The sequence below is a fragment of the Pelagibius sp. genome (assembly GCF_965249265.1).
GTDB lineage: Bacteria > Pseudomonadota > Alphaproteobacteria > Kiloniellales > Kiloniellaceae > Pelagibius.
The window spans coordinates 5,256,637-5,369,152 of record NZ_OZ252224.1; the positions used below are offsets into that span (position 1 = coordinate 5,256,637).

At 63.8% G+C, this 112,516-nt stretch carries 100 protein-coding genes and 2 tRNA genes (2 of these 102 running past the window's edge); 50 read left to right on the forward strand and 52 right to left on the reverse strand.

From position 1 onward, the window contains the following. Positions 1 to 4,471: the 3' portion of an NAD-glutamate dehydrogenase gene (locus ACP146_RS24450; RefSeq protein ID WP_422369370.1), read on the forward strand. 395 nt of this gene lie to the left of the window's left edge; 4,471 of the gene's 4,866 nt are visible here — the last part of the coding sequence; its start codon lies off the left edge, out of view; the stop codon is at positions 4,469 to 4,471. Between the two features lie 159 nt (positions 4,472 to 4,630). Here the strand turns inward: ACP146_RS24450 and ACP146_RS24455 are convergent, their stop codons facing one another. Next, complete coding sequence (locus ACP146_RS24455; RefSeq protein ID WP_422369371.1) at positions 4,631 to 4,945, reverse strand: YbjQ family protein; 315 nt, start codon at positions 4,943 to 4,945, stop codon at positions 4,631 to 4,633. A gap of 366 nt (positions 4,946 to 5,311) precedes the next feature. Between ACP146_RS24455 and ACP146_RS24460 the strand changes: the two genes are divergently transcribed. Then, complete coding sequence (locus ACP146_RS24460) at positions 5,312 to 6,637, forward strand: MFS transporter (protein ID WP_422369372.1); 1,326 nt, start codon at positions 5,312 to 5,314, stop codon at positions 6,635 to 6,637. On the opposite strand, the gene ACP146_RS24465 is transcribed toward ACP146_RS24460, so the two are convergent. Beyond that, the gene (locus tag ACP146_RS24465) at positions 6,625 to 6,843 is read right to left on the reverse strand and encodes a hypothetical protein (RefSeq protein WP_422369373.1); all 219 of its coding nucleotides are present in this window, start codon (positions 6,841 to 6,843) and stop codon (positions 6,625 to 6,627) included. The two genes, ACP146_RS24460 and ACP146_RS24465, sit on opposite strands and share 13 nt — an antisense overlap. Positions 6,844 to 6,973: 130 nt before the next feature. Here ACP146_RS24465 and ACP146_RS24470 point away from each other — a divergent pair, with 130 nt between their 5' ends. Further along, on the forward strand, positions 6,974 to 7,861 hold the full coding sequence (locus ACP146_RS24470) for a LysR substrate-binding domain-containing protein (RefSeq protein WP_422369374.1): 888 nt from the start codon (positions 6,974 to 6,976) through the stop codon (positions 7,859 to 7,861). A gap of 102 nt (positions 7,862 to 7,963) precedes the next feature. Here the strand turns inward: ACP146_RS24470 and ACP146_RS24475 are convergent, their stop codons facing one another. The 6 genes from ACP146_RS24475 to rpe form a co-directional block, all read right to left on the reverse strand. Next, positions 7,964 to 9,082, reverse strand: coding sequence for a response regulator (locus ACP146_RS24475; RefSeq protein WP_422369375.1), 1,119 nt, complete (start codon positions 9,080 to 9,082; stop codon positions 7,964 to 7,966). 192 nt (positions 9,083 to 9,274) lie between these two features. Next, positions 9,275 to 10,855, reverse strand: coding sequence for a bifunctional phosphoribosylaminoimidazolecarboxamide formyltransferase/IMP cyclohydrolase (gene purH, locus ACP146_RS24480; protein WP_422369376.1), 1,581 nt, complete (start codon positions 10,853 to 10,855; stop codon positions 9,275 to 9,277). 165 nt (positions 10,856 to 11,020) lie between these two features. Further along, complete coding sequence (locus tag ACP146_RS24485) at positions 11,021 to 12,949, reverse strand: polysaccharide biosynthesis protein (RefSeq protein WP_422369377.1); 1,929 nt, start codon at positions 12,947 to 12,949, stop codon at positions 11,021 to 11,023. 60 nt (positions 12,950 to 13,009) lie between these two features. After that, positions 13,010 to 14,065 (reverse strand): MraY family glycosyltransferase, encoded by a 1,056-nt coding sequence (locus ACP146_RS24490; RefSeq protein WP_422369378.1) that lies wholly within the window; start codon positions 14,063 to 14,065, stop codon positions 13,010 to 13,012. 1 nt (position 14,066) lies between these two features. Next, entirely contained in the window at positions 14,067 to 15,830 is a 1,764-nt protein-coding gene (locus ACP146_RS24495) for a heparinase II/III family protein (RefSeq protein ID WP_422369379.1), read from the reverse strand. Positions 15,831 to 15,871: 41 nt separating this feature from the next. Next, positions 15,872 to 16,537, reverse strand: a complete 666-nt coding sequence (gene rpe, locus ACP146_RS24500; RefSeq protein WP_422369380.1) for a ribulose-phosphate 3-epimerase — start codon at positions 16,535 to 16,537, stop codon at positions 15,872 to 15,874. A gap of 156 nt (positions 16,538 to 16,693) precedes the next feature. On the opposite strand from rpe, the gene ACP146_RS24505 reads away from it, so the two are divergent. Then, positions 16,694 to 17,443, forward strand: a complete 750-nt coding sequence (locus ACP146_RS24505; RefSeq protein ID WP_422369381.1) for a hypothetical protein — start codon at positions 16,694 to 16,696, stop codon at positions 17,441 to 17,443. Here the strand turns inward: ACP146_RS24505 and rsmB are convergent. The 3 genes from rsmB to htpX all read right to left on the reverse strand — a co-directional run bounded on the left by rsmB (position 17,440) and on the right by htpX (position 20,908). After that, positions 17,440 to 18,762: a 16S rRNA (cytosine(967)-C(5))-methyltransferase RsmB gene (gene rsmB / locus ACP146_RS24510; protein WP_422369382.1), complete on the reverse strand. Its 1,323-nt coding sequence runs from the start codon at positions 18,760 to 18,762 to the stop codon at positions 17,440 to 17,442. The two genes, ACP146_RS24505 and rsmB, sit on opposite strands and share 4 nt — an antisense overlap. A gap of 72 nt (positions 18,763 to 18,834) precedes the next feature. Then, entirely contained in the window at positions 18,835 to 19,953 is a 1,119-nt protein-coding gene (locus ACP146_RS24515; protein ID WP_422369383.1) for a mandelate racemase/muconate lactonizing enzyme family protein, read from the reverse strand. 76 nt (positions 19,954 to 20,029) lie between these two features. Beyond that, positions 20,030 to 20,908 (reverse strand): zinc metalloprotease HtpX, encoded by an 879-nt coding sequence (gene htpX, locus ACP146_RS24520; protein WP_422369384.1) that lies wholly within the window; start codon positions 20,906 to 20,908, stop codon positions 20,030 to 20,032. Positions 20,909 to 21,051: 143 nt separating this feature from the next. Here htpX and ACP146_RS24525 point away from each other — a divergent pair, with 143 nt between their 5' ends. Then, positions 21,052 to 21,327 carry a DUF1674 domain-containing protein gene (locus ACP146_RS24525; RefSeq protein WP_422369385.1) on the forward strand — a complete coding sequence of 92 codons (276 nt, stop codon included), beginning with the start codon at positions 21,052 to 21,054 and terminating at the stop codon, positions 21,325 to 21,327. Positions 21,328 to 21,362: 35 nt separating this feature from the next. Here ACP146_RS24525 and ACP146_RS24530 read toward each other — a convergent pair whose 3' ends face one another. Further along, positions 21,363 to 22,319, reverse strand: coding sequence for a DMT family transporter (locus tag ACP146_RS24530; protein WP_422369386.1), 957 nt, complete (start codon positions 22,317 to 22,319; stop codon positions 21,363 to 21,365). 69 nt (positions 22,320 to 22,388) lie between these two features. After that, positions 22,389 to 23,054: a pyridoxamine 5'-phosphate oxidase family protein gene (locus tag ACP146_RS24535; protein ID WP_422369387.1), complete on the reverse strand. Its 666-nt coding sequence runs from the start codon at positions 23,052 to 23,054 to the stop codon at positions 22,389 to 22,391. Positions 23,055 to 23,190: 136 nt separating this feature from the next. Between ACP146_RS24535 and ACP146_RS24540 the strand changes: the two genes are divergently transcribed. Further along, on the forward strand, positions 23,191 to 24,723 hold the full coding sequence (locus tag ACP146_RS24540) for a PLP-dependent aminotransferase family protein (RefSeq protein ID WP_422369388.1): 1,533 nt from the start codon (positions 23,191 to 23,193) through the stop codon (positions 24,721 to 24,723). Positions 24,724 to 24,894: 171 nt separating this feature from the next. Here the strand turns inward: ACP146_RS24540 and ACP146_RS24545 are convergent, their stop codons facing one another. From ACP146_RS24545 to tsaD, 6 genes are all read right to left on the reverse strand, one after another. Then, entirely contained in the window at positions 24,895 to 25,530 is a 636-nt protein-coding gene (locus tag ACP146_RS24545; protein ID WP_422369389.1) for a hypothetical protein, read from the reverse strand. Between the two features lie 341 nt (positions 25,531 to 25,871). Then, on the reverse strand, positions 25,872 to 27,815 hold the full coding sequence (gene acs / locus ACP146_RS24550; protein WP_422369390.1) for an acetate--CoA ligase: 1,944 nt from the start codon (positions 27,813 to 27,815) through the stop codon (positions 25,872 to 25,874). A 273-nt stretch (positions 27,816 to 28,088) separates the two neighbouring features. Continuing rightward, positions 28,089 to 28,505: an EVE domain-containing protein gene (locus ACP146_RS24555; RefSeq protein ID WP_422369391.1), complete on the reverse strand. Its 417-nt coding sequence runs from the start codon at positions 28,503 to 28,505 to the stop codon at positions 28,089 to 28,091. Further along, positions 28,505 to 28,783, reverse strand: coding sequence for a YciI family protein (locus ACP146_RS24560; RefSeq protein WP_422369392.1), 279 nt, complete (start codon positions 28,781 to 28,783; stop codon positions 28,505 to 28,507). Before ACP146_RS24560 ends, ACP146_RS24555 begins: the two co-directional genes overlap by 1 nt. Positions 28,784 to 28,847: 64 nt before the next feature. Beyond that, positions 28,848 to 29,858 carry an NAD(P)H-dependent glycerol-3-phosphate dehydrogenase gene (locus tag ACP146_RS24565; protein ID WP_422369697.1) on the reverse strand — a complete coding sequence of 337 codons (1,011 nt, stop codon included), beginning with the start codon at positions 29,856 to 29,858 and terminating at the stop codon, positions 28,848 to 28,850. Further along, positions 29,855 to 30,973, reverse strand: coding sequence for a tRNA (adenosine(37)-N6)-threonylcarbamoyltransferase complex transferase subunit TsaD (gene tsaD / locus ACP146_RS24570; RefSeq protein ID WP_422369393.1), 1,119 nt, complete (start codon positions 30,971 to 30,973; stop codon positions 29,855 to 29,857). The genes ACP146_RS24565 and tsaD overlap by 4 nt, the downstream gene beginning before the upstream one ends. A gap of 100 nt (positions 30,974 to 31,073) precedes the next feature. On the opposite strand from tsaD, the gene hemC reads away from it, so the two are divergent. From hemC to ACP146_RS24595, 5 genes are all read left to right on the forward strand, one after another. Next, positions 31,074 to 32,021, forward strand: a complete 948-nt coding sequence (hemC, locus tag ACP146_RS24575) for a hydroxymethylbilane synthase (RefSeq protein WP_422369394.1) — start codon at positions 31,074 to 31,076, stop codon at positions 32,019 to 32,021. 24 nt (positions 32,022 to 32,045) lie between these two features. Then, positions 32,046 to 32,774, forward strand: a complete 729-nt coding sequence (locus ACP146_RS24580) for a uroporphyrinogen-III synthase (protein WP_422369395.1) — start codon at positions 32,046 to 32,048, stop codon at positions 32,772 to 32,774. Positions 32,775 to 32,909: 135 nt separating this feature from the next. Then, entirely contained in the window at positions 32,910 to 34,523 is a 1,614-nt protein-coding gene (locus ACP146_RS24585; RefSeq protein ID WP_422369396.1) for a COG4223 family protein, read from the forward strand. A 2-nt stretch (positions 34,524 to 34,525) separates the two neighbouring features. Then, a complete protein-coding gene (locus tag ACP146_RS24590; protein ID WP_422369397.1) occupies positions 34,526 to 36,241 on the forward strand; it encodes a heme biosynthesis protein HemY in 1,716 nt (571 codons plus the stop codon). A 227-nt stretch (positions 36,242 to 36,468) separates the two neighbouring features. Then, a tRNA-Thr gene (locus ACP146_RS24595) sits at positions 36,469 to 36,544 on the forward strand. 39 nt (positions 36,545 to 36,583) lie between these two features. Here the strand turns inward: ACP146_RS24595 and trhA are convergent. After that, positions 36,584 to 37,243, reverse strand: a complete 660-nt coding sequence (gene trhA, locus ACP146_RS24600) for a PAQR family membrane homeostasis protein TrhA (RefSeq protein WP_422369398.1) — start codon at positions 37,241 to 37,243, stop codon at positions 36,584 to 36,586. A 417-nt stretch (positions 37,244 to 37,660) separates the two neighbouring features. Here trhA and ACP146_RS24605 point away from each other — a divergent pair, with 417 nt between their 5' ends. After that, positions 37,661 to 38,335, forward strand: coding sequence for a hypothetical protein (locus tag ACP146_RS24605; protein WP_425032975.1), 675 nt, complete (start codon positions 37,661 to 37,663; stop codon positions 38,333 to 38,335). Between the two features lie 181 nt (positions 38,336 to 38,516). Beyond that, positions 38,517 to 39,647, forward strand: coding sequence for a glycine cleavage T C-terminal barrel domain-containing protein (locus ACP146_RS24610; RefSeq protein WP_422369400.1), 1,131 nt, complete (start codon positions 38,517 to 38,519; stop codon positions 39,645 to 39,647). Positions 39,648 to 39,942: 295 nt separating this feature from the next. Here the strand turns inward: ACP146_RS24610 and ACP146_RS24615 are convergent, their stop codons facing one another. Then, positions 39,943 to 40,236: a DUF1330 domain-containing protein gene (locus ACP146_RS24615; protein WP_422369401.1), complete on the reverse strand. Its 294-nt coding sequence runs from the start codon at positions 40,234 to 40,236 to the stop codon at positions 39,943 to 39,945. 42 nt (positions 40,237 to 40,278) lie between these two features. After that, complete coding sequence (locus ACP146_RS24620; RefSeq protein WP_422369402.1) at positions 40,279 to 41,034, reverse strand: sulfite exporter TauE/SafE family protein; 756 nt, start codon at positions 41,032 to 41,034, stop codon at positions 40,279 to 40,281. 103 nt (positions 41,035 to 41,137) lie between these two features. Between ACP146_RS24620 and ACP146_RS24625 the strand changes: the two genes are divergently transcribed. Continuing rightward, on the forward strand, positions 41,138 to 41,896 hold the full coding sequence (locus ACP146_RS24625) for a glucose 1-dehydrogenase (protein WP_422369403.1): 759 nt from the start codon (positions 41,138 to 41,140) through the stop codon (positions 41,894 to 41,896). A 280-nt stretch (positions 41,897 to 42,176) separates the two neighbouring features. Here the strand turns inward: ACP146_RS24625 and ACP146_RS24630 are convergent, their stop codons facing one another. The 3 genes from ACP146_RS24630 to ACP146_RS24640 form a co-directional block, all read right to left on the reverse strand. After that, positions 42,177 to 42,899, reverse strand: coding sequence for a Bax inhibitor-1/YccA family protein (locus ACP146_RS24630; RefSeq protein ID WP_422369404.1), 723 nt, complete (start codon positions 42,897 to 42,899; stop codon positions 42,177 to 42,179). A gap of 219 nt (positions 42,900 to 43,118) precedes the next feature. Further along, positions 43,119 to 45,704, reverse strand: a complete 2,586-nt coding sequence (locus ACP146_RS24635) for an ABC transporter permease (RefSeq protein WP_422369405.1) — start codon at positions 45,702 to 45,704, stop codon at positions 43,119 to 43,121. Next, on the reverse strand, positions 45,701 to 46,405 hold the full coding sequence (locus ACP146_RS24640; RefSeq protein ID WP_422369698.1) for an ABC transporter ATP-binding protein: 705 nt from the start codon (positions 46,403 to 46,405) through the stop codon (positions 45,701 to 45,703). The genes ACP146_RS24635 and ACP146_RS24640 overlap by 4 nt, the downstream gene beginning before the upstream one ends. A gap of 343 nt (positions 46,406 to 46,748) precedes the next feature. On the opposite strand from ACP146_RS24640, the gene ACP146_RS24645 reads away from it, so the two are divergent. The 5 genes from ACP146_RS24645 to ACP146_RS24665 all read left to right on the forward strand — a co-directional run bounded on the left by ACP146_RS24645 (position 46,749) and on the right by ACP146_RS24665 (position 51,213). Further along, the gene (locus ACP146_RS24645; protein ID WP_422369406.1) at positions 46,749 to 47,435 is read left to right on the forward strand and encodes an arylesterase; all 687 of its coding nucleotides are present in this window, start codon (positions 46,749 to 46,751) and stop codon (positions 47,433 to 47,435) included. Positions 47,436 to 47,448: 13 nt separating this feature from the next. Then, on the forward strand, positions 47,449 to 48,621 hold the full coding sequence (locus tag ACP146_RS24650; RefSeq protein WP_422369407.1) for an FIST signal transduction protein: 1,173 nt from the start codon (positions 47,449 to 47,451) through the stop codon (positions 48,619 to 48,621). Between the two features lie 64 nt (positions 48,622 to 48,685). Then, positions 48,686 to 49,729: an NADP(H)-dependent aldo-keto reductase gene (locus ACP146_RS24655; RefSeq protein WP_422369408.1), complete on the forward strand. Its 1,044-nt coding sequence runs from the start codon at positions 48,686 to 48,688 to the stop codon at positions 49,727 to 49,729. Positions 49,730 to 49,826: 97 nt separating this feature from the next. Next, positions 49,827 to 50,360, forward strand: a complete 534-nt coding sequence (gene thpR / locus ACP146_RS24660; RefSeq protein WP_422369409.1) for an RNA 2',3'-cyclic phosphodiesterase — start codon at positions 49,827 to 49,829, stop codon at positions 50,358 to 50,360. A 10-nt stretch (positions 50,361 to 50,370) separates the two neighbouring features. Continuing rightward, the gene (locus ACP146_RS24665; protein WP_422369410.1) at positions 50,371 to 51,213 is read left to right on the forward strand and encodes a carbon-nitrogen hydrolase family protein; all 843 of its coding nucleotides are present in this window, start codon (positions 50,371 to 50,373) and stop codon (positions 51,211 to 51,213) included. Positions 51,214 to 51,346: 133 nt separating this feature from the next. On the opposite strand, the gene ACP146_RS24670 is transcribed toward ACP146_RS24665, so the two are convergent. Genes ACP146_RS24670 through ACP146_RS24680 form a run of 3 tightly spaced genes read right to left on the reverse strand, consistent with a single transcriptional unit; the run spans position 51,347 to position 53,648 of the window. Continuing rightward, positions 51,347 to 52,276 carry a DMT family transporter gene (locus ACP146_RS24670; RefSeq protein WP_422369411.1) on the reverse strand — a complete coding sequence of 310 codons (930 nt, stop codon included), beginning with the start codon at positions 52,274 to 52,276 and terminating at the stop codon, positions 51,347 to 51,349. 9 nt (positions 52,277 to 52,285) lie between these two features. Then, positions 52,286 to 53,158 carry a fructosamine kinase family protein gene (locus ACP146_RS24675; RefSeq protein ID WP_422369412.1) on the reverse strand — a complete coding sequence of 291 codons (873 nt, stop codon included), beginning with the start codon at positions 53,156 to 53,158 and terminating at the stop codon, positions 52,286 to 52,288. Beyond that, the gene (locus tag ACP146_RS24680) at positions 53,142 to 53,648 is read right to left on the reverse strand and encodes a low molecular weight protein-tyrosine-phosphatase (protein WP_422369413.1); all 507 of its coding nucleotides are present in this window, start codon (positions 53,646 to 53,648) and stop codon (positions 53,142 to 53,144) included. The genes ACP146_RS24675 and ACP146_RS24680 overlap by 17 nt, the downstream gene beginning before the upstream one ends. Before the next feature lie 165 nt (positions 53,649 to 53,813). Between ACP146_RS24680 and cobB the strand changes: the two genes are divergently transcribed. Beyond that, the gene (gene cobB, locus ACP146_RS24685; RefSeq protein WP_422369414.1) at positions 53,814 to 54,530 is read left to right on the forward strand and encodes a Sir2 family NAD+-dependent deacetylase; all 717 of its coding nucleotides are present in this window, start codon (positions 53,814 to 53,816) and stop codon (positions 54,528 to 54,530) included. Between the two features lies 1 nt (position 54,531). Beyond that, positions 54,532 to 55,143 carry a uracil-DNA glycosylase family protein gene (locus ACP146_RS24690; protein WP_422369415.1) on the forward strand — a complete coding sequence of 204 codons (612 nt, stop codon included), beginning with the start codon at positions 54,532 to 54,534 and terminating at the stop codon, positions 55,141 to 55,143. 8 nt (positions 55,144 to 55,151) lie between these two features. On the opposite strand, the gene ACP146_RS24695 is transcribed toward ACP146_RS24690, so the two are convergent. Continuing rightward, positions 55,152 to 55,625, reverse strand: a complete 474-nt coding sequence (locus tag ACP146_RS24695; RefSeq protein WP_422369416.1) for a hypothetical protein — start codon at positions 55,623 to 55,625, stop codon at positions 55,152 to 55,154. 136 nt (positions 55,626 to 55,761) lie between these two features. Further along, on the reverse strand, positions 55,762 to 56,424 hold the full coding sequence (locus ACP146_RS24700; RefSeq protein ID WP_422369417.1) for a helix-turn-helix transcriptional regulator: 663 nt from the start codon (positions 56,422 to 56,424) through the stop codon (positions 55,762 to 55,764). A 96-nt stretch (positions 56,425 to 56,520) separates the two neighbouring features. Here ACP146_RS24700 and ACP146_RS24705 point away from each other — a divergent pair, with 96 nt between their 5' ends. Then, on the forward strand, positions 56,521 to 58,137 hold the full coding sequence (locus tag ACP146_RS24705) for a Rieske (2Fe-2S) protein (protein WP_422369418.1): 1,617 nt from the start codon (positions 56,521 to 56,523) through the stop codon (positions 58,135 to 58,137). Between the two features lie 120 nt (positions 58,138 to 58,257). Next, positions 58,258 to 59,613: an IS4 family transposase gene (locus ACP146_RS24710; RefSeq protein ID WP_422364941.1), complete on the forward strand. Its 1,356-nt coding sequence runs from the start codon at positions 58,258 to 58,260 to the stop codon at positions 59,611 to 59,613. 246 nt (positions 59,614 to 59,859) lie between these two features. On the opposite strand, the gene ACP146_RS24715 is transcribed toward ACP146_RS24710, so the two are convergent. Beyond that, complete coding sequence (locus ACP146_RS24715; protein ID WP_422369419.1) at positions 59,860 to 60,273, reverse strand: metallopeptidase family protein; 414 nt, start codon at positions 60,271 to 60,273, stop codon at positions 59,860 to 59,862. A 113-nt stretch (positions 60,274 to 60,386) separates the two neighbouring features. Here ACP146_RS24715 and ACP146_RS24720 point away from each other — a divergent pair, with 113 nt between their 5' ends. Next, positions 60,387 to 60,677, forward strand: coding sequence for a 4a-hydroxytetrahydrobiopterin dehydratase (locus ACP146_RS24720; RefSeq protein WP_422369420.1), 291 nt, complete (start codon positions 60,387 to 60,389; stop codon positions 60,675 to 60,677). A gap of 155 nt (positions 60,678 to 60,832) precedes the next feature. Here the strand turns inward: ACP146_RS24720 and ACP146_RS24725 are convergent, their stop codons facing one another. Next, positions 60,833 to 61,591: an SDR family NAD(P)-dependent oxidoreductase gene (locus tag ACP146_RS24725; RefSeq protein WP_422369421.1), complete on the reverse strand. Its 759-nt coding sequence runs from the start codon at positions 61,589 to 61,591 to the stop codon at positions 60,833 to 60,835. 238 nt (positions 61,592 to 61,829) lie between these two features. Here ACP146_RS24725 and ACP146_RS24730 point away from each other — a divergent pair, with 238 nt between their 5' ends. Beyond that, the gene (locus tag ACP146_RS24730) at positions 61,830 to 62,627 is read left to right on the forward strand and encodes a glycosyltransferase family 25 protein (RefSeq protein WP_422369422.1); all 798 of its coding nucleotides are present in this window, start codon (positions 61,830 to 61,832) and stop codon (positions 62,625 to 62,627) included. Between the two features lie 150 nt (positions 62,628 to 62,777). Here the strand turns inward: ACP146_RS24730 and ACP146_RS24735 are convergent, their stop codons facing one another. The 3 genes from ACP146_RS24735 to ACP146_RS24745 form a co-directional block, all read right to left on the reverse strand. After that, positions 62,778 to 63,356 carry a histidine phosphatase family protein gene (locus ACP146_RS24735; protein WP_422369423.1) on the reverse strand — a complete coding sequence of 193 codons (579 nt, stop codon included), beginning with the start codon at positions 63,354 to 63,356 and terminating at the stop codon, positions 62,778 to 62,780. Then, positions 63,353 to 63,745, reverse strand: a complete 393-nt coding sequence (locus tag ACP146_RS24740; RefSeq protein WP_422369424.1) for a DUF423 domain-containing protein — start codon at positions 63,743 to 63,745, stop codon at positions 63,353 to 63,355. The genes ACP146_RS24735 and ACP146_RS24740 overlap by 4 nt, the downstream gene beginning before the upstream one ends. 186 nt (positions 63,746 to 63,931) lie before the next feature. Next, positions 63,932 to 65,254: a hypothetical protein gene (locus ACP146_RS24745; protein ID WP_422369425.1), complete on the reverse strand. Its 1,323-nt coding sequence runs from the start codon at positions 65,252 to 65,254 to the stop codon at positions 63,932 to 63,934. A gap of 491 nt (positions 65,255 to 65,745) precedes the next feature. Between ACP146_RS24745 and ACP146_RS24750 the strand changes: the two genes are divergently transcribed. Further along, on the forward strand, positions 65,746 to 66,981 hold the full coding sequence (locus ACP146_RS24750) for a tyrosine-type recombinase/integrase (RefSeq protein ID WP_422369426.1): 1,236 nt from the start codon (positions 65,746 to 65,748) through the stop codon (positions 66,979 to 66,981). Between the two features lie 5 nt (positions 66,982 to 66,986). On the opposite strand, the gene ACP146_RS24755 is transcribed toward ACP146_RS24750, so the two are convergent. From ACP146_RS24755 to ACP146_RS24765, 3 genes are read right to left on the reverse strand one after another with little or no spacing between them, the layout of a single operon-like run. Beyond that, positions 66,987 to 67,790: a TIGR02391 family protein gene (locus tag ACP146_RS24755; RefSeq protein ID WP_422369427.1), complete on the reverse strand. Its 804-nt coding sequence runs from the start codon at positions 67,788 to 67,790 to the stop codon at positions 66,987 to 66,989. Between the two features lie 21 nt (positions 67,791 to 67,811). Next, a complete protein-coding gene (locus ACP146_RS24760) occupies positions 67,812 to 68,726 on the reverse strand; it encodes a nucleotidyl transferase AbiEii/AbiGii toxin family protein (protein WP_422369428.1) in 915 nt (304 codons plus the stop codon). Further along, positions 68,716 to 69,342: a type IV toxin-antitoxin system AbiEi family antitoxin domain-containing protein gene (locus tag ACP146_RS24765; protein WP_422369429.1), complete on the reverse strand. Its 627-nt coding sequence runs from the start codon at positions 69,340 to 69,342 to the stop codon at positions 68,716 to 68,718. The genes ACP146_RS24760 and ACP146_RS24765 overlap by 11 nt, the downstream gene beginning before the upstream one ends. A 266-nt stretch (positions 69,343 to 69,608) precedes the next feature. Between ACP146_RS24765 and ACP146_RS24770 the strand changes: the two genes are divergently transcribed. From ACP146_RS24770 to ACP146_RS24790, 5 genes are all read left to right on the forward strand, one after another. Further along, positions 69,609 to 70,904, forward strand: a complete 1,296-nt coding sequence (locus tag ACP146_RS24770) for a hypothetical protein (protein WP_422369430.1) — start codon at positions 69,609 to 69,611, stop codon at positions 70,902 to 70,904. Beyond that, complete coding sequence (locus ACP146_RS24775; protein WP_422369431.1) at positions 70,901 to 74,476, forward strand: hypothetical protein; 3,576 nt, start codon at positions 70,901 to 70,903, stop codon at positions 74,474 to 74,476. Before ACP146_RS24770 ends, ACP146_RS24775 begins: the two co-directional genes overlap by 4 nt. Further along, a complete protein-coding gene (locus ACP146_RS24780; protein WP_422369432.1) occupies positions 74,466 to 77,111 on the forward strand; it encodes an RNaseH domain-containing protein in 2,646 nt (881 codons plus the stop codon). Before ACP146_RS24775 ends, ACP146_RS24780 begins: the two co-directional genes overlap by 11 nt. A gap of 124 nt (positions 77,112 to 77,235) precedes the next feature. Continuing rightward, positions 77,236 to 78,012, forward strand: a complete 777-nt coding sequence (locus tag ACP146_RS24785; protein ID WP_422369433.1) for a Hachiman antiphage defense system protein HamA — start codon at positions 77,236 to 77,238, stop codon at positions 78,010 to 78,012. Continuing rightward, complete coding sequence (locus ACP146_RS24790) at positions 77,999 to 81,490, forward strand: DEAD/DEAH box helicase (protein WP_422369434.1); 3,492 nt, start codon at positions 77,999 to 78,001, stop codon at positions 81,488 to 81,490. Before ACP146_RS24785 ends, ACP146_RS24790 begins: the two co-directional genes overlap by 14 nt. A 230-nt stretch (positions 81,491 to 81,720) precedes the next feature. On the opposite strand, the gene ACP146_RS24795 is transcribed toward ACP146_RS24790, so the two are convergent. The 3 genes from ACP146_RS24795 to pip form a co-directional block, all read right to left on the reverse strand. Continuing rightward, positions 81,721 to 82,017: a DUF736 domain-containing protein gene (locus ACP146_RS24795; protein WP_422369435.1), complete on the reverse strand. Its 297-nt coding sequence runs from the start codon at positions 82,015 to 82,017 to the stop codon at positions 81,721 to 81,723. 50 nt (positions 82,018 to 82,067) lie between these two features. Further along, positions 82,068 to 82,144: transfer RNA gene (locus ACP146_RS24800), tRNA-Arg, on the reverse strand. Positions 82,145 to 82,494: 350 nt separating this feature from the next. After that, positions 82,495 to 83,445 (reverse strand): prolyl aminopeptidase, encoded by a 951-nt coding sequence (gene pip / locus ACP146_RS24805; protein WP_422369436.1) that lies wholly within the window; start codon positions 83,443 to 83,445, stop codon positions 82,495 to 82,497. Between the two features lie 149 nt (positions 83,446 to 83,594). On the opposite strand from pip, the gene ACP146_RS24810 reads away from it, so the two are divergent. The 3 genes from ACP146_RS24810 to ACP146_RS24820 are packed head-to-tail and all read left to right on the forward strand — an operon-like array spanning position 83,595 to position 87,951. Further along, positions 83,595 to 84,434 carry a thermonuclease family protein gene (locus tag ACP146_RS24810; protein ID WP_422369437.1) on the forward strand — a complete coding sequence of 280 codons (840 nt, stop codon included), beginning with the start codon at positions 83,595 to 83,597 and terminating at the stop codon, positions 84,432 to 84,434. A 30-nt stretch (positions 84,435 to 84,464) separates the two neighbouring features. Continuing rightward, on the forward strand, positions 84,465 to 85,934 hold the full coding sequence (locus ACP146_RS24815) for a M48 family metalloprotease (protein WP_422369438.1): 1,470 nt from the start codon (positions 84,465 to 84,467) through the stop codon (positions 85,932 to 85,934). A gap of 34 nt (positions 85,935 to 85,968) precedes the next feature. Then, a complete protein-coding gene (locus ACP146_RS24820) occupies positions 85,969 to 87,951 on the forward strand; it encodes an adenylate/guanylate cyclase domain-containing protein (RefSeq protein WP_422369439.1) in 1,983 nt (660 codons plus the stop codon). 27 nt (positions 87,952 to 87,978) lie between these two features. Here ACP146_RS24820 and ACP146_RS24825 read toward each other — a convergent pair whose 3' ends face one another. The 5 genes from ACP146_RS24825 to ACP146_RS24845 all read right to left on the reverse strand — a co-directional run bounded on the left by ACP146_RS24825 (position 87,979) and on the right by ACP146_RS24845 (position 91,789). Continuing rightward, the gene (locus ACP146_RS24825; RefSeq protein ID WP_422369440.1) at positions 87,979 to 88,863 is read right to left on the reverse strand and encodes an RNA polymerase factor sigma-32; all 885 of its coding nucleotides are present in this window, start codon (positions 88,861 to 88,863) and stop codon (positions 87,979 to 87,981) included. Between the two features lie 161 nt (positions 88,864 to 89,024). Then, positions 89,025 to 89,837 carry a hypothetical protein gene (locus ACP146_RS24830; protein ID WP_422369441.1) on the reverse strand — a complete coding sequence of 271 codons (813 nt, stop codon included), beginning with the start codon at positions 89,835 to 89,837 and terminating at the stop codon, positions 89,025 to 89,027. 75 nt (positions 89,838 to 89,912) lie between these two features. Beyond that, complete coding sequence (locus ACP146_RS24835; protein ID WP_422369442.1) at positions 89,913 to 90,404, reverse strand: CarD family transcriptional regulator; 492 nt, start codon at positions 90,402 to 90,404, stop codon at positions 89,913 to 89,915. Between the two features lie 417 nt (positions 90,405 to 90,821). Further along, positions 90,822 to 91,166 carry a ferredoxin FdxA gene (gene fdxA, locus ACP146_RS24840; RefSeq protein WP_422369443.1) on the reverse strand — a complete coding sequence of 115 codons (345 nt, stop codon included), beginning with the start codon at positions 91,164 to 91,166 and terminating at the stop codon, positions 90,822 to 90,824. 137 nt (positions 91,167 to 91,303) lie between these two features. After that, complete coding sequence (locus ACP146_RS24845) at positions 91,304 to 91,789, reverse strand: TerB family tellurite resistance protein (RefSeq protein ID WP_422369444.1); 486 nt, start codon at positions 91,787 to 91,789, stop codon at positions 91,304 to 91,306. 112 nt (positions 91,790 to 91,901) lie between these two features. Between ACP146_RS24845 and ACP146_RS24850 the strand changes: the two genes are divergently transcribed. The 4 genes from ACP146_RS24850 (at position 91,902) to ACP146_RS24865 (ending at position 94,994) form a co-directional block, all read left to right on the forward strand. Next, positions 91,902 to 92,597, forward strand: coding sequence for a DUF938 domain-containing protein (locus ACP146_RS24850; protein WP_422369445.1), 696 nt, complete (start codon positions 91,902 to 91,904; stop codon positions 92,595 to 92,597). Further along, on the forward strand, positions 92,594 to 93,919 hold the full coding sequence (locus ACP146_RS24855) for an NAD(P)/FAD-dependent oxidoreductase (RefSeq protein WP_422369446.1): 1,326 nt from the start codon (positions 92,594 to 92,596) through the stop codon (positions 93,917 to 93,919). Before ACP146_RS24850 ends, ACP146_RS24855 begins: the two co-directional genes overlap by 4 nt. A 161-nt stretch (positions 93,920 to 94,080) precedes the next feature. Continuing rightward, entirely contained in the window at positions 94,081 to 94,326 is a 246-nt protein-coding gene (locus ACP146_RS24860; RefSeq protein WP_422369447.1) for a hypothetical protein, read from the forward strand. Positions 94,327 to 94,412: 86 nt separating this feature from the next. Further along, positions 94,413 to 94,994, forward strand: coding sequence for a nucleotidyltransferase family protein (locus ACP146_RS24865; protein ID WP_422369448.1), 582 nt, complete (start codon positions 94,413 to 94,415; stop codon positions 94,992 to 94,994). 20 nt (positions 94,995 to 95,014) lie between these two features. Here ACP146_RS24865 and ACP146_RS24870 read toward each other — a convergent pair whose 3' ends face one another. Then, a complete protein-coding gene (locus ACP146_RS24870) occupies positions 95,015 to 96,445 on the reverse strand; it encodes a PLP-dependent aminotransferase family protein (protein ID WP_422369449.1) in 1,431 nt (476 codons plus the stop codon). Positions 96,446 to 96,593: 148 nt separating this feature from the next. On the opposite strand from ACP146_RS24870, the gene ACP146_RS24875 reads away from it, so the two are divergent. The 4 genes from ACP146_RS24875 (at position 96,594) to ACP146_RS24890 (ending at position 99,499) form a co-directional block, all read left to right on the forward strand. Continuing rightward, positions 96,594 to 97,742 carry a pyridoxal phosphate-dependent aminotransferase gene (locus ACP146_RS24875; RefSeq protein WP_422369450.1) on the forward strand — a complete coding sequence of 383 codons (1,149 nt, stop codon included), beginning with the start codon at positions 96,594 to 96,596 and terminating at the stop codon, positions 97,740 to 97,742. Between the two features lie 127 nt (positions 97,743 to 97,869). After that, positions 97,870 to 98,277 carry a cupin domain-containing protein gene (locus ACP146_RS24880; protein WP_422369451.1) on the forward strand — a complete coding sequence of 136 codons (408 nt, stop codon included), beginning with the start codon at positions 97,870 to 97,872 and terminating at the stop codon, positions 98,275 to 98,277. A gap of 40 nt (positions 98,278 to 98,317) precedes the next feature. Further along, positions 98,318 to 98,800: a nucleotidyltransferase domain-containing protein gene (locus tag ACP146_RS24885; protein WP_422369452.1), complete on the forward strand. Its 483-nt coding sequence runs from the start codon at positions 98,318 to 98,320 to the stop codon at positions 98,798 to 98,800. A 72-nt stretch (positions 98,801 to 98,872) separates the two neighbouring features. After that, positions 98,873 to 99,499 carry a LysE family translocator gene (locus ACP146_RS24890; RefSeq protein ID WP_422369453.1) on the forward strand — a complete coding sequence of 209 codons (627 nt, stop codon included), beginning with the start codon at positions 98,873 to 98,875 and terminating at the stop codon, positions 99,497 to 99,499. 7 nt (positions 99,500 to 99,506) lie between these two features. Here ACP146_RS24890 and ACP146_RS24895 read toward each other — a convergent pair whose 3' ends face one another. From ACP146_RS24895 to ACP146_RS24905, 3 genes are all read right to left on the reverse strand, one after another. After that, entirely contained in the window at positions 99,507 to 99,908 is a 402-nt protein-coding gene (locus ACP146_RS24895; RefSeq protein ID WP_422369454.1) for an RNA-binding S4 domain-containing protein, read from the reverse strand. Between the two features lie 30 nt (positions 99,909 to 99,938). Then, positions 99,939 to 102,557 carry a helicase-related protein gene (locus ACP146_RS24900; protein ID WP_422369455.1) on the reverse strand — a complete coding sequence of 873 codons (2,619 nt, stop codon included), beginning with the start codon at positions 102,555 to 102,557 and terminating at the stop codon, positions 99,939 to 99,941. A 72-nt stretch (positions 102,558 to 102,629) separates the two neighbouring features. Further along, complete coding sequence (locus ACP146_RS24905; RefSeq protein ID WP_422369456.1) at positions 102,630 to 103,403, reverse strand: protein-L-isoaspartate(D-aspartate) O-methyltransferase; 774 nt, start codon at positions 103,401 to 103,403, stop codon at positions 102,630 to 102,632. Between the two features lie 97 nt (positions 103,404 to 103,500). Here ACP146_RS24905 and htpG point away from each other — a divergent pair, with 97 nt between their 5' ends. Continuing rightward, positions 103,501 to 105,390, forward strand: coding sequence for a molecular chaperone HtpG (gene htpG, locus ACP146_RS24910; RefSeq protein ID WP_422369457.1), 1,890 nt, complete (start codon positions 103,501 to 103,503; stop codon positions 105,388 to 105,390). 65 nt (positions 105,391 to 105,455) lie between these two features. After that, positions 105,456 to 106,004: a GrpB family protein gene (locus ACP146_RS24915; protein ID WP_422369458.1), complete on the forward strand. Its 549-nt coding sequence runs from the start codon at positions 105,456 to 105,458 to the stop codon at positions 106,002 to 106,004. A 37-nt stretch (positions 106,005 to 106,041) separates the two neighbouring features. Here the strand turns inward: ACP146_RS24915 and ACP146_RS24920 are convergent, their stop codons facing one another. Together ACP146_RS24920 and ACP146_RS24925 are read right to left on the reverse strand one after the other, a co-directional pair. Beyond that, entirely contained in the window at positions 106,042 to 106,887 is an 846-nt protein-coding gene (locus ACP146_RS24920) for a DUF1223 domain-containing protein (RefSeq protein ID WP_422369459.1), read from the reverse strand. Positions 106,888 to 106,949: 62 nt separating this feature from the next. Continuing rightward, entirely contained in the window at positions 106,950 to 107,858 is a 909-nt protein-coding gene (locus ACP146_RS24925) for a transglutaminase family protein (RefSeq protein WP_422369460.1), read from the reverse strand. Positions 107,859 to 108,277: 419 nt separating this feature from the next. Here ACP146_RS24925 and ACP146_RS24930 point away from each other — a divergent pair, with 419 nt between their 5' ends. The 6 genes in view from ACP146_RS24930 to ACP146_RS24955 are tightly spaced (at most 4 nt apart) and all read left to right on the forward strand, a layout consistent with a single transcriptional unit that may run on beyond the window. Beyond that, on the forward strand, positions 108,278 to 109,372 hold the full coding sequence (locus tag ACP146_RS24930) for a PP2C family protein-serine/threonine phosphatase (RefSeq protein ID WP_422369461.1): 1,095 nt from the start codon (positions 108,278 to 108,280) through the stop codon (positions 109,370 to 109,372). Then, positions 109,369 to 109,821, forward strand: a complete 453-nt coding sequence (locus ACP146_RS24935) for an ATP-binding protein (RefSeq protein ID WP_422369462.1) — start codon at positions 109,369 to 109,371, stop codon at positions 109,819 to 109,821. The genes ACP146_RS24930 and ACP146_RS24935 overlap by 4 nt, the downstream gene beginning before the upstream one ends. Further along, positions 109,818 to 110,150, forward strand: coding sequence for an STAS domain-containing protein (locus tag ACP146_RS24940; protein ID WP_422369463.1), 333 nt, complete (start codon positions 109,818 to 109,820; stop codon positions 110,148 to 110,150). Before ACP146_RS24935 ends, ACP146_RS24940 begins: the two co-directional genes overlap by 4 nt. Before the next feature lies 1 nt (position 110,151). Next, positions 110,152 to 110,952 (forward strand): MlaE family ABC transporter permease, encoded by an 801-nt coding sequence (locus ACP146_RS24945; protein WP_422369464.1) that lies wholly within the window; start codon positions 110,152 to 110,154, stop codon positions 110,950 to 110,952. A gap of 4 nt (positions 110,953 to 110,956) precedes the next feature. Continuing rightward, positions 110,957 to 111,844 carry an ABC transporter ATP-binding protein gene (locus ACP146_RS24950; RefSeq protein WP_422369465.1) on the forward strand — a complete coding sequence of 296 codons (888 nt, stop codon included), beginning with the start codon at positions 110,957 to 110,959 and terminating at the stop codon, positions 111,842 to 111,844. A 4-nt stretch (positions 111,845 to 111,848) separates the two neighbouring features. Beyond that, positions 111,849 to 112,516: the 5' portion of an MlaD family protein gene (locus ACP146_RS24955; RefSeq protein ID WP_422369466.1), read on the forward strand. The gene runs 352 nt beyond the window's last position; the window shows 668 of its 1,020 coding nt (coding positions 1–668); the start codon lies at positions 111,849 to 111,851; its stop codon lies beyond the right edge, outside the window.

Below are 112,516 nucleotides of genomic sequence, written 5' to 3' on the forward strand. Positions count from 1 at the left end.
TGATCAGGGCAAGCTCATGCGGCTCGCCGAAGCCAAGGCGACCACGTCCCCAGGGGCGGTCGCGCCGGCCCGCGAATCGGTGATGCAGATCCAGATCAGCGAACAGACCGACGCCCAGCTCGCCAAGATCGCCGCCGGTATCAAGTCCGTGCTCTGCGATGTCCGGGCCTCGGTCGAAGACTGGCCTTTGATGCGCGCGCGCTGCACCGAGGTGATTGCGGAGCTGGAAACCTCCCCGCCGATGCTGCCGGTGGGCGAAATTTCCGAGGGCCTTGAGTTCCTGAAGTGGATGAACGACGACCACTTCACTTTCCTGGGCTATCGCGAGTTCAGTTTTCACGGGCGCGGCGGCAACGCGGTGACCGAAATCGGCAAGAACAGCGGCCTGGGTGTACTGCGCAGCACGGACGTGCGGGTCTTCGACGGCCTGCGCAATCTCGGCAAGCTGCCGCCGGAGGTCCGTGACTTCGTGCGCAAGCAGCAACTGTTGCGCATCACCAAGGGCAACCGGCGCAGCACCGTGCACCGTTCGGTCCACCTCGATACCGTGGCGGTGAAAAAGTTCGACAAGAAGGGAGAGGTCATCGGCGAGCGTCTCTTCGTCGGTCTCTTCACCTCGATCGCCTACTCGCGCTCGCCTTCCGTCATTCCGCTGCTGCGCCAGAAGATCGCCGCGGCGATGAAGATGTCCGGCTTCGAGCCGCGCAGCCACGACGGCAAGGCGCTGGAGCACATTCTGGAAACCTATCCGCGCGATGAACTGTTCCAGATTCCTGTCGAGGAGCTGAGCGATATCGCCACCGGCGTGCTGCATCTGCAGGAACGACAGCGCACCGCCCTTTTCGTGCGCCGCGATCCTTTCGAGCGTTTCGTTTCCTGCATGGTCTACGTGCCCCGCGACCGTTACGACACCGGTCTGCGCCGCAAGCTGCAGGATATCCTGGCAAAGGCCTACGACGGCCACTGTGCGGCCTTCTCGACCCAGATGAGCGACGAGGTGCTGGCCCGTTTGCACCTCATCATCAAGACCAAGCCCGGCAAGATTCCGCCGGTCAAGCTGGACAAGCTCGAACAGGATCTGGTGCAGGCCTCGCGCTCCTGGAGCGATCTTCTGGAAGAAGCCCTGGTGGCCGAGCACGGCGAGCAAAAGGGTATTCGCCGCCGCATGCGCTACGAGCGTTCCTTTCCGCCGAGCTATCAACGCCACTTCGATTCCGCCACCGCGGTCTTCGACATCGAAAGGATCGAAGAGGCGATCAGCCGCCGCGACCTGGCGATGAACCTCTACCGGCCCGAAGACGGCGACCCGGAACTGCTGCATTTCAAGATCTACATTCTCGACCGGCCGGTACCCTTGTCCGACATCCTGCCGATGCTGGAAAACATGGGGCTGAGGGTGATCGGCGAGGTGCCCTTCGATATCGAGATTCCCGACCGCGACAAGCCGGTCTGGATGCACGACTTCGACATGCTTGCCGAGGGCGCGGCGGCCATCGATCTGGATGCGGTGCGCGATGCCTTCCACGATGCCTTTGCCCGGGTCTGGCACGGCGAAATGGAGAACGACGGTTTCAACAAGCTGGTTCTCCATGCCGGGCTGACGGCGCGCGAAGTGATCATCCTGCGCGCCTACTGCAAGTACCTGCGCCAGGCGCGCATCCCCTTCAGTCAGGCCTATATGGAAGCCACCCTGGCGCGCAATCCGAAACTCACCCGCCTGCTGGTCGACCTGTTTCTGGCGCGCTTCGATCCGGCCAAGGCGAAAACCTCGGCGCGGCAGAGCAAGAAGATCGTCACGGCGATCAACGGCCTGCTCGATCAGGTGTCGAACCTGGATGAAGACCGCATCATCCGGCGCTACCTGAACCTGATCCTCTCCACCCTCAGGACCAACTTCTTCCAGCCCGCCGAGAACGGCGGGGAGAAGGTCTATTGCTCGTTCAAGTTCGATTCCCGCGCGATCGAAGAACTGCCGCAGCCCCAGCCGCTGCGGGAGATCTTCGTTTACAGTCCGGACATCGAAGGCGTGCATCTGCGCTTCGGCATGGTCGCCCGCGGCGGGCTGCGCTGGTCCGACCGGCAGGAGGATTTCCGCACCGAGGTGCTGGGCCTGGTCAAGGCGCAGCAGGTGAAGAACACGGTCATCGTGCCCGTCGGCTCCAAGGGCGGTTTCGTTATGAAGAAGCCGCCGCCGCCCGAGGCCGGCCGCGACGCCTTCCTGGCCGCCGGCATCGAATGCTACAAGACCTTCATCCGCGGCCTGCTGGACATCACCGACAACCTGAAACGCAATCGCCTGATGCCGCCCAAGCAGGTGACGCGCTATGACGGCGACGATCCCTATCTGGTGGTGGCCGCGGACAAGGGCACGGCGACCTTCTCCGACATCGCCAACGGGGTTTCGGCTGACTACGGTTTCTGGCTCGACGACGCCTTCGCCTCCGGCGGCTCGGCCGGTTACGATCACAAGAAGATGGGTATTACCGCGCGCGGCGGCTGGGAGTCGGTGAAGCGCCACTTCCGTGAACTGGGCAAGGACATCCAGAATGAAGACTTCACCTGCATCGGCTGCGGCGATATGTCCGGCGACGTCTTCGGCAACGGTATGCTGCTGTCCAAGCACATCAAGCTGGTCGGCGCCTTCAATCACATGCACATCTTCGTCGACCCCGATCCCGACCCGGCGCGGACCTGGCAGGAGCGCAAGCGGCTCTTCGATCTGCCGCGCTCCGGCTGGAACGACTACAATCAGGAACTGATCTCCAAGGGCGGCGGCATCTTCGACCGCTCGGCCAAGTCGGTGGCCGTCTCGGCGCCGATGAAAAAACTCTTCGCCATCACCAAGGACAGCGTCACCCCCAACGAGCTGATCCAGGCCATGCTTCTGGCCGATATTGAGCTGCTCTGGTTCGGTGGCATCGGGACCTATGTGAAAGCGGACAATGAAAGCCATCTCGATGTCGGCGACCGCGCCAACGATGTGATCCGCATCAACGGCAGCCAGGTCGGCGCCAAGGTGATCGGCGAGGGCGCCAACCTGGGTGTGACCCAGCTCGGCCGCATCGAGTACGGCCAGGCCGGCGGGCGCAGCAACACAGACTTCATCGACAACTCCGCCGGCGTCGACTGTTCCGACCACGAGGTCAACATCAAGATCCTTTTGGGCGCGGTCGAGTCTTCGGGCCAGATGACCCGCAAGCAGCGCAACCGTTTGCTGGAGAAGATGACCGAAGAGGTCGGCGAGCAGTGCCTGCGGGACAACTACCTGCAGAGCCAGGCGATCACGGTGACCCACGAACTGGGCGCCCACCTGCTCGACCGCTTCGCCCGTTTCATGCGGGCGCTGGAAAAAGACGGCCTCCTGGACCGCGACATCGAATTCCTGCCGGACGACGAAGTCATCCTGGAGCGCATGAAGCGCGGCGAAGGCCTCACCCGGCCGGAGGTCGCGGTGCTGCTGTCCTATTCAAAGCTGGTGCTCTACGACGAACTGCTGGAATCGGAACTGCCCGACGATCCTTACTTCGCAGACGATCTGGTGACCTACTTCCCGAAACCCCTGCGTGCGACCTATGCCGATGAGATCGGGCGTCACCGTCTGAAGCGCGAGATCGTGGTGACCGTCGTCAGCAATGACCTGGTCAACCGGGTTGGTATCAACTTCATCCACGAGGTCCGCGAGAAGACCGGCATGGCCTCCCAGGACATCGCCCGGGCCTATATCGTCACGCGCGAGATTTTCGGTATGCGCAAACTCTGGGAGCAGATCGAAGCCCTGGACAACAAGGTGCCGGCGCTGCTGCAGGCGCGCATGCTGGTCGACACCGGCCGTCTGATCGAGCGGGAGACGGTCTGGTTCCTGCGCGAGGTCGGCGCCTCCCTGGACATCGCCACGGAGATCGAAAACTACGGCGAGGGCGTCGCGACGCTGGTGGACCGCATCGAAAGTCTGCTGTCCCCCAGCGACCGGGGGTTCCTGGTCGAGCGCAGCCGCCAGCTCGTCGAACAGGGGGCGCCCAAGGCCCTGGCCCAGCGGATCGCAAGCCTGTCTTTCCTGGCGCCGGTCTGCGACATCGTGCGGATTGCGGGAACCCTGAAGCTGCCGGTGGAGAAGGTGGCCGAGGCCTACTTCAAGATCGGCGACCGTTTCGGCTTCGACTGGCTGCGCCGTTCCGCCGGCCGCCTGCCGACCGATACCGCCTGGGACAAACTGGCGGTCACCGCGATCATCGACGACTTCTACGGCCACCAGAGCGAGCTGACCACCCGCGTCCTGAACGGCGGCGGCGGCAAGGGCGGCAAGGCGGCGCGGGCCGCGACCGACAAGGTGATCGACAACTGGTCGGTCCAGCGGGCGCCGCTGGTTAATCGTACCGAGCAGTTGCTGGAGGAACTGAAGACATCGGCGGCGCCGGACTTCGCCATGCTGGCGGTGGCCAACCGTCAACTGAAGTCCATGGTCTCCGGCTGAGGCGTCTCTGTAGCTCCGGCCATCCTTCGAGACAGCCCCTATTCGGGGCTTCCTCAGGATGAGGGCGTCATATCCGGTTCCAAGCTGTCAGCCTCATGCTGAGGAGACCGCGCAGCGGTCGTCTCGAAGCATCCCGGCGCCGAGGCTTTGTCGGACCTGCTACTTCAGCTTCACGGCGGTGCCGTTGGCGGAAACCATGAGCATCGAATCGCCGACCACTTCGTAGTCGAGGTCGACGGCGAGCACCGCATCGGCGCCGCGCGCCTGGGCCTCGTTCACCATGTCCTCCAGGGCGTGCTCCTTGGCGCCCCGCAAAGCCTTTTCGTAGCCGCCGGCGCGCCCGCCGACGACATCGCGCACCCGGGCAAAAACATCGCGGAAGATATTCGCGCCGACGATGGCGTCGCCGGAAACGATTCCGAGGTAGTCGGCGACTTCTCTGCCTTCGATGGTGTCGGTGGTGACGATCAGCATTGCCCTATTCACTCCCTGGCGACTCTTCGATGCGTCAGCCTACACAGCTTGAGCGGGCGTCGGAAAGCTGCTAGAGCGCTTTCCGATCTTATATGGCCATTTGATGGCGCTTTGACGTCTCTGGAGCAGGCGCGGCCCGCGGCGCGATGCAGCGCATCGGGCAAGGGTCGCAACGCACGCCCAGGGGCGTCAAAGCGTCACTTGCAGAGCCGGGCATCCTTGCCCGCCGGTGGCGTTGAGCGCCGCTTGTGATGCACCAGCATCACCGCGCGACGCTCGCCTGGCCGGCGAACAAGCCTGCTCCGGTCAAATGATCGTGTAAGATCGGAAAGCGCTCTAGTTCGGAACGCGGCTGGGAGGCGAGCGATGGCCAGTGATTCAGAAGAACCCGGCGTCGCCACGGCCTCGCCCTGGCGCGGCCGCCGGGCGGCAGCAGCGGCATGGTGTCTTTTCGACTGGGCCAACTCCTCCTACCCCACTGTCATTGTCACCTTTGTCTTTGCCGCCTATTTCACCCGCGGCGTCGCCGAGTCGCCGGAATTGGGCACCGGCCAATGGGGTGCGGCGCTGTCGATTTCCGGCCTGGTGCTGGCGGTTCTGGCCCCGGTGCTGGGGGCTATTGCCGACCAGGGCGGCGGGCGCAAGCCCTGGATCGGCACTTTCACCCTGATCGCCGTCGCGGCCGCCATCGGGCTTTGGTGGATCGAGCCGGACCCGCGGTTCATCCTGCCCGCCCTGCTGCTGGTCGCCATCGGCAATGCGGCCTTTGAATTCGGCCATGTCTTCTACAACGCCATGCTGGCGGATATCGCGCCGCCCAGCCATCTCGGCCGGCTGTCGGGCTGGGCGGGTGCGCTGGGCTATCTCGGCGGCCTGCTCTGCCTCGGTCTCTGCCTGGTGCTTTTCGTGATGCCCGAGGTGCCGCTCTTCGGCTTGGATAAATCGCTTGCCGAGGAGGTGCGGATCACCGGGCCTTTTGTCGGCCTGTGGTTTCTGGTCTTTGCCGTACCGCTGTTTGTTTTCACCCGCGAGCAAAGCCGGCCCTTCAAACCGGCGGGCGCGGTGCGGGCCGGACTGGCGAGCCTTTGGGAGACTCTGCGCGCCCTGCCGCGGCACGGCCAGACCGGGCGGTTCCTGATCGCCCGCATGCTCTACACCGATGGCCTGAACACGCTCTTCGCCTTCGGCGGTATCTATGCCGCCGGCACCTTCGGCATGAGCTTCCAGGAGATTCTGATCTTCGGCATCCTGCTGAACGTGACCGCCGGGATCGGCGCCTTCGGCTTTGCCTGGCTCGACGACCTGGTCGGCGCCAAGACGACGATCCTTGTGTCGGTGGCGGCGCTGACGCTGCTCGGCGCCGCCATCCTGGTGATCGAAAGCCGGCTCTGGTTCTACCTGCTGGGCTGCGCCATCGGCATTTTCATCGGCCCGGCGCAGACGGCCAGCCGTTCCTTCATGGCGCGGATTGCGCCGCCGGATCTGCGCGCCGAGTTCTTCGGCCTCTATGCGCTTTCCGGCAAGGCGACCGCCTTTCTGGGCCCGGCCCTGGTCGGCTGGGTGACGGTTATGGCCGACAGCCAGCGCGCCGGCATGGCGACGATCCTGATCTTCTTTGTTGCCGGCCTCGCTCTACTGTGGGGGATCCGCGATCCCCAGGCCGACGGAACGCCCTTCGCTCAGCAGGCTTGAGTCTTCCGGCCGAGTGTCCGGTCGCGCGGCGAGGCCGCAGGGAAGAGGTGACTGAACAGCCGCGAAAAGGCGCTGCGCACCGCCATCCCCTGAAGATGCCGGCCCCGGGCAAGCGCACGCTCCAACTGGGCGGGGGTCAAGGCGCCGGGCCGTTGCAGATCGATTGCTGTGGATATCGGCGGCTGAGGTATCGAAGCTTGGGTCATGATCGCTTCTCCTGACGGTTGGCGAGGCCAAGCGGCCCCGATCTGCTGTAAAGCTACGTTAATTCCTCTTGTTTGATAATCTGGCTCATTGGCATATTATTTATGCCTGAACGGCATAAATGAGGGTGTAATGGACGGCTTGGAAGGACTCCCGGTCTTCGTAAGAACGGTGCGCGAAGGCAGTTTCTCGGCGGCGGCGCGGGCCCTGGATCTGACCCCCTCGGCGGTCAGCAAGCAGATCGGGCGGCTTGAGGACCGTCTGGCGGTGCGCCTGTTCAACCGCACCACCCGGCGTCTCAGCCTGACCGAGGAGGGAGCGGCTTTCTACGAGCGGGCGAGCCGCGCCCTGGCCGACCTGGAAGACGCGGCGGCGGCGGTCTCCAGCCTGCGCGCGACGCCTCGCGGCCGGCTGCGGGTCAGCCTGCCGACCGGTTTCGGGATTCTCCATATGATGCCGGTTTTGCCGGAGTTTCTCGCCCGCTATCCCGAGCTGGCGGTCGATGTCGACGTGAACGACCGCTTCGTGAACCTGGTCGAGGAAGGCTTCGATGTCGGTCTGCGGATCGGCGACTTGGAGGACTCCAGCCTGATCGGCCGCCGTCTCGCGACCAACCGCCGGGTCATCGCCGCGGCGCCGCATTATCTCCACGCCAAGGGGGCGCCCGGGCGGATCGGTGAACTCACCGATCACAACTGCCTTGTCTACACCTATCGGGCGCAGCGCCACGACTGGCATGTCGTTGACGACTCCGGGCATGAAACCATGGTCACGGTCAGCGGCAACCTGGAGACCAACAACCCCATGATCCTGAGGGAGTCGGCGCTGGCCGGTATCGGCCTTGTGCTCCTGCCGCTCTGGCTGATCGGGCCGGACCTGAAGGCGGGGCGGCTGGTCCAGGTGCTGCCGCAGTACCACGGACCCGACAGCGCCATCCGCGTGGTCTATCCGCCCGGCCGTCATCTCTCCGCCAGGGTGCGGTGCTTCGTCGATTTCCTGGTGGAACGCTTTGCGGAGTAAGCCGATCCAAGGCGCCCCGGCCTTGCCCTAGCCATTTGATGTCGATCGGATTCACATGTTTTGGCGCAACCACGAAGTGGTTTCGTCAGAACATGATCCGATCTATGACGCGGCCTTGACCTTGCGCGGCTCGCTGTATTTCTTCACCGCCCGTTCGATGTCCTTCAACAGGGCTTTGCCGACATCGCCCCCCTTGCCCCTGATCTTATTGGTGAAGACCAATCGGATGGCATCGATATGCGCTTCGATCAGCTTCAGGCGGTTCTCGGTGACCTTGGCATCGGTGTCGATGGTCGCCTCGTAGAGCGTTTTGCCGAAAGCGGTGATCAGCGGGTAGTCGAAGATGCCGCCCTGGCCGCGCAGCTCGTGGGCGATGGCGTTGATATTGAGCACGTGGTGCTTCTTGTCCTCGTCGCCCTTGCAGAGGGCGTTGTAGGAGTTTGTCACGGAGACCAGATAGTTGCGCACCCAGGTCGAGTAGTCGCCGACCAGTTCCTGAATGCGTTCCTCTGCCGCCTGGATCACCAGCGGATCAAAGTCGATCTGACCGCGCATGGCATTGGGGCCGAGCTTGTCACGCAGCTTGTTGGCCGGCCGGAAATAGACCGCCCGCACGTCGTCGCGCAGGTTGCGGATGTTGGAGCGGGCGTGGATGACCTGGATTTCAGCGGCCTTGGTGACCCGCCGGTCCGCCTGCAGCGGCGTGTCGTCGTCATAGAGCGTGCGCCAGTCCACCAGGCGGTCCTGACGCCGGCGATCCGGTCCGAAATACCCGGGCGCCAAAACGAACTGCCGCGGATTCTTGATGACCTCGAGCACCCGGTCGGCGATGGATTTGGCGGAAAACGGCTTGGCGACGAAGTCGGTCACCCCGGCATCCCGCGCCTGCTCGACAACGTCCTGGTCGGCGGCGCCCGAGACCATCAGAAAGGGCACGAAGCGATCCGGGGCCTGCTTGCCGGTGCGGATCCAGCGCAGGAACAGAGAGCCGTCGACTTCGCTCATGACAAAATCGGAAAGAATGATGTCGATGGTGCCGATGCCCGCCTTTACCGGGTTCTTACGGCTTTCGCGCAAGGCCTCGATGGCCCCTTTCGCACTCGATTGGGTCACAATGTCGCTGATGCCGAGCGCGCGCAGGGTGGTGACGATCAAATTCCGCATAAAGGAATTGTCGTCGACCACCATGATGGTGATGTTGTCCCAATTCAGTTTCTGCATTGCTACCCGGCTTCGCAGTCAGTACGCACCAAGGCTTGCCGCCCAATTTTATCCGGATTGAATCGGATGATTTGATTGCATGCTATAATCTCAATCAAAAGAAAACCTAAACGCAATTTATGAAAAATTACCTACAATCCAAGGCTGCTACCGCGCCGGGAAACCGCTGACGATTCCTGTCTATTTGCGGTATCAATGGCGGAAGTGCCGCATGCCCGTAAAAACCATGGCCAGTCTGGCATCATCGGCGGCCTTGATCACCTCATCGTCGCGCATCGATCCCCCCGGCTGTATGACGGCGGTGGCGCCGGCCTCCACCGCGGCGAGCAGCCCGTCGGCAAAGGGGAAGAAAGCATCGGAAGCCACAACAGATCCTTCGGTCTTCGGTGTTTTGCCCTCGCCAGCCGCTTCCCTGGCTTTCCAGGCCGCGATCCGTGAAGAATCCACCCGGCTCATCTGGCCGGCCCCGATACCGACGGTCGCGCCATCGCGGACGTATACGATTGCATTCGATTTTACATGCTTGGCAACACGGAAGGCAAAGATCATGTCGGCCAGTTCGCGCGCGCTCGGCGAGCGCTTCGTGACCACCTTCAATGCGTCAGCGGCGACCCTTCCGTTATCGCGGCTCTGGGCCAGAAACCCGCCGGCGAGGGGCGTCATGACGAGGCCCGGCGCGGCGGGATCGGCCATGGCGCCGGTGACCAGGACGCGCAGGTTCTTTTTCGCCGCCAGCACCGCGCGGGCGCTGTCATCGACCGCCGGGGCGATGACCACCTCGGCAAAAAGCTTCGCAACTTCTTCTGCCGTCTTCGCATCGAGGGGGCGGTTTACCGCAATGATGCCGCCAAAAGCGGACACCGGGTCGCAGGCCAGCGCCTCGGCATAGGCCGCGGCCAGGCTGTCGCGGCTGCCAACGCCGCAGGGGTTGGCATGCTTGATGATCGCCACCGCCGGCGCCTCGAACTCACTGACCAGTTCGAAGGCGGCGTTGGTGTCGTTCAGGTTGTTGTAGCTCAGCTCCTTGCCCTGCAGTTGCTCCGCGGTGGCAACGCCGGGCCGTGCCGGACCCTGCAGATAAACCGCCGCCTCCTGATGCGGGTTCTCGCCGTAGCGCAGGGTCTGCTTCAACCGGCCGGCGGCGCTGAGGCGCTTGGGGAAGGTCTCGCCGACTTCACCGGCCAGCCAGCCAGCGATCATGGCGTCATAGGCGGCGGTATGGGCAAAGGCCACCATGGCCAGGCGGCGGCGCAGGGCCGCGCCGACAGCGCCCTTGTTGGCGGTCATCTCGGTTTCCACGGCGCCGTAGTCCGCCGGGTCGGTGATGATGGTGACGAAGTCGTGGTTCTTGGCCGAGGCGCGCACCATGGCCGGGCCGCCGATGTCGATGTTCTCGACGCAGGTGTCGAAGTCGGCGCCGGAGGCGAGCGTCGCCTCGAAGGGATAGAGGTTGGAGACCACCATATCGATGCCGGCGATGGCGTGTTCTTCCATGGCCGCGACATGGGCCGGCAGGTCGCGGCGCGCCAGAATGCCGCCGTGGATCTTCGGATGCAGGGTCTTCACCCGGCCGCCCATGATTTCCGGGAAGCCGGTATGGCTGGCGACCTCGACAACCGGAATGCCGGCCTCCGCGAGGGTCTGTGCGGAACCGCCGGTCGAGAGAATCTCCACCCCCTGTGAAGAGAGGAAGCGTCCGAAGTCTGCCAGCCCGGTCTTGTCTGAGACCGAAATGAGGGCGCGTTTCACAGGCATCGGCGTGTCGAGGGGCATCGGCGGGAAGCTCCGTTTGGCGGTTTCTAACGAGGTTCTGACATGACGGCGGTCGTGGTGTCGGTTTCAGGCGGGCATCGCGATGAGCCGGTTAGTAGGCACCGCCGGGCCCCCAGTCAAGATGTCGGGGCGTCAACATGCGCGGGCCTTAAGACGTAAGGGGCGTCAAGATGCGGCGGCGGCCTTTCGCGCGCTGGTCAGGTCACCGCGAAATTCCGGCACCAGCCGCTGCAGGGTCTGCAGAATCTCGTTCCGGTCGCCCTTGGCCAAGAGGCGGGCGAGGTCATCCAGGTTGCGGGCCAGCAGTTCGGCGTCGGCGGTGCGCGGCGCGGCCTGGCGCAGGCCCGGATGACTGGTCGGGATCAGCGCTTCGCTGTCGTGGAACAGCTCTTCGTGCAGCTTCTCGCCGGGCCTGAGGCCGGTGAAGGTGATCTCGACATCCTTGTCCGGGCTGAGGCCGGAGAGGCGGATCATCTGGCGCGCCAGATCCACGATCTTCACCGGTTCGCCCATGTCCAGCACATAGATCCGGCCGGCTTCTTCCGCCGGGCTGCTGGCGCCCAGGGCCGAGGCCTGCAGCACCAGTTCCACCGCTTCGCGGATGGTCATGAAATAGCGGGTCATCTCCGGGTCGGTGACCGTAAGCGGGCCGCCCGCGGCCAGTTGGCGCTGGAACAGCGGCACCACCGACCCGGTCGAGCCGAGAACGTTGCCGAAGCGCACCGTGATAAAGCGGGTGCCGCTGCCGCTGGACTGGCGCAGCAGATCGAGGGCCTGGCAGTAACTCTCCGCCAGGCGTTTCGTCGCGCCCATGACGTTCGGCGGATTGACCGCCTTGTCGGTGGAAACCAGCACCATGGCCGCAACGCCCCGGCGGCGGCAGGCCTCGGCCATGTTGCGGGTGCCGAGGACGTTGGTGTGGATGCCTTCCAGGGGATTGTGCTCGACCAGCGGCACATGCTTCAGCGCCGCGGCGTGGAACACCAGATCGGGGGCGGCCTCCTCGAGCAGCCGGTCGACCCTTTCGGCATCGCGTACGTCGCCGATCAGCGCCTGACGCGGCAGCGCTTCATAGCGTTCCGCCAGTTCCATATCGATGTTGTAGAGATTGAACTCGGAGTTGTCGAAGAGGGTGAGCTTTGCCGGACCGAAGGCCGCGATCTGCCGCACCAACTCGGCGCCGATCGATCCGCCGGCGCCGGTCACCAGAACCCGCCGGCCGCGGACCAGGGCCTCCATGGCCGGGCGGTCGAGCTTGGTCTGGGTGCGGCCCAGCAGGTCCTCGATGGCGATGGGGCGGATGTGCAGGCGGTCTTCGACGCCGCCGCTGAAGTCGGTCAGCCGCGGCAGGCGCGCGACGGTCGATCCCTGTTCGTCGGCGAGGCGGAGCACCGCCTCGACCTCTTCGCGGGTCAGGGGCTTGGTCAGGATCAGGCGCTGGGGTTTTCGCTCCCGCTTGGCCAGACGCTGCAGCACCTCCGGCAGATCGCTCAACTCGCCGTACACCCGCACGCCATGAATGTAGCGGCCGATGCGGGTGCCTTTTTCGTCGATCACGCCGAGGACCTCGAAGGGCCCATCGCGGTCGCGCGCCATTTCGCGGATGAAGGTCTCCGCCGCATCACCGGCGCCGATCAGCAGAACCGGCACGCGGCGATGGCGGTCGTTCTCCAGCAGGTGGCGAAAACCCTGGTCCCTGAACACGCGATAGGCCATGCGCGGCGCGCCGAGCAGAAAGATCAGGACGAACCAGGAAATAAACAGCCAGGACCGCGGCAGCGCATCCAGGCGCGTAATCATAAAGGTAACCGGCAGGAAAATCGCCAGCGCCAGTGACACCGCCCTGATGATCGCTATCAGGTCGTTCATCGAGGCATAGCGCCAGACGCCGCGGTAGAGCCCGGTGGTCAGAAAGACCAGGCCGCAGACAGAGGTGAACAACAGCATCGGCTGCCAGAGGCTGTCGAGGAAGGACGTCCAGGCCGCCTCGCCCATACGCAGGAACAGCGCGATCAGAAAGGCCGCACCGGCCATGAAAAGATCATGGAAGAAGGCGACAATCTGTTTTGGGAACTTGGCTGAACCCAGTTTCATCGATGGTTCCTGTTTCCCCTTGCCGCTGCGGCCCGGGCGGTTTCCGCGCCGCAACGCCTGTCAGGTCGCTCCGTTTTCGCCCCGATTACGGCCGGTCACGGCCGGCGGCCTCTGCTTTGTCAGCATAAACAGAAGAACGGCAACCGCAAGACAGGCAAGCCCCAGGGCCGCCGGCGCCGGCAATCCGGCCACGGAGGCCAGGGCCAGGGCCACCAGAACCATGTTGCAGGCGAGAATACGCAAGGTCACCGCGGCGTGGCTGAAGCCGCGCTGCACGGCCTGCTGATAGAAGTGCTCGCGGTGGGCCCGCCAGACCGCTTCGCCGCGCAGGGCCCGGCGGCAGAGCGTCCAGGTTGCATCGGCCAGATAGTAGAGCGGCAGGATCAGGGCCGCGGCCCAGTACCCGAGCCCGGCCAGCAAAATCAGCAGCCAGCCCAAGAGGTAGCCCAAGGAAACGGAGCCCACATCGCCCAGGAAGATCCGCGCCGGCGCCCAGTTCCACCACAGGAAGCCCAAGGCCGCCGCTGCCAGGCTGGCCGGCCAAAAGATGGCGTTGAACGAGGGGCTGAAGAGGGCGAAGCAGAGCGCCAGTCCACCGGCGACGGTGATGGTCTCCACGGCGGTAATGCCATCGATCCCGTCCATGAAGTTGAACAGGTTGATGAACCAAAGCCACAAAAGGGCGGCGATCAGGTGATCGACGAGCGGCGGCAGCAGTCCCTGGAAAACCAGGGCGCTGCCTCCCATGCCCCAGAGCCCGAGAGCCACCGCGGCGGCTTGGACGGCAAGGCGCAGGCTGGCGGGCAGAGAGCGCAAATCGTCAAACCAGGAAACCCCGGCGAGCACCGCCAGTCCGCCGATAACCGGCCAGAACCAAGGGACGAAGGCCTCGCCGAAAAGGGCGGCGGCGATCCAGGCGAGCGCGATTACCGATACAACCGCCAAACCGCCGCCGCGCGGCGTCGCCACCTTGTGACTGCTGCGGTGGTTGGGCTGGTCGAGGACCTGCCAGCGTTTGAGCAGGCGCAGAACGATGCCCGTGGCGGCCCAAGAGGCCAGGGCGACGGCGACGAGCGCGACGGCAAAAACCGACCCACCAGTAAGCCCAGCCGGCACGTCAGTTTCCACTGCCGAGGCGCTGCAGCGCCCATTTGACCGTGTAACTCTTGTCGTTGCCGCCGCCGGTGGTACCGGACAGCACGATCTGCTGGCTGCGCCGGACCTGTCCGGGTGCGCCCAGGTAGACGCTCGGCTCCAGCCCGACGGTGGCTCCGCCGGCCCGCAGCCGCCAGCCGCCGCCCTTGGCCAGACGCAACACCACCGAACGGCCGTCCTGCGCCGCCATGGCCTGAACCAGGGGATGCAGGTGGAAGCGAATGGCGAAGGGCAGGTCGGGCAGCGCCTGCTCCGCCGCGGTCAGGCAGTCCTCGCCGCGCAGATCCTCGCCGGAAGCGGCGAGATAAAGCCGCCGCCGGTGGAGCAGGCCGAAGGGTGCGCGGTAGCCGTCGTGTCCGGCCTCCAGCCAGATCGCGCCTTCGTCCTCGTCACGTCGGCAGGTGATGTTGGTCGGCCGCCGGGAAAAGCCGCCGCTGGCAAAAAGCGCCGCCGAGTTCGTCTCGTCCACCACCAGGGTCGAATGCGCCGCGGTGGTGCGTTGCGCCACCTGCCAGGTGTTGCTGCCGGTCTGGGCGCCGCAGTTGACGATCATGCGTTCGCGGCCGACCGACATCTCGAAACTCAGGGTACCGGCATGGGCGGCGTGATCGTAGCCCGGTGCCGGCGGCTGGCCGCTGTCGACCAGGACCAGGCTGCGGCCCGCCTGAAGACGCTGAAAGCCGGTGTTCGGCGCCGACTGCAACTGAACCTTTTTGCCGCCGCAGCGCTGCAGGACCATGTCGATCTGCAGGTCTTCGCCCTCGTTGCTGCCGTTGAACAAGGCGAGCCCGCCGTCGCCGTGCTGCATCAGGCGCAGCAGCGACACCATGCCCTCGATGCGCAGGGAAAGATCGTCCGGCACCTCGCGGCCCGCCGCCAGCAGCGCCGCGCGCAGGTCGATGCAGTCGCGCAGCACCGAAAGCAGCAGGGTGGGAGAGCGTTCCCGCTGCCCGCCGTCCGGCAGCAACTGACGGTCCAGCGCCTGCAGCAGAATCTCCAGACCGCGGTCGAGCCAGGGCGCGGCATCCTGCAGGCAGAGCCCGGCATAGCAGAGGCCCTTGGCGGCGGTGATCAGCTTGGCGCCGCTCAGTCCGGCCGGCAGGGTGGCGGCCAGATAGCGGGCCTGCTGGCGGCTGCTCGACAGCATGGTCTGGCGGAACGTGACCTCGGCGCTGGCGGCGAAGAACTCGTACTGGCTGAACCAATGGGCCAGCCGTTCGGCGGTCACCACCGGGTCCCAGGCGACCGCCGACCATCGGCGGTTCTGCGCGATCCAGTCGGCGACCAGGGCGCGGGCCTTGCGCCGCGGCGCATCGCCCCCGGCGGCGCGCAGGTCGCGCAGCCAGCCGAAGCCGTGCAGGCGTTTCAGCCAAGCCTCCTCCATGCCCAGGGGCTGCCAGAGCGGCGCCGGTTTGTGCAGGCTGCGGCCGAGAAAATGAAAGCTGTCATCGACGATCGCCGTGCCTCTTTCGGCCTTGCCCGGCCAGGGGTCGGGCGGCACCAGGGCGACGCTTGCCGCCGGTGTGCCGCCGTCACGCCAAGGTGCCTCGGGCAGGGAAAAAAGCGGGCGGCGCAAGCGGTAGGCAAGGCGGTTCCAGGCGAGATCCCTCGGCAGCAGGCGCCAGCGCCGGTAGCTTTCAAGCCAAAGCCCGGCAGCGCCGGGGCTGGAGACGGCGGCTTTTGAGGCGCCATTTTTTTTGGAAGCGCGGTCGGGGGCGGCGGTCATGCCAGCCTTCGCGTTGCTATCCGCGGGGCTGCCCAAGGCCATCAGCGCTCGCCGCGCAGGCTTCGGATGTTCGGCGCGTAGGCCTGCGGGCCGCCCTTGAAGACCGCGGTGCCGGCGACCAGCAGGTCGGCGCCGGCGCCGGCGGCTTCCGGTGCCGTCTGCGGGTTGATGCCGCCGTCCACTTCCAGGTCGATCTGACGCCCGCTGGCGTCGATCATGCGGCGCAGTTCCTTCAGCTTGTCCAGGGTGCCGGGAATGAAGCTCTGGCCGCCGAAGCCGGGGTTCACGCTCATGCAGAGGATCAGGTCGACATCCCCGATCACCAGGTCGACGACATCCAGCGGCGTTGCCGGGTTCAAGGCGATGCCGGCTTTTTTGCCGAGGCCCTTGATCATCTGCAGGCTGCGGTGCAGATGCGGTCCGGCTTCCGGATGCACGGTGATGATGTCGGCGCCGGCCTTGGCAAAAGGCTCGATGAAGAGATCCGCCGGCGCGATCATCAAATGGACGTCGAAGACCAGATCGGACTGCGGGCGGATTGCCGCCACCATGTCGGGGCCCAGGGTGATGTTGGGCACGAAGTGGCCGTCCATCACGTCGATGTGGATGTAGTCGGCACCGGCCTCGGTGACGGCGCGCACCTCCTCGCCCATGCGGGCGAAGTCAGCGGCCAGAATGGAGGGGGCGATGCGAACGTTCTGCTGCATGAAAGCGCGGGTCCCGCTGGTTTGGCGTAACGCCCTCTAGGTATCAGCCGGGCCCCGCGCCCGCAAGCCGCCCCATAAGGGGTAGCGTCCCCCGGCGGGTTGTTCGTTCTGCTATCATCAGAAACCGTTAATATCCTAAGGGGGAGGGATAGGGCCATGATTCAACGAGCGGTTATTGCCGCCACCTTGGCGATGCTGATGCTGGCGGCGCTGCCGACCGGTGCCTCGGCCACTCTGGAAAACAAGAATGAAAATCGGTCTGAGGATCGCGACGGTCAGTCGCGCCATGAGAACGGCCGCTTGGGTTATCTGCCGGTCACCCTGGGTGATGACGGGACCCTGCGCATCAAAACGGTGATCCTGGTTCAGACCCGCTTCATCCACATTGTCCGCACATCCTTCGGGGTGGATTTCAAGAACCTGGACAAGGTCGACGTCGGCGATGTGCCACTGCTCGGCAGCCTCTTCGGTGACCGGCTCGATGCGTCGGACTTCAATGCGGAGAACGAGGTCGGGGCGGCCTATCTCGCCGGGGCAGACAGCCTGTTCGCCGTGATCGATGACAGCATTGATGTCAGCGATGCCGAACTTGCCGTCGTCAACGGCCCGGGCGTCTACCAGCTTGTGATGGAACCCAAGATCATCGACGTCGTGTCAGACGATCTCGGGGAGCTTGGCACGCTGCCCTCGGTGGAAAGCCTGCTGGCAGGCACCGCCGGTCCCGAGACCGCCGTTGTCCTGGGCGGCCTGAACCGGGTCGACGAGACGGAGCGGGACAAGCTGCCTTTCCTTGGCGACATTCCGGTCCTGGGCCGGCTGTTCAAAGGCACGGTGCATGAAGGCGACAAAAGACAGCTCCGCATCTTCATCACACCCTCGATCATCGAGGACGATGGCCAGTCCTAAGCCAATCTGAGCCGGCAGGCATAGAAGCCGTCGAGGCCGCCGCTTTCGGCCAGATGGCAGGGCAGGCTGCGGAAGTCGCCGTCTGTCGTGATGGCTTCTTCCATGCCCGGTAATTCTGCCGCTGTAACGGGCACCCGCTCAAGATCCGGGTTCCGTTCCAGCAGGGCGGCGATGCGCTGCGGCCCTTCCTCGGGCTGCAGGGAGCAGACGGCATAGACCAGCAGACCGCCCGGCTTCAGCATCGTCACCGCCGCATCCAGCAGCTTGTCCTGGGTTTTCACCAGGGTCGTGATGTGCGCCGGGCCCTTCAGCAGGGCAATGTCGGGATGGCGGCGCAGGGTACCGGTGGCCGAACAGGGGGCATCCAGCAGAATGGCATCGGCCGGGGCCGGCGGTTGCCAGCGGGTGGCGTCGGCGCAGACGGTGGCGGCGCCCAGGCCCAGGCGTTTCAGGTTCTCGTCCAGCCTCGGCATGCGGTGCTTGGCCCGCTCCACCGCGATCACCTCGGCGCCCAGGGCGGCGAGTTGCGCGGTCTTACCGCCCGGCGCGGCGCAGAGATCGAAAACCGATTTCCCGGCGATGTCGCCCAGCAGGCGGGCGGGCACGGCGGCGGCGGCGTCCTGCACCCACCAGGCTCCTTCGGCGTAGCCGGCCAGACGGGCGATGTCGCCCTGGCTGCCGGTGAGGCGCAGGCTGCCGCCGGGCAGGATTTCCGCGCCCAGGGTGATGGCCCAGGTGCGAAGGTCTTCTTTGCAGCTCAGGTCCAGGGGCGGTTCGGCGAGCTGAGCCAGGGCGATGGCGCGGGTGGTTTCCTCGCCGTAAGCGTCGCACCAGCTCTGCCATAGCCAGTCCGGCGTGTTGAGGCGCGCGGCATCCTGGTCCGCGACCAGGGCCTCGCCTTCGCGCGACAGGCGGCGGAGCACCGCATTCAACAGGCCGCGCTGTCCGGCCAGGCGCGGCCCCCGGGCCAGTTCCAGGGCGGTGTTCACCGCGGCATGGGGCGGGGTGCCGAGGAACAGCAACTGCACCGCGCCGAGGCGCAGGATCTGGCGCAGCACTTCGTCCTTGGCCTTGATGGGCCGGTCGAGGCAGTGGTCGATGACGATATCGATCTGTCCCAGGCGGCGCAGGGTCGTTGCCACCAGCAGGCGGGCGAAACCGCGGTCGCGCGGCGCCAGCTTGGCCAGATGGCTGTTCTGAGCCAGCACCTCGTCCAGCGGCCGCTCTTCTTCCAGCACAGAACGCAGGATCGCGAGGGCCGTTCGGCGTGCGTCGCCGCCTTTGGTTTCCGGGCCGTTTGATTTTCGGTTGTCGGTCATCGGGCTAGGCTGTAAGGCCCCGGCTCCTCTCCTGCAAGCCCCTCCTGCAAACCCCGGGGTCGCTTGAAAGCCTCAGCCGGTCGCCGCGCGGTGCGGCTTCAGCCTGTCCCAGTCGAAGGCGACACCGGTTCCCGGCCTGTCGGGGGCCAGCGCCAGATGGTTCTCCATCACCAGGGGCCGGGTGGTGTAGGCGTCGATGGGAAAGCTGTGTACTTCCAGCCAGCCGGCCTTGGGGTCGTCGGGTTGGGCGAGCCCGGCCAGCAGACTGACGTGCAGTTCCTGCATGCCGTGGGAGCAGACCGGGATGCCGTGTTTCCGCGCCAACTCGGCCACCCGAAGAAAGGCGGTGATGCCGCCGCAGTTACCGGCATCGGGCTGGATGAAGGAAAGACCGGCCTGTGAAAAGGCGAGGCGGAATTCGTGCAGGCTGCGCTGGTTCTCGCCCATGGCGAGGGGCAGGCCGGTGGCCGCGGCGATGCGGGCGTAGCCTTGATAGTCTTCCGGGTCGGTCGGCTCCTCGAACCACAGAGGGTCGAAAGCCTTGAAGGCCTCGGCGGCGGCGATCGCCTGTTCGACGGTGAGGGCATAGTTGGCATCGACCATGAAGGCGCGCCCGGGGCCGATGAGGTCGCGCACCGCCGCCGCCCGGGCGATGTCCTCCGCCAGCTCGGGGCGGCCGACCTTGATCTTCACGCCGTTGAATCCCTCGTCGAGATAGCCCTGCACGCTGGCGAGCAGTTTTTCCTGGGAATAGCCGAGATCGATTCCGCCGCGATAGGCCTTGGCGGCGCTGCCGGCGCCGCCGGCCATCTGCCGCAGGGATTGGTTGGTTGCCTTGCCGCGCAGATCCCAGAGCGCGATGTCGACGGCGGAGATCGCCATGGCGGCGATGCCGCCGCGCCCGACATAGTGCAGGTAGCTGTTCATGACGTCGAAGAGTGCTTCGACATCCTGGGCATCGCGTCCCTTCAGCAGCGGTGCCAGGTCGTGCTGCACCACGGCGTGGACCGCATGGCCGCCGCGCCCGCCGGTGTAGCTGTAGCCGATGCCCTCAAGCCCGTTCGCCAAAGCGATGCGTGCGGTGATCACCTCGAAGTGGCTGTGATCGCCGTGCATGGCGTCGCTCAGCACCTCGGCAAGCGGCACCGCAAAGAGGTCCGCTTCCATACTGCGGATCTTGAATTCATCCATAGTGATTCCCGCTGCCCGATTGATTGCGGGCAGCAGACTAACCGACGGCCGGCGGTTTCGCCTAACCCCCCCCGACCTAACCCCAGGGGCGCGGCTTGGGGCGGTGCACGGACTGGCCCATCTCCTGCGCCATCTGCTGCAGCCGCTGAATGCGGTTTGCGGTGCGCGGGTGGGTGGTGAAGAGCCCGTCCATCTGGTTGGCGTGAAGCGGATTGATGATGAACATATGGGCTGTTGCGGGATTGCTCTCGGCGACCTCGTTGTCGATACCGCGCGCCGCCCGGTCGATCTTCTGCAGGGCCGAGGCGAGCCACAGCGGCTGGCCGCAGATCTCCGCGCCCATGCGGTCGGCGGCGTATTCCCGGGTCCGCGAGATCGCCATCTGCACCAGGGCGGCGGCCATCGGCGCCAGGATCATGATCAGGATCACGCCGACGAAGCCCAGGGGGTTGTTGCGGCTGTTGCCGAAGAAGAGGCCGAAGTTGGCCAGCATGGAAATCGCGCCCGCGATGGTCGCGGTGATGGTCATGGTCAGGGTGTCGCGGTTCTTCACATGGGCCAGCTCGTGGGCCATGACCCCGGCCAGTTCTTCGGAGGTCAGGCGCCGCATCAGACCGGTGGTGGCGGCCACGGCGGCATTTTCCGGATTGCGCCCGGTGGCGAAGGCATTGGGCTGGTCGTCGTCGATCACATAGACCTTGGGCATCGGCAGTTCGGCGTTGTCGGCGAGCTGCTCCACCAGGCCGTAGAGCTGCGGCGCGCCGGCCCGGTCGACTTGGCGCGCCTTATACATGCGCAGCACCATCTTGTCGGAATTCCAGTAGGCAAAGGCGTTCATGCCCAGGGCCACGACAAAGGCGATGATCATGCCGCCGGTGCCGCCCAGCAGAAAGCCGACAGCCAGGAACAGGCCGGTCATGGCGGCCATCAGGATACCGGTACGCAGGCTGTTCATCATGTTTTCGACCGTGGCGGCGGCGAAGGCCGCAGACTCCTGTTTTTGCAGTGTTTCAGGGGATTTTCCCCAACCTCAGGTGGGGGTCCCGACGGGAGGCTTCAAGACTTGGCGCGGGGCCTCCGCGATGCCATATAAAGGGCATGGTTCTGAAGTTCACAGCCCGTCAGCCGAAGCCCCGCAAAGCAGCCGTCGATCCCCTGACGACCCTGCCGGAAGCCAAGGAATCTGCCGATCCCACGGCGCTCCCAGCCCGAGCCGCCGTCAAAGACGCGGCCCTGGAAGAGCCTGCCGGGAAAAAGTCCGCCCTTGAAAAGCCTGTTGGGGAAAAAACGCCCAAGGAACTGGGCGGCCCCAGCGGCCCCGAACCGACCCGCTACGGGGACTGGGAACGCAAAGGCATCTGCGTGGATTTCTAGGGTTCCGGCGTGAGCCGAAGTCGACGCGAATTCTTCTAGCTTTTCTCCAGATTCACCAGAGCGACGCCGACCACGGTCAGCAGCATGCCGGCCAGGGCGGTGGGGCCGAGAGTCTCGCCGAACAGCGGCCAGGCGATCAGCGCTGTCACCGGCGGCGCCAGGAAGAACAGGCTGGAGACCCGCGAGGCCGCGCCGCGTTTAATCAGCCAGTAAAGCAGGCTGACCGCGCCGAGGGAGAGCACCAGCACCAGCCAGGTCATGGCGATGATAAAGTCGGGGTGCCAGACGATGACCTGGTCTTCCAGGGCCAGCGAGAAGACGCCGCAGCCGAGGCCGGCGGCACAGTATTGGATGACCGAGCCGCTGCGCAGATCCATGTCGGCGCAAAAGCGTTTCTGATAGAGCGTCGCCGCGGTGATGCCGAGCAGGGCGAGAAGGCAGAGCCCGACCCCCTCTACCGTGCCGAGACCGGCGTCCAGCTTGCGCCAGACCACCAGGGTCACACCGCCCACCGCCAGGAAGAGGCCGAGCCACTGCCGCCGCGTCACGCGCTCGCCTAGCAGCACTCCGGCCAGGGCCGCCACCAGCACCGGTTGGATGCCGACGATGAGCGCCGAAACGCCCGCTTCCACGCCCTGGTCGATCCCGGCGAAAACGCCGCCGAGATAGAGACCGTGCAGCAGCAGTCCGGCGACGGCGAGATGGGCGACACTGCGCCAGTCCTTTGGCCAGGGCGCGCCAGTGACGAGCGCCAGCAACCCCAGCAGCACCGCGGCGATGGCAAAACGCAGGGCCAGAAAGGTCATGGGCTCGGCGTGCGGCAACCCCAGCTTGGCGCCGATGAAGCCGGTGCTCCAGAGCACAACGAACAGGCCGGCGGCCGAAAGGCCCGCCAGACTCCAGGGATTGCCCGATAGGTTGCTGCCCGCTACTGGATTGCCCGCTACTGAGGCGCCGGACATCGGGGCGGCGGGCTTGGACCGCTTTGACATGGTTTGCTGATATACCGCGCAAGGCGGGCCCGCAAACGCGGTTACGGCATAGGTGCTATTTCCGCCTGCCTATCCGATACGGATCTTGGCAAGGTTCGCGGGCTGCGCCACGCCGGCTTTCAGGGCGGGGTCGTCCAGGGCTGCGCCGATGGTGGTGGGGGTCGGCACCACGCCGGCCCAGACGTCCAGGTCCATGTCTTCGTCATCGTCGATGGGGCCGCCGCTGCGCACCTTGGCGACCACTTCCTCCAGCTTCAGCGAGACGACGGTGGTGGCCTTCACCTCCTGTGCCGTCGGTGCCCGCAGTTCGGGCCAGCGGCCGGGCACGATGCGCTCCAGCATCGCTTCCAGCTTGGCCAGCTTGTCGGCCGGGTCTTCGATCACCTCGGCCTGGCCCATGGCCATGACGCTGCGGTAGTTGACCGAGGTATGAAAGCCGGAGCGGGCGAGGACGAGGCCGTCCATCAGCGCCACGGTGAAGCAGACCGGCGGCCCCTGTTTCACATGGCGCAGCATCTTGCTGGCGGAGGAGCCGTGCCAGTAGACCCTGTCGCCCTCCCGCCAATAGGCTGTCGGGGTGACATAGGGCTGCCCGTCGATCACGTAGCCGACGTGGCACATCAGCCCGGCATCGAGGATGGCGTAGACCGTCTCCCGATCATAATGGCCACGCTCGTGGGCGCGCTTCACCTTGGTGCGCGCGGTGGGAACGAAGGGCTCCGTTGTGCCGCTCATGGCAGACTTCCTTTGAAATGCGGTAATGCGGTTCTGGCTGGCGCGCAAGCTAGAGCCAATGTGGTTTTCCAAAAAGAGCCGCTTTCTGATATTCTTACGGACCACTTTCTGCTAAGCGCCGTTTTCTGGATGGAGCATGGGGAACAGCTCGCCGCGCGGCAGCCGCCGCACACCGCTTTTGGCCCTGGCGCTGGACCGCAGCGCGCCGGCGCCTCTGCAACAGCAGCTCTGCGCGCAACTGCGCGACGTCATCCTGGCCGGCCGCCTGGCGCCGGGCGCGCGCCTGTCGTCGAGCCGCGTTTTGGCCAAGGAACTCGGCTGTTCGCGCAACACCGTGGTCACCGCCTTCGACCAGTTGCTCAGCGAGGGCTATCTCGAAGGGCATGCCGGCTCCGGCACCTTCGTCTGCCGTGTCCTGCCCGAGGACCTGCTGGGCGTAAACAGGGCCGCAAAGGCAAAGACCCAGCCGATTGCCGATGCCGGCCGCGCACCCCGTCTCGCCGCTCATGGCCGCGCCATCGTCGGTCTGCGCGACCGTGACTATCGCCACCGCCGCGCCTTTACGCCGGGCGTGCCCGACACCGAGGACTTTCCCTTCGATCTCTGGGCGCGGCTGCACACCCGGACCTGGCGCCGCCCCGATCCGGCGCTGCTGCAGCTCGGCAACCCCGCCGGGTTCCAGCCGCTGCGCGAAGCCATCGCCGCCTACCTCAACAGCTATCGCGGCCTCGTCTGCGACTGGCGTCAGATCATCGTCACCGCGGGGGCGCAGGCGGCCATCGGCCTGGTCGTGCAGATGCTGCTGGAGCCGGGCGAGGCGGTCTGGATCGAGGAGCCGGGCTACGTCGGTCTGCGCGGGCCGCTGATCGCCGCGGGGGTCGAGGTGGCGCCGGTGCCGCTGGACAGCGAAGGCATCTCGGTCGCCGCCGGGCGCAGCCTGGCGCCCAAGGCGCGGGCCGCCATCGTCACGCCCTCTCACCATTACCCGCTGGGCACGACCCTCTCCCTGGCCCGCCGTCTGGAACTGCTGGAATGGGCGCGCGGGGCCGATGCCTGGATTTTGGAGGACGACTACGACAGCGAGTATCGCTACGCCGGGCGGCCGTTGGCTTCCCTTCAGGGCCTGGCTGCCGGGCGCGGCGAGGCCGGGCGGGTGATCTATGTCGGCACTTTCTCCAAGGTGCTGTTTCCGGCGATCCGCCTCGGTTACCTGGTGGTGCCCGAAGCCTTGATCGAACCGTTCACCGCCGGTCATGCGGCCTTCGGCGCCTTGCCCTCGGCCCTCGTGCAGCCGGTGCTCGCGGCCTTCATCGACGAGGGCCATTTCGCCACCCACTTCCGCCGCATGCGCCGCCTTTACGCGGCCCGGCAGGCGGCGCTGGTGGCGGCGGCGAAAACCCATCTGGCCGACCTGCTCACCGTCGCCCCCGACGATGCCGGCCTCCACCTGATGGCCTGGCTGAAGCCCGATGTGGCCGATAAGCTGGGCGACAAGCGGGCGGCGCAGATCGCCGCCGAGGCCGGCATCGCCGTTGCCCCGCTTGCCGATTACTTCTGCGGCGCGCCGACGCGCCAGGGCCTGCTGCTCGGCTACGCCGCCGTGCCGGAAGACGAGATCGTGCGGCAGGCGGAACGGTTGGGCGAGGCTCTGCGCCGACGCTTGGGTTGATCGCCCACGGCGCGCGGCGACACATCATCCGTCATACTCGGTGCTTCGAGACGCGGCTTCGCCGCTCCTCAGCATGAGGTCTGCCATCTACCTCACCCTGAGGAAGCCCGAAGGGCTGTCTCGAAGGGTGGTCCCTCGGATCAAGTCCGAGGGTAACGGTTGGTGTATGTGCTAGATCGTGCCGATCTTGCGGCGGGAGAGAGCTTCGCGGAATTGGTTGCGGTCTTTGACGACCTTTACGCGGGCGAGCAGGTCGAGCACCGCCGCCTCGTCGAGGTCGTCGCCGCAGAGCTGGCCGACGACGATGGTATCCATGCTGTCACCCTCGGGGGCATGGTAGCCGACCAGCAGATAGCCGATGCGAAAGATGAAACAGTCTTCATGCCGCTGCTCCGAGATCGCCTTGGTGTAGAAGCCTTCGCTGCGCAGGTTGGGCAGCTTGAAAGACTTGGCCGAGCCCACCCTGAGCCCGCGGCCTTCGACGACCGGCAGGCCCCTGGCGAAACGCAGAAAGTCTTCGGCGTCGCGCACCTCCTCCGTCGGGTTCTTTGCGAAGTGACCCAGGAAGACGCGCGAGGTGACGAGGAAACCGTTCACGCCGTGAAAGCTGTAGTAGTTCTCGAACAGTTGGTAGGCGCCGACCCGCTCCCGCAGTTCGCTGATTTCGAAGGGGGATGTCAGGGGAAGGTCGAGGTCGGCTTCGCCGATATCGATCTGGTCCCAGGTCTGCGGCAACGCGACAATGCGTCCGTTGGGATCTTCGGATTCCGTCGCGGCACAGCCTGCCAGCAGCAACCCTGCGGCCAAGGCCAGACCGGCTCTCCAAGACCTTTTCGTTCGTGTTTCAACCATCTTCGCCCACCCCGCCCATCGGGAGTCAGACGCTAGCAAAGATGATGCGCCGCCGCCAAAAAGAAACGTTTGGCATCCAGCAGACTGCTGACATGGTGGAGAATTCGGCGCAGACATGCTTCGAGACGGCGCCCCTCTTTAAACACCAAGGGCGCCTCCTCAGCATGAGGTTAAGCCGGACCTCATCCTCAGGAAGCCCCGCAAGGGACTGTCTCGACGGATGGCCAAGGACTCTGTCGTCCGATCTCAGCCACCTGCTGAGAGTGCCCGCCTCGCAAACGAGAGCTTGATGGGCGTTACCCTCGGTTCTGGCGGTTTTCGATCAGTTCGTCGACCACGCCGGGGTCGGCCAGGGTGGAGGTGTCGCCCAGGCTGCCGTACTCGTTCTCGGCGATCTTGCGCAGGATGCGGCGCATGATCTTGCCGGAGCGGGTCTTGGGCAGGCCGGGGGCCCACTGGATCAGGTCCGGCGAGGCGATGGGGCCGATTTCCTTGCGCACCCACTGCACCAGTTCCTTGCGCAGGTCGTCGGTGGGCTCCTCGCCGACGTTCAGGGTGACATAGGCGTAGATGCCCTGGCCCTTGATGTCGTGGGGATAGCCGACCACGGCGGACTCCGCGACCTTGTCGTGGGCGACCAGGGCGGACTCCACTTCGGCCGTCCCCATGCGGTGGCCGGAGACGTTGATGACGTCGTCGACCCGCCCGGTAATCCAGTAGTAGCCCTCGGCATCGCGGCGGCAGCCGTCGCCGGTGAAGTACTTGCCGGGATAGGTCGAGAAGTAGGTCTGGATGAAGCGCTCGTGATCGCCGTAGACCGTGCGCATCTGGCCGGGCCAGGAATCGGCGATGCAGAGGTTGCCCTCGGTGGCGCCTTCCAGGTGCTTGCCTTCGCCGTCGACGATCACCGGACGCACCCCGAAGAAGGGCCGGGTCGCAGAGCCGGGCTTCAGCGGTGTGGCGCCGGGCAGTGGCGTGATCAGGATGCCGCCGGTCTCGGTCTGCCACCAGGTATCGACGATGGGACAGCGTCCGTCGCCCACCACCTCGTGGTACCACATCCAGGCTTCGGGATTGATCGGCTCGCCGACCGAACCGAGCAGGCGCAGGGAGCTGCGATCGGTCGACTTCACCAGCGCCTCGCCCTCGCGCATCAGGGCGCGGATCGCCGTCGGCGCGGTATAGAAGATCGCCACCTTGTGCTTATCGCAGACCTGCCAGAAGCGCGAGGCGTCGGGATAGTTGGGCACGCCTTCGAACATCAGGGTAGTGGCGCCGTTGGCCAGCGGCCCGTAGACGATGTAGCTGTGGCCGGTGACCCAGCCGACGTCGGCGGTGCACCAGTAGATCTCGCCGTCGTGATAGTCGAAGACGTACTTGTGGGTCATGGAGGCATAGACCATGTAGCCGCCGGTGGTGTGCAGCACGCCTTTCGGCTTACCGGTCGAGCCCGAGGTGTAGAGGATGAACAGCGGCGCCTCGGCCTCCATTTCTTCTGCCGGGCAGTCGATGTCGGCGGCCTGGCAGACGTCCTCGTGCCAGACGTCGCGGCCCTCGGTCCAATCGACATGCCCGCCGGTCCGTTGCACGACGATCACCGTCTCGACACCGGGGCAGCTTTCCAGCGCCTTGTCGGTATTGGCTTTCAGGGGCACCTTGCGGCCGCCGCGCAGGCCCTCGTCGGCGGTGATGACGCAGTTGGACTCGCAATCCTGAATACGCCCGGCCAGGGCGTCCGGCGAGAAGCCGCCGAAGACCACGGAATGGATGGCGCCGATGCGCGCGCAGGCCAGCATGGCGTAGGCGGCCTCGGGGATCATCGGCATGTAGAGCGTGACCCGGTCGCCCTTTTTCACGCCGCGCGCCTTCAGCGCGTTGGCCAGCCGGCAGACGTTCTCGTGCAGTTCGCCGTAGCTGATGTGCTTTGACTCAGAGGGATCGTCGCCCTCCCAGATGATGGCGATGTCGTCCTTCTTGGCCGGCAGGTGGCGGTCGATACAGCTGTAGCTGGCGTTGGTGGTGCCGTCGGCGAACCACTTGATGCTGACGTCGCCGGGCCCGAAGTTGACGTCCTTGACCTGGGTGAAGGGCTTGAACCAGTGGATCCGCTTGCCGTGCTCGGCCCAAAAGGCCTCCGGGTCGGCGATCGACTGCTCATAGAGCTTGAAATAGCCGGCCTCGTCGCACCAGGCGCTCTCGGCCGTTTCGGCGGGCACGGGAAATACATGGGGTTCGTACATGGCTCTGGCGGCCTCCCTGCTAGGATCGGAACATCCGGACGGCCTTGTTAGCCCTGCTGCCGTCTTCTTTAATTTCCCCGATTATTTCTGGAAAACCGGCAGGAAACAAGGCCGGCGGCCCTGTCGCGGCAGAGCTGCCTAGAGCGGATCATGTTTAGACGGAAACACTTTCGTGTTTGCGTCCAAACATCTGAATCCGCTCTACGTCAAATAGTTAGAGCAGATCCGGGTTTGATGGATCGCTCATGCGATTCCATCAAACCCGGATCTGCTCTATGCGACCTTGGTCTTACCCATCTTGCAGATCAGCGCCCATTCCGCCTTTTTCACCGGCAGCACCGAAAGCCGCGACTGGCGCACCAGCGCCAGATCCTCCAGGCGCGGTTCGGCCTTGATCTGGGCCAGGGTCACCGGCTCGGTGAAAGGCTTTATCGCCTTCACGTCGACCATGCCGAAGCGCCCGCTCTTGTCCGTGGGGTCGGGGTAATAGAGCTTCGCCACCTCGCAGATGCCGACGATCTGCTTTTCGTTCACCGAGTGGTAGAAGAAAACCAGGTCGCCCAGTTCCATGGCCTTCATGTTGTTGGACGCCTGATAGTTGCGCACCCCGTCCCACTCGGCGGTGCCCGCCTTCACCTGATCGTCCCAGGACCAGGTCCCCGGCTCCGACTTCATCAGCCAATACGCCATCAGGGCAGCACCTTCTTGTATGCAGTGATGGTCACGCTGTCGAAGAGCCCGGCTTTCGCATAGGGGTCGCCGGCGGCGAAGGCTTCGGCCTCGGCGCGGGCCGTATCGTTGACGACGATGACGCTGCCTTTGACCGTCTCGCCGTCGTCGCTGGTCATCGGCCCGGCGATGACGATGCGATCGATGTTTTCCTTCAGATAGTCGATGTGGGCCGGGCGGTTTTCGGCGCGGACATGACCGTGGTCCGGCTTATCGACGCAATAGAGAACGAAGGTCATACGGCTGCTCCCTGGAATTGACGGTATCTTCTTTTTGACGGCGTGTTCTTAAAGGCGGGCCGCACTATGCCGAAAAGCCTTCGGCCTTGAAAGGCCGTGCCAGCAAACCCTCGATGGTCTCGGCCAGATCGGCGCCCCGGTTCACAACCTGGTCGACCGCGCCGCAGATCGGCATCTCGATGCCCAGGCGCTCGGCCATGGACAGCACCGCGGCGGCGGAGAAGCGGCCCTCGACGACGCCGCGGCTGGCTGCCTGGGCGGCGTCCGGCGTCTGTCCTTCACCGAGCGCGAGGCCGAAGGTGAAGTTGCGCGACTGCCGGGCTGTGCAGGTGAGGGTCAGGTCGCCGAGCCCGGCGAGGCCCATCATGGTTTCAGCCTTGCCGCCGCGCGCCAGGCAGAGGCGTGTCATCTCCGCCAGTCCGCGGGTGATCAGGGCGGCGCCGGCGTTGTCGCCCAGCCTGCGCCCGGCGACGATGCCGCAGGCGATGGCCAGCACGTTCTTCACCGCGCCGCCGATCTCCGCCCCCAGGGGATCGTCGGAGACATAGGGGCGGAAGCTGCGTCCGCCGATGGCCCCGGCCAGAACGTCGGCCAGCGCGCGATCTGCGCTGGCCAGGGTGACGGCGGTCGGCAGGCCACGGGCGACCTCCGCCGCAAAGGTCGGGCCGGAGAGCACGGCGAGGGGATGGCCGGGCAGCGCCTCGGCGGCGACCTCGGTCATCAGCAGGCCGCTGTGTTGTTCGATCCCCTTGGCGCAGAGCACCACGGGAAGGCGCTGCGGCAAAACCGGCGCAAGCTTGGCGGCCGTGGCGCGCAGCGCCTGGGCGGGAACCACCAGCAGGCAGGCCTCGGCAGCGGCCAGGTCGCCGGGTTCGGCGGTAACCTGGATCTCGGGGTCGAGAGTGATATCCGGCAGGTAGCGGCGGTTCTCCCGCTGCTCGGCCATAGCCGCCATCGCCTCTGCGTCGCGGCCCCAGAGCGTCACCCGGCGTCCGGCGCGGCGGCAGGCCACGGCGAGGGCCGTGCCCCAGGAACCCGCGCCGATAATGCCGAGATGCTGCATAGCGCCGGTCAGCCCGCTTCTGCCGATCTTGGGGCTGTTGCCGCCGCGCCCTGGAGCTCTTCCAGCGGCCAGCGCGGGCGGGCCGCCGTATCCAGCGGGTCGGTGAGGCCGAGGCGCAGGCGCTCGACCCCGGCCCAGGCGATCATCGCGGCGTTGTCCGTACAGAGGGCCGGCGGCGGGGCCAGCAGTTCGCTGCGCGCAGCCCGGGCCACGCCGCTCAGACGGTCGCGCAGATGACTGTTGGCGGCGACCCCGCCGGCCACCACCAGCGGTCCGGGCTTGCCGTAACGCTCCCGGAACAGATCCAGCGCCTTGCCGCAGCGCTCCGCCAGGATGTCGCCGACGGCCTGTTGAAAGGCGGCGGCGAGGTCGGCTTTCTTGGCCGGGTCACCCGATGGGTTCCCGGACGCGTTGTCGAGCAGCCCGGCCGCCTCCGCAGCATGACGCACTGCGGTCTTGAGGCCGGAGAAGGAGAAGTCGAGGCCGGGCCGCCCCAGCATCGGCCGCGGCAGGTCGAAGGCGGCGGCATCGCCTTTGGCCGCCGCAGCCTCCACCGCCGGGCCGCCGGGGTAGCCGAGGCCGAGCAGCTTGGCGGTCTTGTCGAAGGCTTCGCCTACGGCATCGTCGATGGTGCCGCCGAGGCGCCGGTAGCGGCCGACGCCCTGCACCGCCAGCAACTGGCAGTGTCCGCCGGAAACCAGCAGCAGCAGGTAGGGAAAGGTCAGATCGCTTCCCAGCCGTGCGGTCAGGGCATGGCCCTCCAGATGGTTCACCGCGATGAAGGGACGATCCCAGGCCAGGGCGATGGCCTTGGCGGTCATCACGCCGACGAAGACGCCGCCGATCAGGCCCGGCCCTGCGGTCACCGCGATACCATCCAGGTCCGCAAACGCCAGCCCCGCTTCGGCCATGGCCTGTTCCACCAGCCGGTCGATGTGATCGAGGTGGCTGCGCGCCGCAATCTCCGGCACCACGCCGCCGTAGGGGCGGTGCTCGTCGAGCTGCGAGAGCACAAGGTTGGCGAGGATTTCGCCGTCGCCGGTCACCACCGCAGCGGCGGTTTCGTCGCAGGAGGTTTCGATTCCCAAAACGGTCGGGTTTTGCGCTGTCGTGGCAGGTTCGATCATGAGCCGGACCATAGTGCCTCGCCCCCTATGACGCCAGGGGTGACGCCAGCACGGCGCTGCCGCTTGCGTGCGTCCGCCAAAGCCCCTAAAGCTTGCCGCCATGACCAGCAAAGCGAAGTTCCGCCTGGGTACCCGCGGCAGTCCCCTGGCCCTGACCCAGGCCCGTGAGGTCCGCCGCCGCCTCGGCGAGGCCCATGGCGCATTGGCCGAGGAAGACGCCGTGGAAATCGTGGTCATCAAGACCACCGGCGACAGGGTACAGGACCGCGCGCTGGCGGAGATCGGCGGCAAGGGTCTTTTCACCAAGGAGATCGAGGAGGCGCTGATCGCCGGTGAGATCGACGCCGCCGTTCATTCCATGAAGGACGTGCCGACCTGGCTGCCCGACGGCCTGGTGGTCGATCACGTGCTGCCGCGCGAAGACCCGCGCGATGCCTTTTTCTCACCCCACGGCGACAGTCTGGCGGCCTTGCCGGCGGATGCCCTTGTGGGTACGTCGTCGCTGCGCCGTCAGGCCCAGGTCTTGATCGCCCGTCCCGACCTGCGGGTGGAGCCGATCCGCGGCAACGTCGACACCCGTCTGCGCAAGCTGGCGGAGGGCCGTTTCGACGCGACGCTGCTGGCGGTTGCCGGGCTGAAACGCCTTGGCCTGGCCGACAAGATCACCGCCGCCCTGTCGACGGAAGAAATGCTGCCCGCCGTGGCGCAGGGCGCGATCGGCCTGGAGATGCGTGCGGATGACGACCGGACCCGCGGCCTGCTGGATGCCATCAGCTGTATCGACAGCGGCCGCAGGGTGGTGGCGGAACGGGCTTTCCTGACGATCATGGAGGGCTCCTGCCGCACCCCCATCGCCGGCCTGGCCGAACTCGGCGACAACGATTCCCTGCGTCTGCGCGGCCTCGTTGCCCTGCCCGACGGCTCGGCGGTCTACAAGGCCGACATCATGGGCTCGGCAAAGGACGCCGCCGGCCTCGGTGAGGCCTTGGGCCAGGAACTGCGCAAGGCCGCCGGGCCGGACTTTCATGACGCCGTCACCGGCCACTGAGTTTTGCAGGCAGGGAGGGGGCGGATGCTGATCGCCGTCACCCGTCCGCAGGACGATGCGGCGGAGCTCGTGACGGCCCTGGAGGCGCGGGGCCATGAGGTCTGTCTGGAGCCGCTTCTGACCATCGTGCCGCGCCGTCCCGTTGTCTGGCCCGAGGGACACGAGAAGGCCCAGGCCCTGTTGATCACCTCCGCCAACGGCCTGCGCGCTTTCGCCGCGCTCGATCCGCGCCGCGATCTGCCGGTCTATGCGGTGGGCGATGCCTCTGCAGCAGCGGCCCGTGCTGCCGGGTTTCCCCAGGTCCGTTCCGCTGCCGGTACGGTCGAGGATCTGGCCCGCATGGCCGGCGCAGAACTCTCACCGGCGGCCGGGCCGCTGCTGCAGCCGGCGGCGAGCAAGCTGGCCGGCGATCTGAAAGGCGGGCTGGAGGCCGCCGGCTTCGAGGTGCTGCGCGCGGTGATCTACGATGCCGAGGCGGCAGCGCGGTTTTCGGCGGATTTCTGTGCGCGGCTCAATTCAGAATTGATCGACGCGGTGACACTTTTCTCACCCCGCACCGCAGCCACCTTTGTTAGCCTGATCGGGGCTGCAGGGCTGGCCCGGGCCTGCAACAGCATGACGGCGCTTTGTCTCAGCGAGGCGGTGGCGGAGCGGATTTCAGTCCTGCCCTGGCAGGCGGTTCTGACCGCCGGGCGGCCGGATCAGGAATCCCTGCTGGCGCGGCTTGACGCTTGGGCTGAGAGCGGCGCGTAATGGGGGCTGTTGCATTGCAGCGAAGCGACGGCAGAACCGGTACCGTGTTTATTTTGCGGGAATTGAATATTTAGGCCAGCCAAACTTATACAGGCGGGCCAAACTTACATGGGCGGGAAGGTACCTGCGGGGATTATGGCAGAGTCCGAAGGGCAGAGCGGCAAGTCAGCCGCTGAAGAGGAAAGCAAGGCAGGGGCGGACAAGGTCGCACCGGCGATTGCGGTGATCGAACGCTTCGGCGGCATCCGGCCGATGGCGAAGGACCTGGGGGTGGCCGTCTCCACGGTTCAGGGCTGGAAGGAGCGCGCGTCGATCCCCGCCAACCGGCATGATCAGATCCGCGCCGCCGCCGCGAAGAAGGACCTGGCCCTGGATCCCGACCTGTTGCGCGCCTCGGCGCAGCCGGACGCCGCAGTGACGCCGCCGCCGGTGATCGAAGCCGCAGCCGAAGCGACCTCTTCGGAAAAGAAACCAGCGGCGGATCAGGGGCAGGCCCGTCCGGCGGCGGGTGGCTCCATGGCTTCGCGCGCCAGTGCGGCTTCCGCCCGCCCGGGATCGTCTCAGTCGGGACCGTCTCAGTCGGGACCGTCTGGGTCGGCATCATCTCAATCGGGGCCGGCCGGTTCCTCCCCGGCTGATGCAGGGAAAACCGCTTCCAAGACATCCACAGCGGCGGATGGTGGCGGGCGGCGGTCTTCCGGCTCGCTGCTGGGCGGTTTGGTTCTCGGCGTCGTCCTGGCCCTGGTGGTGGGGGGCGCGGCGGTCTACAGCCGGGACTTCTGGCTGCCGCTGGTCGACCCGCAAAGCGGCCGGCAGGACCCGGCGATAACCGAGGCGCTGGCCGGGCTGGACGCCCGTTTGGCGGAGGTGCAGGCCGGCTTGCCGCCCGACAGCTCCGGTGCGGTCCGGGAACTCGGCGATCGCCTGACGACGCTGGAATCGGCGGTTTCCCAAGGCGCCGGACAGGATCCGGAAACCCGCGCCGCGCTTGAATCCCTGAGCGCCAGTCTGGCCCGTATGACCGACCGTCTGCAGGCGCTTGAGGAAGGGCAGGCGGCGGCCGGGGCGCCGACCGAGGCCCTGACCATGCGGCTCAGCGGCGAAGCGGCCCGGCTCGACGAGATGCTCACGACCCAAACCGAACTGGCGGCGCGTCTGGAGGCGGCGGAGGGTGCGCTGGCCGGGGTGGCCGCGGGGCAGGCGGCGGCGCCGGGCAGCGAGGAAACCCTGATGCTGCTGGCCATGCTGCAGCTGCGCGACGCGATCCGCGGCTCGGGGCCTTACGAAGAACCTCTGCGCATGCTGCAGAACCTGACCGGTGAGGATGCGGAACTGGCGGCGGTCATCGCGCCGCTGGAGCGCCGTGCCCCGGCCGGGCTGCCCAGCATCGCCGATCTGCAGGCCGCCTTTCCCGATGTGGCGCGGCGGATCGCGGCGATCGAGTTGGGTGAGGAGGGCGAAGGCTGGTCCGCCGGCGTACTGCGGCGCCTGTCGGAGGCGGTGAACCTGCGCCCCGTTGGGCTGGTGGAGGGCGGTCAGCCTACAGCCGTGGCGGCGCGGGCGGAGGTAAAGCTGAACGACGGCGACCTCGCCGGCGCGCTCGAAGAATTGAATGCTCTCAGCGGGGCGGCGGCGGAGGCCGCGGCGGCCTGGCGCAGCGACGCCGAAGCGCGGATCGCCGCCAACCAGGCGGTCAGCCGCCTCGGCGCCCTGGTGTCGGAACGGTTCCGCACGACGGCGGACGGCTGACCATGCGCCGCGTCATTGTCTTTGTGGTCCTGGCCGCGCTGGCGGCGCTGGCCGCTTTCTGGCTGGCGGAAAATCCCGGGCGAATTTCCATCGAGTGGCTCGGCTACCGCATGGAGCCGCCGGTCGGCATTCTGGTGCTGGCCGGGGTGCTGCTCTCCATTGCCGTGATCCTGATCTACCGGGTCATCACCCTCATCCTCGGCACGCCGGGCAGCATCGGGCGGGCCTTTGCCGCGGGCCGGCGCAAACGCGGTTTCCGCGCCCTCAGCCAGGGCATGGTGGCGGTTGCCGCCGGCGACGCGCAGGAGGCGGCGCGCTGGGCGCGCAAGGCCGATTCCCTGCTGGAGGACCCACCCCTGACGCTGCTGCTCTCGGCCCAGGCGGCCCAGCTCGGCGGCGATGAGAAGGCGGCAGAGAAGTACTTCGAAGCCATGCTGGAGAAGCCGGAAACCCGCTTCCTCGGCCTGCGCGGTCTCGTCATGCAGGCGCTGAAGGCCGGCGACGACCGGCGCGCCCTGGGCTATGTCCGCGAAGCCCATGCCCTGCGTCCCAAGACCCCCTGGGTGGTGACCAACCTCTTCGAGCTGAGCGAGCGGACAGGCGACTACGACGCGGCCGCTTCGGCATTGAAACAGGCGGCGAAGATCAAGGCCCTGCCCAAGCCGGAGGCGGAGCACAACGGCGCCGTCATCACCCTCGCCAAGGCGGAAATGGCCCTGGCCGAGGGGCGCCGGGACGAGGCCCTGTCGCTGGCCCGGGCCGCTGACAAGGCCGATCCCGATTTCCTGGCCGCCGCCGTGCTGCATGCCCGCCTCGCGGTGGAGAGCGAGCGCTATCGCGAAGCCGCCAAGGTGGTGGAGCGCTCCTGGCCGCGCACCCCCTCGGCGGAACTGGCGGCGCTTTACCGCAAGGCCGTGCCGGCCGCCAAGCCCCTGGAGCAGGTGAAGCGCTTCACCAAACTGGCCGGCCTGAATCCGAACCACCGCGACAGCCATCTGGTCCTGGCCGAGGCCAACCTGGAGGCGGCGCTCTGGGGCGAGGCGCGGCGGCATCTGGGGATTCTGGTCACCCTCGACGGCGAAGACCCGGCCCGCGCCCAGGTCTGCCGCCTCATGGCGAAGCTGGAGGAGGCCGAGCGCGGCGACAGCGAGGCCGCGCGGGTCTGGCTCGAACAGGCCGCCCACGCACCCGGCGACCCCGCCTGGGTCTGCAACACCTGCGGCGCGGTGGCCAATGACTGGAGCGTCGACTGCGGGGCCTGCGGCGCTTTCGACAGCCTTGCCTGGCGCGCGCCGCGGCGGGTCGGCATGGCCGCGCTGACCGGGGACGGTTCCGCCGTCGCCCGCATTACGGCCAAGCCGGCTCACAAGCCGGCGGCCAAAGCGGCAGAGGGGCCGGGGAAGATCACCCTGGCGCCGCTGCCGGATCAGCCGCCGCTTCCGGACTGTGCCCCGGCCGAGCCGTCCAAACCGGCGGCGGAGGAAAAGGCGCCTGCGCTGCCGGCGGCGAAACCGGCCCCGAAACCGGCCCCGAAACCTGCGCCGACTTCTGCGCCCCCTGTGGCGGCCAAGAGCCCTGCTCCGCCGGTCCCTGTTCCCTCGGCCCCTGTTCCGCCGGCAGGCCCCAACGGCCCGCAACCGTCGGACGTCAGGATCGAAGAAGACGACGATCCCGACGAGGCCTCCGCCGTCGAAGGCTACGTCCCGCCCCGGCCTTAGATGTTTTTTCGATGTTCGTTGAAGCGGGCTGGCATCGAAGCGGGCTGGCGCCGACCATCCAAAGCGGTCAGCGACGGCTGACCATTAACCCTGGGTTAAGGCGGAAGGCCTAAGGATTGCGGGCTTTCGGGCTGTCGGAACGATCCCTTTGCGGGTCTTGCCTTGATCGCGGCTTCGCCGTAATCTCCGCCCGATTCAGGTCGCCGGGGTTTCGCTCCGGCCATTGGGCCGCCTTAGCTCAGCTGGTAGAGCATCGCATTCGTAATGCGGGGGTCGGGTGTTCAAGTCACCCAGGCGGCACCATTCTCCCCTCGACCGTTTCCCTATCGAACAGTCTCGACATTACGCCAGCCGCAGCGCCACGGCCTCCAGGATGGCGGCGTAGTGGCAGGCGGCGGCGGCCAGCACCATCAGATGCCAGATGGCGTTGTGATAGGGCAACTGCCGCCAGAGGTGAAAGACCACCCCGAGGGTGTAGAGCAGGCCGCCGGTCACCAGCAGCACCAGGGCCGCTGTCGAAAGAGCGGCGACCAGCGGCTCCACCACCACCAGGATGGCCCAGCCCTGGGCCAGGTAGAGCGCGATGGCGGCGCGCTCGAAACGCCGCGGCAGAAACAGCTTCAGCGTCACCCCGAGCGCCGCCACGGCCCAGACCGCCGCCAGCAGCGCCAGGCCCCAGGGACCGCCGATGACCACCAGCGAAAAGGGCGTGTAGGTGCCGGCGATCATCACGAAGATCGACGCGTGATCCAGGCGGCGGAGGATTTCCTTCCAGTCCGGCCGCTGCACCAGGTTATAGGCGGCGGAGAAGCCGAAGACCGCGATCAGGCCGATGCCGTAGACCGCCAGGCTGAGGATCGAAAGCGCCGAGCCCTGCGGCAGGGCCAGCAGGGCCAGAACCGGGAAGGCCGCCAGGCTGGCGCTCACCCCCAGCAGGTGGACGAGGGCGTCGGCCCGCCGCTCGGCGGCGGCATACTGCGGAAAGGTGAAGGGTTCGCGCATCGGCGCTCATTCTGGGGCCTCCGCGTCTCACTTCAATGGTTTTCCGGCTGGCGGCGGCGAGATATGGCGGGCGTTGCGACGTGGGGCTCACCCCCCTCCCGGCCTCCCCCCATCAAGGGGGGAGGGGTTCTCTTATGCTGTCCCGTCCCATTCTTCTATGGGGAGGGGTTCCTTAATCTGCCCCAAATCATCTCCCTCCCCCTTTCGATGGGGGAGGGTCGGGGTGGGGGTGACATCTTCGCAGCGCCAAGCTGCTTGCCGTTGAAAGCAGGAATCCTGCAACGGATCTCCGTGATATGGACGAGATGTCAGGGCCCGTAACACCTCTGTGACTTTGCGGGGGGCTTGCCGGGATGATTAAATGCGGGCATTCACAGTCGTCAGCGCGCCGGGCCGCGATGAAGTCGGGGGAGTTCAATGATGTCAGCAAAGATGACGAAAATGATGGGCGACAAGGTTGCCCGGGGCAAACTTGCCCTGGCGGCGGGCTTGCTTCTGGGACTTGCGGCCTGCGGCACGCCGGGCGGCGACTACGACGCCCTGATGGCGCAGCGCAACTTCACCGATGCCAAGCCGGACGGTTTCGAGATCTGCCACGGCCATGGCTGCCGACTGACCTCCGAGGTCTCTCTGACCGCGGTGGAGTGGGACCGGGTGGCGGACATCTTCGCCGAACCGGCGGCCTCCGCCGACATCGAGCGCGCGCGGATCGCCATGGCGACCGCGATTCTGGAAGAGACGGTGGGCCGCAAGACCGGCACCCATAAGGACCTGGGCGGCACCTTCACGGCCTTCAGCGGCAACCACCAGTTCGACTGTGTCGACGAGACAAGCAACACCTCGGTCTATCTCACCCTGATGGCCAAGGCCGGCTATCTGCGCTGGCACAAGCTGGAAGGCTGGGCCGGCCGCGGCCTGCTTCTGGACGGCGACTGGCCGCACCAGACCGCCGTGGTGACGGAGATCAAGACCGGCAAGGCCTATGCCGTGGACACCTGGTTCGAGGACAACGGCCGCCCGGCCCATGTGGTGTCGCTGGAGGAATGGCGCGCCGGGTGGATTCCGCCGGGCTTCGTCGACTCCATGCTCTGAGCGAGCCGTCTCCCACCGGGTAAGGACGTCGCCCAGAGACGGATCGCATGTCGCCCAGAGAGGCGACAGCGGCCAGGCGATGTAGCAATCCTTCGCAGCAACGAGGCTGGTGGAAGGACGCTTCCCGTTCGAGGGAGTGCACCTGAACACCGGCCCCTTTGCCGTTAGAGGGAGGTGGCCCGTGTCCGTGCTTTCCAACATCGTGATTTCGGCGCGGGTGCGCCGCTCGCCCTACTTCGCCGCGACCCAGCGTTACGGCTGCAAGGCCTATTCGGTCTACAATCACATGTACATGCCGCTCTATTACCAGAGCCCGGAAGCTGACTACTGGAACCTGGTGAACGGTGTCACGCTCTGGGACGTGGCGGTGGAGCGCCAGGTGGAGATTGTCGGTCCGGACGCCGCGCGCTTCGTACAGCTGCTTTCGCCGCGCGATCTTTCGAGCTGTGCGGTCGGCCAGTGCAAGTACCTGATGATGACCGACGAGAAGGGCGGCATCCTCAACGACCCCCTGCTGCTGAAGCTGGCGGAGGACCGCTACTGGCTGTCGCTGGCCGACAGCGACGTGCTGTTCTGGGCCAAGGGCGTCGCCTATTTCGGCAACTACGATGTCGAGGTCTTCGAGCCCGACGTCTCCCCGCTGCAGCTTCAGGGGCCGCTGGCGGCGATGGTGGGCGAGGCGCTGTTCGGATCGGCCCTGAACGACCTGAAGTATTTCCGGTTCGGCGAATTCGAGCTGGCCGGCATGCCCTTGATCGTCTCGCGCACCGGCTGGAGCGGCGAGCGCGGCTATGAGATCTATCTGCAGAACAGCGACGACGGCGACCGGCTCTGGGAGACGATCATGGAGGCCGGCAGCCCCCACGGCATTGCCCCGGCCACGCCCTCGGCGATCCGCCGCATCGAAGGTGGGCTGCTGTCTTACGGCGCCGACATGAACCTGGACAACAATCCCTATGAGATGAATCTGGGCCGTCTCGTCGACCTGGAACAGGAAGCCGACTTCATCGGCAAGGCGGCGTTGAAACGGATCAAGGAAGAGGGCATCCGCCAGCGCCTCGTCGGCCTGACGGTGGAAGGCGGCCCCGCCGTGGTGCCGAGCCTTGAGCGCGCCGCGATCACCCTTGACGATAGGCCCGCGGGACGAATCACCAGCGCCGTCTATTCCCCCAGCCTGGAGCAGACCATCGCCCTTGCCCTGGTGCCGGTCGAACATGTCACCGAGGGATCGGTCCTCACCGTGCAGACCGACGCCGTGCCCTTGGAGGCGACGGTTTCGCCACTGCCCTTCATCAGCAAGAAGACGGTTTAAGGCGGCGGCGGTTTTCTGTCGTCACGGATCAGGTTTCCCGTTGTTCGGCTGCGTGTTACGCGGACTTTGCGAGACAGTCTTCGTGCATGGGGCTCACCCCCCTCCCGACCTCCCCCCATCAAGGGGGGAGGGGATTCTCACAAAACCTGGCCAAAGACTTCCCCCTCCCTCTTTTGATGGGGGAGGGCCGGGGTGGGGGTGACAGTCTTTCCGGTTAAGGCCCTTGCCCAAGAAATGCGACTCTGTTGTCATGGTCACAAGAAGGAGCGCCGGGCGTTTTGTGCAGGCAACCCCACTACTCCTCGATGCCTTCGACGATCACCACGGCGCCATCGGCGTTCTCCAGACGCAGCGGCAGGATCTCCTGATACTCCTCGGAGTGGTAGAAGCCCTCGGCGGCCGCCTTGTCGGGAAACTCCAGGATGATCAGCCGCGGGATTTCCCAGTCGCCTTCCAGCACGTCGACCTCCGCGCCGCGCACCAGGTAACGGCCGCCGTGATCGGCGACGACGGCGGGGACCGCCTCACGGTAGGCTTCGAAGGCTTCTGGGTTGGTCACGTCCAGATGCGCAATGATGTAGGCGGCCATGGGTATCGTCTCCACAGATAGGGTGTTTGAATTGCGGGTCGTTTATAGCTGCGGCGTCACAAAGGCGGCGGCGGCAAGATACGCGCCGAGGGCGGCGAGGGCGAGAAAGAAGAGCTTGCGGAAGCGCGCTTCCGGCAGGCGTTTGCGGATAAGCTGGCCCAGGGCCATGCCGGCGAGCGCCGGAACCAGCGCGACGGCGGAGAGCAGGCCGGCTTCGGCGGGCAGCAGGGCGTGGCCGCTGAGGGCCACGGCCATGGCCGTGGTCGAAACCAGGAAGGTGATGCCCATGGCCTGCACCAGGTGATCGCGCGCCAGGCCGAGCGCTTGCAGGTAGAGCACCGAGGGAAAGATGAAGGACCCGGTGAGCCCGGTGACGGTGCCGTTCACCAGCCCGATCAGGGGTGAAAGCCAGGCCTCCTTCCTGCCCGGCGCGGGAACCTGCAGGCCGGTGATGCTGACCGTGGCATAGAGGCAGACCAGCAACCCGAAGAGACCGGAGAGCAGCAGCGCGTCGAGAGACGCCAGCAGGCCGGCGCCGAACCAGATGGCGGCGCAGGCCGGAACCAGCAGCGGCCAGAGCCGTTTGACCAAAGCCTTCAGGGCGCCGCCGCTCATCGCCTGCCAGATGTTGGTGGCGATCGAGGGGACAAGGACCAGCGGGATGGCTTCTTTCAGGTCGAGTTGAGTGGCGAGCAGGGCCAGCGCGACGGTCGGCAGGCCAAGGCCGACCAGCCCCTTCACCAGCCCGGCCAGCAGAAAGCTCGCCGCGACGACAACGATAAGATCGATCTCCCACATGGTCCGATCATAGGCGGTCTGCGGCAGCGGGTCTTGGGTGTTAGTGCGTTCATGCTCTAAGCTTCCGATCACTCAACGAACAACAAGCAAGCGGGAGGAAGTGATGCGGCTTCAAGGAAAGGTCGCCATTGTCACCGGCGGCGGGTCGGGTTTCGGCGAAGGCATTGCCAAACTTTTCGCCGCCGAAGGCGGACGCGTGGTGGTGGCCGACATCAACGGCGAGGCGGCGGAACGGGTGGCCCATGAAATCGACGGTGCCGGCGGCGCCGCGGTCGGCCTGCGCGCCGACGTCACCGACAAGCGCGATGTCGACACCATGATGCGCGCGGCGCTTGACAGCTACGGGCGGCTCGACGTCCTGGTGAACAACGCCGGCGTGTCCCACCGCAACAAGCCGATGACCGAGGTCACGGAAGAAGAGTTCGACCTCATCTACAACGTCAATGTGAAGGCGATCTACCTGGCGGCGGTGGCGGCGATCCCGCTGATGAAGGCCGAAGGCGGCGGCTGCATCATCAACACCTCTTCCACCGCGGCGCTGCGGCCGCGCCCCGGCCTGACGGTCTACAACTCCTCCAAGGGCGCGGTGAACGTGATGACCAAGTCGATGGCGGTGGAATTGGCGCCGGACAAGATCCGCGTGAACGCGATCTGCCCGGTGATCGGCGAGACGGCGCTGATGGAGACCTTCATGGGGGTGCCGGACACGCCGGAGAACCGCAAGAAGTTCGAGGCCACCATTCCCCTCGGACGCTTCTCGACCCCGCACGACATTGCCGAGGCGACGCTGTTCCTGGCTTCCGACGCGGCGGAATTCCTCACCGGCGTCACCATGGAGGTCGACGGCGGGCGCTGTATCTGAGGCTGATGAGCAAGCCACCCGACTGACAGCACGCGGGGGCAGGCCCTGCCTTGCCGATGTGTTTGGTTTTGGCGCTCTCCCCTTGTCACCCTCGGACTTGATCCGAGGGTCCATAGACCCGCCCGCTGGAACCTTCGGCGGGTGAAAACGGTTTTGCCTCTGCGATGGATCCTCGGGTCAGGCCCGAGTATGACGGGTGGAGCATTAAGGTAGTACCCCAAAGCAAAAGGCCCGGGACAATGTCCCGGGCCTTCGCGTTCGATCACGATTTTCAGCGGGCCTATTCGCGGGCGACGCCGAAGATCGAGAGCAGCCAGATGAACATGGTCACGAAGCTGCCGTAGAGCATGAAGGCGCCGAAGATCGACTTGCGCGTGGTCACTTCGCCGCTGTCGCTCTGCTCGTACATGTTCTTGATCATCTGCGTCTCGTAAGCCGTCAGGCCGGCGAAGACCAGCACGACGACGATGGAGAGGCCGAGGTGGAACAGCTCGGACTGCAGCAGGAAGATGTTCACCAGCAGCGCCACCAGGATGCCGATGGTCGCCATCATGAAGAAAGCGCCCAGCGGGGCCAGGTTCCGCTTGGTGGTGTAGCCGTAGAGGCTCGTGCCCGCGAAGGCCGCGGCGGTGATAAAGAACACCCGCACCATGCTGTCGCCCGTATAGAGCAGGAACATGGGGGACATCAGCGCGCCCCAGAGGGCGGCGTAGAGCCAGAACGAGCCATGGGCCATCGCCATGGAGCCGGTCGTGATGATGCGCGGGGCAACGAAACCCATCAGCAGAATGCCGCCGAAGAGAACCCAGCGGAACGGGCTGAGGGCGATTGCCTGCAGCAGCGCCGGCTGCGTGGCGACGAAGAGGGCGACAACACCGGTAAAGGCGACGCCCAGCGACATATAGTTGTAGACGCCAAGCATGTACTTGCGCAGACCCTCATCGATCTGCGCAGCATCCGCCTGCGTCTGCGTCATGTATTTGCGGTCGGGACCGAGAGCCATCAGGACACCTTTCGTTTACCCAAGCATCAGTGCTTAGACACACAACCGGGGCGACAAAGCCAAGGTCGCGGTCTTGCCCATAGAATTCATAAGTAATATTGGCGGAAGGCGGGCCTGAATCAACCTATTTCCGCATAGCTTATGCGTGAATTTTAGTTCATATTTCGGGCCGGAAAGTACAGTTTTCTGCTGTTGTAAGCGGCCTTTTCCGGCTGTTTTTCACTCGTTCCGCAGCAGCGGTGCCGCCTTCTGGCCCAGGGCCCGCCAAGTGCCGGCAAACCCGAATGCGATGGTAATCGCCGTGGCCAGCAGGGCGGTGGTCAGCACCGCCTCGGGCAGGAAGATGAAGGGCGTGCCCATGATCTCGGTCAGCACCAGATAGGCAGCCAGGCTGCCGATCACCGCGGCGATGGCCGCGGTCACCAGGCCGAGTAGCCCGTATTCCAGCAGAAAGGCCTGGGCAATCACCCGGCGGGTGGCTCCCAGCACCTTCAGCACCACGGCATCGTAGACCCGGCGGTGGTGCCCGGCGGCGACGGCGCCGGCCAGCACCAGGACCCCGGCGGCCAGGGCGACGGCGGCGATGGCGCGCACCGCCGTGGCGATGTGGTTCATCAACTGTCCGACCTGCTCCAGCGCTTCTTTCACGCGGATCGAGGAGACGTTGATGAAGCGGTCGGTAACGGCGATCTCCAGGCCGTCCTCGGCTTCGGGTTCGGCCTTCACGGTGGCGATGTGGCTCTGCGGCGCGCGCTCCAGAACGCCGGGGGAGAACACCATGACGAAGTTGATGGTCAGGTTGCTCCAGTCAATCGCGCGCAGATTGGCGATGGTCACCTCGACGTCGCGGCCCAGGATGTTGACCCCCAGGGTGTCGCCCGGCCCGATCCCCAGGGCTTCGCCCACATCGTCGTCGAGGGAAACCAGGGGCGGGCCGTCGTAATCGGCGGGCCACCATTCGCCGACGGTCAGTTCGTCGCCGGCCCGCTGTTCGCGCATCCAGGTCAGGCCGCGGTCGCCGCGGAAGATCCACTGGATGTCCGGCGGGATTTCCATGTCCCGCGGCGAGACGCCGTTCACCGCCGAGATGCGTCCGCGCAGCATGGGCACGCGCTGCACATCGGTGATGCCCGGCAGGCCGGCGACAAGGCTGTCGAACTCGGCGACCTGATCGGGCTGGATGTCGATGAAGTAAAAGCCCGGCGCTTCCTCCGGCAGGCTCTGTTCGACCTGGCGCGAGAGGTTGCCTTCGATCAGGGCGATGGCCACCAGCACCGTCAGGCCGAGGCCGAGCGACATGACGACCGAGCCCGTCGGCGCGCCGGGCCGGTAGAGATTGGTGACCGCCAGCCGCAGGCCGGGATGGCGCGGGCGCGGCAGGCGGCGGGCGGCGGCGATGATCGCCTGGGCGGCGAGACGGAACAGCAGCAGCGCGGCGATGGCGCCGATGACGAAGAAAAACGCCAGCATGCGGTCGGTGGCGGTCAGCACCGCGAGGCCGGCCAGGAGACCGCCGAAGAAAACCAGGGCCGGCAGGGTCTTGCGGTCCGGCAGGGCCTGGGCCGGGGCGACGAGGTCGCGAAACAGGCTGGCCGCGGCGACGGAGCGGGCCCGCGCCAGGGGCCAGAGTGAGAAGGTGACGGCCGTGAGCACGCCGAAGGCCGCGGCGGTGATCAGCGGCACCGGGAAGACCGCCAGTTCGGCCCGCCAGCCCAAAGCGTCGCCGATGACCGCCTGGGCGGCCACCGGGGCCAGCGCGCCGATCAGCAGGCCAATGACGATACCGATCAGCGCCAGGAACAGGATCTGCGCCATGTAGACCTGGAAGATCAGGCGCCCGGGGGCGCCCAGGCACTTCAGGGTGGCGATGGTCCCGGTTTTGCCGTCGAGGTAGCTGCGCACGGCATTGCCGACGCCGACACCGCCGACCAGCAGCGCGGTCAGGCCGACGAGGGTCAGGAACAGGGTCAGCCGGTCGATGAAGCGGCCGATGCCCGGCGCGGCCTGGGTGGTGTCGCGGATGCGCCAGCCCGCCTCGGGGAAGGCGTTCCCCAGGTCGGCGCGCAGAGAGACCGTGTCGATACCGTCGTTGAGGCGCAGGCGGTAGTGATTGCGGATCAGGCTGCCGGGCTGCACCAGGCCGGTGGCTTCCAGGCTGTCCTGGGCGACCATGAAGGTGGGGCCCAGGGTGAAGGCGCGGGAGGTGCGGTCCGGCTCGCGCTCCAGCACCGCCGAGACGCGGTACTGGGTATCGCCGATCTGCACCAGCTCGCCCAGTTCGACCTCCAGGCGGCGCAGCAGGTTGCCGTCGACCACCGCGCCCCAGACGCCGTCCTGTCGGGCAAGGGCACCGCCAAGATCGCGGGCCGGCGCCAGCTCGACGGCGCCGTAGAGCGGATAGAGATCGTCGACGGCCTTCAGTTCGACCAGCACCCGGCGCGAGTCCGCGTCGAGACCGCGGGCCATGGCGCGCATTTCCGAGGTGACGGAGACATCGGCGCGCTCGCCGAGCCAGGCCTGCTGTTCCGCGCTGGCCGCCACATGGGTGAGGCGCAGGTCCATGTCGCCGCCCAGCAGGATGCGCCCGTCGCGTTGCAGGCCCTGCAGCATCGCTTCCGAAACCGAGCCGACGCCGGCAATGGCGGCGACGCCGAGGGTGAGGCAGGCGAGGAAGATGCGGAATCCCTTGAGGCCGCCGCGCAGCTCCCGCCGCGCCAGCCGCAGGGCCAGCGGCAGGCCGCCGCCGAAGCCGGGCTTTGCATCGCTCTGCGGCTGCGCCGGCGCCGTCTGGTCCAGCGTCGTCACGAGCCGGCCATTTGGGCGGTTTCTTGACCGTCGTCGATGATCAGGCCGTCCAGCAGTTTCACGGTGCGCGCGCAGCGCGCCGCCAGTTGGGGATCATGGGTGATCAGCACCAGGGTGGTGCCGTGTTCGGCCTGCAGCCCGAACAGCAGGTCGATGATCTGCTGGCCAGTCTCGCCGTCCAGATTGCCGGTCGGCTCGTCGGCCAGCATCAGGTCGGGACCGGCGGCAAAGGCGCGGGCCAGGGCGGTGCGCTGCTGCTCGCCGCCGGAAAGCTGGCCGGGGTAATGGGTCAGGCGATGGCCCAGGCCGACCGACCCCAGACAGGCGGCGGCGCGGTCGAAAGCGTCGTCGCGGCCCGCGAACTCCAGCGGAATGGCGACGTTTTCCAGGGCGGTCATGGTGGGCACCAAATGAAAGTCCTGGAACACGATGCCGACGGAATCGCGCCGGAACCTGGCCAGGGAGTCCTCGTCCAGCCCGTTGAACACGGTCCCGCCGATGCTCACCCGGCCTTCGCTGGCGCGTTCCAGGCCGGCCATGATCATCATCATGGAGGACTTGCCCGAGCCCGAGGGGCCGACCACGCTGACCGTCTCACCGCGGCTGATAACAAGGTCGAGGCCGCGCAGGATATGGACCGGGCCGGCTGCGGAGGGCAGGGTCAGTTCCACCGCCTCCAGGGCGATCATGGGGGCGGTCATGGAATCCGGCGAGGATTTCGGGGAGAATCCGGCGGCCTTCGCGGCCGATGCCGCTTCCGCGGCTTGGGGGCTGAGATCTGTCATGGTCCCTCTATTATACGGCCTGCCTGCCATATGGATCGTCCTGAGCGCATGTCAACGCGCGGCAGTGCCGCCGTTCCAACCGCGAGGACCGCTCCGCGGCTTTCCAAAAGCGCGGAATTCCGCCCCGATGGCGAGGCCGCTTGATAGGACGGCCCAGGACAACTACTTCTTTGGGATGGCTAAAAAAGCCGACAAAACCTAAGGAAGACCTTCCGGCAACGGGTTTCTCCCCCTTGGCTTCCTTCATGACAGGTGGGCAATGACAGTTCCTTTCCTTCAAGGCCGCCTCGGGCGGGCCCTCCGGCTCACGGCCCTGTTGGCTGCGATTCTCCTGGTTTTGTCTCCCGGCAGCCCGCGTGCGGAAAGCTTCCGGCTGATGGCCTTCGGCGACAGCCTCGTCCACGGCTATGGTCTGGAGGCGGGGGACACCTTCCCGGAACAGCTCGAAGCGGCGCTGCGTGCCGAGGGTCTGGACGTCACCGTGATCAATGCCGGCAACTCGGGCGATACGACGGCCGCCGGTCTGGCGCGCCTGGACTGGGCCCTGGCCGACGATCCGCAGGCGGTCATTCTGGAACTGGGGGCCAACGACGGGCTGCGCGGCCTCGATCCCAGCGCCACCTACGACAATCTCGACGCCATTATGGCCCGGCTGACGGCTGCCGGGCTGCCGGTGCTGCTCGCCGGCATGTTCGCGCCGCCGAATCTTGGCCGCGAATACGGCGATATCTTCAACAGCGTCTTTCCCCGCCTCGCCGAGAAGTACGAAGCGCCGCTCTATCCGTTTTTCCTCGAGGGGGTGGCCCTGGAGCCGGCGTTGAACCAGGCCGACGGCATCCATCCCAATGCTGCCGGGGTGGCCGAGATCGTAAAGCGTATCACGCCGCAGGTCGTTGAACTGGTGAAGGCGGCTGCTGCGGCGCAGGTGCCGCCGCAAACCAACTGAAGCAGGTTTTGCGATGACCGCCAGTTCCATTGAAAGCGGCGCCCAGCGCGCCGGGCGTTACGCCTCGGCCTTTGCCGTCGGCGAGACCGCGGCACCGGGGGCCTGGGGGTCGATTGCGGCGGCCTGTCTCGACGCCCTCGACAGCCTGCCGGAGCGTGCCAACCTCGGCTTTATCTATGTCACGGCGGCGCTGGCCGATGATCTCGGCAGTATCGTCACCTTCCTGCGGGAGCGCAGCGGCGTCGCCGACTGGACCGGCACCGTCGGCCTCGGCGTTATGGCCTCAGGCGCGGAATTCTATGACCGTCCGGCGCTTTCCATCCTCGTTGCCGCGCTGCCGGAGGGCAGCTATCGGCCGTTTCGCCCGGTGGTCAGCGACATGGCGGACTTCGACCGGCATCACGGTGCCTGGGTCGGCGAGCACAAGCCGATCCTGGGGGTGGTGCACGGCGATCCGCGCAACCCGGCCATCGTCGACATTGTCGAAGCGGTATCCGGTAAGACCTCGGCCTTTCTGGTCGGCGGGCTGACAGCCTCGGAAAGCCCCGAGTTTCCGCAGGTTTGCGGCACCCTGGCGGAGGGCGGTCTGTCGGGGGTGCTGTTCTCTTCCGAGCAGTTGGCCGTGACCGGCCTGTCCCAGGGCTGCACGCCGATCGGGGAGAGTCACGAGGTGACCGGCGCCGCCGGGCAGGGCATCGTGACCAGTCTGGACGACCGCCCGGCGCTGGCGGTGCTGCGCGAGGATGTCGGCGAACTCCTGGCCCGCGACCTGAGCCGCATCGGCGGCTACATCTTTGCCGCCCTGCCGATTCCGGGCAGTGATACCGGCGATTATCTGGTCCGCAATCTGGTCGGCCTGGATATGGAACGCGAGTGTCTGCAGATCGGCGACGAGGTCGCTGGCGGCGACCGCCTCGGCTTCTGCCGCCGCGATCATGCCTCGGCGCGCAGCGATCTGAAACGTATGTTGGAGGATCTGCGCGAACGCGCCGGCGGGGCGCCGCGCGCGGCGCTCTACTTTTCCTGCGTCGCCCGGGGCCGGCATCTTTTTGGAACGAATTCCGAGGAGTTGCAGTTGATACGGGAGACGTTTGGCGATATTCCGCTGAGCGGCTTCTTTGCCAACGGCGAAATCTCGAACAACAGGCTCTACGGCTATACCGGCGTTCTGACGCTTCTGCTCTGAAGCCTCGCCGCTCTCGCGCTCCGCGCAGTCTTTACTCTTTTTCTGGCACTCTGGGGGACCTCTCATGGAACATCGCAAACTCGGGCGCAGCGACATCTCGGTCAGCGCCGTCTGCCTGGGCACCATGACCTGGGGAATCCAGAACACCGAGGCCGAGGGCTTCGAGCAGATGGACTATGCCCTGGATCAGGGGGTGAACTTCTTCGATACCGCGGAGATGTATCCCATCGCCCCGAAGGCGGAGACCTACGGGCGCACTGAAGAGATCATCGGCAACTGGTTCGCCGCCCGCGGCAAGCGCGACAAGGTGGTGCTGGCGACCAAGATCGTCGGGCCGAACAAGAACCGCTTTCCCTATATCCGCGGCGGCGAGACCCGCTTCAACAAGGAACACATCACCGCGGCTGTCGACACCAGCCTGAAGCGTCTGAAGACCGACTACATCGATCTCTATCAACTGCACTGGCCGGACCGGGCGACCAACGATTTCCGCGGCCTCGCCTACGAACACGATGCCGAGGCCGATGAGACCTCCGTCGATGAAACCCTGGAGGCGCTGGATGCGGTGGTGCAGGCCGGCAAGGTGCGCCAGGTCGGTCTCTCCAACGAAAATCCCTGGGGCGCCATGCGCTTCATCACCGGTTCGGAAGCAGGCAGGGGGCCGCGCATGGCGTCGGTCCAGAATCCCTACAGCCTGCTGAACCGCAGTTTCGAAACCCGCATGGCCGAGGTCGCCCTACGCGAGGATTGCGGCCTGCTGGCCTATGCGCCGCTCGCCGCCGGTGCCCTCAGCGGCAAGTACCTGAACGACCAGTGGCCCGAGGGTGCAAGGCGCACGCTGTGGCCGGACAACACCCGCTATCAGGGCAAGCAGGCCGAGGCGGCGACGGCTGCCTATGTGAAGTTGGCCCGGGATCATGGCCTCGACCCCGCGCATCTGGCCCATGCCTTCGTGCTCAGCCGCCCCTTCGTGACCGCTTCGATCATCGGTGCCACGAAAATGGAACAGCTGAAGCTGGACCTCCAGGCCAAGGATATGGTGCTCAGTGAAGAGGTGCTTGCGGGGATCGAAACGATCCACAAGGACTACACCTATCCCTGTCCTTAAACGCCCTTGGCCCTGACCGCCCCTGCCCCTGAACACTTGAACGCAGCAGCCAAGGCTGCCGTTGTCGCCTTTTTTTCGTCAGTTTGCGTTATCGATCATGCGTCTCTTCGTTGCCCTCGCCCTTCCCGCCGATCTGCGCAGCCGGCTCTGCGCTCTTTCCGCCGGCCTGCCCGGTGCGCGCTGGGTCGATCCGTCGAACCTGCACCTGACCCTGCGGTTCATCGGCGAGGTCGGGCGCCACGAGGCGGAGGACATCGATGCCGCGCTTTCCGGCCTCAAGGGGAAGCGCTTTTCCCTGACCCTTGCCGGCCTCGGCGAATTCGGCGACGACCGCCGTCCGCGCCAGCTCTGGGTGGGGGTAGAGCCGAACGAGGCGCTGGAGCGGCTGCAGGCCAAGATCGAAAATGCCCTGCAGCGCGCCGGGCTGGCGCCGGAAAAGCGCAAGTTCAAACCCCATGTCACCCTGGCGCGCTTCAAGACCAATCCGGGCGAACGTCTGCACGACTATATCGTCGAGCGGTCGCTGTTCCGCGCCGCGCCCTTCGAGGTGACCGAGTTCACGCTCTTTTCCAGCTACCTCGCCCGCGAAGGCGCGATCTATGCGCCGGAAGCAGCCTATCCGCTGCTATAGTTCCAAGGCCATGAGCCAACCCCGCCTTAGCGTCGCGACGGTGCAGTTTGCCGTCACCGCCGATCCCGTGGCCAACGTTCGTCGGATGATCGCCTTGATGCGCCGGGCGGCTGCGGATGCGGCGGTGGTGCATTTCCCGGAATGTGCCCTGTCGGGGTATCTGGACAAAAAGGTGGAGCGATGGGCGGGCTACGATTGGGCGGCCTTGGCAGCAGCCCACGACCAGCTTGCCGAGACTTGCCGCGATCTGGGGGTCTGGGTTGTCTACGGGGCGGCGCACCGCTTCGACGAAGCCTGGCTTCCCCACAATTCTGTTTTTGTCGTCGGGCCGGATGGTGATCCGGCCATCCGCTATGACAAGCGTTGCTGTTCGCTGAGCGAGCTGGACCATTTTACCCCCGGCAGCGCTCTGGCGGTGATCGATATCGCCGGCCGGCGCTGCGGTATTTTGATCTGTCTGGAATGGTCTTTCCCGGGGCTTTGGCAAGCCTACGCCGAGGCGGGCGTCGACCTGGTTTTTCTTTCGGCCTTCGCTGCAGGATTGGACGGACGTCACCTGCACAGTGATGTCGTTCCGCCGACCCTGCAGGGCCATGCCTTCACCAACAGCCTCTTTATCTCCGTCGCCAATGCCAGCAACCCGGCGCAGGCCTTTGCCAGTCACTGGGTGAAACGTTCCGGCCGGCGCGGTTCCGCCTGCCGTCTTCACCGCCAAGGTTTTACGGTGAACGCCATCGCTGACGATCCTGAGAAGGATGCACTCTACGCCCGGATCCGCGCGTTCCGTTCTGAAGCGTCAAGCGGCCGGCTCTACGAAAACCTGCGTGTTACTACGCCGGCCGGCAAGCACTAGATCGGATCATGTTTTGACGGAACCACTTCGTGGTTGCGCCAAAACATGTGAATCCGATCGGCATCAACTGTTTAGAGCAGATTCACCGGGTTGGATGGATCGCAAAGGCGATTCCATAAAACCCGGATCTGCTCTAGGACGTCGGGCCCATCGGTCCTGCCGGCGGTGCGGTTTCCTTCGGCTTGCGCGTTTCGCGGTGGAGGATATAGAGGCCGCTGGCGATCAGCATGGCCGAGCCGATCCAGACTTCGGCGCCCGGCACGTCCTGCCAGATGACCCAGCCGAAGATGACGCCCCAGAGCAGCACCGAGTAGTCGAAGGGCGCGATCACCGCTGCCGGGGCGAAGCGGTAGCCCTGGGTGATCAGCATCATGCCCGCCGTGCCGATGACCCCCATGAAGATGAACAGCCCGAGGTCGGGCAGGGTCGGGGTCTGCCACTGGGCCGGCATCATCGCCAGCGTTACGGTGACGGCAATGAGGCTGGGCCAGAACAGGATCGCCGAGGTGGAGAGAAAGCGGGTCTGCTTGCGCCCGATCAGCATGGCGATGGCGTAGCAGAACGCCGCCCCCAGCGGCAGCAGCGCCTCGATTCGAAAAGCCGAGGTGCCGGGCTGCACGACGACGAGCACGCCCAGGAAGCCGAAGATCACCGCTGCCCAGCGCCGGATGCCGACATGCTCGCCCAGCACCGGCACCGAAAGCGCGGTGATGAACAGGGGGGCGGCGAAGGCGATGGCGAAGGCATCGGCCAGGGGCATGTAGCGCAGGCCGGTGAAAAACAGAAAGGCGGCGCCCAGGTTGGCGCAGGCGCGGGCCAGCAGCAGAACGGGGCGGCGCGGGCGCAGGTTGGCAAGACCGCCGCTGCTGAAGACTACGAAGGCAAGAATGGTCATCAGGCCGAAGAAATTGCGGGCCAGGATGATCTGGCTCACGGCATAGCCTTCGCCCAGGAACTTGGCGCAGGCATCCATGACCGCCATGCCGAAGAGCCCGACCAGCGCACAGGCGATGCCGAAACCGATCCGCTCACCGGCTGCGGGTTTTGCAACCTCGTCGCTCATGCTTCATCTCTACGCGTAGCGGGTCAGGATGTCCCGCACCATTTGCGCATAGGGGGGTCCACAGATCTGCGTGTGCACCAATAAAGGAAACAGGTTGTAGATGTCGCGGCGGGCTTCGCGGTAACCGGGCCGCGGCGGCCGCAGTGCCTGATAGTGGCGGTGGAACGCGGGCCCGAAGGTCGAGAGCAACTCGATGTAGGCGATTTCCACCTCCGGATCGGCGAAGTAGAGCGCCGGGTCGATGAAGGCGGCGACGCTGCTGCGGCGCAGCAGAACATTGCCGGACCAGACATCGCCGTGCACCAGCCCGGGCTGCGGCGGCTGTTCGATGAAGCGCTCCAGCCTGGTGCAGAAGGCTTCCAGCTCGCGGTGGATTTCCACCGGCAGGCGGCCGGACTCCCGGGCGATCCGGCCCATCACCAGCAGGCGCTGCTCGCGGTAGAAGTCGCACCAGTTCTCGGTCCAGGGATTGGGTTGCGGCAGGGCGCCGATCACCGTATCGCGCTCAAAGCCGTAGGCCGGGGCCGTGATGGCGTGCAGCGCCGCCAGCCGTTCGGCGGCGTCTTCCTGCGCCGCCGTGTCGCCGGCGCCCGCTTCATGATCCATGTAGTCCATGAGCAGCAACTGGTCGGCGACGTGGCGTGTCGGCGGCACCGGCAGGCTGGTCCTGGCGGCGAGGAAGTCGAGCATGAAGCCTTCGATCGCGAGGCCGCCTTCCGGGGCAACCTTGGCCACCAGAGGTTCGGCCCCAGCCAGATCCACCCGGAAGACCTCGGCCACACAGCCGCCGAGCAGAGGGGTGACGGCCTCGGGCCTTTGGCCGAGGGTGTCGGCGAGAAGCTGCTGCAGCGGCAGTCGGCCGCCGCTAGTGATCGGGTCCATGACCAGCCAGGTAGTCCTGCTTGAAAGCCTTAATCCAGGCGGGGATGGCCGCTTCGATGAGGTCCAGCATGGACTCGTAGTCCGCCAGGGTGCCGTAATAGGGGTCGGCGACCTCTTCGCCTGCCTCCGGCAGAACCTCCAGGAAGAGCGCGAGGCGGCAGGCCGACTGCCGGGGGCACAGTGCCTTCAGTTCCTGCATGTGCCCTCTGTCCATCGCCAGGATCAGGTCGAAGTCGGCGAAGTCACCTTGGGTCAGTTTGCGGGCCCGTAGACCCGTAAGGTCGTAACCGCGCGCGGCGGCGCAGTGCACCGCTTCGGGCGAAGGGGCATCCCCGACGTGGTATCCCGTCAGGCCGGCGGAATCGAGAATGATGCGGTCCGCCAGTCCGGAAGATTCGAGATGATGGCGCAGCAAGGCTTCGGCTGTCGGCGAACGGCAAATGTTCCCGGTGCAGACGACAAGGACCTTGAGTGTATTAAGTCTATTCACAAAAGAATGAGTGGAACACAGGCGCTGGTTTTGATCTATCATTGCCTTAGCGCGTGAGCAAGCTTGCGCGAGAATTCAGAGAAGCGCCAGTGGTAGAACCGAGATGCTTGGCGGCGCCTGGACGCTTCGAACTGGGGATCAGGAAGCGAAAGCAGTTATTTTGAGATGAAAGACCGCCGTATCGTCATTCTGACCGGGGCGGGCATATCCAAGGAATCAGGCCTCGATACTTTCCGCGATCCGGACGGAATCTGGGCGCGGGTGCGCATCGAAGACGTTGCGACGCCGGAGGCCTTTGCCCGCAATCCCGATCATGTCCATGCTTTTTACAATCATCGCCGCAAGGGTCTGTTGGACCAGGCGGTGGCGCCCAACGCCGCGCATCTGGCGATCGCCAGACTGCAGCGGGAATGGCCGGGCGAGGTGCTGCTGGTCACCCAGAACATCGACGACCTGCATGAGCGGGCGGGCTCGCCGGCGCTGATCCATATGCATGGTGAGTTGCTGAAGGCACGCTGTCTCGCCTGCGGTGCCATCAGCCCCTGGCGCGAGGCCATGACCATCGACAGTCTCTGCCCGTCCTGCGGCGTCGAGGGCACGCTACGGGTCAATGTCGTCTGGTTCGGTGAAATGCCGCTGGAGATGGAGCGCATCTACGATGCCCTGGCGGCCTGCGATCTCTTCGTCTCCATCGGCACTTCGGGCAATGTCTATCCCGCCGCCGGTTTCGTCACCCAGGCCCGCAGCAACGGCCGGGCGCACACCCTGGAGCTGAACCTTGAGCCCTCGGAAGGGCAGACCTTTTTTGCCGAGCGCCGCTACGGCCCGGCGACGCAGGAGGTGCCGGCCTTCGTCGAACAGGTTCTGAAAGATGGCTGGTAAGATGCCGCCCCAAAGACAGGGATCGGGACCTGGCCTGGAGGAAATCCTTGCCGCCGCCCGGGCCTGCCGGGTCTGCGCCGAGTATCTGCCCCTGGGGCCGCGCCCGGTACTGCGGGCCGAACCCGGGGCCGGCCTGATGATCATCGGCCAGGCGCCGGGCACCCGGGTCCACGAAAGCGGCACGCCCTGGGACGACCGTTCCGGCGACCGTCTGCGCGACTGGCTGGCGATCCCCAAGGAAAGATTTTACGACGCGGGCCGGATCGCCATCGTGCCCATGGGCTTCTGTTATCCCGGCGTCGATGCCAAGGGCGGTGACAAACCGCCGCGCCCGGAATGCGCGCCGCTCTGGCACCCGCCGCTGCTGGCGGCCCTGCCCAAGGTGAAGCTGACACTGCTGGTCGGGCTCTATGCCCAGGGCCATTACCTCGGCAAGCGGCGGCAGAAGAATCTCACCGAAACGGTGCGGGCCTGGCGCGACTATTTGCCGGACTACCTGCCGCTGCCGCATCCGTCGTGGCGCAACACCGCCTGGCTGAAGAAGAACCCCTGGTTCGAGACAGACCTGCTGCCCGAACTGCGCAAGCGGGTGAAGCGGCTGACGCGGCCGTGAGACAGATGCTACGCAAATCGCCGTTCAAGATAGCGCGCAAGTCTCTGTTCCGGGGTTCCAACTTCCGTTAGCAGCGTCGTTTTCCACGCCTCGACCTCAAAGCAAACAACCTCCATTTCCCAGACGCAGCCCACGACCTCCTTCACACCGTTCCCAAACGCTGTTGGCGTTTCCCACGGCGCCCGCATCTGCTCGATGCTTGCGAGAACACTGCCCCACTGCCAGTAGAATACCGGGGATACGACGGCGACCTCTGCAAAGTGGACGATCTGAAAGCCGACACCGTGGTTTCCAGCGCCGTCAATTAGACTGCCAGCGGTGGGCAGTCTTTTGAGTGCTTCAGTTGCTGCTGCGGCTGCGATGCGGTCGTCGAAATCCCTTCCGTCGGCGAGGATGGCATACTGCTTCAACTGCCATCCGATGCCTTCCACGACGGGCAACGACAAAGCGCGGCGGGGGTGAAATTCCTGGAGATGATCCACGAAGATGTCCTTGTTGGCCGAAGCGCAGGTTATCGAAAAACCAAGCGGGCGCCACGCCCTGTTTGCCCTCATGCTGAGGAAGCCGCGTAGCGGCTGTCTCAAAGCATGAAGCCAGGAGTGCTGATGATCTAACGGGTCAGTCTTTCGGCGTGACCAGATAGGCACAGCGCCGGGCGCCGGCGAGGATGTGGTCGATGCGTTTCACCTCGACCGTGCCGCCCAGGGATTGCTGAAAGACTTCCAGTTCGCTGCTGCAGAGGCTGGTGCAGGCGGCGGCCGCCGAGCAGACCGGGCAGTGATTCTCAATCAGCAGGTAACCGCCGGCGGCCTTTTCCACCTCGGCCATATAGCCTTCCTCGCTGCGGATCGCCGCCAGGGCGCGCAGCTTCGCCGGCAGGCTGCGGCGCTTGCCGATGCGGGCCTTGTAGGCCTCGACCTGCTCGCGGGCGCGCACCGCCAGCAGCTTCTCCAGCCCCTTGGCGCCGAAGGCCTGCTTCATGGAGTCGATGAGACCGACGGTGAGATCGGCATGGCCGTCGGGAAAGAAACGGTCGGCGGCCTTGGTCAGGGCCCAGAGCTTGGCCGGACGGCCTCTTGCCGACCCGGGCGGCCGTGCCTCGGCCTCATGAGTCACAAGGCCCTCGGCCTCCAGGTCGTAGAGATGCTGGCGCACCGCCATGGCGGAAATGCCCAGGCGCTCGGCCAATTGGGTGGCGTCCTGGGGACCGTCCTGTTTCAGATGATCGATGAGGGCGCGGCGGCTGCGCTTCTCGCCCGGTTTCGCGGCTCTCTTCAGCATTCTTATTACCTAAAGTTTTTTCTTGAGAAAAGCAAGCGGCGGCTCTATCGTATTTCTCAAGAAAAAACTTTCGAATATTGGATGAGGAGAACAGCCATGACCGCCTTGGCAGCCGAACCTCGGGCCGGTGACAAGTTGCTTGTCGGTTCCCTCGAAGCCTTACGCGAAAAGGGCCGTCAGGTCGTCAAGAGCGGCGGCAAGCAGATCGTCGTCTTCGCAAGTGAGGATGCTGTCTACGCCTGCAACAACCGTTGCCCCCATGAAGGTTTTCCGTTGGTGGAGGGCAAGCTGACCCAGGGGGCGGACGGCGGGGGCTGCATCCTGACCTGCAACTGGCACAACTGGAAATTCGATCTCGAAGGCGGCGAGACCCTGGTCGGCGGCGACAAACTGCGCCGCTATCCCGTGGAGATTATCAACGGTGAAGTCTGGCTCGACATCACCGACCCGCCGGCTGAAGAACGCCGGGCGGCGGCGCTGGAAAACCTGCATCAGTCCTTCCGCCGTCACGAGTACGACCGCATGGCGCGGGAGATTGCGCGCCTGGAGCTGGCCGGCGGCGACCCGCTGGATGCCCTGCGCGGGGCGGTCGGCTGGACCGCGGCCCACTTCGAGTTCGGCACCACCCATGCCCATGCGGCGGCGCCCGACTGGTTGGCCCTGCGGGAGGAAAAGGCGGCTGACGAAGGCGAGCGCCTGGTGCCGTTGCTGGAGATCGTCGGCCACCTGGCCTGGGATTCTCTGCGGGAGCCGGCCTATCCCTTCCCGGCGGAAAGCCGTCCCTACGACGCAGCCGCCCTCGTCGCCGCCATCGAGGCGGAAGACGAGACCGCCGCCATGGCCCTGCTGCGCGGCGCCCTGGCTGCCGGATTGGGCTATCCTGATCTGGAGGAACCTCTGGCCGAAGCGGCGCTGGCCCACTATCAGGACTTCGGCCATGCGGCGATCTATGTCTACAAGACCGGCCAGTTGATCGAACGCCTCGGCCCCGACAGTGCCGAACCGCTGCTGCTCACCCTCGTGCGCTCTCTCGTCTATGCGACCCGGGAGGACCTGATCCCGGAATTCCGTAGCTACGGCGCGGCCCTGGCGCGTTGGGACGGCGCGGGCGGGGAGCCGATTGCCGCAGAGGACCTGCGCCGCCTCTCGCTGCCCAAGGTGATGGACCGCGCCCTGCGCTCCAGCGGCGACATCAAGGCGCTCTACGATGCGCTGCTGGGGGCGGCGGTGGCGGACTTCCTGCAGTTCGACCTCGCGATCCAGGACGCCACCGACAAATCGGTTTCCCACAACGTCGGCTGGCTCGACTTCACCCATGCCGTGACCTTCAGCAATGCGGTGCGGGTGCTTTGCAGCCGCCATCCGCGGCTTTGGCCTCAGGGCTTGCTGCAGATCGCCTGTTTCATCGGCCGCAATGCCGCCTACGTCGATCGCGACTATGACGCCAGCGCCTGGCGGGTCGACGACAGTGGCACCTTTTTCGATGAGAACATGCGCGGGCTCTTTGACCACGCCCAGACCGAGTACATCGTCTCGGTGCACCTTGTGAAACTGCTGTCGGCGGCGCGGGAGGAGATCGCGGCGGACCCGGAAGCGCCCTGGGTATCCGATCTGCTGGCCGCTGTGAACCGCTTCCTCCACGAGCCCCTGAAGCGCAAGCACAGCAAACGCACGGCCCGCCAGGCCATCAGCTTCGTCGCTGGCGAGGGGTGATACCAAACAAAAGCCCCCTCACCCCGGCCCTCTTCCACAAGGGGCTACGGCATTCACGGAATTGCTTCTCTTTGAGGCGATGATGTGATTCAAGCAATCCAGGTTTTTTGGGGGATCTGGATGGCTGGGTTTGGAGACGTGCGTGTTGCGGGTCGGTCGGAATGGATGATGGACCAGTTGGTGTCGAGCGGCAGTTGCGTATTGCGCAAGGTTGGTGGTGACCGGGCTGGTGAGATGGCGTGCCACCGGTTTTTGTCTTCGCCGCATTCCAGCGTTGCGGCGATCCTGTCCGGCCTTGCGGCCCGGACGGCGGCGGTGTGCGCGGGTCGGCATGTGATCTGCATCCAGGATACGAGCGAGATCAACTTCAAGAACCGCGCGGCCAACCGCCGGGGTTTTGGATGCGGGGCGGATGGCACGAGCCCGGCCTTTTTCCTGCACCCGCTGCTTGCGGTGGACGCCGAGGACGAGGCGGTGCTTGGCCTTGTGGGGGCCGAGATCTGGACCCGGCCGCCGGTCAAGGCGGGCGATCGTCGGCGGCGTGCGCCTTCGGACAAGGAGAGCGGTCGCTGGCTGTCCGGGGCGCGCTGCGCCGGCGAGGGTTTGGCCGGCGCCGCCAGCGTAACCGTGGTGGCCGACCGGGAAAGCGACGTCTACACGCTGTTTGCCGGCAAGCCCGAGGGCGTGGAGCTTGTGGTGCGGGCGCGCCACGACCGTGGCTTGGCGGACGGGGAGAACGAAGCAGACGGGGCGGATGGCCGCCGCCTGTTCGAGGCACTGGCGGCGGAACCTGCGCAAGGCCGGTCTGTCGTGAAGGTCGGCCCGCGTGGGCCGGGCGACAAGGGCCGCGAGGCCACGGTGGAACTGCGGGCACGCCGTGTGCGGATCGTCCGCCCCTCGAGGCTGAAGAAGGCGCATGCCGCAGAGATGGTCGAGATGACCGTCGTCGAAGCGCGCGAGCCCGATCCGCCGGCGGGCAAGGCGGCGCTGCACTGGCGTCTGCTGTCGTCGGCGGACATCGCGCCGCAGCGTGCGGTTCAGCTCTACCGCCTGCGCTGGCGCATCGAGCAGCTGTTCCGAACCTGCAAGAGCGACGGCCTGCGCTTCGACGAAACCCAGATGCACGATGCCGGGCGGCTGATGAAGTTCGCCGCCATGGCGCTCGGCGCGGCGGCCCGCATCATGCAACTGGTCGATGCCCGCGACGGCTCGCGCCGACCGGCGACGGACGCCCTCGACGCCGGCTTTCTGCCCGCATTCCAGGCGATCTCCAAGACGCTCGAAGGCAACACCGAGCGCCAGAAAAATCCGCATCCAGCCGACAGCCTCGCGTTCCTCGCCTGGGTCTGCGCCCGCCTCGGCGGATGGAACTGCTACTACAAACCGCCCGGACCAAAGACCATGAAAACCGGTTGGCAAACCCTCGCAGCACAACTCACCGGATTCGCACTCGCAACAAACATCGAAAATGTGTGAATCCCATAGCCCACGAAGGGGAGAGGGGGAACCAAAAAGAGGGTCGCAGTATTTCCCTCTCCCCTTGTGGGAGAGGGAGGGGCCCGCGTAGCGGGAGGGTGAGGGGTGTTCAGCGTCCCGCGTAGCGGGAGGGTGAGGGGTGTTCAGCGTCCCGCATAGCTAGAGGGCGGGGCCTTTTTTGGTACCAACGAAAAACGGCCCGTCTTGCGGCGGGCCGTTGTCGTTTTCCCTGTTCCCGATTGGCGATCAGGGATAGCGTTCGATCTGTTCCATGTCGTCGTCGGAGAAGCCGAAGTGATGGCCGATCTCATGGATCAGCACATGCTTCACGACGTCGGCCAGATCGTCACCGCTGTCGCACCAGTAGTCGAGGATCGGACGGCGATAGAGGAAGATCATGTCCATGTCTTCCGGGGTGTCCATGGTCGACTTGGCCAGCAGGCTGGTGCCGCGATAGAGCCCCAGCAGATCGAAGGGCGACTCGCAGTCCATCTCCTCCATGGTGTCGTCGTCGGGGAAATCCAATACATGGATGACCACGTTGCCCAGGGCATCGCGCAGGTCCGCGGGGATGGTGGCATAAGCCTCCCGCGCCAGCGCTTCCAGATGCTTGGTCTCGGGCGGTGTCGTGTAGCGCCCGACGTCGTGCATGCGTGCCATAACCGTTCCTATCGCCTTTTCTTGACCCCAACTTAGCCTGCCTTGACCGGGAGTCCAAGCACAGTCACTTTCGGTTAACCTTAACCCGGACGATTATTTTTCGGAGGAACGCCATGGTGGAGAAGCTAAGTACCGAGGAACGCAAAACTCTGCCTGAGACCCTGCCCGGCTGGGGCCCGGTGGAGGGCCGCGATGCCCTGAAAAAGACATTCCAGTTCAAGAGCTTTAACCAAGCCTGGGGCTTCATGAACCGGGTCGCCCTGGCGGCGGAAAAGCTCAACCACCATCCCGAGTGGTTCAATGTATACAATCGTGTGGAAATCACCCTGACGACCCACGACTGCGACGGCCTCTCCGAGCTCGATGTGAAGCTCGCCAAACGCATCGAGAGCTACGCGGGTTAGAGTCGTCCGGGCACAAACAAAGCCCCCCTCACCCTCCCGCTCCGCGGGCCCCTCCCTCTCCCACGGAGGGGAGAGGGATTTGATAGCATCCCTCTTTAATCCCCCTCTCCCCTTGTGGGAGAGGGTCGGGGTGAGGGGGCTTTGTTGGTTCCGCCCTACTGCATCCGCATGGCGCCGTCGAGGCGGATGGTGTCGGCGTTCAGCATGGTGTTCTCGCAGATGTGCATGACCAGCTTGCCGAACTCGGCGGGGTGGCCGAAGCGGTGCGGGAAAGGCACCTGTCCGGCCAGGTTGTCCTGCACTTCCTGAGGCATGTTCAACAGCAGCGGGGTGCCGATCAGGCCCGGTGCGATGGTCAGCACGCGCACGCCCATCTTGGCGAACTCGCGGGCCGCCGGCAGCATCATGCCGTTGATTCCGGCCTTGGAGGCGGCATAGGCGACCTGGCCGAGCTGGCCTTCGACGGCGGCGATGGAGGCGGTGGAGATCACCACCCCGCGCTCGTTGTCGCTGTTCAGCGGCTCGGCCCCCAGCATGTCGGCGGCGGCCAGGCGCAGCAGATTGAAGCTGCCGATCAGGTTCACCTTGATGACGTTCTCGAAGAAGTCGAGGGGCATCGGCCCGTCACGCCCGACGATGCGCTTGGCCGGGGCGATGCCGGCGCAGTTCACCAGCACCCGGCAGGGGCCGTGGGCTTCCCGCGCCTGGGCCACCGCGGCCTCGCCGGCCTCGGCGCTGGAAACGTCGCAGGCCAGCCCCAGGCCGCCGATTTCCTTGGCCACGGCCTCGGCGGCTTCGCCGTTCAGATCCAGTACCGTCACCTTGGCCCCGGCAGCGGCCAGATGCCGCGCCGTCTCGGCGCCCAGGCCGGATCCTCCGCCGGTGACGATTGCTGCAAGCTCCTTAACGTCCATCTCCTGATCCCCTCTCACTGCCAAAGGCCGCGCTGCGCGGCACGATCTCGAAAAAAAGCGCGGGCTCTATAGCAGAGCGGTCCCCGAATGACGAGCCCCGGGAATGACGAACCCCGGGGAAACACCAGGGCCCCCTTCTTGCCCTCTTTCTTGTACGGGGCCGCCGATTGTGTGATGAAGCCGGGGCCGGGCCTGAACCCAGACCGGGACTGAACCCAGGGAAGCAAGCAAAGCCGTCATGCAGGGGCTGAAGGTCTTCGTCATCAATCTGGCCCGCGCCGAGGCGCGGCGCGAAGCCATGCGCCAACGCCTCGATGCCCTCGGCCTGGACTACGTCTTCATCGCGGCGGTGGACGGCCGCGCGATCGACGTGGCCGCCCACCCGGCTTACGACCGCAAGCGGCGGCGCTACGCCTACGGCCGTGATCTGACGGCCTCCGAACTGGGCTGCGCCCTTTCCCACCGCGCGGCCTGCGAACGCCTGCTGGCGGAGGGGCTGGACCAGGCCCTGGTGCTGGAGGACGACGTGGTCTTCCATGCCGACTTTCCGGCGGTGATGGCGGCGATCCTGGCCAGCGAACAGCCTTTCGACATGGTGCGCTTCGTCGACGACAAAAAGATGCGCCGCCGCCGCCGCCGCCGCGTCGCCCATCTGACCGGCGATTATTGGATGGTGCGGCTGGAGACCACCCTGGGCGGCGCCCATGCCTATCTGCTGCGCCGCAGCGGCGCGGAAAAGCTGCTGCCCGCCATGCAGCGCAACTGGCTGGCGGTCGATACCCTGATGGGCCGCAGCTGGGAACACGGGCTGGTCTGGTTAACCGTGGAGCCGGCCCCGGTGGCGCCGGATGCGGCCCTGGAATCGACCATCGGCGCCCAGCGCCACGACAAGGTCATGGAAACCGGGCTGGCCCACCGTCTGGCCTTCCCGCTGATCCGCGCCCTGCGCAAGGTCTCGGAGACCCTCGGCAAGCGCCGGGTCTACTGGTCCACCTGGGCCGCCGACCGCCGCAGCCTGAAACGCTCCGGCCGCTAGAGTTTTTCATGTTTAGACGGCGCCGGCCCGCTCCCCCTCCCGGCCACCCAATGCGATTATCCTAGTGGGTGGCCGGGAGGGGGAGCGGGCTGGAACCGCTTCGACGTAAGTCGAAAACGATCCAGCTTTCAACGGTCTTTGCCGGGCCCGTCAGCCGTCGATGTTTTGCCAGCCTTGGAGCAGGGCCTTGTCTTGGCGGGCGAAGACGAAGTAGTTGCCGCCGCCCTCGCCGGGCTGGTCGTAATTCCGGCTGATCGCCGCCCCGCTGAGCGCGGCGAGGGCGAGGGCGCCGACCCCGCCATGGGCCACCAGGGCGATGTCGCCGGCGGTCTTTTCGGCTTGGCAGATGCGTGCGATGGCGCCCAGCACCCGGGCCTGGGCATCGGCCGCCCGCTCCCAGCCCTCGACGCTGACCTCCGGCGTGGCGAAGAAGCGTTCCACGAGGGGCCAGAATTCCGCTGGCGGCAGGAAGCCGGTGGCCGAGCGGTCGTTCTCGTGCAGCGCCGGCTCCACCTGCGGCGTCAGCCCCAGCGCCCGGCCCAGGATCGCCGCGCCGTCGCGCGCCTTTTGCTCGGCGCTGGACCAGACCGCGGTGATCCCGGCCACCGCCGGCCCGGCGGCAAAGGCCGTCATGCGTGCCTTGCCCCTTTCCGACAAGGGCCAGTCCGGCACCGGCACTGCTGGGTCGATGGCCACCTCCGGATGGGTAATGAAGAAGACACGGCTCATGGATTTCCTTTGCCGTTGTGGCGGAGACCCAGTCCCGCCCAGGCCAGCGCCAGCCAGCCGGCCATCAGCGTGAAACCGCCTGATGGCGCCAGGGGGTTGGTGATCTCGGCGAGGCCCAGGGCCTTCAGGTAGAGCGACCCGCAGAACAGCGCCATACCGGCCAGCAAAAGAATGGCGGCGAGACCCGCTCGCCATGCCGCGGCGGGCGCCAGACTGCCGATCAGCGCCGCCAGACCGAGCGGCGCGAGATGGGCGAAGTGATAGCGCAGCGCGGTGTCAAAGACGTCTTGCGCCCGGGCATCGGCAAAGGCCGCCCCATGGCTGCCGTAAGCGCCCAGCGCCACCGCGCCAAGGCCCAGAAGGCCAAGAACTATCCAAAGAATCCGCATAGCCGCGGAGCATAGGCGAGGCCATGGGCGCTGTGCCAGCCTTCAACTATGACTGCCGCACGAAAACCGCCGACTGTATTGTGACTCGCAAGCTATGAATTTCGCATGGCTTCTCAGGAAGCATAGCGATCTGGAAGTCTGCTTTCGGGCAGCCCTCTTAGTTTTGACTGACCCGCGCGCTGGATTTCATAGCACTCGGTATCTTTGAATAATTGTGAACAAATAAATTTGAGCGCGGAGGATAGAGTACAAAATAAATAGCATCAATATTAGTAATAATGTTGCAAAATAACCTTGAAATTCGCCGCTCTTGTGTAAATTAATAAATGATTCAGAGTAGAATTCGAATCTCACATCAATATATCCACCAAAAACTCTTAATACAGCACCATTTATGTCAGCAAACGACCAGTATATGTATAAAATAAAAGCAGCTGGTGAAACCATCCATATAAGTGATAATGCATAGTCAAAAAAATTGTCTATCTTCAGAAAGAGCCATGGTTCCTCAATGTCGACATATGGTATTTTTGCTATCTCTCTAAGTCTTCTATAAAAAACATAGAATAGAATACTGGCAATTATGGGTGATATTTGAATGAAAAGTAGGTGCGTTGTTTTTATTCCAAAAATGTTTGCTTCTACGGATTTTTGCTGAAAAAGATCACTCGCCGCATCCGATATTTGTTTTCTCGAGTAAATATTACCTGTTATAGATATTGCTGATGAAAATATAGATCTATTAAATTCACGAATAGTGAAGTATGTATAAATATTTGCTACATGAAAATCGTTCACTATTTTTTCATCGTAATTTCCCAACCATTCTTCTTTATTAAATTCTATTGATTTTATTATATGAGGGTTGGCCAGTTTATCGAGAAAACTCTGATTTTTACCAGTAAATATGTAGTCATAATGGGTTGGTTCTAATGCAATCACCCAGTCCCCAATTTCTTCTCGTGTGTCCACGAGAAGTGCATACCAAAAACCTCCAGCGGCTAATGCACAGTTGTGAGAGGGAACCACCAAGTAAATTCGTGATAAAGGAATTTGCTTAAGATGCTGTACTATAGTTCCTCTTTGTATTGTAAACGACTGAGGGTCAGCGAAAGATAATTCTGCTCCGCTTAATCTGAAGAAAGCATGCGAGCAGGATTTACCTGGATCAAGCCTTAACTCACTGTCTTCAATGAAAAAAGCGCCGTCAATTGGCGTGTCATCGTCGTAGTAGACTACTGCATTCGAATCTTCTTCCTGCGCTGAGGATCCTGTTGGTTTAGTTTCGCCCATGGCTCTTCTGAGCATTCTGTGAGAATTCTCGATACGCACAGTGGTAGAAAAAGCTTGGACGTCTTTTCTCGTCAATTGCTTCGCGGATGAATCAAATGATTGAATAGTATCCCGCACGCTCAAGACAGAATCGACTATAGACAGAAATCTTCCAAAGTCTTTTTTTTGATATTCAATCCACGAGAAGTACCCGACGGAAAGCGCAAGCAGTGCCAATGCGATGTGAATTTTTTTGCTGACGATATGTAGCTATTGGGTTTCAAATCACTTTCCCAAGATTTCACTTTTCTCCTATAGATTGATGTTTGTTTCTGAGTAGTTCAAAACTTTTTTGCCGAAGATGTTTGCCGTTCTGATTTCAAAACAGCGACACCTACGAAAGATCGGAACTACGGAGACAAAGTTGGGCTGGTGACCCCGGCAGGATTCGAACCTGCGACCTACAGATTAGGAAACGCCAATATAGGTCTACCTGCTAATTCATTTGACGTCACATCTCTTCTAAAATACCTTATATTTCAATGAGTTAAAAATCACAAGAGTTCACAGTTCGTCACAGATGTACACGCGAATTCTCGCTTAACACGGTTTGCAGACGGTTCGCAAAATTGAATCTACACGGTTCGCAAATGGGATGTCGACAGAACACTCAAGGCGACGAATGAGACCTGGCGGGATGAATTAAATCGCAAATTGGAGTGAGATAGATGCCCGCGCAGGAAGCCCTGAAACCGACTAAACTCACAGAAGCGCTGGTGCGCTCTCTAGAACCCACCGACAAACCATACACCGTTCGCGATACGGCTGTGAAAGGCTTGATGCTGGCTGTCAACAAACGCAGCAAATCGTACAAGGTGCAGCGCGACCTATGGGTTGGTGATCATGGACGCCGCCGGCTTGTCAAGACCGTCCGCCGGACTTTGGGGACGGCCGACCGATTGACCGTCAAGGATGCCCGGCGGGAGGCGATGAAGGTGATCGCTGCTATTCAAGATGGCGTTGACCCCAACGATTCTGGCAACAAACCACGCGCGGAATCATGGACGCTCCAGCATATGTATGAGGAGTATGCGGCGGACATGCGGGCACGCGATTGCTCCGAAGAGAACATCCAAAATGTGCTCGCAAGAAAGGAGCGGCACCTGAAGGACTGGAGTTCCTATCTGATCGCGGACATTAAGCGGAGCATGTGCCGAGAACGTCACAAGAAAATCACCACTCAGAACGGCAAAGTCAGCGCAAACCAAACTTTTCGCGAGTTTCGTGCGGCCTACAACATCGCCCTGCGCGTCGCCGACGATCCGGATTCTTTGCCCGACAATCCGGTCAAAGCGGTCACCTTCAACAAGGAACGCGGCTCCGAACGGGTGATCATGCCGGACGACCTTCCCCACTGGTGGGAGCGTGTGACCGCGTTGCGCAACCCGCTCCGGAGCACCATGCATGAGTTGGGAATCTTCTCTGGTCTGCGGCCGCGCTATCTAGTTTCGATTGAGCGCGAATGGGTCCACCTGGAAGAACGCGCGATTCTAATCCCTAAGATGAAAGCCGGCCGGTCTTTCGCTCTACCACTCTCTACGCACATGGTCAGCATCGCGAAACGGGCTCTTGAACTCTCCGATATGATGTATCCACGCGCGAAATGGCTATACCCCTCGCGTAGCAGCAAGACTGGCGCGTTGATCGCTACTCAAGTTTGGAAGGAGCGGTCGTTGCCGAGCGAAACCGGCCATATTCTTCGGCACACGCACCGAACGGTGGCCCAGAGAATAAAGGTAGATCCGATTAATCGACGGCTGCTTCTCGACCAGACGGTGCAAGGCATCGACGGCGTGTACGTGCATGAGAAAGCGTTGTTCGACAAACTGCTCAGCGATCAGGAATTGATCAGCGCAGAGCTATTGCGTTTGATGGGACGTACTAACCGTCGGACAGGCGATTAAAGCGGTTAAGCTCGCGGCGGCATTTGAGCGGTGTCGAGCCGCCGATGCACGAGCGAGATCATCGATAAGAGGTCTTCAGCATCTTCGCGGTCCATTTGCCAAGTGATGCGCGGCGCGTGGTCCGTTGGATTCCGAAACATGCCGAAAATACCTTTGACTAGGTTGGCGAAACCCTTTTGCTCCGATTGTTCGTTCTTTGACTTCAATGAATTTATGGCAAGCATGGGCGGACTACCCGTCAAAGCTCTATCGACCAATTCAGCTCCGTCGTCGGAGAGACCAGTCTTCATTGTGATTTTTTCGGCGACGCTTTTTGTCGCCTCCAGAACGGCGTGGAAATAGTTGTCGGCGACGAGTTCCGCTCTACAGAAGATGAGCACGTCTGGATGAACACCGCGAGATTGAAGGGATGATCTTAGCTCGTTCGCCCTTCGATCCGCTTCCGGAAGAGTTGAAACTGCCTCCGAAGAAACCAAGGCCCCTGTATCTTCCACAGCAAGGCCTGAAAAGGCCAACGCTCTATTAAGATGTGTGCGAAGCACCTCGAAGCGCTCCGGAGATTTGATGTGACGTGCTGGCTGCATCGCTTGGCGAATGAATTCGAGAATGGCGCGGCGATTCTGGCTGGTATTCTGTCTAGTGACGAAAGCGTCGTTTAAGCGAATCCACTTCGTGGCCGCAGGCTCAACATCTTGAATTCGACATTGTGCGAGAAGATGCCCGATTTCCGAGCCCGTTAGTCCATCTTCCGTATGCCCCAGTGCTCGGGCGATGGCTTCGATTTCCCCGGCGTTAAATGTCTTTTCCATTAGGTTTCAACGATCCGTTTCTTACCTCCACGGCCCACCGGCCGGCCAATGACGATCGAACCGCTGACCTTGAATAGCAGCAGTTGCCGGTGGGAGGACGAAGGCCGCGATTTCATCAAGGATTGGGCCGAAGTTCGTATCCTTCACCAGCATTGCGTCATCTTCGATGAATTGGCGCCAAAGACGAATGCTCTCTGGCTTGTCAGCAAATTCGCTTGTCAATGGCGGTGGTTTATCTGCGGGAATATCGGTACCTCGCTGAGTGAAGGTGTTTCGAATAGCTTCGGCCAGGATGGCCCCATCAAATTCGAATAGGCGTGAAATCGCCGTCAGGTCATAGAAGTCTTTGATGCGCGTCGAGCCGAGACCGAGCTGCACCATGGCTTCGAATTTTTCGGCGACTACGGTGGCGTGGGGATAGGCACGCAAACGTGGGGCCGGAAACTCAAGGATCGTTGGATAATCGAGCTCATCCGGCTCTGGAGTAATCTTATCTCCGAAGCCGATGTCGACTTGAACCGGATAACGTGCAGTGCCAAGCCGCACAACGGATTTGATCCGTACGCCGCTGTAAACCTTTTCCTCGCGAATGACCCGCGCAGTCACCGCTTCTGCATCAAACACCAACCCATCCTCTTCGACGTCTTGGCGGAAAATCTCCCTAAACGTCTCTGCAAGCGCTTCCGGCGTATTGTCACCATGCCCGAGTAAATCGAGATCACGGGTCGGCCTGAAGACATCGTCGGTCCAAGCGGGAAAGAGCATGGCGCCTTTCAACACAAAACGGTCCTTATGGGCCGATACGCTCAGCCGATAGAGCAGCCGCTCCAGGGCATATCGGATTGTCAGCAGTTGGACATCCGTGCCGGACGTGCGTGCTTGGTTGAGAAGCCGGGCCCTAACGGACGCGGCGACGTTGGTGATGTCACGCTTCATCCGCAAGCACCGTTTCAAGATAGGGCCGGAGTACGGACCAGATGCGTGTTTCCTTAGCAAAGCGCACAATGTCGTCGGGTTTGGTCTTGCGCATATTGATCGCGTTCTGGAGACCTTCGATGGCGACGTTCAGGCCGATGCGTCCACGTAGACGAAAACAATCGGCGACGGTTTTTGCAGGACTGAAGATTTTGACGTCAACGCCGTCGATCTTGTGTGTTTCGACGCCGAGCTCAAGGGCTTTGGCGCTGAAGCGCACGATGCGGACAGGCGGATAGTCGATCTTCGGTTCCCGGTCCTTATAGCCGATCGTCAGCCAAATGCGTCTCGGCGTCTGGACTGTGAGTTCGTGATACTGGAGCGCGGATGTGAGGCAGACTACGCCTTTCGGAACCCGCTTCGCGACTTCCGCCAGACTATGGGCCGCATCGACGTCTGCGCCGGCGAGTTGGTAGAGTCCACGGGACACTCGCAGCAGCACACCACCTTCGGTGAGGCGCGCCAGGGTTTCATGATGAACCCCGCGGGCCGTGAGATCGGATTGCCGCATCACGCCATGGCGCGTGAGGAGTTCGACTGCTCTTTCCCGTTGCGATTTGAATGCTTGTTGTTCCATGTGCTAAATCGTCGGAGTTTACGCTCAAACTCCGACTTTTTAGCACGCAGAGTCCAAATGGACCATGACTTTCAGAACGGCACGTTGCTTCTCTCATACTGTCTTGGCTTTTGCAGCAAACTTGGATGCGGATCCGTCCAATAAGTCCAGTTCAAGGCAATTGCTTTATTCCAAAGATCCCAAACAGAAAAAGCTTCAGGTAAAGACCTTGACATTTGAGACAAATAACCTGATTATTGTCTCAAATGTCTCATACGGGCGGTCGAGTGCCTCAGAAATCAAAATTCTACGCGCAATGCGAGCAGCTTTTTCAGGCAGACCTCGGCTATGGTCGACGCTGGAAATCATCGGCGGCGCGGGCGTTGGGGATCGGCAGGGCGACGCTTTATCGGTACTTTGAAAATGACAGCGCCGTACCCACTGATGTACATGCCCGCCTCCGCGCACTATCGCAGCGGCCGCCGCCAAGCCATGACGACCACCAAATGGTTAGCTTGTTTGCGCGCGGTTTGGCAGATCTCCAAGACGAAATTGATGCAAACGGATGGATCAAGAGCGGATACCCATCGACGCTCCAGCGCGTTTTCGACATTGCCGGCGCGCGAAGAGCGACGAACAGCGACAATCGTTGGCCGACTGATCTAGCGACGCTCGCGGCACTCGCGCAATTGCCGCTCTACAAATGGAAGATCGATCTGTCTTGGGATCCGGATGGAGACTTCACAGCTGCCGCCCTCATTCTAAATGGCGAAACAACCCAAGAGTGCGCCGATCTGGCAGCGCCGGGACGCGATCCGGAAGCGGAGTTGATGGAGAATGCTGGCTATCAACTTCTAATGAATATCTGCCGCAATCGCGAGGACGGGCAAGAAGTCTACGCCGATTTCCGAAAATTCATTATCACTCATCCAGTTATCGACAACGCCATTTCAGCACTCGCCACGGCACCGATCTTAACGTCTGTAGAGGGAATCAACGAGATTCTCTATGCCTTCTATCAACGAGTCCCTGAGGCGTTGTGCGTCGGCTCATCTCTTCCCGTTTGTAAGGTTAGTGGAACGATACTGCGTCGTGGACGTGTGGGCTTCCACACTGAGTATCGCGATCCGACGGCAATCGACCTTGCGAAACTAGGCAAGTATGACGCGCATCCATGGCGTGCTACGACGATGCAATTGCGTCGTCCGTTCCGCAGATATTGGTGTCTGCCTGGCCTTACAGAGACAGCCCTTGCCGAAACGCTTAGCGACGCCAATTGGGCATGCGATCTCTGGCCGGATTTCGACACGGTTGACCTCACCGCGACATCCCCGAACAGCACGCAGCAGGTCGCGATCGACGTAAAAGACTATCTTTCGCCCAACGTATTAGCGGCGCGATTTGGCGGTTTCAAACAGTACATCACGAACTACGAGTGTTATCTCGTTGTCCCCGACTATTTGCCCAATGCCGTTTCAGATTACGAGCGCCGTTTTCGTGCCGCGCGTGCGGCCCTTGGAAACGCCCAAGTCGCCCTTCGAACCTTGTCAGGCCTGCTCTCTGATTTGGAGGTGAGGCTATGAGGTCTAGCGACTCTTTCCTAGAGGACTATCGCGATGCGCTTGCGGCCGTCGATCCGTCATCTCTCGATTTTGATAGAGAAAGACGCAGGACTCTTGCGCAGACAGAGCTTTGCCTAGCCTTTTTGTGGCGGCACTTGCCAAGCGAAAGTGTTCGATCCGTTCCCGCCCTAATGATGGGATATCCAAAACTCATTGGTGACGACCCTGACGCCTCAGCGATTACAGCGTTGACGAATATCCGCCACCTCTGTTCTCGATTTGGGTCCATGTCGGCGTGGATTGACGCGTTGGTGCAATACTCGCACACGTCTGAAGCACTGCGATGTTTTGACGTCAAGAACGACTCTCTTGAACAGCGCGCATCCGCCGCGCAGACGCTTTTGTCCGTTATTAAAAGCTGGCTTGAGGAGCGTGTGCCTTGGACGGAGCGCCGTCATCAGATTGCCAAGCCCGGCGAAGCAACAGTCTTTCTCAATCGCCAGCAAGCGAAGGTCGGTTACACGATCCCAGCCGTACCCGCAGATCAACAATCAGTTAGAGGTTACGATCTCAAACCGCGATCAACCAACCCGCCGATCAAAGTCACGCTCACGGAACTAAAGCGCGTCGCCGACGAGGTGGACGAGCGAGAAGCGCAAGCGGATTGGCCGTCTGACAGCCTGCCGCCGCTGCAACTGTGCAAACGTCTCAGCAAGATACAGGCGCAAGACATTGGAGGATTCTTTGACGGCGAGGCGTTCACCTTCGATGGTGCAACGCATCTTGTGGGCATGTTGTCGTCGGGTAAATCAACACTTGTGACGGCGCTTCTCCTTACACTGACTCGGGGCACGGCGCGAAAGAGAATAGCTGTCCTTGTATCCGACACCATGTACGGCGCGGCCCTCGCCGCTCGGCTGCAGCGTCATGGGATCGGTGCCACCGTTTTGTCCAGCCTAAGAAATCGTGAAGGACATCTTCAGTCCATTCACTGGCAACGCAGCCTGCATGAGACAGGGTGGAATCTCTCCTCCCTTGGCGATCTTGCTGAAGGTTTTAGCACCGCCTGTCCGTTAGACGGGACGCAAACTGACCCTGACTTAATTGACGGCGAGATCGATGACGACTGGCGCTATCCGAGATTCCCGGAAAAACAATGCCATCGCATTTATCAAGATCCGCCAAGAGACGATAATGATAAAAGTGCAAGCCCGGACGATGTAGGCGATCGAGCGAATGCAAGTTCGTGTCCGCTTTGGGCTATCTGTCCGGCGCAAAGCCAACAGCGTGATGCCGTCGACGCATCAGTGTTGATCATGACCCCTGCGGCTTTTGTGCATATGACGCCAGACATATGGACAACGAAGTACCGGCTGAGTCTGCCCGAGCTTCTGCAATACGAATATGATCTCGTCATCATTGATGAAGTGGATGGCGTTCAAAAGTCCTTCGATGACAGCTTCGCACCTCGAGCGCCCATCATGGGCGATGAGCAAAACACTTACGCGCCCAGCATTGGTCTTAGATCTTCAGAAGCATTGCGGCTAAGAAGCGGCAGCCAGTTTCGAAAGCCGGTGAATGCGAAATGGCAATCGAACTTTTTCACCTTCTTCGGCCTGATTGGTACGATCTATGCGATGCTTCAGAATGAACGCGAGGCATTGCAGCCCTTCTACCGAGACACGCCATTTACGGCTGGCAGCATCCTTTATGACCTTTGGCGCCGACGCGTCACAGCGAACACTGACCAGACCAGTGCAATATCGCTTGATGATCCGGTTTTCGCACAGGAGTTTCTTGATGTCATTAAGGTGGCTGGATCAATTAACCAGTACACCCAGGGCGCATCGGTATCTGAAGACGGTCGGGAGTCACAAGAGAGACCGAAATTCAACGACACACGGTTCGGTGATGCCGCAGAGGCGCTTCAGGAGATCGCTCGCCAACTTCTGATGACGGATTTTTACGAAGGCATTATTGCTGACGTCGAAGCTGAACTTGAAGGGCGGTTAGGCGTATTCAATGCTGCCACATTGCCTGAGCAAACCGGCGATCTTAGGCCTCGTCATGTCGCATTAGCGCTCGTTCTAGCAACGGTCACCGACCTTGCTCTGTCCCATTATAACTGGCTCGTCAAAACTCAAGCCGCTGTCGCCAGGGATTTTCAAATTGAGGACGGATATTTGCTGGGGCAAGCAAGCGGCCTCATCAGGAACTACCGCACGCTTCTGCCGGCGAATCCGGCTGGTGCCGCATTCGGACTTTTCTATGACGAGCCGCATACGGAGCAAGCAAGTGCGATGGGCGGTAAACTCACCTTGATCAGCCATCTAGGGGTGGGACGTCACCTACTGACCCATCTTCACGATCTTCTTCAAAGTGAAGGCCAAGCCGGACCTCACACGCTTCTCTTGTCTGGAACAAGTTGGGCTGGTGGATCAGTCACGACCACCGACCCGAGGACCGGCAAGCCGATGGAATGCTCATCGCCGTCATTCGATGTTCAAACCCCCGTTAAAGGTGTTCTGCTGCAGCCCAAAGCGGAACTTGAAGCGATTGGACATTCAAGCTTCGCGCTTGTGTCGGTCCGAGATCCGGACGGCCACCAGTATCGAGTTTCAGGCGCTCCGCAGCAGCGCCGCACGGAAAACCTCGCCGCAATAGCAGAGCGACTCGCCTCTCCAAGCGACGGCCGTAACCAGTTCGAGCGCGACTGGCAACGGATGGAAGTGCGCTGGGCGGGCTGGCGAGAGGATGCGCTTGACGACCGTCGCCGAGCGTTGCTGGTGACAAATAGCTATGCAGATGCCGCAATCACTGCTGATGCGTTGGCAAACGCACTTCGGAAAAACGGATATCCGGACTGGTCAGTACACTGCCTTGTGCGGGATCGCGATGATACAGCGACGATTGAAGTTGGGTCAGGCCCGAAGGTTGCTCGCCCGCTGCCCCGATCACTTGTTGAGCGCTTCGGCGAACAAGATGAATGCGCGGTGCTTGTTGCGCCAATACAGGTCATTGCGCGGGGGCACAATATTCTCAATCGCCATCATGTTGCCGCGATATCTTCGATCTATTTCCTACATCGCGTTCATCCCCGGCCCGATGACTTGGGCCCGACGATTGGCCGATTAAATCGGTTTGCCCAGGCGCGCTTTGATCATGGTGTCAAGACTTTGGACGATCAGGAGACTGTCGCGCACCGCGCACAGCGAATACGCCATGCGGCTAACCACATTGTTCGGTACGGTCTCGAAGCGGGGCGCGGCGGCTATATGACGTTACCGGCGGAGTACAAGGCACAGTTCGCGTGGGACATGCTGACGCCTCTCTGGCAAACGATCGGACGCGGTATTCGCGGTGGGCGGCCAGTTTTTGCTGGCTTTATAGACTACGCGTTCGCGCCGCTATCGTTCGGGAACGCCGGTCGTTTGGATACGCCTAATTCCAGCGCACTCGTTCAGTGTCTTGTGCAGTTACGGCTCGCTGTAAGCGAAAGAAGCAATCCGAGTGAGTTTGAGGTCGCACGCCTACTTTATCAACCTTTCTACGACGCATTGCAGAATACGGAGGGCCTACGATATGGCGAGTAAACCAGACAGTCTGACCGTAGGTGCCTGGGTCGCGAAAGACATTCCGCATAAAGTCAGTCTTGTGCGATTCATGCTACCGGAGGATCACTATCAAACTCTGTTGAGTTGGGCACCTCAATCGAAGAAACCGGGTATGCCTCAATACAGCAACGTAGTGCTTGCGGGGTTGTCGGAGATACTGGCCTTTTTTGTGCCCGAGGTGTCCTTCATGGACAGCCAAGCCAAGAATAGCGCTGGACAACCTCGACTAGCAATTTACCTGCTGGAGGCACCATCAGACCTCCAAGATATCCGCCTAAGGGCTGTCAGCGCACTCAATTTTTGGCTCGCTAATCTCTACCCTGACAAGCCTGCTGAGATGCGAACCGCCGTCGCAAACAGCGCCAACGACGACGCGCAGTGGCAGAGCCTTAGTGTCTCAACATTGATGAAGACGGGCGACGGCGTGTGTGCAGTGCCCGAAGACCCGCTCGTTTTCAGCGCGCTGGCAGCGCTGGCAGCGCAGAAACTCTCAGGCACAGAAGTTAGATTCACGTCGGGCGAAACAAAGACCTGGATCGCACAGACGCCTCAATCAGGCACATACGAAGGCATCGAATTGGTGGCTTTTCCACCTAAGTTTGAGCCGAATGCTAATGCTTTGTTTTCGGAAGTCGTCACGCTCAAGACAGCGACTTTTCCCGAAAGAGTTGAGCAAGGCATTCACATTTTGGCGCACGCCTCGATCCGGAACTGGGGTCCCATTCGTGGTTATGACGTATCGTCAAGCCCATCGCGCTCATTGGATTTGTTTATGCCGCAGAGTGGTGCGCAACCCTCCGACTACAAGCGCTATGGCCATTCACGGATCAGGTACAAAGCGCTCGTTGAGAACTGGGATGGGGTTCGTTACCGCGGCGAAGAAAAAGACATTCAGGCCAAGTGGGGTTCAAAACGCGACCGCAGCGTTTTTGAAATTGTCCGCCAACTGACCGGAACAGCCCCTCTGTCGAATGCCGACTTTATGGCGCCAGTTCAAGATTATGACGGAGCCTGGGTCTTGCCGAGATTGGCGCCAGGCAGCGGCGATCGATATTTGGCGGGCGGTAGCGGGGTCGGCTGGTCCGATCGTAGCGATATCTCAGGATCGCTAGACACGCCCCTGGCCGAGATCGGATTTGTTCGAGCGGGCGACATGCGCCGCATTATTGGTCAACTGCCGATTAAGACCGATTTCGCAAGCGGCGGAGAGGCCGCAGGCCGCCGTCGTCAGCTCCTGCATGCGATGAGCGGACTTGGGATCAGTTCGGCACTAACCTTCCTTGTATTGAGTACCCGCGACAGAACGCCAACTTTGATTGAGGAAGAACTCGTCAAACTACTTGGCGTGCCTGATCGAAAGAAAGGCGATCAGCTCATGTGGGCTGATGGTCTTGTGATTTCGTTGATCGCGACACCAGGTGGGCTCTTTTCCCAATCACTTCCCGAGGCAGACATTCCGCGCGAAGATCTTGAGGGCATGACAGACGCCCAGGCGACGAAAATCAGGGCAAGACAACAAGACGACAGAAACGAAGCCACGGAAGCTGATATGGCGTCGTATCTGAGAGCGCGGCTCGGTGAGATTGAGGGGGTCGGCTGCGCCATAATCGAAATGCCCGCGAGCCTGCGAGGCGAAAATCTCGATCCCTATCAATTGGGTCGGCGCGTTTTGGCTCAGCACAAATTGCTTCCGAAGGTTGTTCTATCAGAGGATGACGGCACTAACGACAAATACCGCGCCTCCGTTGCTGATTGTCTCAGGATGCTCGGTGTTGTCCCATTCGGAGCTGACGCAGTGCCGTATGTGCCTGCCGCGATCGGTGTGATTCAGCGAAATCAGACAAGGGACGGAAGCTCCAGGATTACCGCCCAATCCGTACCTGTGGCGGTCCGAATTCGGGAAGGCCAGCTGGAAGGCGCACTCCCCAACTCAAGCCAATCGCCTGAATGGAAACCCTACGCGTATTTGGTTCTCGACATATTGATGGGCGCCTATGAGCGCTACACGCGACGATCAAATGCGGAAAACAGGATGCTGTTTGCAAACTACATCAATGATGCGCTCGATCATCTCAACCGCACCGATATAGCGGTGGAGGTATTCCTCGATGGCGCCACGCTGCGAAGTCTTGTACCTGCACTCCAAAACGGCCAGTTGAGATTTGATACTCTGACGGTTGGTAGCAGAACATATACGCCATCGGATTTACCGAGTTTGCGACTGATTCGAGTCAACGCAAATGCTGATGAACTCCCTTCTTATTCACACGATAACAACAGTCAGTGGACGGGCGGGCTCTTCAACTGGGACGGCGCCACTCGTACTGTCTACGGTGCTAAGAAGAAGCCTATGACTCTCAAAAACGATGGAAAGCAGTTACTTCAGTCAAGGCATGATCCAGATACGGTTAATCCCCGTTCCGACCGTAAACACCGAAAGGCGTCTGCCCTCGACGAGTTATCCGCCATCTTCGTCCAACCAAATGACGACGTATCTCAGCTGCAATTATTGGCTCACCGATTACGTTCTCAACATACACACTACAAAGACGACACGCGGCTGCCGTTCCCGCTGCATGAGCTGCACGCGCTAAGTAAATCAATCAATTTTTAGCGCGCCCAACTAAACCAGTATGTATGAAGAATATAAAGAACATAGGCCATCTCGAATCATGACAATCTATATTATTAGGATAGACGAAAGGCAGTTCGAGAGACGAAGCATGTGAGGGCAAGGGATGACACGGTACAGTGAATGGTGCGAGGAGGAGGAGAAAGAAGTCAACGGCCATAATTTAACGTTGCTCACGGCCGACGATAAGGGCGTATCGGAAGGCGTTGAAGTCCTGCGCGATGCACTCCCTGAACACTATGCGGCTATGCCACGTCTATCACGAATGTTCGCACGGTTGGGCAAGACAAAAACGGCAGCCTATGTCGAAGACAAACTGCCAACAAAGCAGAAGGGGCGCTCGGGCGATCTTTGTGAAGTATTAGCTGTCGCCTTTATTGAAGAAGAGACGATTTTTAGTGAGACGCTCCGAAAGCTGCGCTGGAGCGATCATCGCGAACAAGCGATGCGTGGCGACGACATGATCGCGGTAACGGCCGACCCAGACAATCCTGACCGACTATTGTTCCTCAAAGGTGAAGCCAAAAGTCGGGCCAACTTGACAAAAACGCCCGTGCAGGATGCGCGGAAGGCACTCAAAGCTACAAACGGACGACCAAGTCCCCATGCTCTCGCTTTCTTCGCCGATCGTCTAGCGGAGGAAGGCAGGATCGAGATCAGCGACCGGATCGATGATGCCCAACGTGAAACTGGTATCGCGGTCGACCAGCTTACCCATATGATTTTCGCTTTCTCTGGAAACGATCCGGCTAAGCACCTCGAAAACGATCTAAATGCCTACAAGGGGAAGATCGAACAATGGTCTGTGGGCCTGCGCGTGGCATCCCATCAGGATTTCATTAGGGCGGTCTATCAGGAAGTGAGCCTCAATGGCGTCGGTTGAGGCAGTTGAAGCACGGGTGCGTGAAGCTGCAACACCGGGCTTTCGTGGACGGCTCATCGCCCGCGGCGAAGCGCGCAGCAAAATTTGGCGTAGCGGTCGTTTACCAGCAGACGCGCCAGATTTCTCGATTCTCCTAAGCCATGACCTTCTCTCCTATGGATACACGCTCCTAAGTGATGGGCTGGATCTTCTTGAGCGCAGTGGTGCAATTGACGCGGCGCAGACGGCCTTTGAAGTTGCGGCACAGGCAATCGAATCCGCCATTCACAACGGACCGGATCGATCAGAAACGGATTTCCATCGTTTCGTCGCGGCATCGGCCTATCATCTAGCGCGTTATTCGGCTCGCGCCTTCTCACTGCTTAATGGAAGACTACAAAGCGCTAACCTCTCGATCATTGAAGAGGCACTCTGTCTTCTGATGGTCCGGGATTTGGATCGCCTCGATAATCTCGTCCGCGCCTACAAAAGATCAGCCAATGGTCAAGACGACGTAATCGCCGAGAGGCTAGCTGCGGCGCTCAATGCAACGGACGAAAACGGTGCTCATGCTGGGCCAGAGACCGAGAACCCGTTTATAGAAGCCTTGATGACAGCGCTAGAAGACGAGTTTATCTCTGCCGTGGCGGAAGCTATGCTCGGCTTTGAACATGGGGAAGCGCCGCTGGTAGAGGCCGCTCAAAACCGGTTTGATATCGGGGCGGATATTGCCGGCGAGTCCGGCATGGTAGCAAGTTGGTGGGCACATCGCTTGGCGCGTTTTCTCGTCGGCGATCTGTGGGCGGCGTCATTTCATGAACGGCTGCCCCCTGGCGAGCCGGATACGGAACATCTCGATCGGTGGCGGGAACTACGCGACCTCTTTATCGCGTCGCTCTACAAGCGTAGCCGCGCGGAAATCGACCTGTGGCCGTCGCAGATTGATGCAGCCGCCCGCTCCCTCGATTTGACTGACAATATGGTCATATCTCTGCCAACTAGCGCAGGTAAAACGAGAATCGCTGAGTTGGCCATTCTTGCGTGTCTCGCAGCCGGCAAGCGAGTGATGTTCGTGACGCCCCTAAGGGCGTTGTCGGCACAAAGTGAGGTAGGACTGCAGCGTACCTTCGCACCGCTTGGCATGTCGGTTTCAAGTCTCTACGGCGCGATCGGGTCAAGTCGTAGCGATGAAGATTTGCTTCGTACGCGAGACATAATTGTCGCAACACCGGAAAAACTTGATTTTGCACTTCGCAATGATCCGGGTCTACTTGATGATATTGGCCTTATCGTCCTCGACGAAGGTCATATGATCGGCCTTGGCGAGCGCGAAGTGCGTTATGAGGTGCAGATCCAGCGCCTCTTGCGACGCGAAGACGCGGGCCAACGCCGCATCGTATGTCTGTCGGCCATCCTGCCAGACGACGACCGGTTGGAAGACTTCGTCGGGTGGCTGACCGACGACGGCAAAACGGGGCTCATCGAAAAACCTTGGCGACCAACGCGCCTACGCTATGGCGAAGTGGCGTGGCGCAGAGGCAAAGGCCGCCTTGAAATCTATGTGGGTGAAGACTCACCCTGGGTCGCAAACTTCATTGAGGCGCGACAAGCCCCAAGCAAAAGACGAAAGAAGCCGTTTCCCAATGATCAACGCGAGCTTTGTCTTGCCACTGCTTGGCGTCTTATCGAAGACGGTCAAACAGTCCTGGTCTATTGTCCGATGAAACGATCAGTAGAGCCTTATGCGCGCGAAATTGTTAAGTTGCACAAACAGGGCTTGCTCAATTCACTTATCACCGAAGACGAAGTCGATCTCACTGTCGCCCTATCCGTAGGGGAGGAGTGGTTCGCCAAGGACCATCCTCTGCTGGAATGTCTAAAACTTGGTGTAGCCGTCCATCATGGCTCTCTGCCGACGCCTTATCGCAGAGAGATCGAGCGGCTCTTACGAGCCGGTAAGCTGAAAGTGACAGTATCTTCGCCGACTCTGGCGCAGGGACTTAACCTGACGGCTACAGCGCTTGTTTTTCACGGACTCAAAAGAGGGCGTGATGTCATTGAGGTCTCTCAATTTCGCAATGTCGTCGGTCGTGCTGGACGCGCCTTTATCGATGTCGAGGGTACCGTTCTGCTACCTATGTTCAAGGACCACACCAAAAACCGAAAGACTTGGAAAGAACTAATAGACGATTCCGGCGGCAAGGAGATGGAAAGCGGTCTGTTCATGCTTGTGAGATATCTCATGGCACGGATGATCGACAAGAACGGGATCACAACCCAGGAGCAGCTTACCGAATATGTTGCAAACCAATCTGCCTGGGACTTTCAGGTCACAGATGGACAGGATGCTGAAAGAGCACAAAGCGAGCACCAACAATGGGAGGACTATCTAGCTCTTCTCGACACTGCAATCCTCAGTTTGATGGGAGAAGCGGAGTTTGACGAAGAAAACATCGAAGCAGCACTCGATACGCTTTTGCACTCATCACTTTGGAAACGGCGAATGTCCCGCCAGACCGAGACAGTTCAAACGGTTCTCGATATAGGCCTCAAGGCCAGGACGAGTTATCTGTGGCAGAAGACAAGTGCAAAGCAGCGCCGCGCCTATTTTCTCGCTGGAATTGGCTTACGCACAGGTGCGACACTTGATACTCAAGCAAAGGAACTTACCGAACTTCTCATCGCCGCAAATGGCGCAATTCTGACAGATGACCAAGATAGTGCGGTCGCTGCAATTATTAGTTTTGCCGAACTGGTCTTCAACATAGATCCGTTCAAACCAAAGGATGTACCTGCAAACTGGCGCCAACTAACCGACTACTGGCTGCGCGGATCACTGCTTGTGGGTGTCGGCCAAGAAGTTGATCGAGCTGCGCTGGATTTTATCGAGGAAGCGCTGATCTACAGACTGCCTTGGGCAATGGAAGCAGTCCGAGTTCAGGCTAGCGCTCTTCAAACAATGATCGCAGACGGGACGACTGTGGACGACTATGAAACGAGCCTTGCCGTTACGGCGCTAGAGACGGGTGCGCTCGCCGTTCCAGTCGCCTTGCTAATCAAGTCTGGTTTCGCCTCGCGAACTGGTGCTTTTGCCGCAGTGGATGAAACAAACGCAACATTCAGTGACATGGCTGGGCTCAGGAATTGGCTCAGATCAGATGACATCGCCAATCGCGAACAAAGTGACAAATGGCCAACGCCTGCGTCACGCCCTGCCTGGCTTGATTTCCGCGCTGGTAGTACCGCCGATGCGAGCCGTGTCTGGCGCAAAACAGAAACTACAGTCAATTGCACGTGGCAGACCCCTGAAGAAGTCACTCCCGGAGCACCGGTCAGAGTCGCCAAAGAAAACGAAAGTTGGATTGTCGCTACACCGGACTTTAAGCACATCGGTACAGCTAACGACCACACGGCGCTCTCGCCAAATAGCCTCCTTCGCGCAACGATCACCGATGACAAAAGTGGGATCAACCTTACCGCCTTTGGACCAGTTACATGACACGGCTATGGATTAGCGGTTGTCAAAAAACCACCGTGGGCGATAGCCACCTATAACGCTGTCGCTTAATTGTCAGCTTCACGGTTTGCGGCAACACACGACGTCTGTCGCCCAGAAGTTCGACAAGCCGTTAGCGCTGCTATGAAGCGGCGAATGCAGAATGTTACTTTTCCTCAGACAATTGATGATTTTGTCCGAGGTTTTGTAATACTCTATTCCTTGCTCGGCGCCTAAGCAGTACTGTTTTTCTTCCGGTTCCAGACCAGATCGGCGGACCGATCTTTCTCGAATAGCGCCGCGTAGACGGCTTCAACAAAGCTTGGATCGTCCAGCATGACGCGCTGATAGTCGATTGCGTCATCACCGTTCAACCGCGCTTTCCAGGCCGCACCCAGTTCGGTATCGCCGCCGAAGACTCGAAAGTCCGGCGTCCTGTTGTTCGATTTGTCATCACCCGTGACGATGTGTGCTTTCGTATTCGCCGTCAGAATGCAGATGGTTAGTTTGTAACCGGCTCTCCAACCCATTCGTCCCGGGGAAACTACAAACCATGTCTCCGGTATGGACAGAAAAGGAATGGCGACCCCGGGAGGATTCGAACCTCCGACCTACCGCTTAGGAGGCGGTCGCTCTATCCGGCTGAGCTACGGGGCCAAGTTTTGTGCATTGCCAATCTTATATGTCCGTATGTCGTGAACTTCACGCATCTTCTCGTAACTTCACTGCGCATACGGTTCGCAAAATATGTGGGCACTGTAGCGCTTTGGTTTTTATGAGAAATTTTCGACTTCACCTCTAGATTAGGAATCTGTCGCTCTATCCGGCTGAGCTACGGGGCCTCCGCTGCGGCGTAAGCCGCCTTTAGATAGGCCAATGCGCCGGATTAGGCAATGCGGGCGGCCATGTTTCGAGACGGGCCTGCGGCCCTCCTCAGCATGAGGGCTTAGTACGGCCTCACCCTGAGGAGGCGCGAAAGCGCCGTCTCGAAGGGTGCCTCTGTCACGCTACTCCACCCCTTTGAACCGCTCCGTCGCCGCGACCAGGGCGCGGCGGATGCCGGGTTCCATGGCGGAGTGGCCGGCGTCGGGGACGACCAGGTAGTCGGCCTCCGGCCAGGCGCGGTGCAGGGCGTCGGCGGTGGCGATGGGGCAGACCATGTCATAGCGGCCCTGGATGATGACGGCGGGAATGTTGCGGATCCGGTCGAGGCCCTTCATCAGGGCGTCCTCCTCCAGGAAGACATGGTTTTCGAAGTAGTGCGCCTCGATGCGCGAGAGGCCGAGGGCGTGGCGCTCCTCGCCGAAGGCGGCGACGGTCTGCGGGCTGGGCAGCAGGGTGGAACAGCTCCCCTCATAGACGCTCCAGGCCCGGGCGGCGGGCAGATGCACCTTGGGGTCGGGGTCGAAGAGGCGCTTGCGGTAGGCGGCCATGAGGTCGCCGCGCTCGTCTTCCGGCACGGCGGCGGCGAAGTTGCGCCAGTTTTCCGGGAACACCCTGGCCATGCCGAAGAGGAACCAGTCGATCTCCGCCCGGCTGCCGAGGAAGATGCCGCGCACCACCAGGGCGGAAACCCGCTCCGGGTGGGCCTGGGCGTAGGCCAGCGCCAGGGTCGAGCCCCAGGAGCCGCCGAAGACATGCCAGCGCATGATGCCCAGGTGATCGCGCAGCCGCTCCATATCGGCGATGAGGTGCTGGGTGGAGTTGTTCTCGACGGCGCCCAGGGGTGTGGATCGGCCGGCGCCGCGCTGGTCGAAGACCACGATGCGGTAGTGGCGCGGATCGAAGAAGCGGCGGTGATCCGGCCCCGCCCCGGCGCCGGGCCCGCCATGCAGAAAGACCACAGGCCGGCCCGTCGGGTTGCCCGAGACCTCCCAATACATGCTGTGGGTGTCGTCGAGTTCCAGCCGCCCGCTGTCGTAGGGCTCGATCGGTGAAAACAGGTCCTGCGCGAGCATCCGGCCAGCCTCTTCCTCTTTGTGTCCCCAAAGCCCGGCTTCCTGCATATCCCAGGCGGCCGCGTCGTGCCAACTTTCTTAGGGCTTAGGCGGCCTTGCTTGTCTTGCACCTCTCGCCCGGGCGGGGGCGGCCCTGTAGACTGGTTGCCATGTCGCGATCTGTTTTGCGCCTTTTGCTGGCCGTTTTGCTGCTGCCCGTCGCCTGGCCGGCCCTGGCGGCGGCGCCCGCTGACTTTGAGGAAGCACTCAGTCCCGGCGAGGCGGGCCGGGTGGCCGAGGTGGTCGACGGCGACACCCTGGTGCTGGCGGACGGGCGGGAGATCCGCCTGGTCGGCATCCAGGCGCCGAAACTGCCGCTCGGCCGGGCCGGCTTCGAGCCCTGGCCGCTCTCCGGCGAGGCCAAGGCGCTGCTGGAAGACCTCACCCTGGGCAAGACCGTCGATCTGGGTTTCGGCGGCCGCCGCGGCGACCGTCATGGCCGCGTCCTCGCCCATCTTTTTGTCCGCGAAGCAGGGCCCGAAGAAGGGCGCGAAGCAGGGGGAGGGCCCCGCTGGGTGCAGGGGGCGATCCTGGCGGCCGGCCTCGCCCGGGTCTACAGCTTCGACGACAACCGCAGCCTGATCGCCGAGATGCTGGCCCTGGAGGGCGAAGCCCGGGCCGCCCGGCGCGGCATCTGGGCCGATCCCTTCTATGCTCTGCGCATGGCGGAGGAGGCCGGGCGCTGGCTCGGCGGTTTCGAGCTGGTGGAGGGGCGCGTGGTCGCGGTGGGCCGGGCCGGGCGCAACACCTATCTGAACTTTGCCGAGGACTGGCGCAGCGACTTCACCATCGTGATCGGCAAGCGCGCCGCCGGGCTGTTCGCGGAAGAAGGCATTGACCTGACGGCCTACCAGGGCAAACGTCTGCGCGTGCGCGGCTGGCTGAAGTCGCGCAACGGCCCGATGATTGAGGCGAGCCACCCCGAGCAGATCGAACTGTTGCCCGATTGAATGGTTGCCGATTGAATTGTTGGAGGAATGATGTCCGCGCTCTTCGATTCCCTCAAACGCCCCCTCGGCGTCCTTGCGGTTTTCGCGGTGCTGCTGCCGCTGCTCGGGGCCTGCGCCACAGCGCCGGGGACCGGGCGCACCATCTTCACCGGCGGCCTCAGCGAAGAGGGCGAGGCCGAACTGGGGCGCAAGGAACACCCCAAGGTGATGGCGCAGTACGGCGGCTCCTACACCGACCCGGAACTGAACGCCTATGTGACCTCGGTCGGCAACTTTCTGGCCCAGACCTCGGAGCTGCCGGATCTGAAGTTCACCTTCACCATCCTCGATTCCCCAGTGGTCAACGCCTTCGCCCTGCCCGGCGGCTACGTCTACATCACCCGCGGTCTGCTGGCCCTGGCCGGAAACGAGGCCGAGATGGCCGGTGTGCTGGCGCATGAGATCGGCCACGTGACCGCCCGCCACACGGCGGAGCGCTACGGCCAGTCCATGGCCGCCAACATCGCGGGGGCCGGGCTCGGCGTGCTGCTGGGCGGCCCGGCGGCCCAGGCCGGCGGCACCCTGGGGGCGCTGCTGGTCCGCAGCTATTCGCGCGAGCAGGAATTCGAGGCCGACATGCTGGGCGGCCGCTATCTCGGCCGGGCGCGCTACGACACCCGGGCCATGGCCGGTTTCCTCACCCAGCTTCAGGGGCACAGCCGGCTCGAGGCGGCGCTGGCCGGGCAGCCGGAAAAGGCCGATGCCTTCAACATCATGCAGACCCACCCGCGCACCGCCGACCGTATCGAGCGCGCCCTGCAGCAGGCCGGCGTCAATCCGGTTGCCGACCCGATCCGGGCGCGGGAGATCTACTTCCAGAAGATCGACGGCATGCTTTACGGCGACAAGCCCGAGGAAGGCTACATCCGTGGCCGCAGCTTCGCGCATCCGAAACTGAAGTTCGCCTTCGAGGTACCGGAGGGATTCCGTCTCTACAATCAGTCGAGGCAGGTTCTGGCGCGCAACAGCGACGGCTCGGCGGCAATCGTCTTCGACCGCGCGCCCAAGGCCTACGACGGATCGATGACGGACTACCTTGCCAACGTCTGGGGCCAGAAGCTGCGCCTCTCCGGGCTCGAGGCGATCGAGGTGAACGGTCTGAAGGCCGCCACCGCCGGCGCCAGCAACGGCCGGCAGGACCTGCGCCTGCTGACTCTGCGCTACGATGCCAAGACGATTTATCGCTTTCTCTTCATCACCAAGCCGGACCAGACCGCCGGCTTCAACCGTGGCTTCCGGGAGACCACCTACAGCTTCCGCAGGCTGAGCGATGCCGAAGCGGCGAAGCTGAAGCCGCGGCGGGTCAGGATTTATGAGGTCAAGGCGGGCGACAACCCCGGAAAGATTGCTGCCCGCATGCCTTTTGCCGAGGAAAATCTGAAGCGTTTCCTGGTGTTGAACGGCTTCGACGAAAATGTCGTGCTGCAACGCGGCCAATCGGTGAAAATCATCGCCGAATAGGCAAGAACCTTGAAGCGTTGAAGAAAGTCTCGATGTGAGCAGTGACGCGCGGCGCTTCGATGCGCCGTCAGACGAGCCGCCGCCAGACGAACCGCTGGGAGTCCGTGATGACGCTGCCCGTGACGGTGCTGCGGGCGATGCGGCTGCGGGCGATGTGGCTGTGGGTGATCACGGGCGCCAATCCCATGAGAACGCAACCCTGGCCGTCTTCCGCGTCCGGCGCTGGCGTCCGACCATCGCCGCGATCCTGGTTCTCGGCATCGCCGGCCTGGTGCTGGTGGCGGTTTCGGCCGTGCTGTGGATCTCACTGGGGGCGGCCCAGAAGAACACGGCCAGCCTGATCACCCAAACCGCCGAGTTCACCGTCGACAGCCTGATCGAAACCTTCGACCAGCATCTGGGGGTGGTCGAGCAGCGGATGGTGTTTCTGGCCGAGATCGCTGGGCAGGGCGAGGTGTCGCCCGAGGACCGCGAAGGGCTTACGGAGGTGCTGCTGGGGACCCTAGCCGGAGCGCCGCAGATGACCGGCGTCGCTTTCTTTTCGGCCGAGGGCTGGTCGCAGCGGGTCGGCCGCGGGCCGGAGGGTATCATTCGGCTGTTCGATCCGGTGGAGCCGAATGCGGACACTATCGAGCTGCTTGATGAGATGCGGGGCCGCCGTGAGCCTTCCTGGGGCGGGGTTATCTGGGTCGAGTCCCTCGATCAGGCCCAGGTCGGGGTCACGGCACCGGCTTATCATCAGGGTGAATACATCGGTGCTTTCGCGGCGGTCGTCTCGATCCAGGTGCTCTCGAACTATGTGGCGGAGTTCCAGCAGACTTTCGGCCTGCGCGCTTTCGTTCTCTATGGGCGCGATCATGTGCTGGCCCACCCGCTGCTGCTGTCGGGCGAGCGGCGCGTCAGCGCCGAGAAACCGACCTTGTCCCTGGCGGAGATCGGCGATCCGGATCTGGCGAAGATCTGGGACTCGGGCAGCGAGGAGATCGACATTCTGGAAGGCGAGGATACCAGCCTGCTCGGGCACCTGATCCTCGACGAAGATGATGCCATCATCTTTATCTACAGAAGCGTCGAGGGTTATGGGCCGGAGCCCTTTTATATGGGTGTCTACGGGCGCGACAGCGAGATTGAGCAGGACGAACTGGAGCGTCTGCTGCTCGCCGGCTGGGTCGGCCTCGGCATCCTGGTGGTTGCGCTGCTGCTGGCAGTGGTTCTGGCGCGCGGCATCGCCCGCCCGATCGGCGACCTTTCGACGGCGGCGCGGGCGATCAGCAGTTTCGACTTTCGCCGTGTGCCGAGCGCCAAGGGCAGCCTGATCCGCGAACTCAACTCCGCATCCAGCGCCTTCAATTCAATGCTGAACGGGCTGCGGTGGTTCGAAACCTACGTGCCCCGCGCCCTCGTGCTGCGGCTCATTCAACTGGGTGAGGACGGGGTCCGCTCCGAAGAGCGCCAGGTGACGGTGATCTTCACCGACATCGTCGGTTTCACCGCGGCCAGTCAGAACATGTCGGCGCTGCAGCTTGCGGAATTCCTGAACCACCACTTTGGGCTTCTGGCCGGCGAGATCGAAAAGACCGGCGGCACCGTCGACAAGTATATCGGCGACTCGGTTATGGCCTTCTGGGGCGCGCCCGACGAGCAGCCCGACCACGCCCAGCGGGCCTGCGCGGCCGCCAAAGCGATCAACGCCGCCCTGGCCAAGGACAACCGCGAACGGGCGGCCAAGGGGCTTCCGCCGGTGCGTCTGCGCATCGGCATCCATTCCGGGCCGGCTGTGGTCGGCAATATCGGCGCGCCGGGGCGGGTCAACTACACCCTCATCGGCGACACGGTTAATCTCGCCAACCGGCTGGAAGCCTTCGGCAAGCAGGTCGACGCAGAGGAGGAACCGGCGCTCATCCTGCTGTCGGATGCGACGCGCGCGCTCTTGGGTGAAGAAGCCGCCGTTGAAGAACTGGGCCAGCACGAAATGCGCGGCCGGATCGGTTCCGTCGGGGTTTTCAGGCTGCTTTGACGGGCTGCTTGAGCGCCCTTGGCGCTGTCAGGCCTCGACCAGCAGGTCGCGGGGCCGGCTGACACGCTCCAGCAACAGCGCCTTCATCTTCTGCAGGGCGCGTTGTTCCAACTGACGCACCCGCTCCTTGCTGACGCCGAGGTCCTTGCCGAGATCTTCCAGCGTTTTGGAATCGTCGCTCAGCCGGCGGGCGCGGATGATGGTCTGCTCACGCTGGCTGAGTTCGAGGAGGGCCTGCTCGATCCAGTCGCTGCGGGTCAGGCTGTCGTGAAAGGAGATCACCAGATCTTCCGGGCTGTCGCGCTCGTCGGTCAGGTGGTCCTGCCATTCGTCGTCGCTGTCCTCGCCGATCCGCGTGTTCAACGACTGATCGGAAGCCGAAAGCCGGCTTTCCATGTGGTTCACGTCGTGTAGCGGTACGGAAAGCTGTGTCGCCACCTCGATGCGGCCGTCTTCATCGAAGGGCCGGCCGGAAGCGTCCTCGATGCGCGCGCGCAGGCGGCGGAAGTTGAAGAAGAGGGTTTTTTGCGAGGCCGTCGTTCCGGTGCGGACGATCGACCAGTTGCGCAGGATGAAGTCCTGCATGGCCGAGCGGATCCACCAGGAGGCATAGGTCGAGAAGCGTACGTTGCGTTCCGGTTCGAAACGGCTGGCAGCCTGCAGCAGGCCGATGGTCCCCTCCTGGATGAGGTCGCTCATGGGAAGGCCGTAGTTGCGGAACTTGGTGGCGAGAGAGACCACGAGGCGGGTGTAGGAGCGGATCAGTTCGTGCAGGGAGTCCGCATCGCCGTCGTCACGCCAGGACCGGGCGAGGCGGTATTCCTCTTCGCGGGAGAGCAAGCGTTCCGACATCGTCTGACGGATGAAGCGCGCTTGCGCGCGCTGAGCCTGGGAGTCTTCGTAGAGAGGCATGGCCTGCCCTTTCGCCCTCGTTGCATCTGTCTCTCAATAAACAATTACGGAGACAGGCCGGGGCCGGATCACAGCCAGTTTGGAGAAATTCTAAAATTGTAGGTGTACCAATGATATTAGCGCGGGCTGATATTTTGATGGAATCACCTCAAAATGCGCCTTTAAGCCTCGATTTGGTCCTCTAAGCTGCCATCTGTGCGAAAACAGGCGGCCAGCAGCTTGCCGCCAAAGCCGCAGCCGGCATCGAGGGTTGCGGTAAAGGCGCCCAGCTCCAGGCCCGGATGATGGGGGCTGAAGCCGCGCACCACGCGGGCGAAACCGCCGTAGGAGGTGTCCAGATCCGGAAAGCCCGCCGCGCCCCACCAGAAACTGTCTTTCTGGGTTTCGAGCGGGCGGCTCGGGTCGAGGCCGGCATTGACGAAGAGCAGGCCCTGGCCGCCGCCCTGCACGTCGGTATAGGCGGCGCGGCGCAGGCCGCCGAGTAATTCATAGTGACCGGGATGGTCCTGGATCCTGCGGCGCAGGGCGCCGGTCCAGCGGGTCAACTGGCGCGGCCCCGCAGCGGCCTCGCGCAGCCCTTCCGCCGGATCGATGCCATAGGCTTCCAGGCTTGCGGCCACGCCCTGATCGAGCATCCACTGCAGCACGCCTTTGGGGTCGGTGGCGAATTGCAGTTGCAGCAGCTTCTGCCACATCTCTTCCTGACTGCCGCGCAGCAGAACCACGTCGCTGGCGAAGGCATCGGGCCGGGCCATGAAGAGACTGCGGAAGCGCAGCAGGGCGTTCAGGGTCGCCAGGGTGCCGGAGCCGCGGCCGATCAGGTTGCCGAGATAGACGAGGCGGTCGCCGAACGCCAGGCGGTTGGTCAGCGCCACATGCAGGCGGTCAAGCTGAGCCGGACAGGCATGAATGGAGGAAACGGCCCAAACCCGACGGCTGGCCCGGAGAATCGCGAATTTCTGCCGATTCTCCATAGTGTCGGCGTTCTAGCTCCGGAGGTTTGGGCCGGAACGGCGCGGCCTTTGGGGCCGCGCTGCCCGGACGTGAATTCAGGCTGCCAGGAGCTTTTCGAGTTTCGTGGCTGCCGCGGTCTCGTCGATCTTCTCGACCGCCGCCAGTTCGCGGGCCAACCGGTCGAGCGCGGCCTGGTACATCTGCCGTTCGCTGTAGGACTGGTCGGGCTGATCGGCGTTGCGGTGCAGGTCGCGCACCACCTCGGCAATGGATACCGGGTCGCCGGAGTTGATCTTGGCTTCGTATTCCTGGGCCCGGCGGCTCCACATCGTGCGCTTGGCGCGGCTGCGGCCCTTCAAGGTGGTCAAGGCCGTATCCATCATCTTGCGGCTCGACAGCTTGCGCAGGCCGGAGTTTGCCGCCTTGTCGACGGGGACCCGCAGGGTCATGCGGTCCTTTTCAAACTTGATGACGATCAGATCCAGGGTTATGCCGGTGACTTCCTGCGTCTCGATGCCCAACACCCGGCCGACGCCGTGGGTCGGATAGACAACGTAATCACCCTCATCGTACTCGCTCTTTGCCATGCTCCGCTCTCTCCAATCGGCCTTCAGGCCGGTCGCCGTTCCCGCTTAACTCTTCCGGATCGACACCTGAAAACGCCTATTTCTGGGACCGTCGCACAAAGCGATGCCAGGTCACCAAGTAATCATTCTGTCCGTGCCCTGGAATCACCTGTTCACTAAGACCACTGCACGAAAACAACTACCGCGCCCCCGATTCTGCTCAGTGGCGCGTCTCGTCTTATTCAGCCCTCATGTCATCTAAATAACACATAAGTGCTGAAAAAACAACTGCTGCAGGTGCGAAGAGCCCGGTTTCCCCCCAGTTTCCGCGGGTCTCCAGGCTCTGCGGGGCTTGTCAGGGTTAATCGGGTCTGCGCTCGCCGGGCCAGGATTGAAATCCCGGCCCCGCGGTGCGCCCGACAGTGATTGTACTGATCGTCAGCCGTCGGTGTTGCCGGGATTGGCGGAGAAGAACTTCTCGTACTTGCCGCTCTGGCCCCTGAACTCGTCGGCATCGGCCGGGGCGTCGCCCTTGCGGGTGATGTTGGGCCACTTGGCGTCGCTGTATTCGCGGTTCAGTTCCAACCAGGTCTCGGCCTGGGGGTCGGTGTCGGGCACGATCGCTTCGGGCGGGCACTCGGGCTCGCAGACGCCGCAGTCGATGCATTCGTCCGGGTGGATCACCAGCATGTTCTCACCCTCATAGAAGCAGTCGACGGGGCAGACCTCGACGCAGTCCATGTACTTGCACTTGATGCAGGCTTCGGTGACGACGTAAGTCATCGCTCAACTCTCCTTATGCGGCCGCCGGGCGGCTCCTTTATTTGTTTCCACCGACAGTTCCGGCGGCTCTTCGGGCCGCCTTTTGGATGTCCTCAGCTTTCCTGGCCTCGACTTTCCGGGCCTCGACTTTCCGGGCCTCAACTCTCCTGGCCGAGACGGGCGCGGGCGCGCTTGCGGGCATCGCCGCTGTCGCGGTCGCTCACATGCAGCAGGCCGGCGAGGCGCCGCATCAGATTCGATTCATAGTCGTGCAGCGTTCCGTCCGCGTAGGCGACTTCCCACAGCATCTCCATCAATTCGACGCGCTCGCTCTCGGAAAAGGCATCGTCGATGACGCGTGTGAAGCCGAAGATCTGGATCGAACTGTCGACCTTATCGCTGGCCGCCTGCAGCAGCTCCTGACTCTCCGCCTCGTTCAGTTTGAAGCGCCGCTGAACCAGTTCGACGATCTTGTTGCGCTCCGCGTCGCCGAAATCGTCGTCCATCTGTGCCGCCTCAACCAAGAGGGCGACGGCTGCGAGCTGCAGCTCATCGTTTCCATGATTGCCGGCAGCGGCTTCTCCAGCTTCGAGCTGGTCGCTGAAAAGGGCTTTGATCCTGTCGAGCACGGCTTTGCCTATCACCCTGCGTTGCTTGGCGCAACCCCAGGCCTTGTGCGGTCTTTGGCGCTTGCCGACGGCCTGTCGTCTGGCTTAGCGTGCAGCGCAAGAGAGGCTGAATTCAGATGCTCATCAGATGACGGGACGTTCGCCGGCAACACCGGGGGGTACAGAATCAAGGGCTGCCAGCGCGCCAGGGCCGGAGGCGAGGCGTCATGCGCCGGCGACCGCGCGCAACCGTGCGGCGATCGCCGAAGCCCTGCAGGACTGGCTGCCCGGGAAGGGTTCTTTGCTGGAGCTGGCCAGCGGCACCGGCGGGCACGCGCTCTATCTTTCGGCACGGCTGCCGAGCATCGACTGGCTGCCCAGCGAACCGGATCCGGCCCTGTGCCGCAGTATCGAGGCTTACCGCCTGAGCGACGGCGGCGCCAACCTCTCGGCCCCTCTGGCGGTCGACGTGACGGCCGCTGACTGGCGCTTGCCCGAGACGGCGCTGCCGCTGGCGGCGATGGTCTGCATCAACATGATTCACATCGCCCCCTGGGCGGCGGCGGAGGGCCTCTTTGCCGGTGCCGCCCGCTATCTTGCCCCCGGCGGCGGCCTGTTTCTTTACGGGCCCTTCAAACGCGGCGGGGCGCATACGGCGCCCAGCAACGCGGCCTTCGACGAAAGTCTGCGCGCCCGCGACCCTGCCTGGGGTGTGCGCGATCTGGAGGCGGTGAGCGATCTCGCCCGTCGCGCGGGCCTGGCGCCGCCGTTGATCCGCGAGATGCCGGCCAACAACCTGTCGCTCTGGTTTGCCAGAGATGCAGACCCAAAGGACGGTCAGTGACCGACCCGTCCGTGATTGAAGCGAAGGCCCTGGAGCGGGAGGGGGGCGCCGGTTATCCCGACACCTACTACGTGGCCACGGCCAAAGGGCTGACGCCGTCGCAACCGCTGGACGGCAGTACGGATTGCGACGTCTGCGTGGTGGGCGGCGGCTATACCGGCACTGCGACGGCCTTGCATCTGGCCGAGCGCGGTTACAAGACCGTGCTGCTGGAAAGCCAGCGCATCGGCTGGGGGGCTTCCGGGCGCAACGGCGGTCAGTTCTGCAGCGGCCAGCGCATCGAGCCTGCGGCCATGACCAAGCTGATGGGGGCGGAACGGGCGCGCCGGCTTTGGGACCTGGCGGAGGAATCCAAGGCCATCGTGCGCGAGCGGATTGCCCGCCACGCCATCGACTGCGACCTGAGACCGGGCCTGATCGCCGCGGCTTTCAAAGCTTCCCACCTGCCGGAAATCGTCGACTACGCGGAGAGCCTGCGCGACGACTACGGCTATCCGCATATCCGCCCGCTGTCGCGTGACGAGCTGCGGGAAATGCTGGGCACGGATCTCTATCACGGGGGCTGCATCGACAGCGATGCCGGTCATCTGCATCCCCTGAACTATGTGCTGGGTCTGGCCCGGGCGGCGCGGGAGGCCGGCGTCGCGATCCATGAAGAGACGCCGGCTACGGCGATCAGCCGCGACGGCGGCGGGCATCGCATCACCACGGCACGCGGCGATGTCCGGGCCGACCGGCTGGTGCTGGCGTGCAACGGTTACCTCGGTGGGATCGAACGGCGCATCGCCGGCAAGATCATGCCGATCAACAATTTCATCATCGCCACCGAGCCGCTCGGCGAAGACCGGGCAAGGTCCGTCATTGCCAACGATGCGGCGGTGGCGGATTCAAAGCACGTGCTCGACTATTACCGGCTCTCCGCGGATGGGCGGTTGCTGTTCGGTGGTGGCGAGACTTACCGGGCCGCCTATCCCAAGGACATCGCCGGGGTGGTGCGGCCCTGCATGCTGAAAGTCTTTCCTCAGCTTGAAGACGTCAGGATCGACTATGCCTGGGGCGGCACCCTTGCGATCACCATGCATCGCCTGCCGGCTTACGGGCGGCTCGACGAGGGTCTCTATTATGCCCAGGGATTTTCCGGCCAGGGCGTGGCGCTGACCTCGCTGGCCGGCAAGGTGATTGCCGAAGCCATCGATGGCGAAACCGACCGCTTCGATCTCCTGGCCTCGGTGCCGAGCCCGCAGTTCCCCGGCGGCACCCTGCTGCGCTGGCCGACCCTGGTCGCCGGCATGCTCTACCACGCGCTGCTGGACCGGCTTTAAGACTGCATTTTCCGGCGATCTTGTGTCGTTCCGGCCTCTCCCCGCCCGCAGGCAAAGGGCGGATTGAACCTTTGCCGCCTTCGTCACGCCTAACCCTTTAGAACACCAAGCCAGGGTGCTGTGGGGGCAGCAATTGGGCATTCGGGAAAAAGGGAAGAACAATGAAGATCAAAACTCTGACCATGGTCGCCCTGGCGGCGATTGCCGCCGGTGCCCTCAGCCTTTCCGAGCCCGTGGCGGCCGCAGGCGGGGCCAAGACGAAGTTTGAGCGCACCAAGATTCACGACAATGCCGGCAGCCTTGGCGACGCCGCCGAGCAGCCCGACCCCAAGTCAAAGCAAGTCGCGCCGCAGCCGGAGCCGCCGGTCGAGAAGCCGAATAAGAAACAGGCGCCCGCGCAGCCCTGACTCGCAGGGTTCTTCGCCGCTTGCCGCCGTGCCGCTGTTTTGGTTGCCGGACAACGCCGCACTGTCATTCCGGATAAGATATCCTCATGAGCGATTCCCGCGACGTCGCGTCTTTTGAAACTGCTGTTCTGACGAGTCCGCTGCTGGTGCCGGTGCTGGACGCCTGGCGGCAGATTGACCTGCCGGATGCCTGGCTGGTGGCCGGTGCGGTGGCCCAGACCTTCTGGAACCAGGCGCACGGCTTCCAGCCCGCCTTCGGCATCAAAGACGTCGATATCGTCTACCACGATGCGGTCGACCTTTCCGAGGCGGCGGAGATCAGGAATTCCTGGCGGATCAGCCGGGCCTTTTCCGCCCTGCCGCTGCGCTTCGACGTGAAGAACGAAGCGCGGGTCCATCTCTGGTACGAAGACAAGTTCGGCTATCCCATCGATCCCTATGAATCAACAGAGGCGGCCATCGCCACCTTTCCGACGACGGCGACCGCCATCGGTGTGCGCCCTTCCGGTGACGGTCTTCAGGTCTGCGCGCCCTTCGGCCTCGACGATCTGTTGGACCTGACCTTGCGGCCCAACAAGGTTCAGATCACCCCGGCAATCTACCGCGCCAAGGTTGCCCGCTGGACGGCCCTTTGGCCGAAGCTGAAGGTCATCGATTGGGAGGGCTGATGCGCCTCCCGTTCGGATCTTCAGTCTTCCAACTGCCGGTGGACCATTTTGCCGAGCGTCCCGATACTCTTTTCGATCCGCGCATCCCAGGCGTGACCGCAACTGAGGCGCAGGCAGTTGCGATAGCGCCCGGCGGCGGAGAAGACGTCGCCGGGGGCAAAACAGATGCCCTTGGTCAGGGCACGGTCGAAGAGTTGGCGGCTGTCGAAACCCGCGGGCAGCTCGAGCCACAGCACGAAGCCGCCGGCCGGGCGGGTGACACGGGTGCTCGCCGGAAAGCTGCGGCCGATGGCGCGGGTCATGCGGTCGATGTGATCGGCGAAGACCAGGCGCATGCGGCGCAGGTGGCTGTCGTAGCCGCCGGAGGCCAGGAAGGCGGCGATGGCCACCTGGGGCAGCGCCGGGCCGCAGAGGGTGAGGGCGAACTTCTCTTCCAGAATGCGGTCGATATGCCGGGCGGCGGTGATCCAGCCGACCCGGTACCCCGGGGCGACGGTCTTGGAAAAAGAACTGCAGTAGAGGATGTCGGCTTTCGGCCGCAGGGCCATGAAGGGCTTGGGGCGTTCCTTGCCGAAATAGATGTCGCCGTAGATATCGTCCTCGATCAGGGGCACGCCGTGGGCTTCCAGCAGATCGACGATCCTGCGTTTCTTTGCCTCGCTCATGGCAAAGCCCAGCGGGTTGTTGAAGCTGGAGGAAAACAGGCAGGCGCGCACCGGCTTCGAAGCCAAGGCCTTCTCCAGGGCATCGGTCTCGATCCCCTTGGTCGCGTCCGTCGGCAGTTCCAGGGCTTTCAGCCCGAGGGACTCCAGAACCTGCAGCAAGCCGAAATAGGTCGGCGATTCGATGGCCACGGTATCGCCGCGTTTGGTTACCGCCCGCAGGGCCAGCGACAGGGCCTCGGTGCAGCCGCAGGTGATGGCGGTGTCCCCGGGGGCAACAACCTGACCCCAGCGCAGGGCGCGCCGCGCGATCTCCGCGCGCAGCTCCGCATCGCCTCGGGGTTCGGTATAGATGTTGTAGTCCGTGCCCTTGGTGCGGGCGGCGCGGGCGAGAAAACGGTCGAGGCGTCCGGCGGCGAGCAGCTCGGCGCTGGGAATGGCGCAGCCCAGCGGCACCAGCTCCGGATTGGCCGCGTGTTCGAGCAGATCGGTTATGCCTGGGGTGACGGTGACCTTTGCCGCCTTCGGCGGCGGGCTTGAGACGGCGGGCTTGTCCAGTGCCACGCGGCTGCCGGCGGCGACGTAGAAACCCGAACGCGGCCGCGCCTCCAGCACCCCGCGGTCCTCCAGCAGGCGATAGGCCTGCAGCGCTGTCGACATGCTGGCTTTGTGTTGCGCCGCCACCTTGCGCAGCGAGGGCGCGCGCATGCCCGCGCGCAAGGTGCCGTTCTCCACCAGGGCGGTGACGAAGCCGGCAAGGTCTTCATAGCGGCGCGGCTGGTCCGACACAGTTTCGCTCCCTCCGGCGGGTTGACCGGTACAAAGATGAAAAAAGCAATCTGTACCGGTTACAATTCATGAATTCTATATCTGTTACAAGCGCCCAGTTTCGGTCAATCTCTCCGCAGATCACCTCACTTTCTGCAGGAGCAGTGCCATGGCCCAACCCCCGAAGCGGTTTCCGCGCAACGACATCATGTCGCTGACGGCAGGGACGCCGCGCTATGACCTCGCCGAAAGCATCGGGCCGGACCTGCTGCTGCGCGAACTGCTGAATCCGGCCGAAGATGGGGACATGGCCGAACTCGCGCTCAGCTACGGCACCACGGCGGGCGACCCCGCCCTGCGGAAGACGCTTGCGGAAAGCCACGGCGTCGATGCGGACGACGTGGTGATCACCGTCGGCGGCATGCAGGCGCTGTTTCTCATCGCCTTCATTCTCTGCCGTCCGGGCGACAAGGTCGTCACCACGGCGCCGCTGTTTCCCAACGCCCGCAATACCCTGGTGTCGGTGGGCGCGGAGATAACCGACCTGCCGCTCTCTTTCGATAACGGCTATCGCCTCGACCTGGAGGCGCTGCGCCGCAGTCTCTCGGCGGAAACGAAACTGGTTGCCCTGGCCACGCCGCAGAACCCCTCCGGCGTCGCCGTCCCGCAGAAGACGATACGGGAAATCCTGGCGCTGATGGCGGTGGCCTCGCCCGATGCCTATCTTCTGGTTGACGAAACCTACCGGGAAGCGGCTTACGGCGATGAGCCGGTGACACCCAGCATGGCCCCTTTGGATCCGCGGATCGTTTCCTGTGCGTCTTTGTCCAAGTGTCATGGCGCGCCGGGCCTGCGCCTGGGTTGGGCGATCACCCGCGATGCCGCCCTGCGCGAACAACTGCTGCTCGGCAAGTTCACCACGGTGATCGCCTGTTCGCGTGCCGACGAGGCCCTGGCCCTGCGCGTTCTGCAGCGCAGCGATGCGATTATCGGCGCAAGGCGCGTGCAGTTGTACAAAGGCTTGGCGAAGACCGCGGCCTGGGTTGCCGAGCATAGCGATTTCGTCGATTGGATTCGCCCGGATGCCGGCGCCCTCTGTTGTATCCGCCTCAAGCCTGAAGTCTTCGATGACGCCGCCGTCGCGCGCTTCTACGATGGCCTTGCCGGTCGGGACGTGCGCGTTGCCGATGGCCGCTGGTTCGGCGACGAGGCGCGGGTTTTCCGTCTCGGTTTCGGGCTGCTTTCGATGGCGGAGCTGGAGGCCGGGCTTGCCGCCGTCTCGACCACGCTGCGCCTTGCGGTGAGGGACGCCGCATAGAGGCAGCACAAGATTCGGATATCTTCCGGGCGGGCGCTGTCTCTAGTTTCCGATGACCGGCTGGCGATGTCCGCCGCTGCCCGGCCGGTCTTCGTTGCCTCCCGCGCCCCCCGACGGAGATTCCGTAATGACCGTGAGCATCCCCCTTTCCATCACCCCCCTCTCGGCGGCCCGCGATGCCGTGGTGGCGGCGTTGGCCGACGGCACCGCCCCCGGCGGCCTGCCCGCCGCCCAGTTGCTCGAACGGGCAAGCCTGAAACTCTATTTCTACGAACCGCGCGGCATCGACCATCAGCCGCCCCATGAACAAGACGAGGTCTATGTCGTGGTCAGCGGCTCCGGCACCTTCGCCGTCGGCGCCAGCGAAGAGACCCTGCAGCGCCGGCCCTTCGGACCCGGTGACGCGATCTTCGTACCCGCCGGGGCGATCCACCGCTTCGAAGACTTCACCGACGACTTCGGCACCTGGGTGATGATGTACGGCCCGGAGGGCGGTGAGTTGCCGGAACCAGCCCTCGGTCTGACGCCGCACTGAGGGCCCATTCCCGGCCGGTATTCGTGTTAGCCTGCACGGCATGGCGAACACGGCACAGAGTGTTATCGACGTCCTCAGTCGGCTGCACCGGGCAGGCTTGTCCTGCCTGCTGTTCGGCGGCTGGGCGGAAGAAGCTTTGGGTCTGGCGCCGCCACGGCAACATCGTGACATCGACCTGCTGTTGACGGCGGATGGTTTTGGCGTACTTGACCGACTGCTCAGGACCGGTCCGCTGCTTGACGAGATCGCGGGTAAACGCTTCGCCCATAAACGTGCTTTCCTCTTCGAAGACGTCATGGTGGAAGCAACCCTGGTTCAGCGGGACGGCGCGGGTCGACGGACTCTGTTCTGGGGTGATGTTCCTTTCGACTGGTTGTCGCCCCTGGCCGAGGACGGCGCTTTGGGCGGGCAGGCGGTGGCCTGTGCTTCGCGCAGCAATCTGCGGCACTATCGCGAGAGGCACCGCGCGACCGAACCCTGGCGCTGGCGCGATGACGCCTCTCTCGTGGCGCCTGCCGGTTAGCGGGGAGACGCAAAGCCTGTTCCAGGCAACCCCAACCTTGCTCGTGAGAGACGTCCGTGACAGGGTTTCAGAATGCTTGGTGACATAAACCTTCCCCTCATTCTGCTGGCGGCATTGATTGCCAGTTGCAGCCCCGGCCCGGCGACCCTGGCCATCGCCGGTACCTCGATGAGTGCCGGGCGCGGCTACGGCCTCGTCCTGGCCTCCGGTATCACCACGGGGTCCCTGACTTGGTCGGTCGGCGCGGCCCTGGGACTGGGGGCGGTGATGCTGGCCAATGCCTGGGCTTTTGAGATGATCCGATATCTCGGCGCCTGCTATCTGCTGTTCCTGGCTTACAAGTCCGCACGCGCGGCGATGACGTCGGGCGATCTGCCGGCCCGGCGTCTGTCGACGCCGACGCTGCGGAGCGCTTATGGCAAGGGTTTGGCGCTGCACCTGACCAATCCCAAGGCGATCCTGTTTTTCGGTTCGCTCTTTGCTGTCGGGGTGCCGCCGGGCTCGCCGCCGGAAGCTTTGATCATGGTGATTCTCGCCGTCGGCCTGCAGAGCGCCCTGGTGTTCCATGGCTACGCCCTGCTGTTCTCCAGCCCGCCGATGATGACCGGTTACATGAAACTGCGCCGCTGGTTCGAGGCCGTTTTTGCGGTGGCCTTCGGCGCTGCCGGGGTCAAGATCCTTACCACGCGCCTGGACTGAACGGGGCTCACTCGGTTTCGCGCAGGCGGTCGAGATCGCGGCGCTCGCGCTTGGTTGGGCGCCCGGCGCCGGGCTCGCGCAGCGCCACTTTCTCCGTTGCCGAGGGGGTACCCCTGGGCAGGCGGCTTTCGGCGTCGGGCGGCTTCAGATCTTCATAGAGCGCCTGGGCCTCGCTGGCCGGGCCGCGGCGTTCGGCCAGGGCGAGAACCTTCACCACCCGGATGTGGCGCGCCTGGGGAAAGGTCAGCACGTCGCCGACCCTGACCTTGGTGTGCGGCTTCACGACGCCTTGGCCGGAAAGGCGCAGCTTGCCCGCCTGGCAGACCTTGCCGGCCAGGCTGCGGGTCTTGAAGAAACGCGCGTACCACAGCCACTTGTCGGCGCGAAGTCCCCCATCGGTTTCGCTCATGGGTCGGCCTCGCTCATGCGGCGGCCATCTTCAATCTCCCCCCGGAACAAGGTCGCGCAGAACGGCAAAGGGGGAATCGGCGTAGCGCTTCTCATCCATCTGTTTCTTTCGCGTCGGCTTCTTGCCGCGTTTCCGCGGCCGTTTGGCCGGCTTGTCCGATCTATCCTGTATGGGCGTTGCGTCCTTGGCGTCGCGTTTTTTGGGTCTGCTGCCCTTGCGGCTGTAGTGGACGATGCCCTCGCTGTCGCGCTGCCGGCGATAGCCGAGGGCGAAGAGCAGGGCCGCCATGTCGGCCTCGTCGGACTCCGCCAGCTTGCAGAGTTCGGGGCTGAGGGCGAGCGATCCGCTCTCGGCGGCGAGGCGATGGGTTTCCCGCGCCAGCCGCTCCAGAACGTCGGCGCGCGCGGCGAAGGGCGCGCCGCTGCGGCGGGTGATCAGGCGAAAGCCGAGGGCGTGACAGAAGCTCTCGGCTTTGTCTTTTGGCAGGCCAAGGTCCGTCAGATCGAAAGTCTTGGCGCCGCGCGGTGGCAGCGCCGGCTGATCGCAACCGGCCCGCACGGACCAGAGACGCGCGCGCAAGGCCAGCATGCGTTCCTGTTGAAGGCGCGGCAGGAAGAGGCTGGCGGCGCCGAGGCGCAGCCCCAGGGCGGCCAGGGTCTTGCGGTCGGCCTTGGTCAAGAGCGCGATCTGGGCCGAGAGCGGGCGGCGCGGCAGGGTGCCCAGCGCCTCGACCAACTGGAACAGCAGGCCGCGCCCGGGGGCGGAGAGTTCCGCCTGCTGCGCCTCGATCAGCGGCTTCAGGGTGGCGCCGATGTGGCGCGCCAGCCAGAGACTGCAGCGCTTGCGCAGACGCTCGCGCGCCGGGCCGTCGAGGAAATCGCTGTGCAGCACCTCGATGCGCGGCGTCAGCACCGTATCGCCGGGCTGCAGGCGGGCGATCGGCGTGCCGCGCCAGGTGATCCTGTTTTCGGCGAGGGCGAAAGCGCCATCGTTGTCCTGTTCCAGTTGTTTGATGCGCCGCGGGATCTCCCCCACCAGGGCGCGGCGGGCGGCGGCCAGCAGAGGCCGCGCGTCATCGCCCTTGGCTTCCTCGTCCAGCTCGAAGCGGAAGCCGGCGAAACGTCCGACGAATTCGCCCTCCACTACCACCTCTCCGTTCTTGCGCACCGCGCCGATCAGTTCGCCGTCGCCGCGCAGGCGGCGCACCAGAACCGCCGCCCGGCGGTCGACGAAGCGCTGGGTCAACTGCTCGTGCAGGGCATCGGAAAGGGCGTCTTCGATGGCGCGGGCGCGCGCCTGCCAGTGCTCGACGTCGTCCAGCCAGTCGCCGCGGTGGGTGATGTAGGTCCAGGTACGGATGTGGGCGAGCCGCGCCGTCAACTGGTCGATGTCACCGTCGCAACGCTCCAGCCGGGCAAGCTGCGCGGCCACCCAGCTCTCCGGCAGGCGGCGGTCGTTGCTCATCAGCCTGACGTAGATCTGGGCCAGCAGCTGGGCGTGATGGTCCGAGAGAATCTTTCGGAAGTCCGGCACCTGGCAGACCTCCCACAACAGGGCGACGGACTCCGGCGTCGTGGCCAGGGCGGCGATCTCCGCCTCCTTGGCGAGGGTCGCCAGGGCGGTCTGGTCGTCGGCCTGCTGGGCCAGCAGCAGTTCGGGGCGCGGCGGGCGGCGGTCGAGGCTTTTCAGCAGCGCGGCGGGATCACTGAAATCAAGCTCCGGGTTGCGCCAGTGGAGGAAGGACAGCGGCGGAAAGACGTGGTTCTCCACCGCCTCCACCAGGCTGTCGCTGAGGGGACCGATCTCCGTTGTCGTGCCGAAGGTGCCGTCGTTCATGTGACGCCCGGCGCGGCCGGCGATCTGGGCAACCTCCGGCGCCGTCAGGCGGCGCTGGCCGCGGCCGTCGAACTTGCGCAGCTTGGCAAAGGCGACGTGGTCGAGGTTCAGGTTCAGGCCCATGCCGATGGCGTCGGTGGCGACGAGGTAGTCGACCTCCCCGGCCTCGAACATCGCCACCTGGGCGTTGCGGGTACGCGGGCTCAGCGCCCCCAGCACCACCGCGGTGCCGCCGCGCTGGCGGCGCAGCAACTCGGCGGTGGCATAAACCTCGGAGGCGGAGAAAGCGACCACGGCGGAGCGCGGCGGCAGGCGGGTCAGCTTCTGCGGGCCGGTGTAGCTGAGGGTGGAAAAGCGCGGGCGGGTGATGAACTCCGCCTCCGGCACCAGCTTCTGCAGCACCGGGCGGATCGCCTCGGCGCCGAGGAACATGGTCTCGGCAAAGCCGCGGGCATGGAGCAGTCGGTCGGTGAAGACATGGCCGCGCTCCGGATCGGCGCAGAGCTGGATCTCGTCGACGGCCAGGAAGGAAACCGGGCGGTCCACCGGCATGGACTCCACCGTGCAGCAGAAGTAGCGCGCCGAGGGCGGCACGATCTTTTCCTCGCCGGTCACCAGGGCGACCTGGGCGGCGCCCTTCGCCTGGGCGATGCGCTCATAGTTCTCCCGCGCCAGCAGGCGCAAGGGGAAGCCGATCATGCCGCTGGCGTGGCCCAGCATGCGGTCGATGGCCAGATAGGTCTTGCCGGTGTTGGTCGGCCCCAGGACGGCCGTGATCTGCGCCTTTTCCTGGACCTGCGCAAAGAGCGACATAGCCTTCAGAATCGGGACTTCCCAGGCCCATTGCAAGCTTTCCCTGGCTGTCCAGCCGGGCGAAAAGGAGGGTCAGGCTTTCGCCGAGGGACCGGTCAGCGGCACGAAGGCGACGGGCAGTAGGACTTTTTCCCTCAAGCGGCCGTCGGCGGCCTTGTCGATGCGGACCAGGGCCTGCTGCGGGCCCAGCCAATGAGCCGGTCCCGGGGTTTCATCCTCCAGGGGAATGATCATGCGCCCACCCGGGGCGAGCTGCTCGATCAGGGCGCGGGGAATGTGCTCGGCGGCGGCGGTGACCAGGATGGCGTCGAAGGGCGCGGCCTCGGACCAGCCCGCCGCGCCGTCGCCCTGGCGGCAATGGACCTTGGCATAGCCCAAGTCCTTCAGGCGCGCCGCGGCCTGCTTCGCCAGGGCGGGGATCACCTCCAGGGTGAAAACCTCGGCCCCCAGTTCGGCCAGCACGGCGGCCTGATAGCCGCAGCCGGTGCCGACCTCCAGCACGCGGTCGCCCGCTTTCACCCCGGCCTGGTCGCTCATCGCCGCGACGATGAAGGGCTGGGAGATGGTCTGGCGTTCGCCGATCGGCAGCGGCCGGTTCTCGTAGGCGGCGGCTTGCTCCATCATCGGCACGAAGCGGTGGCGTGGCACTCTCGCCAAGGCGTCCAGCACCTTTTTGTTCAGGCCGCGCTTGCCGAGCCAGTCGGCCACCGCCGCCGCCTCTTCCACCACGGCCGCGACCATGGCGGCCCTCTCGGTCGATCGCTCGGCGGCTGTTTCTTCTGGCTGGGTTTCGTCGTCCGACACGCTGGCAGGCCGCCGTGTTTTGGAGAGGGGGCTTGCAGTCATTATAGTTTGCGCACATATCTCACGGCGATCCCGTTCTTGCGGACCGCGGAGAAGGGGCCATATCCATGAAAAACAAGCATAAACGGATGTTTCGGTGATGGCGCAGGAAGAAATGCAGTTTCAGGCGGAGGTCAGCCGCCTTCTCGATATCGTCGCCCACTCGCTTTATTCGGAGAAGGAGATCTTCCTCAGGGAACTGATTTCCAACGCCTCCGATGCCTGCGACCGGCTGCGCTACGCGGCCCTCACCCAGCCCGAGCTGATGAAAGACGAGAGCAGCTTCGCCATCCGCCTGAAGGTCGACCCCACGGCCAAGACCCTCTCCATCGCGGACAACGGCATCGGCATGGCCCGTCAGGACCTGATCGACAACCTGGGCACCATCGCGCGCTCCGGCACCGCCGCTTTCGTCGAGCAACTGGAAAGCAAGCCGGAGGGCAGCAGCCTGATCGGCCAGTTCGGCGTCGGCTTCTATTCCGCCTTCATGGTCGCCAAGCAAGTCGAGGTCTCGACCCGCAAGGCCGGGGAGGCCGAAGGCTGGCGCTGGACCTCAGACGGCCAGGGCGCCTTCACCATCGCCGAGGACGGCGAGGCCCCGGCGCGCGGCACCCGCATCGTGCTGCACCTGCGCGAAGGCGATGAAGAGTACATGGACCCCATGCGGATCCGTCAGATCGTCTCCACCTACTCCGATCACATCGCCGTGCCGGTGATTTTGGAATCGCGCAAGGAGGACGAGCCGGACCAGACCCTGAACGCCGCCTCGGCGCTTTGGACCCGTCCGAAGAGCGAGATCACCGAAGAGCAGTACAAGGAATTCTATCACCACGTCGGCCACACCTTCGACGAGCCCTGGCTGCGCCTGCACTTCAAGGCCGAGGGCATGCTGGAATACACCGGCCTGCTGTTCATTCCCTCGACCAAGCCCTTCGATCTTTTCCATCCGGACCGCAAGACCGGCATCAAGCTTTATGTGAAGCGCGTCTTCATCACAGACGACTGCAGCGAACTGCTGCCGCCCTATCTGCGTTTCCTGCGCGGCATCGTCGACACCGAGGACCTGCCGCTGAACGTCAGCCGCGAGCTGCTGCAGAACAACCCGCGCCTCGCCAAGATCCGCACGGCTCTGACCAAGCGGATTCTGAGTGAGCTGAAGAAGAAAGCGGAGAAGGCGCCGGACGAATACGCGACCTTCTGGAACACCTTCGGCCCGGTCTTCAAGGAAGGTCTCTACGAAGACCAGGGGCAGCGCGAAGCCCTGCTGGAACTGGCGCGCTTTCGTTCCACTTCGGGAACGGAGCTGGTCTCGCTCGCCGACTACGTCAGCCGGATGAAACCGGGCCAGGATGCCATCTACACCATCACCGGCGGCGATCCGGAAGCCCTGGCCAAGAGCCCGCAGATCGAAGGCTTCGTCGCCAAGGGTATCGAAGTTCTGCTGCTCAGCGACGCGGTGGACGACTTCTGGCTGACCGCCATTCCTGACTACGACGGCAAGGCCTTCAAGTCGGTGACCCGCGGCGGCGCCGACCTGGAGAACATCGACAAGCCCGAGGGCGCGGACGAGAGCGACGAGAAGAAGGCCGATGAAACCAGTCCCGCGCTCGACGCTCTCATCGCCTTCGTGAAACTGACCCTGAAGGACAAGGTGAAGGACGTGCGGTCATCGGCGCGCCTGACCAGCAGCCCGGTCTGCCTGGTGGCCGACGAAGGCGACATGGACATGCACCTCGAACGCCTTCTGAAACAGCAGAACCAGCTCGAGCATTCCTCGGCGCGGATTCTGGAAATCAATCCCGACCATGCCCTGGTGAAAGCCCTGGCCGCGCAGGTCGGCAAGGAAGGCGGCGGCGCCGTCGTCGAAGACGCCGCTTGGCTGCTGCTCGATCAGGCGCTGATCATCGAGGGCGAACCTCTGCCCGATGCCGCTGCATTCTCGCGCCGGCTCTCCACCCTGGTGGAACGCGGCCTGCTCTCCGGCGGTTAGGGTGTTGTTTGGCTGCCGGGATGAATTGATGCCTTGGTGTCACGCCGAACGCTGAGGATGCCGGGATGTTCATTGATGAGATGTCGACAACCGTTCGATCAGGCCCCATCGCGGTCGTGCCCTACGATCAGCTTTGGCCGGCAGTCTTCGAGCAACTCCAGGGAGCGATCAGGCATACCCTCAGAGGAATTGCGTTAGAGGTCCACCACATCGGCAGCACCGCCGTTCCAGGTTTATGTGCCAAGCCTAAGATCGACATCGATGTGGTTCTGCGCTCGGCCGATGACATCGTGAAGTCTGTCGATCTGCTCAAAGAAACCGACCGCGAGTACCATGGCGACCCGTATGACGATGGCATGTGGACCTTTACCAGCCGGCGCGGTCTTTCCCCCGGACATCGTATATATCTGTGCGCTCCAGGCACGCCCGTTCATCTGAAACGCGTCTTGTTCCGGGATTATCTTCGCGCCAATCCCGAGGTCGCCATGGCATACGGTGCTTTGAAACGAAAGCTCGTCATCGACTCAAAAGGCGTTTGGAAGGCCTATACCGAAGGTAAAACCGCGTTCGTGGCGCGTGCAGTCGAACGGGCGATGTCCTTGGAACATGAATAGACATGCAGTGACCGGGGCCAGTGACCGGGGCCGCGCCTCAACTGGCGCCGTCGAGGTCGAGGACCGCGGCGCCCAGCACCGGGCCCGTTGTCCCGGCCTGAACGATGACGGCGCAGCCGCCGTGGCCTTCGCTGCGCGCGGCATCCATGTCGATGGCGAACTCCATCGCCTCGCCGGTCCAGGTGCCGAGCTTGCGATACTCCCGCACCACGTTTGCATTGTGGATCGAGCGGCCGCCGTTTTCGCCCCGGGCGACGTCGGTTTCATGGTCGTCGTCGAACATCACCAGATAGACCGCTGCGCCTTCCGCGGGCGCGTCACCGGCTGAGAGGGTGATCGTGCCGCCATCCCGGCCGTCCCCGCCGGACACCAACTTAACGTCGACCGTGGGTTTGCGTTTTGCGGCTTCCTTGATCGCCGACTCGACGGCGCGGCGGTGGCTGCCCACCAGATCCTTGCGGCCGTCCACCACGATCTGCGGCGTGTAAACGTAGCGCAGGCCCAGGGTTCGGGCATAGTCGCGCTGGCGCTGGGTATAGGCGGCGGAAGCGAAGGGGTCCTTCCAGCCGATGTAGTCCCAATAGTCGACATGGAAGGACAGCGCCAACAGGCCCGGCTGATCCGCCAGTTCATCCAACAGCGCATCGGCCGGTGGACAGGAACTGCAGCCCTGGGAGGTGAAAAGCTCGACCACAACCGGGCGTTCGGCCCCGGCGATCTCGGCAAGCTGCAGGGGAGTCTCGTCCTCGAAACCCGGCAGGAAAGAGGAGGACTGAGTGACGGCCTGCCCGGCCCAGGCAGCAAGTCCTACGGCCAAGGCGGCAACGCCGATTGCGATTGAAGTACGGCCCATGGCGGCGACGTTACGGATCGCGGCGCTCACTGGCGAATCACGTTCCGGTGACGCCGGCTGCCGATGTTCCATCCGCAGTCCTCGTCTGTGCTTCAGGAGGGCTCCGGTTTCGTCACCCGGACCTCGACCTCCATGTCGATGAAATCTTCCGGGGCGCCGTAGTAGCTGCCCTGCACCGGCAGGGCCTGAGAGGGTTCGCGGGCGACGGCGACGCGGATCAGGTTGGCGCCGCCGACCTGGCCGTTGGTGGGGTCGAACTCCACCCAGCCGGCGCCGGGCAGGTAGATCTGCACCCAGGCATGGGTGTCGCCGGCGCCTTGAACAATGCTGTCCGCAGCATCGTCGTCCTGTCCCGCCTTGTCCTCGACCGCGGGATCGTAGAGATAGCCGGAGACGAAGCGGGCGGCAAAGCCCAGCGCCCGCGCCGCCCCCATCATGAAGACCGCCAGGTCGCGGCAGGTGCCGCTGCCTTTTTCCAGGGTTTCCGCCGGCGTCTGCACGCCGATGGCATAGCGCCTTTCGTAGCGGAACTCCTGCTGGATCGCCTGGTTGATGCGGACCAGCAGATCCTGGGTGCCGACCGGCCCGCCGCTTTCGAGGAAGCGCTTCGCCCAGGTGTCCAGCTTGCGTTCGGGATCGGGATAGTGGCGCTCCACCGAGCGTCCGAGATCGGCGATCTCCTCGGCCGGGTAGCTGAAGGGATAGGTCTGGGCGTAGGGCTCGATTGCAAAATCGGGGTAGCTGAGGCCGTAGTGGTCGATGACCACGCGGCTTTCAAAGCGCAGCTCGCTGGCCGGCTCCTGGAACGACGCGATGGCGATGGAGTTCGAGAAAACGTCATGCAGCCAGCGGATCTCGGCCTGCGGCGAGATGATCAGCGCGGTATCGACCAGACGGATGTCGTGACTGTCCCGGGGCCGGAACATCAAGCGATGCTCGCCGAAGGTAACGGGCTGTTTGTAGCGATAGACAGTCGTATGGGTGACCGACAGCAGGGGCATCTTGGCCTGACGTGGTTTGAAGGGGCGGCCTGGCGGCGCCCGGCGAAGCAGCAACGCGGAGGCGGCATCCTAGAGCAGATCCGGAATGGATGGAATCGCTTTGGCGGGCCCGCGGTCTGGCCCTGCTCCGACGGCTGGGGAACCTGCCGCTCAGGCGCTGAAAAGCTCTTTTGATCAATACCTTGTCTTCCAGGTTCGGTAGCACCTCCCCGCCTCTTTAAGGAGAATGATAGTCCTTAAGATACAATCATCGATTTAGAAAATCAGAACGGCAGGCAGCGGAGCGCGGCTTTCGCCGATTCGAGGCTGGTTTTCAGCCGGCAAAGGCCGCGCGGGTGCCTGCAAAAAAAGGGAAGCTTAACCCGCGCGCCCTAGGATGCCGGGCTCAACAAACAGGCGGGCCTCTGAGCAGCGGCGCAATGGCGAAACAGCAAGTCAAAAGGGTGTCCGGGGCCGTCGATGACAGCCTTTGCGAGCAGCTTCGCCTTCTGGGCGAACTGGGCAGCCGTCTTGCCGCGGCGGCCGACCCGCTGGTGGCGCTTGAGGCGGCTCTGCCGGAGATTGCGGCCCAGTTGGACGGGGTCACCGCCGAGCATCTTGCTGCCGTTCTTCATCCTGAGTCAGCCACGACGACCGGTCATGGCGCGGACGGCGACCTGTTGCGCGCCGTCAGCGGACTGGCGCGCCTGGCTCATGCGAATGCCGCCCTGCGGGCACGCCTTGTCGAGCAGCTACGTCTCGGCGTCGGCCTGGATATGGCGGCGGAACTGCAGCAGAGCTTTCAGCCCGACTGTGTGCCCGGCCACCAGCCGATCTGGGGCGTCAATCTGCCGGCGCGCAAGGTGTCCGGCGATTTCTTCGACTTTTATCGCCTGGATGAGCAGCGCATTGCTTTTGCTTTGGGCGATGTCTCAGGCAAAGGCATGAATGCCGCGCTGCTGATGGCCAAGACCATCAGCCTGTTTCGCTGTCTCAGTAAGAGAATCGATACACCCTCCGCACTGCTGGCGGCGATCAATGCGGAGCTTTGCGAAACCGCGTCGCGCGGAATGTTCGTGACCATGGTCGCCGGCCACTACTGGACCGCCAGCGGAACCGTGAACCTGGCCAACGCCGGTCACCAGCCGCCGCTGCTGCGCCGCCAGGACCGCAGCTATGCCTCTTTTCCCGCGGCGGCGCCGCCGCTTGGCATCATGCCGTCGACCCTGCCGCCGGACGAGGAAATCAAGCTGGACGGTGGCGAGCTCTACATCTTCACCGACGGTCTCACCGAATACCGCTACATCAGCGGCGAGCAGCTTGGCGTTCAGGGCCTGATCCAGTTGATCGAAGCGCTTGCCGAGGCGCCCCTGGCAAAGCGCCTGGAAGCGCTGTTGAAGACCTTGGATCAGGATGCCGATTGGGAAGCCCGCGACGATCTGACGGTACTGGCCATCGACGATGCCTGGGTCCGCGGCGTTGCCGGCGACGAGGCTGGCGGTCTCGCCGGGCAGAAGGCGGAGGCAGGCACATGAACCTGCCGAAGGGGGAGCGCCTGCTGGAATTGCGCTTTCCGGCGCAGGCCAACCGCATGGCCCTGGTGCGCCAGACGGTGCGCAGCGCGGCGCGCTTTTGCGGCTTCGACGAGCCGGACACCCGGGACATCGTTCTCGCCGTCGGCGAGGCCTGTCAGAACGTCATCCTTCATGCCTATGCCGAGAGCGACGAAGGCGACGTCGTGCTGGGTATCCTGCGCGACGGAGACCGGATCGTCGTCCGGGTAACCGACTACGGACCGGCAGTCGACCCCACCGTGTTCAAGCCGCGCGACCTTCGCGATCTCCGGCCCGGCGGTCTGGGAACGCATTTCATTCGGGAGCTGATGGACACGGCCGACTTCGGTCCCGCTCCCGACGGTCTGGGCAACGTCCTGCAGATGACCAAGAAGACGAATAGCCAAGAGAGAGAGGGGGGCAGGTTGTGACCGAGGTCATCCGTGACGAAGAGGGCCGTTTCGTGGTCGAACTGGAAGGGGAAATCGATCTTGAGCGGGCGCCGGCGCTGCGCAAGACCCTGCTCGACTGCGTCAGGCGCGGGCGCGATGTTCTGGTCGATCTGTCCCGCGTCACCTACATCGACAGCTCGGGCATCGCCAGCCTTGTCGAGGCGCTGCAGGACGCCGGCAAATCCGAGACCCGCTTCGGCCTGATCGCCATCAGCCCCGAAGTCATGCGGGTCTTCGAACTGGCGCGGCTCGACAAGGTCTTCACCATTCATCCCGACCTCGGCAGCGCGCTGGAGGCGGGAGCCTAGGATGACGGCCATGCTGAGGGTGGCCGAAGGGCTGGGACGGGGAGTACTGCGCGGCGCCGACGAGGTCGGCTTCGCGGCGGCGCTTTTTGTCGAGTCCCTCTTCTGGGCAGTGCTGGGGCCGGCGCGGCGCCAGCCTGTCCGCCTGCCCGCGGTCTTCGCGCAGATGCTGCAGATCGGCCTGGAGGCGCTGCCCATTGCGACGGTGCTGGCCGCGACCATCGGGATGATGCTGGCAATCCAGAGTCTCTACAGTCTGGGCCTTTTCGGCGCCGAACACTTTGCCACCGTCGGTATCGGGCTCTCGGTGGTGCGGGAGTTCGCGCCGCTCATCATCGGCATTCTGATTGCCGGGCGCTCCGGTTCGGCCCTGGCCGCGCGCTTCAGCACCATGATGATCAATCAGGAAGTCGACGCCCTGCGGGTCATCGGCATCTCGCCGGTGCGCTTTCTCGTCGCCCCGGCGCTGATCGCCATGATGATCATGGTGCCGGCCTTGACCATGTGGGCCATTCTGGTGGCGCTCACCGCCGCCGGCCTGCTGGTGACCGCGGCGCTGGAGATCAGCCTGGGCGCCTATTTCGCCGACCTGATCTCCGTTCTTTCAGTGAACGATCTGACCCACGGTCTCGGTAAGAGCGTGCTCTTTGCCGCGTTGATCGCCCTGGTCTCGGCGGTAAACGGCGCGCTCGCCGACGGCGGTGCCGAGGGGGTCGGGCGGCGGACCACGCGGGCGGTGGTGCACTCGATCGCGGCGATCATCATGGTCGACATGATCTTCGCCTTCGTCGTGACTTCGGGATAAGCCGATGACTGCGCAGGCCTCACAACTAACTTCGGCCCGGGAGCCGGCGGCCGTCTCGCCCGCGGCGTCGGTGATCCGCGTCGAGGGGTTGCAGGCCTTTTATGGAGCGCAACAGGTTCTCTTCGACATCGACCTGACGGTGATGCCCGGCGAAATCATGGTGGTGATGGGCGGCAGCGGTTCGGGCAAGTCCACCCTGCTGCGCCATCTTGTCGGCCTCAGCCGTCCGGCCGCCGGACGGATCGAACTGCTCGGCTTCGACATCACCCGCGCCCGGTCTATGGAGATGCTGGCGCTGCGGCGCAAGATCGGTGTCGCCTTTCAGGGCGGGGCCCTGTTCAGTTCCATGAACGTGCTCGACAACATCATGCTGCCGCTGCGCGAACACGCCCGGCTCGACCGCAAGACCATGGAGATCATGGCCCGCCTGAAGCTGGAAGTGGTGAACCTCGCCGGTGCCGACGCGCTGATGCCTTCGGAGCTGTCCGGCGGCATGCTGAAACGCGCCGCCGTGGCGCGGGCCATCATCATGGACCCCACGCTGCTGTTCTTCGACGAGCCTTCGGCGGGCCTCGACCCGACGGTTTCTTCGGCCCTCGATGATCTGATCCTGAAGCTGCGCGAGGCGATGAACATGACCATGGTCGTGGTCACCCACGAGTTGGAGAGCGCCTTCAAGATTGCCGACCGCATCACCATCCTCGATCAGGGCCGTATCCTGCTGGTCGACGATGTGGCCGGGGTGCGGCGCTCCGACAACCCGCGCATTCAAAACCTGCTGAACCGGCGTTCGGAGGAGACGGAGGTCGATGCCCAGGCCTATCTGCAGCGCCTGACCGGCGAGACGCCGACACCGCCGGCAGCAACGAACGAAACCCCGGAAGCGAGCTAAAGCGATGCGACATCAGGGATTGAACTATGCCGCCGTTGGGGGCTTCGTCATCGCCATGCTGCTGGCCGCCCTGGCTGCGGTGGTCCTCTTGACCGGTTCGGTCGGCGCCTATGACCGCTACACCGTTGTGCTCCGCAATGTGGCCGACATTCGCTACGGCACTCAGGTCCGCTTCGAAGGCTTTCCCGTCGGTCAGGTGGAGGCAATCAATCCGGTGGTGGAAGACGGCGCCATGGTCTTCTCTCTCGACGTCTCCGTGCGCGAAGGCTGGATCATCCCCGACGACAGCGTGGCGCGCATTCAGATGTCGAAATTCCTCGGCGCCAAGACCGTCGAAATCCGCCGCGGCGAGTCGATGACGGCGCTGGCGCCCGGCAGGCAGATTGCCAGCGCGCCGGCCGCCGACATGTTCGCTGCCATGTCCAACATGGCCGGCCAGGTCGGCGAGGGATTGCAGCCCTTGCTGGCGCGGCTCGGCGAGCTGGCGGTGACCGCCAATCAGTTGCTGGGCGACGACGTCGCCCCGCTGCTCGGCTCCCTGAACGTGGTGGCTCAGGACACCGGCGATCACGTGCCGCAGATTGCCGAGGAGCTGTTGACCTTCACCGAGGACCTGAACAGCACCCTGGCTTCGGTGCAGGCCCTGCTTTCCGAACAAAACGTCGCCGAGGT

What these genes read in the sequence shown, in the direction of transcription:
- ACP146_RS24630 (WP_422369404.1), bottom strand. Translation starts at nt 42,899, where the DNA reads ATGGCTCTCGGTCCCGACCGCAAATACATGACGCAGACGCAGGCGGAT.
- ACP146_RS24935 (WP_422369462.1), top strand. Translation starts at nt 109,369, where the DNA reads ATGAACCTGCCGAAGGGGGAGCGCCTGCTGGAATTGCGCTTTCCGGCG.
- htpG (WP_422369457.1), top strand. Translation starts at nt 103,501, where the DNA reads ATGGCGCAGGAAGAAATGCAGTTTCAGGCGGAGGTCAGCCGCCTTCTC.
- ACP146_RS24900 (WP_422369455.1), bottom strand. Translation starts at nt 102,557, where the DNA reads ATGTCGCTCTTTGCGCAGGTCCAGGAAAAGGCGCAGATCACGGCCGTC.
- ACP146_RS24700 (WP_422369417.1), bottom strand. Translation starts at nt 56,424, where the DNA reads ATGCTGAAGAGAGCCGCGAAACCGGGCGAGAAGCGCAGCCGCCGCGCC.
- rpe (WP_422369380.1), bottom strand. Translation starts at nt 16,537, where the DNA reads ATGCAGCAGAACGTTCGCATCGCCCCCTCCATTCTGGCCGCTGACTTC.
- ACP146_RS24555 (WP_422369391.1), bottom strand. Translation starts at nt 28,505, where the DNA reads ATGGCGTATTGGCTGATGAAGTCGGAGCCGGGGACCTGGTCCTGGGAC.
- ACP146_RS24625 (WP_422369403.1), top strand. Translation starts at nt 41,138, where the DNA reads ATGCGGCTTCAAGGAAAGGTCGCCATTGTCACCGGCGGCGGGTCGGGT.
- ACP146_RS24655 (WP_422369408.1), top strand. Translation starts at nt 48,686, where the DNA reads ATGGAACATCGCAAACTCGGGCGCAGCGACATCTCGGTCAGCGCCGTC.
- ACP146_RS24585 (WP_422369396.1), top strand. Translation starts at nt 32,910, where the DNA reads ATGGCAGAGTCCGAAGGGCAGAGCGGCAAGTCAGCCGCTGAAGAGGAA.
- ACP146_RS24760 (WP_422369428.1), bottom strand. Translation starts at nt 68,726, where the DNA reads ATGAAGCGTGACATCACCAACGTCGCCGCGTCCGTTAGGGCCCGGCTT.
- ACP146_RS24925 (WP_422369460.1), bottom strand. Translation starts at nt 107,858, where the DNA reads ATGCCCCTGCTGTCGGTCACCCATACGACTGTCTATCGCTACAAACAG.
- ACP146_RS24765 (WP_422369429.1), bottom strand. Translation starts at nt 69,342, where the DNA reads ATGGAACAACAAGCATTCAAATCGCAACGGGAAAGAGCAGTCGAACTC.
- ACP146_RS24470 (WP_422369374.1), top strand. Translation starts at nt 6,974, where the DNA reads ATGGACGGCTTGGAAGGACTCCCGGTCTTCGTAAGAACGGTGCGCGAA.
- ACP146_RS24540 (WP_422369388.1), top strand. Translation starts at nt 23,191, where the DNA reads ATGGGGAACAGCTCGCCGCGCGGCAGCCGCCGCACACCGCTTTTGGCC.
- ACP146_RS24690 (WP_422369415.1), top strand. Translation starts at nt 54,532, where the DNA reads ATGCCGCCCCAAAGACAGGGATCGGGACCTGGCCTGGAGGAAATCCTT.
- ACP146_RS24815 (WP_422369438.1), top strand. Translation starts at nt 84,465, where the DNA reads ATGTCCGCGCTCTTCGATTCCCTCAAACGCCCCCTCGGCGTCCTTGCG.
- ACP146_RS24515 (WP_422369383.1), bottom strand. Translation starts at nt 19,953, where the DNA reads ATGGATGAATTCAAGATCCGCAGTATGGAAGCGGACCTCTTTGCGGTG.
- ACP146_RS24785 (WP_422369433.1), top strand. Translation starts at nt 77,236, where the DNA reads ATGACACGGTACAGTGAATGGTGCGAGGAGGAGGAGAAAGAAGTCAAC.
- ACP146_RS24615 (WP_422369401.1), bottom strand. Translation starts at nt 40,236, where the DNA reads ATGGCCGCCTACATCATTGCGCATCTGGACGTGACCAACCCAGAAGCC.
- ACP146_RS24835 (WP_422369442.1), bottom strand. Translation starts at nt 90,404, where the DNA reads ATGGCAAAGAGCGAGTACGATGAGGGTGATTACGTTGTCTATCCGACC.
- ACP146_RS24495 (WP_422369379.1), bottom strand. Translation starts at nt 15,830, where the DNA reads ATGACCGCCGCCCCCGACCGCGCTTCCAAAAAAAATGGCGCCTCAAAA.
- ACP146_RS24825 (WP_422369440.1), bottom strand. Translation starts at nt 88,863, where the DNA reads ATGCCTCTCTACGAAGACTCCCAGGCTCAGCGCGCGCAAGCGCGCTTC.
- tsaD (WP_422369393.1), bottom strand. Translation starts at nt 30,973, where the DNA reads ATGATCGAACCTGCCACGACAGCGCAAAACCCGACCGTTTTGGGAATC.
- ACP146_RS24755 (WP_422369427.1), bottom strand. Translation starts at nt 67,790, where the DNA reads ATGGAAAAGACATTTAACGCCGGGGAAATCGAAGCCATCGCCCGAGCA.
- ACP146_RS24455 (WP_422369371.1), bottom strand. Translation starts at nt 4,945, where the DNA reads ATGCTGATCGTCACCACCGACACCATCGAAGGCAGAGAAGTCGCCGAC.
- ACP146_RS24830 (WP_422369441.1), bottom strand. Translation starts at nt 89,837, where the DNA reads ATGGAGAATCGGCAGAAATTCGCGATTCTCCGGGCCAGCCGTCGGGTT.
- ACP146_RS24640 (WP_422369698.1), bottom strand. Translation starts at nt 46,405, where the DNA reads ATGACCGCCCCCATGATCGCCCTGGAGGCGGTGGAACTGACCCTGCCC.
- ACP146_RS24485 (WP_422369377.1), bottom strand. Translation starts at nt 12,949, where the DNA reads ATGAAACTGGGTTCAGCCAAGTTCCCAAAACAGATTGTCGCCTTCTTC.
- ACP146_RS24880 (WP_422369451.1), top strand. Translation starts at nt 97,870, where the DNA reads ATGACCGTGAGCATCCCCCTTTCCATCACCCCCCTCTCGGCGGCCCGC.
- hemC (WP_422369394.1), top strand. Translation starts at nt 31,074, where the DNA reads ATGACCAGCAAAGCGAAGTTCCGCCTGGGTACCCGCGGCAGTCCCCTG.
- ACP146_RS24460 (WP_422369372.1), top strand. Translation starts at nt 5,312, where the DNA reads ATGGCCAGTGATTCAGAAGAACCCGGCGTCGCCACGGCCTCGCCCTGG.
- ACP146_RS24775 (WP_422369431.1), top strand. Translation starts at nt 70,901, where the DNA reads ATGAGGTCTAGCGACTCTTTCCTAGAGGACTATCGCGATGCGCTTGCG.
- ACP146_RS24780 (WP_422369432.1), top strand. Translation starts at nt 74,466, where the DNA reads ATGGCGAGTAAACCAGACAGTCTGACCGTAGGTGCCTGGGTCGCGAAA.
- ACP146_RS24560 (WP_422369392.1), bottom strand. Translation starts at nt 28,783, where the DNA reads ATGACCTTCGTTCTCTATTGCGTCGATAAGCCGGACCACGGTCATGTC.
- ACP146_RS24750 (WP_422369426.1), top strand. Translation starts at nt 65,746, where the DNA reads ATGCCCGCGCAGGAAGCCCTGAAACCGACTAAACTCACAGAAGCGCTG.
- ACP146_RS24705 (WP_422369418.1), top strand. Translation starts at nt 56,521, where the DNA reads ATGACCGCCTTGGCAGCCGAACCTCGGGCCGGTGACAAGTTGCTTGTC.
- ACP146_RS24670 (WP_422369411.1), bottom strand. Translation starts at nt 52,276, where the DNA reads ATGAGCGACGAGGTTGCAAAACCCGCAGCCGGTGAGCGGATCGGTTTC.
- ACP146_RS24590 (WP_422369397.1), top strand. Translation starts at nt 34,526, where the DNA reads ATGCGCCGCGTCATTGTCTTTGTGGTCCTGGCCGCGCTGGCGGCGCTG.
- ACP146_RS24875 (WP_422369450.1), top strand. Translation starts at nt 96,594, where the DNA reads ATGGCCCAACCCCCGAAGCGGTTTCCGCGCAACGACATCATGTCGCTG.
- ACP146_RS24790 (WP_422369434.1), top strand. Translation starts at nt 77,999, where the DNA reads ATGGCGTCGGTTGAGGCAGTTGAAGCACGGGTGCGTGAAGCTGCAACA.
- ACP146_RS24650 (WP_422369407.1), top strand. Translation starts at nt 47,449, where the DNA reads ATGACCGCCAGTTCCATTGAAAGCGGCGCCCAGCGCGCCGGGCGTTAC.
- ACP146_RS24720 (WP_422369420.1), top strand. Translation starts at nt 60,387, where the DNA reads ATGGTGGAGAAGCTAAGTACCGAGGAACGCAAAACTCTGCCTGAGACC.
- ACP146_RS24715 (WP_422369419.1), bottom strand. Translation starts at nt 60,273, where the DNA reads ATGGCACGCATGCACGACGTCGGGCGCTACACGACACCGCCCGAGACC.
- ACP146_RS24740 (WP_422369424.1), bottom strand. Translation starts at nt 63,745, where the DNA reads ATGCGGATTCTTTGGATAGTTCTTGGCCTTCTGGGCCTTGGCGCGGTG.
- ACP146_RS24885 (WP_422369452.1), top strand. Translation starts at nt 98,318, where the DNA reads ATGGCGAACACGGCACAGAGTGTTATCGACGTCCTCAGTCGGCTGCAC.
- ACP146_RS24475 (WP_422369375.1), bottom strand. Translation starts at nt 9,082, where the DNA reads ATGCAGAAACTGAATTGGGACAACATCACCATCATGGTGGTCGACGAC.
- ACP146_RS24895 (WP_422369454.1), bottom strand. Translation starts at nt 99,908, where the DNA reads ATGAGCGAAACCGATGGGGGACTTCGCGCCGACAAGTGGCTGTGGTAC.
- ACP146_RS24950 (WP_422369465.1), top strand. Translation starts at nt 110,957, where the DNA reads ATGACTGCGCAGGCCTCACAACTAACTTCGGCCCGGGAGCCGGCGGCC.
- ACP146_RS24905 (WP_422369456.1), bottom strand. Translation starts at nt 103,403, where the DNA reads ATGACTGCAAGCCCCCTCTCCAAAACACGGCGGCCTGCCAGCGTGTCG.
- ACP146_RS24795 (WP_422369435.1), bottom strand. Translation starts at nt 82,017, where the DNA reads ATGGGTTGGAGAGCCGGTTACAAACTAACCATCTGCATTCTGACGGCG.
- cobB (WP_422369414.1), top strand. Translation starts at nt 53,814, where the DNA reads ATGAAAGACCGCCGTATCGTCATTCTGACCGGGGCGGGCATATCCAAG.
- ACP146_RS24675 (WP_422369412.1), bottom strand. Translation starts at nt 53,158, where the DNA reads ATGGACCCGATCACTAGCGGCGGCCGACTGCCGCTGCAGCAGCTTCTC.
- ACP146_RS24865 (WP_422369448.1), top strand. Translation starts at nt 94,413, where the DNA reads ATGAGCGATTCCCGCGACGTCGCGTCTTTTGAAACTGCTGTTCTGACG.
- ACP146_RS24735 (WP_422369423.1), bottom strand. Translation starts at nt 63,356, where the DNA reads ATGAGCCGTGTCTTCTTCATTACCCATCCGGAGGTGGCCATCGACCCA.
- rsmB (WP_422369382.1), bottom strand. Translation starts at nt 18,762, where the DNA reads ATGACCGACAACCGAAAATCAAACGGCCCGGAAACCAAAGGCGGCGAC.
- fdxA (WP_422369443.1), bottom strand. Translation starts at nt 91,166, where the DNA reads ATGACTTACGTCGTCACCGAAGCCTGCATCAAGTGCAAGTACATGGAC.
- ACP146_RS24710 (WP_422364941.1), top strand. Translation starts at nt 58,258, where the DNA reads ATGGCTGGGTTTGGAGACGTGCGTGTTGCGGGTCGGTCGGAATGGATG.
- ACP146_RS24525 (WP_422369385.1), top strand. Translation starts at nt 21,052, where the DNA reads ATGGTTCTGAAGTTCACAGCCCGTCAGCCGAAGCCCCGCAAAGCAGCC.
- ACP146_RS24930 (WP_422369461.1), top strand. Translation starts at nt 108,278, where the DNA reads ATGGCGAAACAGCAAGTCAAAAGGGTGTCCGGGGCCGTCGATGACAGC.
- ACP146_RS24645 (WP_422369406.1), top strand. Translation starts at nt 46,749, where the DNA reads ATGACAGTTCCTTTCCTTCAAGGCCGCCTCGGGCGGGCCCTCCGGCTC.
- ACP146_RS24810 (WP_422369437.1), top strand. Translation starts at nt 83,595, where the DNA reads ATGTCGCGATCTGTTTTGCGCCTTTTGCTGGCCGTTTTGCTGCTGCCC.
- ACP146_RS24465 (WP_422369373.1), bottom strand. Translation starts at nt 6,843, where the DNA reads ATGACCCAAGCTTCGATACCTCAGCCGCCGATATCCACAGCAATCGAT.
- ACP146_RS24890 (WP_422369453.1), top strand. Translation starts at nt 98,873, where the DNA reads ATGCTTGGTGACATAAACCTTCCCCTCATTCTGCTGGCGGCATTGATT.
- ACP146_RS24730 (WP_422369422.1), top strand. Translation starts at nt 61,830, where the DNA reads ATGCAGGGGCTGAAGGTCTTCGTCATCAATCTGGCCCGCGCCGAGGCG.
- thpR (WP_422369409.1), top strand. Translation starts at nt 49,827, where the DNA reads ATGCGTCTCTTCGTTGCCCTCGCCCTTCCCGCCGATCTGCGCAGCCGG.
- ACP146_RS24850 (WP_422369445.1), top strand. Translation starts at nt 91,902, where the DNA reads ATGACGGGACGTTCGCCGGCAACACCGGGGGGTACAGAATCAAGGGCT.
- ACP146_RS24860 (WP_422369447.1), top strand. Translation starts at nt 94,081, where the DNA reads ATGAAGATCAAAACTCTGACCATGGTCGCCCTGGCGGCGATTGCCGCC.
- ACP146_RS24665 (WP_422369410.1), top strand. Translation starts at nt 50,371, where the DNA reads ATGAGCCAACCCCGCCTTAGCGTCGCGACGGTGCAGTTTGCCGTCACC.
- purH (WP_422369376.1), bottom strand. Translation starts at nt 10,855, where the DNA reads ATGCCCCTCGACACGCCGATGCCTGTGAAACGCGCCCTCATTTCGGTC.
- ACP146_RS24605 (WP_425032975.1), top strand. Translation starts at nt 37,661, where the DNA reads ATGATGTCAGCAAAGATGACGAAAATGATGGGCGACAAGGTTGCCCGG.
- htpX (WP_422369384.1), bottom strand. Translation starts at nt 20,908, where the DNA reads ATGAACAGCCTGCGTACCGGTATCCTGATGGCCGCCATGACCGGCCTG.
- acs (WP_422369390.1), bottom strand. Translation starts at nt 27,815, where the DNA reads ATGTACGAACCCCATGTATTTCCCGTGCCCGCCGAAACGGCCGAGAGC.
- ACP146_RS24580 (WP_422369395.1), top strand. Translation starts at nt 32,046, where the DNA reads ATGCTGATCGCCGTCACCCGTCCGCAGGACGATGCGGCGGAGCTCGTG.
- ACP146_RS24535 (WP_422369387.1), bottom strand. Translation starts at nt 23,054, where the DNA reads ATGAGCGGCACAACGGAGCCCTTCGTTCCCACCGCGCGCACCAAGGTG.
- ACP146_RS24915 (WP_422369458.1), top strand. Translation starts at nt 105,456, where the DNA reads ATGTTCATTGATGAGATGTCGACAACCGTTCGATCAGGCCCCATCGCG.
- ACP146_RS24530 (WP_422369386.1), bottom strand. Translation starts at nt 22,319, where the DNA reads ATGTCAAAGCGGTCCAAGCCCGCCGCCCCGATGTCCGGCGCCTCAGTA.
- ACP146_RS24945 (WP_422369464.1), top strand. Translation starts at nt 110,152, where the DNA reads ATGACGGCCATGCTGAGGGTGGCCGAAGGGCTGGGACGGGGAGTACTG.
- trhA (WP_422369398.1), bottom strand. Translation starts at nt 37,243, where the DNA reads ATGCGCGAACCCTTCACCTTTCCGCAGTATGCCGCCGCCGAGCGGCGG.
- ACP146_RS24505 (WP_422369381.1), top strand. Translation starts at nt 16,694, where the DNA reads ATGATTCAACGAGCGGTTATTGCCGCCACCTTGGCGATGCTGATGCTG.
- pip (WP_422369436.1), bottom strand. Translation starts at nt 83,445, where the DNA reads ATGCTCGCGCAGGACCTGTTTTCACCGATCGAGCCCTACGACAGCGGG.
- ACP146_RS24620 (WP_422369402.1), bottom strand. Translation starts at nt 41,034, where the DNA reads ATGTGGGAGATCGATCTTATCGTTGTCGTCGCGGCGAGCTTTCTGCTG.
- ACP146_RS24725 (WP_422369421.1), bottom strand. Translation starts at nt 61,591, where the DNA reads ATGGACGTTAAGGAGCTTGCAGCAATCGTCACCGGCGGAGGATCCGGC.